At 66.1% G+C, this 88452-nt stretch carries 69 protein-coding genes, 1 tRNA gene and 4 pseudogenes; 34 read left to right on the top strand and 40 right to left on the bottom strand.

Annotation, left to right across the window (positions count from 1 at the left end):
• Positions 1-225: 225 nt before the first annotated feature.
• From F8S13_25345 to F8S13_25375, 7 genes and pseudogenes are all read right to left on the bottom strand, one after another.
• A complete protein-coding gene (locus F8S13_25345; GenBank protein KAB8140013.1) occupies positions 226-885 on the bottom strand; it encodes a hypothetical protein in 660 nt (219 codons plus the stop codon).
• Positions 886-1284: 399 nt separating this feature from the next.
• Positions 1285-1725: a discoidin domain-containing protein gene (locus F8S13_25350; GenBank protein ID KAB8140074.1), complete on the bottom strand. Its 441-nt coding sequence runs from the start codon at positions 1723-1725 to the stop codon at positions 1285-1287.
• Between the two features lie 543 nt (positions 1726-2268).
• Positions 2269-4971 (bottom strand): annotated as a pseudogene (locus tag F8S13_25355) (hypothetical protein).
• A 170-nt stretch (positions 4972-5141) separates the two neighbouring features.
• A pseudogene (locus F8S13_25360) lies at positions 5142-5231 on the bottom strand (LysM domain-containing protein).
• Positions 5232-5256: 25 nt separating this feature from the next.
• Positions 5257-5805: pseudogene (locus F8S13_25365) on the bottom strand (discoidin domain-containing protein).
• A gap of 471 nt (positions 5806-6276) precedes the next feature.
• Positions 6277-8067, bottom strand: a complete 1791-nt coding sequence (locus tag F8S13_25370) for a coagulation factor 5/8 type domain-containing protein (GenBank protein ID KAB8140075.1) — start codon at positions 8065-8067, stop codon at positions 6277-6279.
• 302 nt (positions 8068-8369) lie between these two features.
• Complete coding sequence (locus F8S13_25375; protein ID KAB8140014.1) at positions 8370-10220, bottom strand: family 16 glycosylhydrolase; 1851 nt, start codon at positions 10218-10220, stop codon at positions 8370-8372.
• A gap of 337 nt (positions 10221-10557) precedes the next feature.
• On the opposite strand from F8S13_25375, the gene F8S13_25380 reads away from it, so the two are divergent.
• Positions 10558-13407, top strand: a complete 2850-nt coding sequence (locus tag F8S13_25380) for a tetratricopeptide repeat protein (protein ID KAB8140015.1) — start codon at positions 10558-10560, stop codon at positions 13405-13407.
• Here F8S13_25380 and F8S13_25385 read toward each other — a convergent pair.
• The 12 genes from F8S13_25385 to F8S13_25440 all read right to left on the bottom strand — a co-directional run bounded on the left by F8S13_25385 (position 13404) and on the right by F8S13_25440 (position 24994).
• Positions 13404-13739 carry an NIPSNAP family containing protein gene (locus F8S13_25385; GenBank protein KAB8140076.1) on the bottom strand — a complete coding sequence of 112 codons (336 nt, stop codon included), beginning with the start codon at positions 13737-13739 and terminating at the stop codon, positions 13404-13406. The two genes, F8S13_25380 and F8S13_25385, sit on opposite strands and share 4 nt — an antisense overlap.
• An 823-nt stretch (positions 13740-14562) precedes the next feature.
• On the bottom strand, positions 14563-14961 hold the full coding sequence (locus tag F8S13_25390; protein KAB8140016.1) for a hypothetical protein: 399 nt from the start codon (positions 14959-14961) through the stop codon (positions 14563-14565).
• A 53-nt stretch (positions 14962-15014) separates the two neighbouring features.
• Positions 15015-16082 carry a hypothetical protein gene (locus tag F8S13_25395; protein ID KAB8140017.1) on the bottom strand — a complete coding sequence of 356 codons (1068 nt, stop codon included), beginning with the start codon at positions 16080-16082 and terminating at the stop codon, positions 15015-15017.
• Positions 16079-16792 carry a response regulator transcription factor gene (locus tag F8S13_25400; protein ID KAB8140018.1) on the bottom strand — a complete coding sequence of 238 codons (714 nt, stop codon included), beginning with the start codon at positions 16790-16792 and terminating at the stop codon, positions 16079-16081. The genes F8S13_25395 and F8S13_25400 overlap by 4 nt, the downstream gene beginning before the upstream one ends.
• A gap of 631 nt (positions 16793-17423) precedes the next feature.
• The gene (locus F8S13_25405; GenBank protein KAB8140077.1) at positions 17424-19163 is read right to left on the bottom strand and encodes an ATP-binding cassette domain-containing protein; all 1740 of its coding nucleotides are present in this window, start codon (positions 19161-19163) and stop codon (positions 17424-17426) included.
• A gap of 1010 nt (positions 19164-20173) precedes the next feature.
• Positions 20174-20629, bottom strand: coding sequence for a hypothetical protein (locus F8S13_25410; protein ID KAB8140019.1), 456 nt, complete (start codon positions 20627-20629; stop codon positions 20174-20176).
• A 12-nt stretch (positions 20630-20641) separates the two neighbouring features.
• On the bottom strand, positions 20642-20959 hold the full coding sequence (locus F8S13_25415; GenBank protein ID KAB8140020.1) for a hypothetical protein: 318 nt from the start codon (positions 20957-20959) through the stop codon (positions 20642-20644).
• 209 nt (positions 20960-21168) lie between these two features.
• Entirely contained in the window at positions 21169-21387 is a 219-nt protein-coding gene (locus F8S13_25420; GenBank protein KAB8140021.1) for a hypothetical protein, read from the bottom strand.
• Between the two features lie 48 nt (positions 21388-21435).
• Positions 21436-21714, bottom strand: a complete 279-nt coding sequence (locus tag F8S13_25425; protein ID KAB8140022.1) for a hypothetical protein — start codon at positions 21712-21714, stop codon at positions 21436-21438.
• A gap of 630 nt (positions 21715-22344) precedes the next feature.
• The gene (locus F8S13_25430; GenBank protein ID KAB8140023.1) at positions 22345-22998 is read right to left on the bottom strand and encodes a hypothetical protein; all 654 of its coding nucleotides are present in this window, start codon (positions 22996-22998) and stop codon (positions 22345-22347) included.
• A gap of 1084 nt (positions 22999-24082) precedes the next feature.
• Entirely contained in the window at positions 24083-24550 is a 468-nt protein-coding gene (locus F8S13_25435; GenBank protein KAB8140024.1) for a GNAT family N-acetyltransferase, read from the bottom strand.
• A 117-nt stretch (positions 24551-24667) separates the two neighbouring features.
• A complete protein-coding gene (locus tag F8S13_25440) occupies positions 24668-24994 on the bottom strand; it encodes a general stress protein (GenBank protein KAB8140025.1) in 327 nt (108 codons plus the stop codon).
• A 219-nt stretch (positions 24995-25213) separates the two neighbouring features.
• Between F8S13_25440 and F8S13_25445 the strand changes: the two genes are divergently transcribed.
• Entirely contained in the window at positions 25214-26800 is a 1587-nt protein-coding gene (locus F8S13_25445) for a DUF3459 domain-containing protein (GenBank protein ID KAB8140026.1), read from the top strand.
• Positions 26801-26852: 52 nt separating this feature from the next.
• Here the strand turns inward: F8S13_25445 and F8S13_25450 are convergent, their stop codons facing one another.
• Both F8S13_25450 and F8S13_25455 read right to left on the bottom strand, forming a co-directional pair.
• Positions 26853-27278, bottom strand: coding sequence for a hypothetical protein (locus F8S13_25450; GenBank protein KAB8140027.1), 426 nt, complete (start codon positions 27276-27278; stop codon positions 26853-26855).
• Between the two features lie 138 nt (positions 27279-27416).
• Positions 27417-27692: a stress-induced protein gene (locus tag F8S13_25455; GenBank protein ID KAB8140028.1), complete on the bottom strand. Its 276-nt coding sequence runs from the start codon at positions 27690-27692 to the stop codon at positions 27417-27419.
• Between the two features lie 535 nt (positions 27693-28227).
• On the opposite strand from F8S13_25455, the gene F8S13_25460 reads away from it, so the two are divergent.
• Positions 28228-29187 carry a TIGR03885 family FMN-dependent LLM class oxidoreductase gene (locus F8S13_25460; protein ID KAB8140029.1) on the top strand — a complete coding sequence of 320 codons (960 nt, stop codon included), beginning with the start codon at positions 28228-28230 and terminating at the stop codon, positions 29185-29187.
• Between the two features lie 64 nt (positions 29188-29251).
• Positions 29252-29740, top strand: coding sequence for a DUF2243 domain-containing protein (locus F8S13_25465; GenBank protein ID KAB8140030.1), 489 nt, complete (start codon positions 29252-29254; stop codon positions 29738-29740).
• 4 nt (positions 29741-29744) lie between these two features.
• Here F8S13_25465 and F8S13_25470 read toward each other — a convergent pair whose 3' ends face one another.
• Positions 29745-30320: a G/U mismatch-specific DNA glycosylase gene (locus F8S13_25470; GenBank protein KAB8140031.1), complete on the bottom strand. Its 576-nt coding sequence runs from the start codon at positions 30318-30320 to the stop codon at positions 29745-29747.
• A 4-nt stretch (positions 30321-30324) separates the two neighbouring features.
• Entirely contained in the window at positions 30325-30780 is a 456-nt protein-coding gene (locus F8S13_25475; protein ID KAB8140078.1) for a GNAT family N-acetyltransferase, read from the bottom strand.
• A gap of 357 nt (positions 30781-31137) precedes the next feature.
• Between F8S13_25475 and F8S13_25480 the strand changes: the two genes are divergently transcribed.
• A complete protein-coding gene (locus F8S13_25480) occupies positions 31138-33066 on the top strand; it encodes a PhoX family phosphatase (protein KAB8140032.1) in 1929 nt (642 codons plus the stop codon).
• A gap of 73 nt (positions 33067-33139) precedes the next feature.
• Here F8S13_25480 and F8S13_25485 read toward each other — a convergent pair whose 3' ends face one another.
• On the bottom strand, positions 33140-34159 hold the full coding sequence (locus F8S13_25485) for a LacI family transcriptional regulator (protein ID KAB8140033.1): 1020 nt from the start codon (positions 34157-34159) through the stop codon (positions 33140-33142).
• A 266-nt stretch (positions 34160-34425) separates the two neighbouring features.
• Here F8S13_25485 and F8S13_25490 point away from each other — a divergent pair, with 266 nt between their 5' ends.
• The 8 genes from F8S13_25490 to F8S13_25525 all read left to right on the top strand — a co-directional run bounded on the left by F8S13_25490 (position 34426) and on the right by F8S13_25525 (position 44344).
• Positions 34426-35661 (top strand): glucuronyl hydrolase, encoded by a 1236-nt coding sequence (locus F8S13_25490; protein KAB8140034.1) that lies wholly within the window; start codon positions 34426-34428, stop codon positions 35659-35661.
• A gap of 27 nt (positions 35662-35688) precedes the next feature.
• Positions 35689-36507 carry a 5-deoxy-glucuronate isomerase gene (gene iolB / locus F8S13_25495; protein KAB8140035.1) on the top strand — a complete coding sequence of 273 codons (819 nt, stop codon included), beginning with the start codon at positions 35689-35691 and terminating at the stop codon, positions 36505-36507.
• Between the two features lie 10 nt (positions 36508-36517).
• On the top strand, positions 36518-37282 hold the full coding sequence (kduD, locus tag F8S13_25500) for a 2-dehydro-3-deoxy-D-gluconate 5-dehydrogenase KduD (GenBank protein KAB8140036.1): 765 nt from the start codon (positions 36518-36520) through the stop codon (positions 37280-37282).
• A 159-nt stretch (positions 37283-37441) separates the two neighbouring features.
• Complete coding sequence (locus F8S13_25505; GenBank protein ID KAB8140079.1) at positions 37442-38746, top strand: sugar ABC transporter substrate-binding protein; 1305 nt, start codon at positions 37442-37444, stop codon at positions 38744-38746.
• Between the two features lie 87 nt (positions 38747-38833).
• Complete coding sequence (locus F8S13_25510; protein KAB8140037.1) at positions 38834-39763, top strand: sugar ABC transporter permease; 930 nt, start codon at positions 38834-38836, stop codon at positions 39761-39763.
• 43 nt (positions 39764-39806) lie between these two features.
• The gene (locus tag F8S13_25515) at positions 39807-40670 is read left to right on the top strand and encodes a carbohydrate ABC transporter permease (protein ID KAB8140080.1); all 864 of its coding nucleotides are present in this window, start codon (positions 39807-39809) and stop codon (positions 40668-40670) included.
• 11 nt (positions 40671-40681) lie between these two features.
• On the top strand, positions 40682-42490 hold the full coding sequence (locus F8S13_25520) for a DUF2264 domain-containing protein (protein KAB8140038.1): 1809 nt from the start codon (positions 40682-40684) through the stop codon (positions 42488-42490).
• 12 nt (positions 42491-42502) lie between these two features.
• Entirely contained in the window at positions 42503-44344 is a 1842-nt protein-coding gene (locus F8S13_25525; protein KAB8140039.1) for a hypothetical protein, read from the top strand.
• A gap of 1093 nt (positions 44345-45437) precedes the next feature.
• Here F8S13_25525 and F8S13_25530 read toward each other — a convergent pair.
• The 3 genes and pseudogenes from F8S13_25530 to F8S13_25540 all read right to left on the bottom strand — a co-directional run bounded on the left by F8S13_25530 (position 45438) and on the right by F8S13_25540 (position 47095).
• Positions 45438-46166: a DUF72 domain-containing protein gene (locus F8S13_25530; GenBank protein KAB8140040.1), complete on the bottom strand. Its 729-nt coding sequence runs from the start codon at positions 46164-46166 to the stop codon at positions 45438-45440.
• Between the two features lie 312 nt (positions 46167-46478).
• Positions 46479-47000, bottom strand: a complete 522-nt coding sequence (locus tag F8S13_25535; GenBank protein KAB8140041.1) for a hypothetical protein — start codon at positions 46998-47000, stop codon at positions 46479-46481.
• Between the two features lie 23 nt (positions 47001-47023).
• Positions 47024-47095 (bottom strand): annotated as a pseudogene (locus F8S13_25540) (transferase).
• A 91-nt stretch (positions 47096-47186) separates the two neighbouring features.
• On the opposite strand from F8S13_25540, the gene F8S13_25545 reads away from it, so the two are divergent.
• The gene (locus tag F8S13_25545; protein ID KAB8140042.1) at positions 47187-49334 is read left to right on the top strand and encodes a hypothetical protein; all 2148 of its coding nucleotides are present in this window, start codon (positions 47187-47189) and stop codon (positions 49332-49334) included.
• A 59-nt stretch (positions 49335-49393) separates the two neighbouring features.
• Here the strand turns inward: F8S13_25545 and F8S13_25550 are convergent, their stop codons facing one another.
• A complete protein-coding gene (locus tag F8S13_25550) occupies positions 49394-50044 on the bottom strand; it encodes a hypothetical protein (protein ID KAB8140043.1) in 651 nt (216 codons plus the stop codon).
• Between F8S13_25550 and F8S13_25555 the strand changes: the two genes are divergently transcribed.
• Together F8S13_25555 and F8S13_25560 are read left to right on the top strand one after the other, a co-directional pair.
• Positions 50023-50529: a hypothetical protein gene (locus F8S13_25555; protein KAB8140044.1), complete on the top strand. Its 507-nt coding sequence runs from the start codon at positions 50023-50025 to the stop codon at positions 50527-50529. The genes F8S13_25550 and F8S13_25555 overlap by 22 nt on opposite strands.
• A gap of 680 nt (positions 50530-51209) precedes the next feature.
• Complete coding sequence (locus F8S13_25560) at positions 51210-53147, top strand: hypothetical protein (protein ID KAB8140045.1); 1938 nt, start codon at positions 51210-51212, stop codon at positions 53145-53147.
• Positions 53148-53210: 63 nt separating this feature from the next.
• Here F8S13_25560 and F8S13_25565 read toward each other — a convergent pair whose 3' ends face one another.
• A complete protein-coding gene (locus F8S13_25565; protein KAB8140046.1) occupies positions 53211-53669 on the bottom strand; it encodes a hypothetical protein in 459 nt (152 codons plus the stop codon).
• A 321-nt stretch (positions 53670-53990) separates the two neighbouring features.
• Here F8S13_25565 and F8S13_25570 point away from each other — a divergent pair, with 321 nt between their 5' ends.
• From F8S13_25570 to F8S13_25580, 3 genes are all read left to right on the top strand, one after another.
• Positions 53991-56453, top strand: coding sequence for a hypothetical protein (locus F8S13_25570; GenBank protein KAB8140047.1), 2463 nt, complete (start codon positions 53991-53993; stop codon positions 56451-56453).
• Positions 56454-56597: 144 nt separating this feature from the next.
• A complete protein-coding gene (locus F8S13_25575; protein ID KAB8140048.1) occupies positions 56598-58397 on the top strand; it encodes a hypothetical protein in 1800 nt (599 codons plus the stop codon).
• Between the two features lie 474 nt (positions 58398-58871).
• A complete protein-coding gene (locus F8S13_25580; protein ID KAB8140081.1) occupies positions 58872-59678 on the top strand; it encodes a hypothetical protein in 807 nt (268 codons plus the stop codon).
• 78 nt (positions 59679-59756) lie between these two features.
• On the opposite strand, the gene F8S13_25585 is transcribed toward F8S13_25580, so the two are convergent.
• Positions 59757-60554 carry an HAD family phosphatase gene (locus F8S13_25585; protein ID KAB8140049.1) on the bottom strand — a complete coding sequence of 266 codons (798 nt, stop codon included), beginning with the start codon at positions 60552-60554 and terminating at the stop codon, positions 59757-59759.
• A gap of 595 nt (positions 60555-61149) precedes the next feature.
• Here F8S13_25585 and F8S13_25590 point away from each other — a divergent pair.
• The 10 genes from F8S13_25590 (at position 61150) to F8S13_25635 (ending at position 68331) form a co-directional block, all read left to right on the top strand.
• A complete protein-coding gene (locus F8S13_25590; protein ID KAB8140050.1) occupies positions 61150-62265 on the top strand; it encodes a hypothetical protein in 1116 nt (371 codons plus the stop codon).
• 184 nt (positions 62266-62449) lie between these two features.
• On the top strand, positions 62450-62698 hold the full coding sequence (locus F8S13_25595; GenBank protein ID KAB8140051.1) for a hypothetical protein: 249 nt from the start codon (positions 62450-62452) through the stop codon (positions 62696-62698).
• Positions 62699-62738: 40 nt separating this feature from the next.
• Positions 62739-63230 carry a hypothetical protein gene (locus tag F8S13_25600; protein KAB8140052.1) on the top strand — a complete coding sequence of 164 codons (492 nt, stop codon included), beginning with the start codon at positions 62739-62741 and terminating at the stop codon, positions 63228-63230.
• 158 nt (positions 63231-63388) lie between these two features.
• Positions 63389-63847 (top strand): hypothetical protein, encoded by a 459-nt coding sequence (locus tag F8S13_25605; protein KAB8140053.1) that lies wholly within the window; start codon positions 63389-63391, stop codon positions 63845-63847.
• Positions 63848-64104: 257 nt separating this feature from the next.
• The gene (locus tag F8S13_25610) at positions 64105-64611 is read left to right on the top strand and encodes a hypothetical protein (GenBank protein ID KAB8140054.1); all 507 of its coding nucleotides are present in this window, start codon (positions 64105-64107) and stop codon (positions 64609-64611) included.
• A gap of 1 nt (position 64612) precedes the next feature.
• Positions 64613-65260 (top strand): hypothetical protein, encoded by a 648-nt coding sequence (locus tag F8S13_25615; protein KAB8140055.1) that lies wholly within the window; start codon positions 64613-64615, stop codon positions 65258-65260.
• 9 nt (positions 65261-65269) lie between these two features.
• Complete coding sequence (locus F8S13_25620; GenBank protein KAB8140056.1) at positions 65270-66226, top strand: hypothetical protein; 957 nt, start codon at positions 65270-65272, stop codon at positions 66224-66226.
• A gap of 74 nt (positions 66227-66300) precedes the next feature.
• The gene (locus F8S13_25625) at positions 66301-66915 is read left to right on the top strand and encodes a phage tail protein (protein ID KAB8140057.1); all 615 of its coding nucleotides are present in this window, start codon (positions 66301-66303) and stop codon (positions 66913-66915) included.
• A gap of 39 nt (positions 66916-66954) precedes the next feature.
• Positions 66955-67761, top strand: a complete 807-nt coding sequence (locus F8S13_25630) for a Zn-dependent exopeptidase M28 (GenBank protein ID KAB8140058.1) — start codon at positions 66955-66957, stop codon at positions 67759-67761.
• 96 nt (positions 67762-67857) lie between these two features.
• Positions 67858-68331, top strand: a complete 474-nt coding sequence (locus tag F8S13_25635) for a macro domain-containing protein (GenBank protein KAB8140059.1) — start codon at positions 67858-67860, stop codon at positions 68329-68331.
• A 21-nt stretch (positions 68332-68352) separates the two neighbouring features.
• On the opposite strand, the gene F8S13_25640 is transcribed toward F8S13_25635, so the two are convergent.
• The 8 genes from F8S13_25640 to F8S13_25675 form a co-directional block, all read right to left on the bottom strand.
• Positions 68353-69042 (bottom strand): 2-hydroxy-3-oxopropionate reductase, encoded by a 690-nt coding sequence (locus F8S13_25640; GenBank protein KAB8140060.1) that lies wholly within the window; start codon positions 69040-69042, stop codon positions 68353-68355.
• A 127-nt stretch (positions 69043-69169) separates the two neighbouring features.
• On the bottom strand, positions 69170-70786 hold the full coding sequence (locus tag F8S13_25645; protein KAB8140061.1) for a sodium:proton antiporter: 1617 nt from the start codon (positions 70784-70786) through the stop codon (positions 69170-69172).
• Between the two features lie 308 nt (positions 70787-71094).
• Positions 71095-72075 carry an aldo/keto reductase gene (locus F8S13_25650; GenBank protein ID KAB8140062.1) on the bottom strand — a complete coding sequence of 327 codons (981 nt, stop codon included), beginning with the start codon at positions 72073-72075 and terminating at the stop codon, positions 71095-71097.
• Between the two features lie 60 nt (positions 72076-72135).
• Complete coding sequence (locus F8S13_25655) at positions 72136-73134, bottom strand: aldo/keto reductase (GenBank protein ID KAB8140063.1); 999 nt, start codon at positions 73132-73134, stop codon at positions 72136-72138.
• A gap of 27 nt (positions 73135-73161) precedes the next feature.
• A complete protein-coding gene (locus F8S13_25660) occupies positions 73162-74004 on the bottom strand; it encodes an aldo/keto reductase (GenBank protein KAB8140064.1) in 843 nt (280 codons plus the stop codon).
• 172 nt (positions 74005-74176) lie between these two features.
• Complete coding sequence (locus F8S13_25665) at positions 74177-74497, bottom strand: carboxymuconolactone decarboxylase family protein (GenBank protein KAB8140065.1); 321 nt, start codon at positions 74495-74497, stop codon at positions 74177-74179.
• Between the two features lie 17 nt (positions 74498-74514).
• A complete protein-coding gene (locus F8S13_25670) occupies positions 74515-75549 on the bottom strand; it encodes an alcohol dehydrogenase catalytic domain-containing protein (GenBank protein ID KAB8140066.1) in 1035 nt (344 codons plus the stop codon).
• A 247-nt stretch (positions 75550-75796) separates the two neighbouring features.
• A complete protein-coding gene (locus tag F8S13_25675; protein KAB8140067.1) occupies positions 75797-76180 on the bottom strand; it encodes a DUF2255 family protein in 384 nt (127 codons plus the stop codon).
• A gap of 183 nt (positions 76181-76363) precedes the next feature.
• Here F8S13_25675 and F8S13_25680 point away from each other — a divergent pair, with 183 nt between their 5' ends.
• From F8S13_25680 to F8S13_25690, 3 genes are all read left to right on the top strand, one after another.
• Positions 76364-77323, top strand: a complete 960-nt coding sequence (locus tag F8S13_25680) for an AraC family transcriptional regulator (GenBank protein ID KAB8140068.1) — start codon at positions 76364-76366, stop codon at positions 77321-77323.
• A gap of 76 nt (positions 77324-77399) precedes the next feature.
• Positions 77400-79382 (top strand): amylosucrase, encoded by a 1983-nt coding sequence (locus tag F8S13_25685; GenBank protein KAB8140069.1) that lies wholly within the window; start codon positions 77400-77402, stop codon positions 79380-79382.
• Positions 79383-79706: 324 nt separating this feature from the next.
• Positions 79707-79781 (top strand) — tRNA-Ile (locus F8S13_25690).
• 200 nt (positions 79782-79981) lie between these two features.
• On the opposite strand, the gene F8S13_25695 is transcribed toward F8S13_25690, so the two are convergent.
• The gene (locus F8S13_25695; GenBank protein ID KAB8140070.1) at positions 79982-80890 is read right to left on the bottom strand and encodes a hypothetical protein; all 909 of its coding nucleotides are present in this window, start codon (positions 80888-80890) and stop codon (positions 79982-79984) included.
• An 8-nt stretch (positions 80891-80898) separates the two neighbouring features.
• Positions 80899-82935: a transposase gene (locus tag F8S13_25700; protein ID KAB8140071.1), complete on the bottom strand. Its 2037-nt coding sequence runs from the start codon at positions 82933-82935 to the stop codon at positions 80899-80901.
• A 2551-nt stretch (positions 82936-85486) separates the two neighbouring features.
• Here F8S13_25700 and F8S13_25705 point away from each other — a divergent pair.
• Entirely contained in the window at positions 85487-86446 is a 960-nt protein-coding gene (locus F8S13_25705; protein ID KAB8140072.1) for a tyrosine-type recombinase/integrase, read from the top strand.
• 170 nt (positions 86447-86616) lie between these two features.
• Complete coding sequence (locus F8S13_25710; GenBank protein KAB8140073.1) at positions 86617-88374, top strand: NACHT domain-containing protein; 1758 nt, start codon at positions 86617-86619, stop codon at positions 88372-88374.
• Positions 88375-88452: the final 78 nt, after the last annotated feature.

Raw genomic sequence — 88452 nt, forward strand, 5'->3', positions numbered from 1 at the left:
TATGATAGCGGGGCGAGGGGGGCATAACGACTCCATAGGGTATGGTTTGGGTTGGCACGCAAAGCATACCCGTTTTGCGCGTTCTGTCCACCTCGCCACAAAAGTGACACCTGTTGAGGTGTTGCCGCCCCCGCCTAGGGCGTGGGCCGACTGGAGATCGGCCCACGCTGCCCGCCTGGCCTGCGATGCATGCGCACGAGCGCACGAGCATGTGGCGCGAGGGGGTTAGGAGTGGGCGAGGATGCCGAGCTTTTCGAGCAGCTGCGGCTCGTCTTCGAGGGCGATCTTGGCGATGGCGATGAAATCGCTCATCCACTCGTCCAGCGCATCGAAGGCGGCATCGCGGGCGGCGGTGGCCTGCTGGGCCGCGCTGTGCTCGCGGGCCTGGGCGTTGTAGGCCGCGCGCAGGGCGCTATACTCGGCGCGGGCGGCGGCCAGTTTGTCGGCGGTGATGCCGTAGGCGGTGAGCTTGGCGGTTATTTCGGGGTGGGTGGCCAGGCCGTCGTAGAACTGCTGGGCTTGGGCGAACCAGCCCGAGAGGCTGCGCTTGCGGTCGCCGTGCAGCCCTAGGATGCTGGCTGCCTCGGGCCTGTGCTTGAGCGCCACGCGGGTGAGCTTGACGAGGCGCATATAGCACTCGTCGGCATTGTCCCAGGCGCTGTCGAAGGCGGCGGTGGCGGCCTGCTGCTCGCCAAACTCGCGGCGATGGCGGGCTTGGGCGGTCAGTGCCTGTTCGTGCAGGGCGAGGCCGATGCGTATGCGCGCTAGGTCGTAGCTGTAGGCGCTAAGCAGCTCGGCGATGTCGTTGATGTTGAGGGCGTTGGAGAGGGTGACGTAGTGCTCGGTGAGGCGCTGTTCGATGGATGGCCTCGCTCGTGTTGCCATGGTGTTCTCCTTGTGGGATGTATGGCGTTCGTTGGTGACACACAAGCAGTTGTGCAGCGGTGCAGGCGATCTGTTCAGCGACGCAAGCAGCCTTCGCTGCCTCTGCTTTGATCTCCTCCTTTCTTGATCTGCTATAGTTATGGGAAGGGGATATTTTGCTACGATGATGTTTTTTCTTGCGTACTAAATAGTGTTATCCCCGCTCATCTGAACTATAACACGATTCCTACAGCGATAGTGACCACTTAAGATGAAAAATTGAACATAACGTGTGGTATATATTCTCTGTGGCAAAATATATACGGATAGCATATGAGGAGATCGGGTAAGCTTCTCCGGCTTCTCCAACATAAAGCGCCGCTGCAGGAATATCCCGCAGCGGCGCTTGGCTGGAACGAGCTAGCGAACCGTGAAACTATAGGTGCTGGTCGATTGCCGCCGGTTGCCGAAGGCATCGACCGCCACCACATACCACGAGTGCGCGCCGGTGGCGAGGCCGGTGCGGGTGGTGCTCTCCACTGGCTGGCCGTAGACCTGGAACTCCCAGATCGAGAAGCCGTAGTCGGTGGCGCGGGCAGTGCCGTACATGCGCACGTAGCGCCCGTAGCCCTTTAGGCCCGCCAGGTTGCTGGTGCCGCCAGCGCCAGCTGTGGTGGCGTAGATGTCGCTCCAGGTGCTGCCATCCAGCGAGGTCTGGATCTGGAAGGCCTTGGCGTAGGCGGTCTCCCATGTGATCGCCACGCGGGTGATCTCTTGCGGCTCGCCCAGATCGACCTGGAGCCACTGCGGGTTGCTATACTGGCTCTCCCAGCGGGTCTCGGGGTTGCCGTCGAAGGCCATGCCGGGGCCGCTGGTGCTGACCTGGGTGGAGGATGACGAGGATGGCCGGTTGAGCGCTAGGTTGCTGGCGCTGGCCTGCTTGCCCGCGCTGGGCACGCTGGCCACGTTCGCGCCATCGAGCCACACCTCATAGTGGTCCAGCCCCGCGCCCGCGTCGCTGGCGCTCTCCCACACCAGCTGCTGTGCGCCGCCCGCCAGCGATGCGCCGGTGACGGGGGCGACGAGGTCGAAGGCGCTGGGCGCGGTGCTGTCTTGGAAGCTGAAGCTGAAGCTGAAGCTCGACCTCGTCTCGCCGCCCGCCCAGTTCACGGCCACCACATACCACGTGTGGTTGCCCGCCGCCAGCTTCTGGGTGATGGCGTACTGGGTGCCCTTGACCTCGGCCAGCTTGGCCCCGTCGAGCCAGACCTGGTAGCGCTTGATGCCGGTCTGGGTATCGGCGCTGGCCTGCCAGGTGAGCGTGGGCAGCGCGCCCTGCACCGTGGCGGCGTTGGCGGGCGCGCTGAGCGCGAAGGCGGCGGGCGGGGTGCTGTCGGCCAGGCCGAAGCCCTGGATGCCCGCGCCGAAGGGGTAGAGCGGGTTGCCGTAGGTGGTGGGCACGCTCTGGCCCGCCGCGATCTTGCTGCGGATGTCCTGGCGCTCGGCCTCGGTCGCGCCCAGGTCGTAGGGCAGATCCCAGCGCTCCAGCTGGTTGGTGCTCACATCCGAGCCTACCTGGCTCATGTCGCGGGGCAGCTGGTAGGGCAGCTTGCCGCTCGGCTCGTAGTCGCCGAACAGCAGTTCGGCCAGGGCCTGCCCGCCGCCCTCGCCGGGGCGGTAGGCCACCACGATCGCGTCGGCGTTCTGCGACTCCCAGGCGATCACGTAGGGGCGGGGCATGATGTAGACCACTACCACGGGGATGCCCTGGGCCTTGAGGCTCTGGATGATGCCGAGCTGGTCGGCGGGCAGGTACGGCTCATCCTTGGGCCAGTTGGTGCCGTGGGTGTACGAGGCCTCGCCCACGATGGCGATGGCCGCCTTGGGCGTGGTGGGCGCGCTGTCGAGGTAGACGTTCAGGCCTGCCTGGGCGGCGCGGGCCTGGATGGCCTGGTACATGGTCTTCGAGCCATACTCGGCGTGGAAGTAGCTGGTCCAGATGCAGCAGGCCAGCCCGTCGTTGGCGCGCGGGCCGGTGACGAGCAGGGTGTCGCCCTGGGCGAGGCGCAGCGGCAGGGTGCCGGTGTTCTTCAGCAGGGTCATCACCTCGCGGGCGGCCTGGGTCACCAGCTCCACATTCTGGGCGGTGTGGAAGCCGCCCGGGCCTCTGACCGGGTCGCCGTAGGGGTTCTCGAAGATGCCGAGCTTGAACTTGACGCGCAGGATGCGGCGCACGGCCTCGTCGATGCGGCTCTGGGGCACGCCAGCGATGAAGGCGTCCATGCTGAAGGTGGCGTCGCCCGGGTCCGCGCCGCCCATCACATCCGACCCGGCGTTGGTGGCCTTGATCCAGGTGGAGCTGGGCAGCCAGTCGGTGGTCACTAGGCCATCGTAGCCCATGGTGGTGCGCAGGTAGCTGATGATCGGCTTGCTGTCGCCCGCGCCCGAGCCGCCGGGGTCGAGGTAGGAGCTGCCCGCGTAGCCGGGCATCACGCCGCCCGCGCCCGCCTCGAACGCGCCGCGCCAGGGCCGCATGTGGTAGTTGATCGACACGCCGTCGTAGGTGATGCCGGCCTCGCCGCCCGCGCCCTCGCCCGGCCAGTGCTTGGTGGTGACGAGGATGGAGCTGGGGTTCAGCTCGGGGCCGTTCTGGAAGCCCGCGACCATGGCGCGCATCATGGCCGCGCCCACCTCGGCGTTCTCGCCGTTGCCCTCCTGGAAGCGCGGGTAGAGCACCTTGGTGTCGACCTCGGCCAGCGGGCCGAGCGTGCCGCGGTAGCCCACGGGCAGCTGCTCGCGGCGCTGCATGTCGGCCACCTTGTAGGCCATGCTGTAGTCGCGCGAGGCCGCCAGGGCGCTCTGCACCGGGAAGCTGGTCTGGTAGCCGTGGATGGTGTCGCCGGTGGAGACGAAGGGGATGCCCAGGCGCGTGGCGGCGGTGGTGAGCTGGGCGTCGTAGAGATCCTTGGGCTGGGCCGGGCCGAAGTGCCAGCCGGAGAGCGGGAACTTCTGGGCGTTGTAGAACATCTGGTAGGCCTTCTCCTGCATGGTCATGCGGGAGAGCAGATCTTCCACGCGGGTCTCGACGGGCTGCCGCCAGTCCTCGTAGGGTTGGATGACGCCATCCTTGCTCATGTCGCGCGCGCCAGCGACGATGGCGATGCCGTCGGCCACCGTCTCAAGCGTGGGCAGGTAGACGCTGAAGCTGAGCGTGTTCGAGCGCTTGCTCGCGCCCGCGCTGTCCACGGCCACCACATACCACTTGTAGGTCCAGCGGTCGGGCAGATCGCTGGCCAGGGTGTAGCTGGTGCTGGTGACATCGGCCAGCTTGGTGTAGCGCTCCAGCAGGCTGCCGGGCTGGGTGAAGTCGTAGTCGGCGCGCGAGATGTTCGCCCACACCTCGTAGCGCGCCGCGCCCGCCACGGCGGCCCAGGCCAGCGTGGGGCGGCGGGTGGATGTGACCATGGCCCCATTGGCCGGGGAAGTGAGGCTGAAGTCGGGCTTGGGCGTGGCGGTGGGCGTGCTGGTGGGCACCACCGTCACGGGGCCAGCGGTGGGCGTGGTGGCCGCGCTGCCGCTGTAGACGGCGAACTCCCAGAGCGAGAAGCCGTATTGCGTGCCGCGCGTGGTGCCGTACAGGCGCACGTAGCGCCCGCTGCCGCCCAGGCTGGAGAGCGTGTCGGTGCCGCCGTCGCCGTCGGCCACGCTGGCCAGGGTGGTCCACGTGGCGGCGTCGTTCGAGGCCTGAATCTGGTAACCCTTGCCGTAGGCGGCCTCCCAAGTGAGCACCACACTGCCGATGGTCTGCGTGCTGCCCAGGTCGACCTGCAGCCACTGCGGCTCGCCGGTGTCGCTGGCCCAGCGGGTGCCCAGGTCGCCATCGAAGGCCGCGCCGGTGGCCATGCCCGCCTGGGTGCTGGATGCGGTGGCGGGCCTACCCAGCGCCAGGTTGCTGCCCACGGGCGATGGTGTGGGCGTCTTGCTCACCAGGGTGACATTGACGGCCAGGCCGGGGTAGACCGTGATGGTCAGCGGGCTGCCGGTCTTGGTCGCGCCGGTCTGGTCTACGGCGGAGAACACGGCGGTCTGGCCGGTGCCGGAGACCATGTAGTTCACGTTGAGCGTGAGCGCGGTGCCGCTGGCGTAGGTCACGGTGGCGGTCTTGGATGTGTTCTGGGTCTTGATCAGGCTGGTGCCCGCCTGGTCGGCTGGGCTGACGCCGATCTCAAGGTACTCGACGTAGGGGATGGTGATCGGCACGGCCACGGCGGTGCCGGTGCCGGTGGGCGCGGGCGTGCCGGTGGCGGCTGGTGTGCTGGTGCGGGTGGCCGTGGGCGTGGCGGTGGCGGCGGGGGTGGCCGTGGCGCTGCCCGCCGTGGCGTACACCTCCATCTCCCAGAGCGAGTAGCCGTACTGGGTGGCGCGGGCGGTGGCGTAGATGCGCACATAGCGCCCGCTGCCGCTGACCAGCATGTCATCCAACCCGCCGTCGCCTGCGGTCACGCTCTTGAGCGTGGTCCAGGTCGCGCCGTCGTTCGACGACTGCAGCTGGTAGGCGCTGGCGTAGGCGGCCTCCCAGTTCAGGCGCACGCGGCAGAGCGCGGTGGTGCTGCCCAGGTCGACCTGCAGCCACTGCGGGTCGGCCACCAGGCTCGACCAGCGGGTCGAGCCGCTGCCGTCCACGGCGTTGGCGGGCGGGAACGCGCCGCCTGCCTCGCTGCTGGATGCGGTGGCGGGCCTGCCGCTGGCCACGTTCGCGCCCGCGCAGCCGCTGGATGGCGTGGGCGTGGCCAGGGCGCTGCTGGGGCCGTAGACCTCGAACTCCCAGAGCGAGTAGCCCCACTCGGTGGCGCGGGTGGTGCCGTACAGGCGCACGTAGCGCCCGCTGCCGCTCACCGTCAGGTCATCCAGCCCGCCGTCGCCAGCGGCCACGGTGCTGATGGTGCTCCACGCGGTGCCGTTGGCCGAGGTCTGGATCTGGTAGGCGCTGGCGTAGGCCGCGTCCCAGCGCAGCACCACGCGGTCGATGGCGTAGGTCGCGCCCAGGTCGACCTGCAGCCACTGTGGGTCGCTCCAGTCGCTGCCCCAGCGGGTGGTCTGGTCGCCATCCACGGCGGCGGAGACGTTCAGGCCAAGCTGGGTGGATGATGCGGTGGCGGTCTTGCCGAGCGCGAGGTCGCCTGGTGCCTGGGTCTGCGCGCGGGTGGAGACCGCAGGCAGCGCGAGCAGCATGAGCAGGGCGACGAGCGTGGCGGTGACAACGGTGCGGAACAAGAGCGGGTGGCGCTGCGGGCTTAGCGAATCACGCAAGCTGTGTCGCATAGGGCCTTTCCTTTAGTGTAGCTAGGGGCCAGCGCGGCTGGCCATCCCAGTGGGGCGGGCGGGGGTGTGCGGCCCCCGCCCTGGGCGTGGCTACCAGCCGATGGCCAGCAGCAGGTACTGCGGGTTGTCGTGCGAGATGAACGACGAGTACCCGGCGTAGTCATCGTAGGGGAAGCCGTAGGCCATGGCGTTCAGGCTGTGGTCGTGCCAGAACTTGGCGTAGTAGTTGGCCGGGCCAGCCTTGTAGTACTGGCTGGCGTCGCCCCACTGCGACTGCGGCAGGTGGGCCACGTGGCGGTTCAGCGCCGAGCACATGGCCGCGTTCTCGCGCAGCACGCCCGCGCAGGCGAAGATGTCGAACACCGAGGCCCCGGTGACGCCCACCGAGCTGGCGTAGCTGGTGAAGTAGTTGGCGTACTGGCCGCCGGGCAGGAAGTCGGTCTCGCCCATCTTGCCGGGCGCGGGGATGCGGTAGGGGGCCTGGATCTGGGCCAGGTGCTTGAACTCGGCGGGCACCTCGTCGATGAACTTCTGGAAGGTGACGGCGCGGTCCTCCTGGAAGGTGGCCAGATCCTCGCCCACGGCCACGTCGTAGCCGTCCTTGGCGTGCAGGCGCATCGCCAGCTTCACGCCGAACCAGTCGACGCGGGTGGTGTTGCCGTTGAAGGTGTTGGGGCCGACGGTGAACTCGATAAAGTCGTTGTACTGGCTGTTCGGCGAGCCGAGGTAGACGTACATGCGGCCTGCGGTGTTGGCGGGCATGTCGAAGTAGGGCTGCTCGGCGATCGAGTGGACCTGGCCGTTGTAGCTCCAGTACACATCTTTGTCGGCGTACTTGCCGTTGGTGCGGTTCAGGAACTTGACGGTCAGCACGTTGTTGGCCGCCGGGATGCCCGATGTGTCGCCCCAGAACGCCGTGCCGCCGGTGGGCGTGGGTGTGGGCGCGGGCGGCGTGCCGCTGGGGCTGTACACCTCCAGCTCCCAGAGCGAGTAGCCGTACTCGGTGGCGCGGGCGGTGGCGTAGACACGCACGTAGCGCCCGCTGCCGCTGACGGTTAGGTCATCCACGCCGCCGTCGCCGCCGGTCACATTGGCGATGGTGGTCCAGCTGGCGGCGTCGTTCGAGGTCTGCACCTGGTAGGCCTTGGCGTAGGCGGCCTCCCAGCTCAGGCGCACGCGGCAGATCGGCTGCGCCACGCCCAGGTCGACCTGCAGCCACTGCGGGTCGCTAAACGTGCTGGCCCAGCGCGTGGCGGCGCTGCCATCCACCGCCGCGCTGGCCGTCAGGCTGGCGTTCTCCACCGAGGATGCGCTGGCGGGCCGCCCGGCGGCCATGTTGGCGCTGCCACACGCGCCGGATGTGGGGGCCGGGGTGGGCGTGGCCGCGCTGGTGGGCTGCGGCGTGGGGGTGCTGGCGGGCGGCGTAGGTGTGGCCGTGGGGCTTGCGCTGGTGCCGTACACCTCTAGCTCCCACAGCGACGCGCCGTAGGCCGTGGCGCGGGCGGTGGTGTAGATGCGCACGTAGCGCCCGCTGCCGGTGATCGCTAGGTCGTCCACGCCGCCGTCGCCGCCGCTCACGGTGGCGATGGTGCTCCAGCTGGTGGCGTTGGGCGAGACCTGCACCTGGTAGGCGGTGGCGTAGGCGGCCTCCCAGCTCAGGCGCACGCGGCTGATGCTGGCGGCGCTGCCCAGGTCGACCTGCAGCCACTGCGGGTCGCTAAACGCGCTCGACCAGCGCGTGCCGCTGTTGCCATCCACCGCCGCCGAGGCGGGGAAGGTGGCGTTCTCGCTGCTGGATGCGGTTGCGGGCTTGCCCAGGGCCAGGTTGGTGCCCTGCGCCGCCGCGCTGGGCGCGTGGGCGAGCACCGATCCGGCCAGCATGCTGCCCAGCAGCAGCGCGCGGCCTAATCGTTTGGCGGAAGTAAAGAGCATAAATTTCCTCCATGGTGTGGGGCGAGTTAGGAACGGCGTTCGGGGCCTATTCCAACATATTTTGACTGCCGCTACTAGGGATACTCGGCTACAAAAGCGCCTACAAAAATGTGCAGCCGCTCTCATCTTGCGGGTCGAAAGCGAAATAGCAGATGGGTGAGGTTTGGCGGCGCAGAAAACCCCCGCAAACCAGCCTGCGAGCACACCACAGGAGGGGCGGGGGTCTTCGGTCGCAAGGAGCAGATGCGGCGCTACTTCTTCTGCCAGACCTCCACATAGTCAACCTCGGCCACACCCCTGCCCGCCGTGATCGTGTCCACGCTCGACTGGGGCAGGCCGTAGTAGGGGCTGGTCACGTTGTTGTAGCCGTGCGGGTAGTCGCCGCCCAGGGCCAGATTCAGGATGATAAACTTGGGGTTGTCGTAGACCCACTGGCCCGAGTTGGCGATCACCTCGTCGCGGGTGACGGTGCGCACCACCTGGTCGTCGATCAGCCACTTGATAAAGGTCGGGTCCCACTCGACGGCGTAGGTGTGCCAGTCGGCGATGCTCTGGCCTGCGGGCAGGTCGTGGCGGCCGCCCACCGAGCCAGCGCCCCAGTAGCCGGGGCCGTGCAGCGCGCCCGAGACCCAGTTGCTGTAGCCGATGTTCTCCATGATGTCCAGCTCGCCGTTGCCCGGCCAGCCCACGGCGTCGATGTTCTCGCCCATCATCCAGAAGGCGGGCCAGAAGCCATCGCCCACCGGCAGCTTCATGCGGGCGATCACCTTGCCGTAGGTGAAGGACTTGAGGCCCTTGCTGAAGATGCGGCCCGAGGTGAAGGGGTAGCCGTTCACCGTCTCTTTGCGGGCGGTCAGCTTCAGGGTGCCGCCGCTCACGCTCACGTTGCCCGAGGCGTACTGCTGCTGCTCGCCGTTCACGTGCACGTCGTTATCGTAGGCCCAGTTGGCGGTGTTTAGCGCGGTGGTGTTGTCGAAGGTGTCGCTCCACACCTTGGTGTAGGTGCCGGTGAGCGGCGTGGGCGCGGGCGGGTAGGACGCGGGCGCATCCTTGCAGCCAATAGCCTGGATCTCGTAGAGCGAGTAGCCCCACTCGGTGCCCTTGCGGGTCATGTTCACGCGCATGTAGCGGCCAGTGGCGGCGGGCGCAAGCGCGATGTTGTTAGTGAGCGCGGTGTTGCCGGTCACGCTCTTGGCGGTGCCCCAGCTCTGGCGGTCGTTCGAGAACTGGATCTGGTAGTCGGCGGCCAGCGCAGTCTCCCAGTAGAGGTTGACCTGGGTGACGGTGGCGCTGCTCGACCCAAGGTCGATGTCAACCCATGCGTTGGCCGGGCCGGATGGGTACCACAGGTGGCCCCAGCGCGTGGTCATGTCGCCATCCACCGTCTTGCTCGGCTCCTCGCCCTTGGCCTCGTAGAAGTAGGCGAAGGCGGGCTTGTTTAGCGCGATGTTACTGGTGGTGGTGCAGCTGCCGCCGGGGGCGGGCGTGGCGGTTGGGGCGGGCGTGTTGGTGGGCCTGGGCGTGGCGGTCGCGGCGGTGGTCGGCGCTGGCGTGCTGGTGGGCGCACCGCTGCCGCCGTAGACCTCGAACTCCCACAGCGAGTAGCCGTACTGCGCCGCGCCGATGGTGGTGCGCTGGGTGCCGTACATGCGCACGTAGCGCCCGCTGCCGCTCACCGTCAGGTCATCCACATCGCCATCGCCGTTGGCGACGGTGGCGATGGTGGTCCAGTTGGTGGCGTCGTTCGAGACCTGGATCTGGTAGGTTTTGCCAAACGAGGCCTCCCAGCGCAGCACCACGCGCCCGATGCTCTGGGTGCTGCCCAGGTCGACCTGCACCCACTGCGGGTCGCTAAACGCGCTCGCCCAGCGCGTGCCGGTGTTGCCATCCACCACCGCCGCAGGCGGGAACGCGCCCGCGTTCTCGCTTGAGGAGACGGCGACGGCGTGGTTCAGGGCCAGGTTGGTGGACTGCGCGGCGGCGGGGTGCGCGCCAAACGCCGCAGGGGCCACGATGGCGCTGCACAGCAGCGCCATCGTGGCGGCGCGGCCATGGCGCTGCACAGGGCTATCTTTTCGCAAGGCGTGAGCAAAACGTAACATGCGAGCGTTCTCCCTCGTTATTTCCCCAACGACATTCACAACAGTGTTTCAGGCGAATGGGCAGCCGTATTACACCATACAATCGTCAGGCGGAGAAGGCCGCAGCGGCTACAAGAAGGGCTACAAAAATGCCTACGGTATGGTATCCTTTAACCAGATTTTGATCAGCGCATACGAGCAGCACGGCGGAGACCGGCCCCGCGGCCTGCTCGATAAATCACGTTGTTGTGGCTGGTCGGGCGGGCAGATGCTGAGCTATGGGCCAGATCCGCGCCGCTCTCGTTCTATGCCGAACATATGCGCCCGCAGGGCGTAGGGAGCACATCGCAATGGCGAGATGTGGGGACTCACTGATCGGAAGAGGTTCATAATGGCCACAACGCCGCCTGCAACCAGCCAGCCGCCATTTTTTCTTTGGATGAAGCAGCGCCGCACCGAGCTAGACATAAGCCGCACCGAGCTGGCCGACCAGGTCGGCTGCTCGCTGGCCATGATCCGCCAGCTTGAGCAGGGCCGCCGCCGCCCCTCGCGCCAGCTGGCCGAGCGCCTCGCCCGCTCGCTCCAGGTCACCCCCGACGACTGGCAGCGCTTCCTGCGCGCCGCCCGCGCCCAGATCGCCAGCGCAGGCCCTGACGACGCCGAGCAAGACGACGCCGAGGAGCCGAGGCCGCAGCTGGGCGCGGGCCTGCTCTCGCCCTTCGCCTGCCATGGGCCGCTGGCCCTGCCCGCCGAGCCGCTGCTGGGCCGCGAGCGCGACCTAGAGGCCGCCCTCGACCTCGTCATGTCGCCCGAGGTGCAGATGCTGACCCTGGTGGGGCCGGGCGGCGTGGGCAAGACCCGCCTAGCCATGCAGCTGGCCCACCGCATGCGCGCGGCCTTCGCGGGCCAGGCCTACTTCATCGGCCTCGCCGGGCTGGCCGATGCCCGCCAGATCCCCCACGCCATCGCCCAGGGCATGCAGCTGCTGGGCGTGCTGGCCGCGCCCACCCCCGAGCGCCTGATCGCCGCCCTGAGCGACCGCCAGACCCTGCTGCTGCTCGACAACCTGGAGCACCTGCCCGAGAGCGCGCCGCTGATCGCCGCCCTCATCCAGCGCTGCCCAGGCCTGAAGCTGATCGCCACCAGCCGCTCGGCGCTGCACCTGCAGGCCGAGCGGCTCTACATGGTGCCGCCGCTGTCGCTGCCCGACTCGCAGGGCCAGCCGCTGAGCGCCGCCCTGGCCATCCAGGCCCCCGCCGTGCGGCTGTTCGTCGACCGCGCCCAGCGCGTCCACCCCAGCTTCGCGCTCAGCGACGCCAACGCGGCGGCGGTGGTGGAGATCTGCCGCCGCCTGGATGGCCTGCCCCTAGCGATCGAGCTGGCCGCCGCGCGGGTGCGCGCCCTGCCGCCCCACGCTATGCTGGAGCGGCTGGACAATCGGCTCGACCTGCTGGTCGGCGGCATGCAAGATCTGCCCGCCCGCCAGCAGACCCTGCGCGACCTGCTGGACTGGAGCTACGGCCTGCTGAACCAACACGAGCAGCAGCTGTTCCGCCAGCTGGCCGTGTTCGTGGGCGGATGGACGCTCGCCGCCGTAGAGTCGATCTGCACGCTGGATGGCGAGGACGCGCCGCCCCTGATTGATACGCTGTCGATGCTGCTGGACCACAGCCTGGTGGGCGAGCGCCTGCTGGGCGACGAGGATGGCTTCGAGATGCTGGGGCTGATCCGCGAGTACGCGCTGGAGCAGCTGGAGTCCAGCGGTGATGCCGACACGGTGCGCGGCCAGCACGCCGCCTACTATCTTGCGCTGGTCGAGCAGGCCTCTGGCCAGCTCATCCACGAGCAGCAGCGCGTGTGGCTAGAGCGCCTAGAGTGGGCGCACGACGACGTGCGGGCCGCGCTTAGCTGGCTGATCGAGCGCGGCGATCGCCGCCGCGCCCTGCGCCTGATCGGCGGGGTCTGGCGCTTCTGGCAGTTTCGCAACTACCAGCACGAGGGCCTGCGCTGGGTTGATCGGGTGCTCGATATGCCCCTGGCGGCCCGCGATGATCTGGGCGATGATGTGCGGGCCATGTGCGGCGCTGGCTGGCTGGCCGCCGACTGCGGCCAGCACCAGCGGGCCTCGCAGCTGTTCTCGCTGGCCGCCGCGCGCGCCCGCCGCGCCGAGGAGTGGCACGCGCTGGGCATGGCTCTGCACGGCGTCAGCGCCGAGGCGGTGAGCCAGGGCGATAGCGCCAGCGCCATCGCCAGCGCCGAGGAGAGCCTGGCGATCTTCCGCCGCCTGGGCGATCAGGAGGAGATGGCCTGGTCGCTGCACCACCTGGGCGTGGCGCTGCAGTTTCACGGCAACGACCAGACCGCCATCCGCCTGTACGAGGAGAGCCTGACGCTGCTGCGCTCGCTGGGGCACTACTGGGGCCAGATCCAGATCATGCTGATGCTGGCCCACGTCTGGATCGAGCAGGGCGAGTACGCCCGCGCCACCGCCCTGCTCGACGAGGCGCTGATCCGCTGTCACCAGCAGGGCTACCACCGCCTGACGATCGAGACCACGCGCTTCCTGGCCCGCGCCGCGCTCGACCAGGGCCGCTACGCCCAGGCTGCCGCGCTGTGCAACAGCAGCCTGCGGCTGGCCCGCAGCCTGCAGGAGAGCAACGGCGTGCGCTGGGCTCTAGCCCACCTGGGTCAGATCGAGTTGGGCCAGGGCCTGGCGACGCGCGCGCAGGACATGCTGGCCCAGGCCTTCGCGATGACCGATGTGGCCCAGGAGCCGTGGGCTGCGGCCTGGCTCACCGCGCAGCTGGGCCACGTGGCATGGCACCAGGGCGCGCACGATCTGGCCCGCATGCGCTACGCCGAGAGCCTGCGCTTCTACCAGCAGAACAGCGTGCGCTGGGGCATCCCCGAGTGCCTAGAGGGGCTGGGCACGCTGCTGGCCCTGCACGCCCCCGCCCACGACGACGAGCGCGCCGTGCTGCTGCTGGCCGGGGCCGAGGCGCTGCGTCGCTCGCTGCGCCACGCCCGCCCCATGCCCCTGCGCGAGATCGTCCGGCAGGCGCTGGGCGCGCTGCGCGAGCGGCTGGGGGCCGATCACTTCGAGCTGCTCTGGGCCGAGGGGGTGCAGGCCCCGCTCGATGGCGCGGTGGCCGCCGCGCTGCGCGCCGCCATCGACGAGCAGCCGCGCGTGGCGGCCTGGCAGCCCTAGCGCGGCGGGATGGCCGCCGAGTAGTCGGTGGGCGTCAGCAGCCGATCCTCGATGCCGCCCACCATCACGCCGTGCTCGGCGTTGGTGATGCGCTTGATCTCCTTCCACTCCTCATCGGCCATGAAGGCGGCCCAGGCTGCTTTCATGGCTTCCTCGCTCTCCCAGGCCAGCAGATAGATGAACTCAAGGTGCAGGTCGCCCGTCCCCTCCCACATGGCCACGATCTGGAAGCCATAGCGCCGCATGATCCGCGAGGCGTGGTCGCGGAAGCGGGCGTGGAAGGCGGCCTTGTTGTGCTCGTAGATCTGGTAGGTGCGCAGCTGGTTGATCATCGGATGTCCCTTCTCCATGTGTGTTTGCTCGCGTGTATCTTGGGCGGAACTGCGCCCGCTGTCAAGGCGGCGGAATATCCGCGCCGATCGTCGACGTAGGGGCGGGTCTCGTACCCGCCCGCCATGAACGCGATGCGTGCCGTGCTGCGCCCAGCGCGTGGGGTTTCGATGATGGCGCTGGGGTCTCGATCCGGGCGGGCATACAACCTGCCCCCTACGTCTATGACGGGACTTCGCGATCATCGGGCCAGGGTGATGTCGACAATGGCCACGGTGATCCCTACCCACCCGGCCCATGCGGCGAAGGTGCCGCTCGTGCAAACTGGCCATATGCACGACCACGAGCCGCCTGCGCACCGCACGGGAACGCCGAACATTGGGGGGGCCAAGGGGGCCGCGCCCCCTGGCGGGGTTCACAGGGGCTGGCCCCTGTGCGCCGCCCGCGCAGGGCATCCACCCAGTACCCAACCACCACCGCGATAAACAAAGGCACACCCTGGCCGAATCAACGACAACGCATACGTTTACCAGAAACATCTGGGAAATCTGTAAAAAGTGATACTATATGGAGGGAAATTGTAAATGTAATATATGAATGAAAAATTGGCGCGTGTGGTATAATTTTCTGCTACATAACTCTATAGTGAATAATGAAACGCAATTTTTCATGAGATATACCATGTTATCAGTCTTATATATCATAAAAATAAGTATTTTGGTTGAATGGCATGTAGATTAATAGAATGGCATGTAGATCGACCGAAGGCCAGGGGGAAACGACCGCAGGCCGAGCAGCGCCGCCACCGCAGCTGGCGCGCCAGCGCTACCCCATGTTCATGCGCATCACCATCGCCACCGCCGCCCCGCAGGCCAGCAGCAGGCTGCACCGCCACCAGCCGTGCCACGCCGCGAAGGGCAGGAAGAATGCGCAGGCGAAGCCGATGTACATAATCAGAAGGTCTGGATCTACCCTGCTGCGCACGGTGATCGGCAGCGGCCAGAGCGCCAGCCACAGCGTGGAGTACGTGAACACGCCCAGCGTCATCAGCGCCAGCGTGGGCAGCGTGATCTGAGGATGCGTTGGCGGCGCGGGTGGCTGCGCCAGCTGCTGCGGCGAGAGATGCCGGGTCTTGCCTGTGCTCGCCTGCTTGGTACGGCCCCCGCAGTAGGGGCATGTCTCTAGTTCGCGGCGTATGCGCTGCTGGCATGTGCGGCATCTCATCGGCGTGCTCCAGGAGTAGCGACGTTTCCCCTGTGTTCTACGCGCCAGCAGCGCTAGGGTTGCACCTCGCCCGCCGCAAACCGCAGCGTGAAGGTGGTGCCCTGGCCCCTGCCCGCGCTGGTGGCCTCCACCGCGCCGCCCATCGAGGCCACCAGCGCGTGGACGATCGCCAGGCCCAGGCCGGTGCCGCCGGTGTCGCGGCTGCGCGACTTGTCGGCGCGGTAGAAGCGGTTGAACACCGCGTGCAGCTGCTCCGGCTCCAGCCCGTCGCCGGTGTCGCGCACGCGGATGACCACCTGCCCATCCTCCACCCCGCCGCTCAGCGTGATCGCGCCGTGGGCCGGGGTGTGCTGGATGGCGTTGCTGATGATGTTGTGCAGCACCTGGCGCATGCGCACCGCGTCCACCGGCAGCGGCGGCATGGCCTGCGTCTCGGCGTGCAGCGCGATCCGGCGCTCGTCGGCCATCAGCGCGAAGTCCTGCGCGGCCTCGTGGATAATCTCGGCCATGTCGGTGGGCTGGATGCTGAGCGGCAGGCGCTGGGCCTCGGCCAGGGCCAGCTCGTGCAGGTCGTTCACCAGGCGGATGAGGTGACGCGTCTGGCCGTAGAGGTTGGCGATCTCGGCCTCATCCAGCGGCAGCACGCCATCCAGTACGGCGCGCAGGTTGCCCTCCAGCACCGTCAGCGGGGTGCGCAGCTCGTGCGACACATCGGCCATCATGCTCTGGCGCAGCTCCTCGCTGCGCTGCAGCGCCGAGGCCATGTCGTTGAACGCGGCGTTGAGCGCGGCCATCTCGCGCGGCTCGCGCGCCCGCAGCGAGGTGGCGCGCACGTTGAAGTCGCGCATGGCGATCCGCCGGATATTCTCGGCCAGCTCTAGGAAGGGGTTCTGCGGCTGGTTCTTCGCCTTGTGGCCGATGAAGATGGCGTTCAGCATGATCAGCCCCAGCACCACGGCCAGCCGGGGCACAAATTCCCAGCGCAGGATGTGGCTCACCACCGCGCCGGGGGCCAGCAGATTCTCGGCGAACAGGATATAGTAGACTGGCCCCGCGATCAAGAACAGGATGGTGATCATGGCCACCACGATCCGCCAGGCGACGTTGAGGGTTTCCTTCATCGCTGCTCGCCCCCCACAAAGCGGTAGCCCACGCCGTACACGGTCTGGATATAGGTCGGCTGGTCGGGGTCGGCCTCGATCTTCTTGCGCAGGTTGCGCACGTGGGTGTCCAGGGTGCGGCCCATGCCCTCGTAGGCGTAGCCCAGCACCTTCTCCAGCAGCTCGTCGCGGGCCAGCGTGTGGCCGGGCTGGGCCATCAGCACCTGCAGCAGCTTGAACTCGGTGCGGGTCAGCTCCACCGCCGCGCCGTCTACCGTCAGGGTGTGCTGGGCCAGGTCGAGCCGCAGCCCGCCCGCCGCCAGCGCGCCGGGCAGCGCCGCGCCCTGCCCGAACTGCGAGCGCCGCAGCAGCGCCCGCACCCGCGCCACCACCTCGCGGGCGTTGAACGGCTTGGTGATGTAGTCGTCGGCCCCCAGCTCCAGCCCCACGATCTTGTCGGTGTCCTCTACCCGCGCGGTCAGCATGATGATCGGCGTGGCCGCCAGCGCCGCGTCGGCCCGCACCTGCCGCGTGATCTCCCAGCCGTCGTGGTCGGGCAGCATCAGGTCGAGCACCACCACGTCGGGGCGCTGGGTGCGCAGCAGCCGCAGGGCGTCGCCGCCGGTGTGGGCCACCAGCACATCGTACCCAGCCTGCTCGATGTAGCCCCGCAGCACCTTGGTGATCGAGTGGTCGTCGTCGACGATCAGCACGCTTGCTCGTGTGGACATGGTCTTTCCTATCGGTCTTTGTCTTGCCGCTATGTGGGTATTCTATCCGATTCGCGCATCCTGCACCGGCGGGGTTGCGCGAGAACTATATGGGTTGCTCGTCTTCGAGCCTCTTCGCGTCTCTGCGCTCTACATTTCCCAGCTCCTTGGAGCCTTGGTGGTAAACGGTTCTCGCCTCATATAGTGTCATATTCATGAGCGGGGCTTCTGGATCCGACAAAGCACACAAATGGCGTGCCATGCCATATACAAAGGATTACATCATCCAAGAGCGCTCCCTGCACATCATTTGCGCTAAACTAAGATCGCGGTCTACCTGCCCACCCATCCCATGCGGCGAAGGTGCCATTCATGTTTTGATGGCCATATGCACGAACACCAGGAGCCTGCATTCGGTATAGGAATGCTACAAATTGGGGGATCGAAGGGGGTTACACCCCCTCGCAGGGTTCCTAGGGGCTGGCCCCTAGGCGCTGCCCGCGCAGGGCATCCACCCACCAACCAAGCGGAACCGTCATCATTGAGGCTGCAGCCGGTTACCCCAACCGGGCAACGCTCCAAGCATTGCCTACGGTCGGGACGACCGCGAACCGACGCGGAGACACTCGAACCATGACACCATGTTGTCCTCCTACGCCACCGCCTCGGCGCGGAACTGCAGCGCGTAGAGCGCCGCGTAGCGCCCGCCCAGCGCCATCAGCTCCTCGTGGGTGCCCAGCTCGGCCACGCGGCCCTGCTCCATCACTACGATCCGGTTGGCCGCCCTGATCGTGCTCAGCCGGTGCGCGATCATCACCGTGGTGCGCCCGCGCATCAGTCGGTCGAGCGCCTGCTGCACCAGCTGCTCCGACTGGTTGTCCAGCGCGCTGGTGGCCTCATCCAGCAGCAGGATGCGCGGGTTCTTCAGGATGGCGCGGGCGATCGCCACGCGCTGGCGCTCGCCGCCGCTCAGGCGCGCGCCGCGCTCGCCCACCACCGTGTCGTAGCCCTGCGGCAGCCCCACGATGAACTCGTGGGCGTTGGCCGCCCGCGCCGCCGCCTCGATCTCGGTGTCGCTGGCATCCAGCCGACCGTAGCGGATGTTCTCGCGCACCGTGCCGCCGAACAGCATGGTCTCCTGCGGCACCAGGCCGATCTGGCTGCGCAGGCTCTGCTCGCTCACGTCGCGGATGTCGTAGCCGTCGATCTTCACCTGGCCGGATGTGGGGTCGTAGAAGCGCGGGATCAGGTTCATCAGCGTGCTCTTGCCCGCGCCGCTCGCGCCCACCAGCGCCACGATCTCGCCGGGCGCGATGCTCAGCTCGATCTCGCGCAGCACGGCGGGCGCTTCGCCCTCGGCATCGGCGGCCTGGCCCGCGTAGGCGAACGATACGCCCCGGAAGCTGATGCCGCCACGGATCGCGGGAAGCTCCACCGGGTGCCGGGCCTCCACCACCGTGGGCTGCTCGTCGATCAGCTCGAACACGCGGCCCATCGCGCCGAAGGCCTGCTGGGCCTCGCCGTAGACCTGGGCGATGCCGAAGCAGCTGGTGGCGATCTGGATGCCGTAGATCAGGAAGCTGGTGAGCAGCGGCAGGGTCATGCTGCCGTCGATCACCTGCCTGCCTGCGAACCACAGCACGGCGGCCAGCGAGCCGAAGCCGATCAGCATCATGCCGCTGCCAAAGCCCGCGCGCAGCGCCGTCATCCGCAGGGCCGAGCGCAGGTTGCTGGCCAGGTCGGCGGCGAAGCGCTGGTACTCGTAGCCCTCGCGGGCGAAGCTCTTCACCACGCGGATGCCCGAGATGCCCTCCTCGGCGGTCACGGTGGCGCGGGCCAGCTCATCCTGCACGCCTGCGCTCAGCTTCTCCAGCTGCTTGCCCATCACCAGCGCCAGCCCCACCACCACCGGCAGCATGCCCAGCAGGAACAGCGTCAGCGAGGTGTTCATGGCCAGCACGATCGCCAGCGCGCCCACCAGCCCGATGGTCTGGCCTAGCAGCGTGGTGGCGCTGGTCGTCACCAGCGTGCGCACCAGCGTCACATCGCTGGAGAGCCGCGAGACCAGCTCGCCGGTGCGGTGCCGCCCGAAGAAGTCGAGCGACAGCGTGGTGAGCCGCCCGTAGAGCTGGGTGCGCAGGTCGTAGACCACGCGCTCGCCGATCGAGCCGAGCGCGTAGCTCTGCACGAAGCCGCCCGCCGCCATCACCACGAACAGCCCCACCAGCCCCAGCGCAAAGCTGTTCAGCTGGCCGTAGTCGCCCTGCTCTAGCACCTGCCCGATCTGCTGGCCGATCATCAGCGGGAAGGCCAGCCCCACGCCGCTGGTCAGCAGCAGCCCCAGCAGGGCCAGCGCGATCCGCCAGCGCTGCGGCCCCAGCATGGCCAGCATCCTGCGCCACGGCGGCAGCGCCTTCGCGCCGCTGTTTGCAGGCGCGGCGGTCGGGATACGTATCAGTGTTCGCTCCATCGGTGTCTCGCTTTCGTCTCGGCCATCCGCGCCATCCGCAGGTGGGATGTGCCCAGCATAGCGGCCAATTCTCAAGACCATGTCAAGAAGACCTTGAGCAAAGTTCAAGGTTTGTGAGGGGGGCATTTACCACGAAGACGCGAAGATGCGAAGGGGACAAAGAGGTGAGCGCTACGTACCACGAAGACGTGAAGACGCGAAGGGGACAAAAAGTCATAGAAAGAGCGCTAGGCCCAGCCCTACCCACCCGGCCCATGCGGCGAAGGTGCTATTCGCGCAAACTGGCCATATGCACGAACACCAGCGGCTGGGGGATGGCACGGGAACGCTCAAAATTGCGGCTCTAAGGGGCATCGCCCTCAACAGGTGTCACTTTTTTGTGCGGGGCTTCTCGATGCGGTATATGACGAAAGAACGCGTGCCAAGCTATGCACCGCATGTGAGATTGAGAATCTCATCCACCTGGCCCATGCGGCGAAGGTGCCGCTTGGGTTTTGATGGCCATGTGCACGAACACCAGCGGCTGGGGGATGGCACGGGAACGCTCAAAATTGGGGTTCCAAGGGGCATCGCCCCTGGCGGGGGTTCCGGGGGCTGGCCCCCGGACGCCGCCCGCGCAGGGCATCCACCCACCGAACACGTATCACCGCTATCGCTGATGGGAAACACCTCGAAAAAGTGACACCATGTGAGGGCCACGACCTCTGGCGGGGTTCCTAGGGGCTGGCCCCCGGACGCCGCCCGCGCAGGGCATCCACCCACCGAACACGTATCACCGCTATCGCTGATGGGAAACACCTCGAAAAAGTGACACCATGTGAGGGGCATCGCCCCTGGCGGGATTCCTAGGGGCTGGCCCCTGTGCGCCGCCCGCGCAGGGCATCCAACTAAGCAGCAACGCGCTTGTGGATGGCGCACAAAAAACCAAGGCGCTAGGCTAGCATGCGGCGCAGCAGCCGCTCGTAGGGCTGGGCGTCGAACACCAGCTCGGGCATGTGGGTGAAGGCCACCGGCCCGCCCTCGTAGGGCTGGTAGCTCGACTCGATATCGAACGCGCGCCAGATATAGCGTTCGCCCCGCCGCTCCACAGCGGCGGTGATCGCGCCGCAGCTCAGGTGGGCGCACTCGGGGCATACCAGCAGCGCGCGCCGCCCGCTCTCCAGCTCGGGCGGGCGCTGCAGCAGCAGGTGCGCGGCGGCCTCGGCGGCCAGCCATGCCCAGGCCTCGCCCGGCCAGCCGAAGGGCGCGATGTAGTCCATATGCCCCGGCGGCGGCTGGCCGGGCGGCACCAGCAGCTCGGCCAGCCGCCGCCCGTCGATGGTGATATCGAGATACTGGCGCGCGCCGCGCCGCTGCGGGCCGAGGCCCAGCGTGCTAATGTGCTGCATGGCCCCCCCGCGCTACAGGATGCGGTACTCGTAGTCGCCGTCGTGCCAGCGCATGTAGTTCTCGTGCCACTCGATGCTCTGGCGCAGCTTGTCCACGCTGATCCCCAGCGCCTGCGCCGCCAGCTCGCAGGCCACATCTGCGCCCGCGTCGCCCACGCGGCTGCGGGCCTCCAGAAACACCCCCACCACCAGCCATGTTGATGGCTCGCCCGGCCCATGCCAGTAGTGGCCCCGCCCCTCGATCTCCTGCCCGTCGGCCACGCTGAACGTGTAGACCTGGCCGCCCGCCTCCACCGCTGCATCACGGAAGTAGGTCTGCTGTTCGCTCATTCCATGCTCCTCTGTGTGGCAATATCCCACCTTACACAAAAAAGGCCCCTGTACGGGGGAAGAACGTGCGCATATGGGCAAAATGGTGCGGAGATCGGCGGGGGCGAGAAACTCGGGGAATATTAGGAGGGGGCGAACACTCGGAGGGGATCTGCAGTGCCCATCGACCGCACGCCCTGTGCGCGTGTGGTTGATGGGCAGCGCGGTCGCTAGTCAGCCGTATTTTCTTGCGCCACAATTAGCTTCTGCAGCTCATCGCGCACGGCTAGCGCGGTGCGGCCAGTGGTCTGCGTTATCTCGGGGTGGCCCTCGACGCGGCCACGGAACTGCACGCCCATCTGCCAGATAAACGCGGCGTAGTCAATATCATTGATGCTAAAGCGATAGATCCGGCCTGCGCGGTGGACACTCTTGGTAGATTTAAACATGCTCTCTCCTCAGCACCTGTGAAGGTGGCACTATGCCGTGGCATCAGCCTATGCTGGGTAGATGATGTCTTGCTCGGGGGTGGCAGGCTGATCAGGGTGCCACGAGCGGTAGATCGACCAGGGCCACTCGATCCGCCGGAGGATGCCGTCGCAGTCGGGGTAGGCGCAGATGTGGACGGTGTGCGGCTTGGCGTGGCGCTTGCCCGATGGAGATGCGACGGTTCGCACGCTGCCGGCCAGGTAGGCGCGGTGGCAATGGCTACACCACGACCAGCTTGGGCTAAAGGCTGCGAGAAATGGCTGGGGGATGTCGGAATGCTTGATCATAACGGGTTCTCCGGTGGTCGTGGTGTGGGTGGCGCTTGCCATCAGCGGCAAGCGGTGGGGTAGCCCTGGCGCTACTTTTTGGGCGGGGCGATCTGCTTCGCGGCCTCGATCGCCCGCTTTTTCTCCGCAGCCGCTGCGGCCTCGGTCTGCTTCTGCGCCGATTTCTTGTGCTTATCTTTGGGTGATTTGTCTCCCATGGGGCTACCTCTTTCGCTTTCTGCGCACGGCGTTATAGGTGCGCGAGAAGACATGGATCTGCCCTCGGCAGCGCTGTGCACGGCGGATGGGGAGCAGCATATGATGCTGGTGGGTACGATGGCCTGCGGCGATCATGCGAGGACAAGGCATAGAACCCAGTTCGTCCATAGTTCGCAGACCGCTTGAGGGTGACTCAGGCGCTAGGCGATGATTTGGGGGCACGCAACCCGTGCTAGGTGGGCGGAGAGCAAGTGGTTACGGCTAGTATACCACGTTGCGGGAGATCGTGGTTGGCGGGGCTGCCCTGTGTGGTGCCTTCATGGCATGGGCTGGGGGACCGCTGCGGTGCCATGGCGGTAAGTGCGGCGCGCAGGTGGGCCTCGGCTGGTGGTCCGCCGAGGCCCGCGCTGGTCAGAAACATGCCCCGGCGCGCTAGGCCCGGATGCCCAGCGCCTCCAGCAGCTGGCGGTCGTCGCGCAGCGCCACCTTGGCCACCTGCACAAAATCCTCCACCCAGTCATCCAGCTCGTCGATGGCCGCATCGCGCAGCTCGGTGGCCTTCTGATTGTCGCTTTGCTCTTGGAGATGCGCGTTGTGTGCGGCGGCGAGCGCATTCACATCGGCCAGCGCGGCGGCGATGCGCTCGGGGGTGATGTTTAGCTTCGCTAGTTTTGCCATATCATCGGGCTGCTGTACGACATTCTCATAGAAGCGTTTGGCCTGCTCTATCCAAGCAAGCAGTGCACCTTTGCGCCGCCCATAGAGATCAAGAGATGCAACGGTGTTGCTGTGTTTTAATGCGACGCGGGCGAGTTCGAGGATGGGCATATAGCTCGATTTTGCCTGTTCCCAAGCAGTTTCTATTGCGGTGCTGGCAGATCGTTGTTCGCTTACCTCACGCTGCTGGATGCGCGTTAGCTCATATGCCTTATCGTAGAGTGCCTGACCAATGGACATGGCTGCGGCATCATAGCCGTTCTGGGCCAGCAGCGCAGATATAGTGGGGTTCGCTTGTGAATTGGTGATGAGGATGCGCGCTCGCTCTAGGGAGCCGAGGATGCTATTGCGACTGGGGATTGTTGCCATGCGTTGCTCCTTTTGATCATAGCCAATAGCCGTTTTGGGCCCGCTACCGTGGTCGTCTGGCCCGCTACCGTGGTCGTCTGGCCCGCTACCGTGGTTGTCTGGCCCGCTACCGTGGTTGTCTGGCCCGCTACCGTGGTCGTCTGGCCCGCTACCGTGGTTGTCTGGCCCGCTACCGTGGTCGTCTGGCCCGCTACCGTGGTCGTCTGGCCCGCTACCGTGGTCGTCTGGCCCGCTACCGTGGTCGTCTGGCCCGCTACCGTGGTCGTCTGGCCCGCTACCGTGGTCGTCTGGCCCGCTACCGTGGTCGTCTGGCCCGCTACCGTGGTCGTCTGGCCCGCTACCGTGGTCGTCTGGCCCGCTACCGTGGTCGTCTGGCTCTATTGAGTGGGAGTTGCTCGTGGCCCCGTTGGGGAGGAGGGGCGGCTGTTTCTGACAGGGGAATAGTAGCATGTCGCTAGGCAGATAGCAAGGATTCTTCGCATCCCAAAGGGGATGATCACATGTGCGCAAACATCGAGGGGCATCACCCTCACATGGTGTCACTTTTTCGAGGTGTTTCCCATCAGCGATGGCGGTGGTGGTGGTGGTGTGGGTGGATGCCCTGCGCGGGCGGCGCCTAGGGGCTAGCCCCTAGGAACCCCACCAGGGGGCATCGCCCCCTTGGAACCCCCAATGTTGAGCATTCCCGTGCTGTTACCTAGCGGCTGGTGTTCGTGCATATGGCCATCAAGACGTGAGCGGCACCTTCGCCGCATGGGCCGGGTGGGTAAGGTTGGGTGATACCTCTTTTCAGACTGGTTTGCAAGCGATGATGCGCTGTGCATGATCGGCACGCGGGTTTTCACGATGTGCCACATCCGCCGCATGGGCCGGGTGGGGCGGTGTGGACAACGATCACGCATTGCGGCATCGGGCCTGGGGCGATGTCCGCAATGATGCACAACGGGTGTAGGGGCGGACCTCGTGTCCGCCCACGCCGTAGGCATCGGCATCATCGATCACACCTCCGATGCATGCGATGCTCACGGTGCGGAGCGCATCGCCATAGGCGGGCACGAGGTCTGCATTCCCCATTTCCGATGCCTCATTCCCTCTTTTCGGCATCGGCCCGCTTCTCGTAGTAGTCGTATGTGCCATCGCTGTGGGCGGGCTGGTAGCCCGCGCGCTCGTAGGTGCGCTGGGCCGGGTTGCCGTGGTAGACCCCCAGCGCCAGGTGCGCGAAGCCCTGCGCGGCGGCGTCCTGCTCGAACTGGGCCAGCAGCGCCGCGCCCAGGCCCTGCCGCCGCCACGCGGGCGCGACATACAGCGAGGCCAGCGTGGCCGTGCCGCCCTCGGCCTGCCAGAAGCAGTGGCCCGCCGCCTGCCCCTGGCGCTCGGCGATGAACATACGCGGCAGGTTCTCGGTCCACTGGCGCAGCAGCGCGGCGGTGGCGCTGCGCCAGCGCGGCTCGGCCTGCGGCTCGATCTCCTGGATGTAGGCTAGCTCGAAGCGGTAGACGGCGGGCAGATCGGTGGGGATGGCTCGGCGGATGTGGAAGGGGCTGGTGGGCATGTGGGTTCCTTGGGATGAGCTCGGAATGCAGCGCTATGATACCGCAGCATTGGCCAGCGGCAAAGCGAGGGGCCGGGCACTGCATGTGCCCGGCCCCTCGCTTTGCCCAGAAGGGGCTTAGTCGTCGTTCTTGTGGCTCTGCCGCCCGGCCTGCTGGTGCTGCTCGCGGCTGCCGCCGCGGGTCGAGGAGTTGCCCTGGCCCTCGTCGCTATCCTGCTGGCGGGCCTGGCCGCCCTTGCGCCCGATCTCGGCCATGTGCTCGCGATCCTCGCTCACGGCCTCGCCGCCCTTGCGCCCGGCCTCGCGGGCCTCCTCGCTGGTGAACTCGTGGGCGGTGCCGCGCTCGTGGGCGGCCTGGCCGCCCTTGCTGGCGATCTCGCGCTGCTTCTCCTCGTCCATCGCCGCGAACCCGCGCTCGTTGTTCTGGTTATTCTTCTGCGCCATGGTCTCTCTCCTTTGAATGTGCGTGGCCGACAGCGTCGCCGACCTGCCGCCAAACGGTGCAGCGGGCGTGCCAGGATGTGGCCAGAATCGGGCGCTCGGCGACGAGTTTGCGCGGGCGCTCTGGCAAGGTCGCGCCTGCTTGGCATTAGGGCGGGCTGGAGCGGCATGGAACTTGCAGAGCTTCGCGCGACAAACTCTATGCAGAATAGCGAGGTCTCTATGCACGCGCCGTTATGCTGGTGGCAGCAGGGTGTCTTCTACGAGCTGATCGTCCGCTCGTTCCAGGATAGCGATGGCGATGGGAGCGGCGACCTGCCGGGCTTGATCGCGCGGCTCGACTATCTGCAGTGGCTGGGCGTGGATGTGGTCTGGATCTCGCCGATCTACGCCTCGCCCATGGCCGAGGGCGGCTACGATGTGGCCGACTACACGGCGGTGAACCCGCTCTACGGCAGCCTGGATGACCTAGACCGGCTGATCGCCGAGGCCCACGATCGCGGCATGCGGGTGATCATTGACTTTGTGCCCAACCACACATCCGACCAGCACCCGTGGTTTCAGCAGGCGCGGGCCTCGCGCGATTCGCCCCGCCGCGACTGGTACCTGTGGCAGGATGCCGGGCTGGGCGGCAGGCTGCCGAACAACTGGGTCAGCTCGTTTGGCGGCAGCGCGTGGGCCTGGGACCATGTGGCGCAGCAGTACTACTACCACGCCTTTTTGCCCGAGCAGCCCGATCTGAACTGGCGCAACCCGGCGGTGCAGGCAGCTGTGGCCGACGCGATGCGCTTCTGGCTCGATCGCGGGGTGGATGGCTTTCGCATGGATGCGATCTGGCATATGCTCAAAGATGATAAGCTGCGCGACAACCCGCCCAACCCAGGGTTCGCGCCAGGGCAGCACCCCGATGAGCGCGTGCAGTCGGTGTACACGCGCAACCTGCCCGAGGTGCATGCGGTGATCGCGCAGCTGCGGCGGGTGATGGATGCCTACAGCGATCGGCTGCTGGCGGGCGAGCTGTACCTGCCGCCCGAGGAGATGGCGCGCTACTACGGCGCGCACGCGCCCGAGCTACACCTGCCGCTGAACCTTCAGCTGACCGCGCAGACCGTGTGGACGCCCGAGGCCATCGCTGGCCTGATCGAGGCCTACGAGCGGGCGCTGCCGGTGGGCGGCTGGCCCAACTGGATGCTGAGCACCCACGACAACGCGCGCATCGCCAGCCGGGTGGGCGAGGCCCAGGCCCGCGTGGCCGCCATGCTGCTGCTGACCATGCGCGGCACGGTGGCCATCTACTACGGCGACGAGCTGGGCATGCCCAACACCGACATCCCGCCGGAGCTGGCGCAGGATGTGTTTGAGCGCATGGTGCCCGGCCTAGGCCGCGACCCTGGGCGCACGCCCATGCTGTGGGATGATAGCCCGCATGCCGGGTTCACCACGGGCCGCCCGTGGCTGCCGCTGGGCGACCACGCGGCGCGCAATGTGGCCGCCCAGCGCCGCGACCCAGGCTCGCTGCTGGCGCTCTACCGCAGCCTGATCGCGCTGCGCCGCCAGGAGCCGACGCTGGTGGAGGGCACCTACGCCACGGCCCAGCGCGACGAACAGGTGCTGGCCTACTGGCGCGTGGGCGAGCGTGGCAGGCTGCTGGTGGCGCTGAACATGGGCGGCTTGCCCGCCAGCCTGGCGCTGCCGCGTGGGACCACGGGGCGCATCCTGCTCTCTACCGCGCTCGACCGCGCGGGCGACGCCGTGGCGGAGATTGTGCACCTGCGCGGCGACGAGGGCCTGATCATCAGCTGCGCGTAGGGTGGAAACACCGCTGCGCCGCCTGCCGGGCATGGCGGGCGGCGCAGGTTGTCTAGCGCGTTTGGCCGCTGGCCTGGCTGTCCAGCCAGCGGTGCAGCGGCTCTAGCCCCAGGCCCACGCCGAACCACAGCGGCGCGTAGTCGATGCGGGTGAGCCCGCGCCAGTGCCAGCGGGTCTTGTCGCGGTAGTCCCATGGGATGTGCCCGGTCGCCCGCTGGATGAGCCACCCCGTGATCGTCTCCATGCCCATTATGCCGAGGGCGTAGATCAGGCCGCGCTGCCACCAGCGGTAGTGCTTGGCCAGCAGCCGCAGGTGGAGAGGCTCGTACAGCGGGGCGATCAGCCCGTAGATCGGGAACATCCACCAGGATGTCTGCGCCGGGAGCCGCCAGTCGATCGGGCGCTTGCGGGGGATGCCGGTCCAGATGATCTCCATACACCACCCGAGCAGTCCGTAGATACAGAATCGCAGGTTCAAGGTATCCTCTCTCTCGCCGTTCGGGCTGTTGGCTGCGCATCGGGCTGAAGCGGCGGGTGCTACATAGTGATGCCATCCGGCGCATAGAGCGCCGTTGGCCCCTGCGCGGATGGCATCTGCGGTTATAGGCTGCGGGGTTTACTGGTCGTTCTTGTGGCTCTGCCGCCCGGCCTGCTGGTGCTGCTCGCGGGTGCCGCCGCGAGTCGAGCCGCCCTGCTCCTGATCGTCGTCGCTGTTCTGCTGGCGGGCCTGGCCGCCCTTGCGCCCGGCCTCGCGGGCCTCCTCGCTGGTGAACTCGTGGGCGTTGCCGCTCTCGTGGGCGGCCTGGCCGCCCTTGCTGGCGATCTCGCGCTGCTTCTCCTCGTCCATCGCTGCGAAGCCGCGCTCGTTGTTCTGGTTATTCTTCTGCGCCATGATCCTGCTCCTCTGTGTATCGTGCCGACGGGATTGTCGGCTAATCGCTAGGCAGTTTTGCAGAGGCCGTGCCAGTGCCGGCCCTTTAGCGGCCTTCCGGTAGCGATTTTGCGGCGGGTTGATCTGCCCATGATGAAAATACGTGTGGCAGGGATGTATTTAGCCCATGCTCTGGCATGCTCCTTGCACGGGGATGCGCCCCAGTGGCTCAGCATGGTCGGAGCTACACGCACAGCATCATAAGGAGCATGAAGATGAAACGGACAACCTTCTTTGGCACGATAGCATTGGCCCTGGCGCTTGCGCTGAGCGCGTGCGGCGGTGGCAGCGGTACGAACAACTCCGGCAGCGGCACGGGCGGCGGGGCGAGCAGCACGGCCACCGGCTCGGACATGGGTGGCGGCACCGGTGGCACCACCACGCCCTAAAGCCCCTGCCTGGCGCAGGATGGGCTATCCGTCTCTCCGGTGGTAGGCCGATCTGCCACCGGAGCCGTCTTTTCTGCAGGGCAATACGCTAGAGGAAAGGAGCTGCCGTGGTCGCCTTTGGCTTTCACGCATCGCACGAGCAGTTTGCGCCCAGCCAGCTGCTGCGCTACGTGCAGGAGGCCGAGCAGGCTGGGTTCACCCGCGCGATGTGCTCGGATCACTTCTACCCCTGGAGCGTCGGGCAGGGCCAGTCGGGGTTCGCGTGGTCGTGGCTGGGCGCGGCCCTGCAGGCCACCAGCCTGCCCTTGGGCGTGGTCACCACGCCCGGGTACCGCTATCACCCGGCGGTGCTGGCTCAGGCCGGGGCGACCCTGGCCGAGATGTTCCCTGGCCGCTTTTGGGTGGCGGTGGGCAGCGGCGAGCTTCTGAACGAGCATATCACCGGCGAGGCCTGGCCGCCCAAGCCCGAGCGGAACGCGCGGCTGAAGGAGTGCGCCGAGATCATGGGCGCGCTGTGGGCTGGCGGCCATGTGACCCACCGTGGCCTGGTGACGGTGGTGGACGCCCAGCTCTACACCCGCCCGGCCCAGCCGCCGCCGCTGGTGGGCGCTGCAATCACGCCGGAGACTGCCGCCTGGCTCGGGGGCTGGGCCGACGCGCTGATCACCGTGAGCCAGCCCAGGCAGCGGCTGCGTAAGGTGGTAGATGCCTTCCGCGCCGGGGGCGGCGAGGGCAAGCCCATGTACCTCCAGGCGCATGTCTCCTACGCCAGCACCATGGCCGAGGCCCAGGCGGCGGCCCAGGCGCAGTGGCGTACCAATGTGTTCCCCAGCGCGGTGCTGGCCGAGCTGCCCATGCCCGAGCACTTCGACGCGCTCGCCGCGACGGCCCGGCCAGAGCTGCTGGGGGAGGCCATCCGCATCTCCCCCGACCTGGCCCAGCACTGCGCCTGGCTGGAGGAGGATATCGCGCTGGGGTTTGATGCGATCTACCTGCACAACGTAGGCGTAAACCAGAGCGCGTTCATCGAGGCATTTGGCGGTCGTGTGCTTTCGGAGTTCGACTGACTGGCGGTGAGGTGGCCTATGCAGCCAGCCATAGCGGTGGCCCGCATGGGCTGGAGATAAAGCCATGAGCGATCGCGCGGCCATGCGCCCGGTGCCCTTCCCCACAGCGGCGGGCCTGTTCCTAGGGATGGGCATCGGGGGCTTCTTCGACGGGATTGTGCTGCATCAAATCTTGCAGCTGCACCATCTTCTGAGCAGCGCGGGCTACCCGCCAACCAGCGCGGCGAACCTCAAGTTCAACATGCTATGGGATGGTCTGTTCCATATGCTGACCTACATCTTCGTGATCATCGGCCTGGGGCTGCTATGGCGGGCTGCGCGGCGCGCCCATATCGCATGGTCGGGGAGGCTGTTGGGCGGCACGCTGCTGATGGGCTTTGGTCTCTTCAACCTGGTGGAGGGGGCGGTTGACCACCACATCCTCGGCATCCACCATGTGAATGAGACCGCGCCGCCTGCGCAGTGGCTGTACTGGGATGTGGCGTTCCTGATCTGGGGTGCGCTGATGCTCGGGGGCGGCTGGGCGCTGTGGCGCGGCGTGCCTGCCAGCTGACAGCCTAGGGCTGGTAGGGGCCGATCGCCGCGGTAAGCTCCTGGCGGAACAGGCCGAAGACCTCGGCCAGCGCTGCGGGCGTGTAGTGGGCGTTCAGGCCGCTGGGGTTGGGCAGCACCCACACCAGCGTATCGCCTAGCGGCTGGGGCTGGCGGCCCAGCTGGGCCTTGGGCTGCTGGAAAGCAGTGCGGTAGGCCGTGATGCCCAGCACAGCCAGGGCGCGGGGCTGATACTGCGCCACCTTGGCCCGCAGCGCCTCACCGCCCGCCACGATCTCGGCGGGCGACAGCTCGGCGGCAGTGGCGGTGGTGCGCGCGGCGATGTTGGTGATACCAAGGCCGTAGTCCAGCAGCTCGTGCTCCTCGGATGGGTGCAGCTGGCGTGGGGTGAAGCCCGAGCGGTGCAGCGATGGCCAGAAGCGGTTGCCGGGGCGCGCGAAGTGGTTGCCGGTGATCGCCGAGTACAGGCCGGGGTTGATGCCGCAGAACAGCACCCACAGGTGCGGCTGGATGATGTCGCTGGTGCCCTTGCCAGCTGCGGCCTGCAGCTCGTGGGCGCGGGGCGTGCTTCGTTTTGCCATAGTGTTATGCGAGCGCGATCTGAAACAGCGGCAGCGTGCGGCCTGGGATGCTGGCCGAGGGCCGTGTGCCCACCAGCGCCGCACCCATGCGCTCATAGAAGGGCGCGGCGTGCGGGTCGGCCTGGATGATCATGGTGCGGTAGCCGAGCGCGGCGGCAGCGCTGCGGGCGTGCTCGAACAGCCGCCGCCCCAGCCCCGCGCCGATGTGGCTGGGCGCGAGGAACAGGGCATCGAGCTCCACCTCGCCGCCCTCGGCGGGTGCGAGCGTGGCGAACCCGGCGAGCAGATCGCCATCCCACAGGCAGAAGGTGGGGCGGCTGGCGATCTGCTCGGGGGATATGGCCAGCTCCGCCGCGCAGGCTGCCATGAAGGCCGCGTCGTAGCCCCAGTGCGCCTTCGACGCTAGGGCGATGGCGCTGAGCGTCGTGGCATCCTCGGGGCGAGCGGGGCGGATGCTGATCTGGCTGGCTGGATTTGGCATGGCCGCATTATAGCATGGCCGTCGGGGCCGATTGGGCGGCGCGTGGGCCAAGCGCAAGGCCTATGCGCTCTCGATCCGGCAGTGTTTTTACCACCAAGACTCCAAGACACCAAGGGAGAAAAGGAACGAATACCACGAAGGCGAACGATGAGCTCCCCAGCATACCGTGCTGGGAAGAAGCGTAGACTATGGGCCAATAGAACGCTTAACCTGTTTTTAAATGTTCTATGATAGTGCGATAACATCCCTTCGGTAGGATGTGGGCTGTGATATTTGCAACAGATGTCACAAAGTATTCGATACTCAGGCCCCTACTGCCACAAGGAGATTGCACCGATGGGTGGTCGCGACGAAGTCGACAAGTGGGTGATTCGCTCGAATGACGGCGCTGGCGAGACGTTTCAGCATATTGTAGAGCGGAAGCTCAGCCGACGCTCGTTCCTGAAGGGCGCGGCGCTCTCGTCGGCGGCGCTGATCGCGGGCATAACCGCGCCCGAGCTGGCCGAGATCGAGGCGGCGCAGCGGGGCGGGCTGCAGTTCGCTGCGGTGAAGCCGACCGACCCCAAGCTGGACGAGGTGCGGGTGCCCGAGGGCTACTACGCGCGCACGCTCATCCGCTGGGGCGAGCCGCTGACCGCCGATGCGCCCAACCACGATGTCTACCACCAGACGCCCGCCGCGCAGGCCAAGCAGTTTGGCTACAACTGCGACTTCGTCGGCTTCCTGCCCCTGCCGCTCGGCTCGAAAAGCTCGGATCGTGGCGTGCTGGTGGTCAACCACGAGTACACCAACGAGGAGCTGATGTTCCCGGCTTACGACCCTAAGAAGCCGACCCGCGCCCATGTGGATGTGTGCGTGCAGGCCCACGGCATGTCGGTGGTGGAGATCCAGCGGGCCGCTGACGGCAGCTGGATGCCTAGCCGCAGCTCGTCGTACAACCGCCGCGTGACTGGCGACACCCCGCACCGCGTGAGCGGCCCGGCGGCTGGCCACGCCTGGCTGCGCACCAGCGCCGACCCCGAGGGCACCACGGTGCTTGGCACGCTCAACAACTGCGCGGGCGGCAAGACGCCCTGGGGCACCGTGCTGAGCGGCGAGGAGAACTTCCACCAGTACTTCGGCAACCTGGGCGCGCTGCCCAAGGATGACCCCCGCGCCGCCGCGCATCAGCGCTACGGCCTGCCCACCGGCTCGTCCGAGCGCAGCTGGGAGGCGTTCTACGACCGATTCGACCTTGCCAAAGAGCCGAACGAGGCCTTCCGCTTCGGCTGGGTGGTGGAGATCGACCCCTACGACCCGACCATGACGCCGATCAAGCGCACGGCGCTGGGCCGCTTCCGCCACGAGGGTGCCACGATCGAGATCGCGCCCAGCGGCCAGGTGGTAGCCTACATGGGCGACGACGCGCAGTTCGAGTATGTGTACAAGTTCGTCTCGCGCGGGCGCTACAACCCCAACGACCGCGCGGCCAACATGGGCCTGCTGGATGACGGCACGCTCTACGTGGCCAAGTTCAACGACGACGGCAGCGGCCAGTGGCTGCCGCTGGTCTACGGCCAGGGGCCGCTCACCGAGGCCAACGGCTTTGGCTCGCAGGGCGATGTGCTGGTGAAGACACGGCAGGCCGCCGACGCGCTGGGCGCGACCAAAATGGACCGCCCCGAGGATGTGGAGGGCAACCCGGCCAACCGCAAGATCTACGTGGTGTGCACCAACAACACCGCCCGCGCCACCGAGGGCAAGCCCGGCACCGATACGGCCAACCCGCGCGCCAAGAACGAGACCGGCCACGTGATCGAGATCACCGAGGCCAAGAACGATCACGCCTCGACCTCGTTCAGCTGGGATATCTTCCTGCTGGCGGGTCGGCCCGAGGATCCCTCGACCTACTTCGCCGGGTTCGATAAGAGCAAGGTCAGCCCGATCGGGGCGGTCGACAACATCGCCTTCGATCTGGCGGGCAACGCCTGGATCGCCACCGACGGCGCGCCGCGCGCCATCAAGCTGAACGACGGCCTGTTCGCCGTGCCGGTGCAGGGCGCGGAGCGCGGCCACGTGCAGCAGTTCTTCTCCACCGTCACCGGGTCGGAGGTGTGCGGGCCGGAGTTCAGCCCGGACAACCGCACGCTGTTCCTGGCCATCCAGCATCCCGGCGAGGGCGGCACCTTCGAGAACCCGATTAGCACCTGGCCCGACCGTGTGGGCCTGCCGCGCCCGAGCGTGATCTACATCGGGGCCTGGGATGGCCGTGTGATCGGTCGCTAGGTATCGGCTTCGACAAAGCACCGCAGGGGATTTTGTTCCCCTGCGGTGCTTTTTTGTATCGTGCGCCGCGCGGCTAGATGCGCGCCACCGACTGGCGCTCGATCAGGCGGCAGGCCAGCGACACGCGGATGGAGGTGCGCTCGGGCGCGGCGGCACGCTCGATCAGGCGGCGCACCGCCAGCGCGGCCAGCTCGGCGGCCTCGATGCGCACGGTGGTGAGCGGCGGCGAGAGGTAGGCCGAGGTGGCGATGTCGTCGAACCCCACCACCGACAGATCATGCGGGATGCGCAGCCCAGCCTCCTGCACGGCCCGCATCACGCCCATGGCCGCCAGGTCGTTGGCGCAGAACACGGCGGTGAAATCCAGCTGCTTTTTGGCCAGGCGCTGGCGCATGGCCTCGTAGCTCGACTCGGCGTTGATCGGGATGTCCAGCACCAGCTGGGGGTCGTAGGCGATGCCCGCCTCGGCCAGGGCTACCTGGTAGGCCTCGGCCCGGCGGCGGATGGTGCGGCGCTGCAGCGAGGTGATGTGCAGGATGCGGCGGTGCCCGCAGGCGATCAGGTGGCGCATGGCCAGCAGCGCGCCCAGGCGGTTGTCGGGCAGGAACGCGTCGATCGGCAGCTCGCGGTGGTCCACATTGATCATCACGGTGGGCAGGGCCAGCGCGGTGATCTGGTCGATCAGCTCTGGCTCGTCGATCGAGAGCAGCAGCAGGCCATCCACCGCGTTCTGGCGCAGGCGGTCGAGCGTGCTGTCGGGGCCGCCCACGCTGGCGTAGCTCAGGTGCAGGCCCTCTTGGGCGGCGGCCTGCTCCACCCCGCTCAGCACGGCGGCGTGGAAGGGGTCCAGCCCCGGTGCGAGCTGCAGGCTGGTGAGCAGGGTGATGTTCTGGATGCGGCTGGCGGGGCGGGCCGTGCCGCGCTGGTAGCCCAGCTGCGCGGCGGCGGCCAGCACGCGCTGCTGCACGGCCTCGCTGATGCCGGGGGCGCTGCTGAGCACCCGCGAGACGGTGCTGATCGACACGCCAGCCAGCTCGGCGATCTCGCGCTGCTGGATGCGGCGGCTGGCGTTTTTCTGGTCGTCGGTGGCCATATGCGGTTCCTGTCTCGTTTCCTGGCCCAGGCGCGGGCTGCTGCTGACGGATAGTATAGCAATCTATGCAAATTTTTGCAATAGAGTTTCTGTATGTTTGCAAAAGATCGGGGGTGTGTTCAGGTATCCGCTACGACTTTGAATGCTTGTTTTGGCCTATGATATGCGGCATTGCTAAAAATAGGCGAAAAACTTTTGCCTGCAAAGCTCTTGACACGCTCGTGACTGCGTGCTATATTCTTTGCAAATGCACAGCAATTTTCTCGATGCACTTGCAGCCCCGCCGCCAAGCCCGCATCGACGCAGCAAAGGAGCTGAATGTGCCCCAGCCGACGCCGCCACCAGGGGTTGTCGCCAGCGTATCTACCGACGCCGTGCGCCGCGCCCTCGCCATAATCGACGCCAACCGCATCGACTTTGCCACGCTCTACCCAGATGACACCACGCTGCGCAGCTTCTACCACCCGCGCCAGCGCGGCTGGGCCGCGCCGGGGGCCAACGTGGGCTGGACCACCAGCTTCTGGCCGGGCATCCTCTGGCTGGCCTACGAGCTGACCGGCCAGGCCGCCTACCGCGCCGCCGCCGAGCGCCACATCGCCAGCTTCGCCGAGCGGGTCGAGCAGAAGATCGACCTCGACACCCACGACATCGGCTTTCTCTACACGCTCTCGTGCGTGGCGCCCTGGCGGCTGCTGGGCCACGCCCCGGCGCGGCAGGCCGCGCTGCTGGCCGCCGATGCGCTGATGCTGCGCTTCCTAGAGCCTGCGGGTATCTTTCAGGCCTGGGGCTACCTGGCCAACCCCGAGCAGCGCGGGCGCACGATCATCGACAGCCTGATGAATATGCCGCTGCTCTACTGGGCCAGCGAGCAGACCGGCGACCCGCGCTACGCCGAGGCGGCCCACCGCCACGCCGCCCAGCTGCGCGACCACATCATCCGGCCCGACAGCACCACCTACCACACCTTCTACTGGGATGCCGAGAGCGGCGCGCCGCTGCGCGGGCGCACCGAGCAGGGCTACGCCGACGAGTCGTGCTGGGCGCGCGGGCAGGCCTGGGGCATCTACGGCTTCGCGCTGAACTACCGCTCCACCCAGGATGCCAGCCTGCTGCGCGCCGCCGAGCGCTGCGCCGACTACTTCCTGGCCCACCTGCCCGAGGACAGCGTGCCCTACTGGGACATGGCGCTGGCCGACGGCAGCGGCGAGGAGCGCGACAGCTCGGCGGCGGCCATCGCCGCGTGCGGCCTGGGCGAGCTGGCCCGCTGGCTGCCCGAGGGCGAGCGGCGGCAGCGCTACGCGGATGCCGCCGACGCCATGCTGGCCTCGCTGGCCGAGCGCTACGCCCCGCGCGGCCCCAGCGAGTCGAACGCCCTGCTGCTGCACGCCGTCTACGACAAGCCCAAGTCGGTGGGCGTGGACGAGGGCTGCCTGTGGGGCGACTACTTCTATATGGAAGCCCTGATGCGCGCGGCGAAGCCCGACTGGCAGCTCTACTGGTAGCGCCGTAGCCTGAAAGGAAGACCCACCATGAAATATCACGCGCGGCTCACCGCCGACCCCGGCCTGACCACCCTGCCCTACAACCCCTGCTCGCTGCTCGACTTCGGCGTGCTGCGCCTGGCCCCCGGCCAGCGCCACGCGGGCGAGGCGGGCGACCGCGAGTACCTGGCGGTGATCTTGGGCGGGAAGGCGACCTTTACGGTGAATGGACAGCGCTTCGAGAAGATCGGCGCGCGGCCCAACGTTTTTGCGGGCAAGCCCCACTCGGTCTACATCCCGGCGGGCGCGTCGTACGCCATCGAGGCCGAGGGCGCGGTCGAGATCGCCATGCCCAGCGCGCCCAGCGACCTTGCGACCGATCCATACGTGATCGCGCCCGCCCAGGTGGCCAACGGCGTGTGGGGCGCGGCCAACTTCTCGCGGCCCTACCACCAGATCCTCACGCTGGCCTCGCAGCCCGAGCTGCCCGCTCGCCGCCTGATCGTGGGCGAGACCTTCACGCCCCCCGGCAACTGGAGCACCTTCCCGCCCCACAAGCACCAGGAGGACAACCTGCCGCTGGAGGCCTTCCACGAGGAGATGTACTACTTCAAGGTGAACCCCGCCGACGGCTACGGCATCTGCCACTACTACAACGAGGAGGGCGAGGAGGAGAACTTCACCATCCGCGACAACAGCATCCACATGATGCCGCGCGGCTACCACACCGTGGTGAGCGCCCCCGGCTACACCACCTACTACCTGTGGTTCCTGGCGGGCAACCAGCGCGTGCAGGGCGCGGTGGAGGAGGCCAGCACCAGCTGGGTGAGCCGCACCGTGCCGATGCTCAAGCAGCTGGGCCACTAGGAGGCATGCGATGATCCTCGATTCGTTTCGGCTGGATGGCCGCGTGGCCCTGGTCACCGGCTCCACGCGTGGGCTGGGGCGGGCGCTGGCGCTGGCCCTGGCCGAGGCCGGGGCCGACATCGCCACGCTCGACCGCTCGGATGCGGCGGAGACGCGGGCGCAGATCGAGGCGCTGGGGCGGCGCTGCGCCAGCCTGCGCTGCGATCTGGCCACCGCCAGCGTGGCCGAGCTGGCCGCCGCCGTGGCCCAGGCCGAGGACGCGCTGGGCGGGCTGGACATCCTGGTGAACAACGCCGGGATCATCCGCCGCGCCGACGCGCTCGACTTCACCGAGCAGGACTGGGACGATGTGACGCAGGTGAACCTGAAGGCGCTGTTCTTCCTCTCGCAGGCGGCGGCGCGGGCCATGCTGCGGCGCGGCGGCGGCAAGATCATCCACATCGCCTCCATGCTCTCCTACCAGGGCGGGGTGTGCGTGCCCGCCTACGCCGCCGCCAAGAGCGGCGTGGCCGGCCTGACCCGCGCCCTGGCCAACGAGTGGGCGGCCCACGGCATCAACGTGAACGCTATCGCCCCGGGCTACATGGCCACCGACAACACCGCCGCGCTCCAGGCCGACGCGGCGCGCTCGCGGTCCATCCTGGAGCGCATCCCCGCCGGGCGATGGGGCGAGCCGGATGATCTGCAGGGCGCGGCGGTGTTCCTGGCCTCGGATGCGGCGCGCTACCTGCACGGCGCGATCGTGCCCGTGGATGGGGGGTGGCTAGCCCGCTAGGCCGAACGCAGCAGATGTACCACACGACGCAACGGAGCATCATTCAGCGACGAGACAACCTGTCCTGACCCAAGGACGCCGATAGACAGCTTGGCAGAGACGCCAACACGGAGGTTTGCTGTGAAGAAAATGTTTGCTTTCCCCCTGACGGCCATGCTGATGGCCACCCTGGCGGCCTGCGGCACCACGCCCGCCGCAGGCACCACCGCGGCCCCCGCCGCAGGCGACGCCGCCACCGCCGCGCCCGCAGCCACCACCGCAGGCGAGGCCCCCGCCGCCAGCGGCGAGCAGGTGACCCTGAAGATGACCGCCTGGGACATCGCCACCACGCCCTACTGGAACGCGGTGATCGACGCCTACGAGGCCAAGAACCCCAACGTCAAGATCGAGCTGGTCGAGGTCTCCTCGGCGGAGTACCAGGACAAGGTCAACATCATGCTGTCCGGCGGCGATGACACCGACATCATCACCGTGAAGGACACCCCGGGCTACTCGGCCATGCTCACCCGCAACCAGATCGTGCCGCTGAACAGCTACATCGAGGCCGACAAGCTGGATCTGAAGGCCTACAACGGCGCGACCGACGAGCTGACCTACGAGGGCAAGCTCTACGCCATGCCCTTCCGCAGCGACATCTGGGTGCTGTACTACAACAAGGATCTGTTCGACAAGGCCGGAGTCGCCTACCCCACCAACGACATGACCTGGGCGCAGTACGACGAGCTGGCCCGCAAGATGACCAGTGGCAGCGGCAGCGACAAGGTCTACGGCACCCACTACCACACCTGGCGCTCGACCGTGGAGCTGCCCACCGTGCAGGATGGCAAAAACTCGATCATCACCACCGACTACAGCTTTATGAAGCCGATGTACGATATGGTGGTGAAGATGCAGGATGATGGCATCATCATGGACTTCGGCTCGCTGAAGGCGGGCAACGTGCACTACTCGGGCGTGTTCAAAAACCAGCAGGTGGCCATGCTTCCCATGGGCTCGTGGTTCGTGGGCACCATGATCAAGGCCAAGGCCGCTGGCGAGGCTACGTTCAACTGGGGCGTGGCCAAATACCCCCACCCCGAGGGTGTGGCCGCTGGCACCACCGCTGGCACACTCACCTCGCTGGCGATCAACGCCAGCTCGAAGCACCAGGACGCCGCGTGGGACTTCATCAAGTTCTACAGCGGGGCCGAGGGCGCGAAGGTGCTGGCATCCACCGGCAACCTGCCCGCCCTGCGCACCGACGAGGCCCTGAAGGCCTACGCCGCGCTGGATGGCATGCCCGCTGGCATCGATGAGGCCCTGCAGACCACCACGGTGCGCCTGGAGCTGCCGATGAACCCCAAGGTCAGCGCGGTCGAGCAGATCCTCAACGAGGAGCACGAGCTGATCATGACCGGCTCGGTGCCGGTGGATGAGGGCCTGGCCGAGATGACCCGCCGTGTCTCCGAGGCGCTGGCCAAGTAGCGCCGCCCGCCGCGCCCCCGCCACGCTGCGGGGGTGCGGCCCCACCCGGCCCGGCAGGCCGAAGCCTATCGAAAGGGGCATCTACGTATGAGCAGCACGCAATGGAGCAACCGAGCGCAGTCGCTCAGCAGCAGCGCGCGGCACAGCCGGCTCAAGCGCGAGCTGGTGGCCTACTCCTTCATCTTGCCCAACTTCCTGGGCTTTGCGATCTTCACCCTCATCCCCATGGTCTTCTCGCTGGTGCTGGCGTTTATGCACTGGGATGGCGCGGGCGCGATCACCTGGGCCGGGCTGTCCAACTTCGCCGACATGCTGAAGGATGAGACCTTCCGCATCTCGCTGATCAACACGCTCTACTATGTGGCCTTCACCGTGCCGCTGACCATGGCTGCGGCGCTGGGCCTGGCGCTGCTGCTCAACCAGCCGCTGCGGGGCCGCGACTTCTTCCGCACCACCTTCTTCTTCCCCTACGTGGCCTCGCTGGTGGCGGTGGCGGTGGTCTGGAATATGATCTTTCACCCCGCCATGGGGCCGGTGAACCAGCTGCTGAGCGCGCTGGGCGTGGACAAGCCGCCGCGCTGGACCGCCTCGGTGGACTGGGCCATGCCCACGGTGATCATGGCTAGCGTCTGGAAGGGCATGGGCTACTACATGGTGCTCTACCTGGCCGCGCTCCAGGGCATCCCCTCCTACCTCTACGAGGCCGCCGAGATCGACGGCGCGAACTCGTGGCAGCGCTTTCGCTACATTACCCTGCCCATGCTCACGCCCACCACGTTCTTTGTCAGCATCATGCTCACCATCGCCTCGTTCAAGGTCTTCGACCTGATCCTGGTGATGACGGGCGGCGGCCCGGGCCGCGCCACCAACGTGCTGGTGGTGCACACCTACAACATGGCCTTCAAAGAGTTCCGCTACGGCTACTCAAGCGCGATCGCCATGGTGCTGTTCGTGATCGTGCTGGTCATAACGATCATCCAGTTCCGCATGGAGCGGCGCTGGGTCAACTATATGTAGCGGGCGGTCGCCGCGCAAGGAGAGAGACATGAGCAGCCTACCCATGCACGCCGCCCCGCAGCCCAGGGACCACGCCTCGCAGCGGGCGCGGGCTATAGCGCTGAAGGTGCTGACCTACGCCCTGCTGCTGGCCATGACGGCGGTGATGCTGCTGCCCTTCCTGTGGATGCTGTCGGCCTCGCTGAAGCTCGACAAGGATGTGTTCCGCTTCCCGATCGAGTGGATCCCCGCCGCGCCGCAGTGGGGCAACTACGCCCTGATCTGGACGCGCATCCCGTTCCTGACCTTTTTCGCCAACACCGCCAAGCTCACGGTGATCATCACCTTCCTGCAGCTGGCCACCAGCAGCTTTGCGGCCTACGCCTTCGCCAAGCTCGATTTTCGCGGGCGCGACCTGCTGTTCCTGGGCTATATCGCCAGCATCGCCATCCCCTGGCAGGTCTACATGGTGCCGCAGTTCATCATGATGCGGCGGCTGGACCTGGTGGACACCCACATGGCGCTGATCCTGCTGCAGGCCTTCTCGGCGTTCGGCGTGTTCCTGCTGCGCCAGTTCTTCATCAGCATCCCCAACGACCTGAGCGACGCCGCGCGGATCGACGGCCTGAACGAGTACGGCATCTACTTCCGGATCATGCTGCCGCTCTCGAAGCCCGCGCTGGCCACGCTCACGATCTTCACCTTCGTGGGTGTGTGGAACGACTTCATGGGGCCGCTGATCTACCTGAACACCGAGGCCAAGAAGACCATCCAGCTTGGCCTGCGCCTGTTCATCCAGCAGTACTCGGCGGACTACGCCCTGATCATGGCGGCCTCGCTGGTGTCGCTGGTGCCGGTCGTCATCCTGTTCCTCAGCTTCCAGCGCTTCTTTGTCGAGGGCATCGCCTCGACGGGCATCAAGGGCTAGAAAGTGCACCCATGGAGAACCCACTGATCGCCAACCCGCTGCGCAGCCGCGCCGACCTGCAGGAAGCGGCCCGCGCCCTGTTCGAGCCGCTGGCGCCGCACTTCAGCCCTGGGGGCGCGCGGCTGCGGCTGGGCGCGACCTCCGCCCTATTCGACGACCACGCCGCCCAGCTTGAGGGCTTCGCGCGGCCCCTGTGGGGCCTGGTGCCGCTGGCCGCTGGCGGCGGGGCCTTTGCCCACTGGCCGCTCTACCGGCGCGGCCTGGCCAGCGGCAGCGACCCGCAGCACCCCGAGTTCTGGGGCCAGGCCGAGGGCCGCAACCAGCGGCTGGTGGAGATGGCCGCCATCGGGCTGGCGCTGGCGCTCGCGCCCGAGCACACGTGGGAGCCGCTGGCCCCCGCCGAGCGCAGCAGCCTGGCCACCTGGCTGGGCGCGATCAACCGCGAGGAGGTGGTGGACAGCAACTGGCTGTTCTTCCGCGTGCTGGTGAACATGGGCCTGGCCCGCGTGGGCGAGCCGCACGACGCGGCGGGCCAGCGCGCCGCGCTCGACCGGCTGGAAGCGTTCTACCTGGGCGATGGCTGGTACTCCGACGGCAACAACGAGCAGCGCGACTACTACATCCCCTTCGCCTTCCACTACTACGGCCTGATCTACGCTGCCCTGGAGGGCGAGCGCGACCCCGAGCGGGCGCGGCGCTTCCGCGAGCGGGCCGCGCTGTTCGCCCAGCAGTTCGTGGGCTGGTTCGACGCCGAGGGCGCGGCCCTGCCGTTTGGCCGCAGCCTCACCTACCGCTTCTCGCAGGGGGCGTTCTGGGGCGCGCTGGCCTTCGCTGGCGTGGAGGCGCTGCCCTGGGGCGTGCTGAAGGGGCTATGGCTGCGCCACATGCGCTGGTGGGCTAGGCAGCCGATCTTCCAGCCCGACGGCACGCTCTCGATCGGCTACGCCTACCCCAACCTGAACATGGCCGAGCAGTACAACTCACCCGGCTCGCCCTACTGGGCCATGAAGTTCTTCCTGCCGCTGGCCCTGCCCGAGTCCCACCCGTTCTGGCAGGCCGAGGAGCAGGACATGCCCGCCCTGCCCGCCGTGATGCCCCAGCCCGAGGCCGCCATGCTGCTGTGCCGCGACGCGGATGGCCGCAATGTGGTGGCACTCACCAGCGGCCAGCACGAGCCGTGGATCCGCCACGCGGGCGAGAAGTACAGCAAGTTTGCCTACTCCACCGCCTTTGGCTTCAGCGTGCCGATCGGGCGGCGCGGGCTGAACCAGGCCGCCGCCGACAGCATGCTGGCGCTCAGCGACGACGGCGAGTGCTACCGCGTGCGCGAGCGCACCCTGGAGGCCCGCGCCGAGCGCGGCGCGCTCTACGCCCGCTGGCGGCCTATGCCAGGGGTGGAGGTGGAGACCTGGCTGATCCCGGCGGGGCCGTGGCACATGCGCCTGCACCGCCTGCGCACCGAGCGCCCGCTGTGGAGCGCCGAGGGCGGCTTCGCGCTCGACCGCACCGGCGACGACCCGCTGGCCCGCGCCGCCGACGACCGCGCCGCCCCAGGCATGGCCTGCTCGCGCTACCCGGCGGGTGGCAGCGGCCTGCGCGACCTGCTGGCCCCGCGCGAGGGCCGTGTGCTGCGTGTCGACCCCAACACCAACCTGCTGCGCCCGCGCACCGTGCTGCCCAGCCTGCTGGCCCAGCACGAGCCTGGCGTGCACTGGCTAGCCTGCGCGGTGCTGGCCGACCCCAGCCTGCCCGCCTGGGATGCCGCCTGGGCCAGCCCGCCCGCCCTGCCCGAATGGCTGGCCGATCTGGTGGATGCCTAGAAAGGCGCTGCGATGCCCAACCCGCCCATGCCCAGCTTCCGCGCCATCCGCGCGGCCATCCTGGATGCCCCCCCGCGCCCGCAGGGCTTCCCGCTCGACGCCCTGTGCGATGGGGCGCGGCTGCGTACCATCCGCGCGGCCCCGCACCTGCGCGCGCTGCTGGCCGACATCCGCGCCGAGTCGGCCCGCGCCCAGGCCGAGCCGCCCGAGCCGCTGGGCTTCGAGCTGTTCCGCCGCTTCGGCCAGAGCGGCGACCGCGCCGCCTTCGAGCGGGCCTACTTCGACAGGCGCAGGCGGCTGCTGGGCCTGTCGCTCGCGGCGGCGGTGGATGGCGACGACACGCCCCTGCCCGCCCTGGCCGACCTGCTGTGGGAGATCTGCGGCGAGTACTCGTGGGCGCTGCCCGCCCATCTGCCGCTGGGGCCAGACGAGGCACGGGCCAGCCGCACCCCGCCCGAGCAGGTGGTGGACCTATTCGCCGCGCACACCGCCCACGCCCTGGCCGAGGTGCTGGCCCTGCTGGGCGAGCGGCTCGACCCCTGGCTGCACTACCGCATCCGCGCCGAGGTCGAGCAGCGCGTGTTCCAGCCGCTGTTCCACGACCCCCACCACTTCAAGTGGGAGTGGGAGCCGATCAACTGGGCGGCGGTGTGCGGCGGCTGCGCGGGCATGGCCGCCCTAGTGCTGGAGGACGACCGCGAGCGGCTGGCGGGCATGGTCGACCGCGTGGTTCGCGCCCTGGAGTGCTTCCTAGAGGGCTTTGGGGATGATGGCGGCTGCGCCGAGGGCATCGGCTACTGGGCCTATGGGTTTGGCTTCTACACCTACTTCGCCGACGCGCTGCGCCAGTTCACCGGCGGCGCGCTCGATCTGATGCAGGGCCAGAAACTGCGCCAGATCGCGGCTTTCCCCGGCGCGGTCAGCCTGGGCGGCGACGCGGCGGTCAACTACTCCGACGCCGACCCGCGCGTGGCCATCCACCCCGGCCTCGGCTCCTACCTGGCCGCCCGCTTCGCCACGCCCATGCCCGCCCTAGCCGAGCCGACCCTGGCCCACGACCATATCTTCCGCTGGGGCAACACCACCCGCGACCTGCTGTGGACCGACCCCGCCGCGCTGCACGCGCCGGTGGGCAGCGGCACGTTCTTCCTGCCCGATCTGGCCTGGGTGGTGGATCGGCGCGTGGTCGGCGGGGAGGTGCTGGCCTTCTCGGCCAAGGGCGGGCACAACGACGAGCCGCACAACCATAACGACCTGGGACACTTCCTCATCCACGTGGGCGGCGAGAGCCTGCTGGCCGACCTGGGCGCGGGCGTCTACACCCGCCAGTACTTCCGCGAGCAGCGCTACGAGCACCTGCACACCGGCTCGCACGGCCACTCGCTGCCGCTGCTGAACGGCCAGCCCCAGCGGGCGGGCCGCGCCCACGCCGCCCACGTGCTGGCCTGCGAGCCGCACCCCGACGGCCTGCGGCTCGCGCTCGACCTGACCAGCGCCTACGACGACCCGACGCTGCGCGCCTTCACCCGCAGCTTTGGGTGGACGGCCAGCGGCGGCGCGGCCACGCTCGATCTGGCCGACTGCTTCGACTTCGCCCAGCCGCCCGCCGCGCTAGAGGAGCGCTTCGTGAGCCTGCGCCGCCCCGCGCTGAGCGAGGGCTGCGCCACCTGGTCGGGCGAGCGCGGCGATGTGACTATGCATTTTGATGCGGGCCTGTTCGCGCCCAGCGTGGAGGAGCTGGCCACCCACACCCACCAGGGCCAGCCGATCACGGTCTTCATCTTGCGGCTGCTGGCCCAGGGCGCGGGCGCGGCGGTGGATGCGCGCTTCCAGTTTGCCTGCCGACTCGCCTGATCTTGTTTGATGATCGCGGCGATGCGCCTCACGCCGCGTTGCCTCGCCTTCGACCCGATGAACACAATGGGTGTAGGGGCGGGTTTTATCCCCGCCCCATTGCGATGCGTCGCCCGCATCGCACCCATCGCCGAGGTATTCGATGTTGTCGATGAAACGCGGTGCGGGCGGGCACCAGACCCGCCCCTACATCAATGATTTCGTCGCTGGTGCGGCACGCGCTTGGATGCGGCACATGAAGCAAAATCGCGCTCCAACCCATGCGCGGGAACCGCGCAGGGCAAACCGTACCCACCCGGCCCATGCGGCGAAGGTGCCGATAGTGTTTTGATGGCCATATGCACGAACACCAGCTGCTTGATTTCGGCATAGGAATGCTACAAATTGGGGTTCCAAGGGACAACGCCCTCACCTGGTGTCACTTTTGCGGGCGGTGCATTGGGATGCGGCAGATGGGGCGATCCGGGGTGCCAAGCCATGCACGGTACGTAAGATCAAAAATCTCATTCACCCGGCCCATGCGGCGAAGGTGCCGATAGTGTTTTGCTGGCCATATGCACGAACATCAGCCGCCAGGAAAACAGCATCGGAACGCCTCAAATTGGGGTTCCAAGGGGCGATGCCCTTAACAGGTGTCACGTTTTTGTGCGGGGCTTCTCGATGCGGCAAATGACGAAAGAACGCGTGCCAAGCTATGCACCGCATGAGAGATTGAGAATCTCATCCACCCGGCCCATGCGGCGAAGGTGCTGCTAACGTCTTAATGGCCATATGCACGAACACCAGCTGCTTGATTTCGGCATAGGAATGCTACAAATTGGGGTTCCAAGGGGCAACGCCCCTGGCGGGGTTCCAAGGGCGCGGAGCCCTTGGTGCCGCCCGCACAGGGCATGCACCCACCGAATACGTACCACCGTTATCGCTGATGGGAAACACCTCGAAAAAGTGACACCATGTGAGGGGCATCCACCCAGCAACCACGAGAAACCACCATCAACGAAAGCCTACCCAATCCGCCCCGACGGCACCGCGCATTTTTACCAAAAACGCCTTATAAAGCCGCAAAAGCGACACCAGCCGGCCCTGCGTAGCCCTAGCGCCCCACAATCGCCCGCAGCGTCAGCGCGTTGCGCACCGCGTTGCCATCGCCATCGTTGTTGAAGTAGACGAACACCTCGCGACCCTGCGCCTCCCACTCGCGCAGCCGCTCGGCCCACCAGTGTAGGTCGGCGTCGCTGTACGACCCCGCGTACATATGCTGCGTATCCGGCCCGTGCAGCCGCGCGTAGACGAAGGCCGCCGTCGCCCGCAGGACGCAGGGCAGCTGCGCGCCGCTCATCACGCAGTAGGCCGCGCCGTGCCGCTCTAGCAGATCGAACACCGCCTGGGTGTGCCAGCTGGCGTGGCGCAGCTCCATCGCCACCCGCAGGCCGGGCGGCAGGCGCTGGAGAAAGTAGCGGAGCCGCGCGTGGTCGCAGGCCATGTCCGGCGGCAGCTGCACCAGCAGCACGCCGAGCGTGTCGCCCAGCAGCCCCAGGCTCCGCTCGATGCGGGCGATCCAGGCCTCGGGCGCGTACAGCCGCGCCCCGTGGCTCAGCCCGCGCGGGGCCTTGACCGTCAGGCGGAAGGGTGGGGCCAGCCGCCGCCGCCAGTGCGCGAAGGTCGCGTCGGCGGGCCAGCGGTAGTAGGTGCTGTTCACCTCGACGGTCTGGAAGCGCTGGGTATAGTAGCCCAGCCGCTCGCGCGGCGCGCTGCCGTGCGGGTAGAGCACCCCATCCCAGTGCGCGTAGCTCCACCCCGATGTGCCGATATGGATCGTCATGCGCTGCTCGCTTTCCATGCTCGCCTGGCCCTGCGTGCCTAGCATGCAAGGTTTTTGCCAGAGCACCTCTCTCCCCTCGGCGTTTTTCGGCGCGCTGCCTCTGGGCCAGAAGGTTGATCTGCGCGTCGATCTTCTGACCGAGTGGTTTTCCATTGAAAGAATGAGCAGGGCGAGATTTATTCAACCTTAGGTCGTATTTCTTGCGATATTGCAATAGTTCTTGTATAGAAATAAAACGAAACCAGATCGTCCAGCCGTTGACTTGTGTGCATACGCAATCGAGAGAGAAGTAATTGCGTATATCTGTAATCTCTATGGAGGAAAAGCGAGATGGCCTACGATCGAACGTATTTCCGCGACAGTATTGTTGTCGATGCCGAGTTTGTGAACCGACTGCGGCTCGGGAGTGTCAACAAGGGCGGAACGGTATTTATTGCTGGTCGGAATATACGAATCACCCATAACATCACGATCGATGATCTGAACATCATCATCTTGGCCGATAAGATCGAGGGCGTCGGCGGAAGCATCAAGGCCCGCACCATGCGCGGGGTGGACCAGAGCGCGGTGGGCCTGACCGGCCCCAGCATCACAGTGCTCTGCCGCCAGCTGGTGGGCGCGCTCGCGCTCACCTCGCAGGGCGGCGTGGGTGGTGTGGGCGCTCGTGGGGCCGTGGGCGAGCCTGGCGCGCCGGGCAAGCCGGGCTACCAGGGCCGCAAGCCCGGTGGCAAAGGCGGCAAGGGTGGCACCGGCGGCGTGGGCGGCACCGGCGGCAGGGGCGGCGCTGGCGGCACGATCGGGGTGAGCTACATCACGCACGTGGCGGATGATCATTTCGCCAAGTCGATCGCGCTGGCCTCGGTGGGCGGCGCTGGCGGCGCTGGCGGCCCCGGCGGCGCCGGTGGCCCCGGCGGCGAGGGCGGCGACGGCGAGCCGCAGGGCGCACCTGGCGCGCAGGGCGCGACTGGCCCGCAGGGGGCGGCGGGCCCGCAGGGCGCGGCGGGAACGACCGCCACCCAGGTGCTCTCTGAGCTGGGCTACTGGGGCGCGGCGCGCGCCAAGGATACCGATGGGGCATGGGCAGGCTACCGCCTGCGCGTGGCCGAGTACTTCTTCCGCACCCAGGACAGCCTGGCCCTCCAAGAGCTGAACGCGGTCATCCAGCTGAGCGCCAAGTACCCGCAGGCCTCGGTCTACCGCAGCCGCCTGCTGGCCAACCAGAACATCTACGGCCTGGCCCGCGACCTCGACATCGTGCCCGATTTCCCCGGCTACGAGACTGCGGTCAACGCCTACCTGCCGCCTATATCGCAGATCTTCGCGACGGCGAACAACATGCTGCTCAGCAACATCTCGCTGGATCAGGTGCGCCAGAACCTCCAGCGCGAGATCGAGACGGTCAAGGCCCAGATTATCGTGCTGGAGACCGAGCGGCAGGCCGTGATCAAGCAGAAAACGGCCTCATCCGCCGAGCTTTCGGTGGCCAAGCAGCGCGTGAGCAAGATGGAGGCGCTGGTGCGCAGCCGCCAGCAGGAGCTGGAGAACCAGCGGGTCGACTGGGGCGGCCTAGTGTCGCTGGGCGTGTTCGCGGTGGCCATGGGCGTGATCGCCTTTACCGGCGGGGCGGGCGCGGCGCTGCTGCCCATGGCCCCCACCCTGCTGAGCATGGCCGGGCTGTCGTTCATCGATCCGGCGATGGCCAGCCAGGAGCAGGGCGCGCTGGCCCAGGTGCCCGATGTGGGCAAGAAGATCAAAGAGGCCACCGACGGCTCGAAGGGCCTGCTGGACTTCGACACCTGGCAGCAGGTGGGCACCGCGCTAAAGCCGCTGGTGATCAGCTTCTCCAAGATCATCGGCGACCTGAACAAGGCCAACGGCGACCCCGAGCTGATCAAGCTGCTGACCGAGCTGACCAACCTGGTCCACGCCCAGTTTATGGCCCAGATGCAGGATGAGCAGACGACGCTGCTGGTGCAGGCCGCCGAGCAGCGGCTGGCCCAGGCCCAGGCCGATCTTGTGCTGGTCAACAAGCAGGCCGAGGCCCTGACGGCAGACCAGTCGGTGCTCGACACGGCGGCCCGGACCCTGATCCGGCTTGGGCGGGGCTTTGTGGACAATCTTGGCCGCTATATGTTCTTTGCCGCGCGGTCGCTGGAGATCTACACCCTGGCTGATCTGTCGGGCGAGATCCGCTACGACTACGGCTTTATCCAGCCGGATCTGGAGCAGGACTACCTGGATGGCTTTCGCTCGCGCGCCGACTATCTCTCGCGGATCAACGCCTCGATCTCGGCCATGATCATCCTGAACTACCGGCTGCGCTACGATAGCTACTTCCTCGGCCATTCGTGGACGCACGACACCCTGTTCCGCTCGTTCAGCTCGCCCGCGCTGCTGGAGCAGTTCCGCCAGACCCGCACGCTGTCGTTTGCGCTGGGCCTGGCCGATCTGCCCAGCAGCCGCTACGAGGCCAAGGTCACGGGGGTGCGGCTGTCGCTGGTGGGCGCGACGGCGAACGCGCCATCGATCAGCTGCGTGGTGCGCCACTCGGGCAGCTTCGCCGAGAAGCGCCTGTCCGATGGGGCGGCGGTGAACATGCTGCTGCGCCCGCGTGTTGCGGTGGTGCCAGCCTCGCAGGGCGCGCTGGCCTACACCGGCAGCGTCACAGGTCTCTCGCCCAAGGAGCTGGATTTCTGGGGGCGCGGCGTGGCTGCCGGGTGGATGCTGCTGGTGGAGGCCGAGGAGATCGCGAGCAAGCAGATCGACCTCTCGGCCCTGACCAAGATCGAGGTGGAGCTGTCCTACGACGCCTTCTGGAAGAGCAGCGAGCTGTCGCTGGTGAGCGCCGACCTGGCCTTTGGCGATGGCTTTGTGGCCGGGGCGAAGGTGCCGCAGGAGGAGCTGGTGCGCCACGGCGCGCCCTCGCTACTGCGGCTGGGCCTGAGCCAGCCCGCGCCGAAGGGCGGCACGCAGGCCCAGATCGAGCACATCAGCGGCCCGGTCAGTGTCCCATCCAGCGTGGTGATCCCGGCGGGGGCGCGCAGCGCCACAGTGCCGCTCACCTCCACCGGTGCGGGCGAGGCCGTCATCCGCGTCAGCTGCGGCGGCGTGGTGAAGCTGCTGCGCTTTGCGGCGGTGGCCGCCGAGGGCGAGCTGGCGGTGGCGTAGTGCCTATACGCTGTGGCCGGGGGAGCAGTGGTGCTCCCCCGGCCTTTTTGTGTGGGCCGCTAGCGCACGGTGACACCCAGCAGCTCCATGAGCTGCGGATCTTCGGCGAACGCCACGCTGGCCACCGCCAGCAGCTGGCTCATCCATAGATCCAGCGCACCTAGCGCGGCGTTGCGCTGCGCGGTGGCCAGCTGGGCCTGGATGGCGGCCTGGTGCTGGGCGGCGCTGGCTGCGCGCAGCGCATCGAGGTCGGCGCGGGCGGCGGCGATGCGCTGCGCGGTGATGCCGAACTCGGCCAGCCGCGCCATGTGCTCGGGGTGCTGCTCTAGGCCGGTGTGCAGCTGCTGGGCCTGGGTGATCCACGCGCTCAGCGCCCGGCTGCGCGCGACCTGCAGCCCCAGGGCGCTGCTGGCCTGCCCGCGCAGGGCCACGCGGGCGATGGTGATGATCTGGCTGTGCGAGCGCTTGGCGGTGCTCCAGGCGATGTCGCGCACGGCGGTCGCGCCCTCGCTCTCGCCCCGGAGGATGCGCTGGCTGGTGTGGGCGCGGATGGCTTCGTCGCAGAGCCTGCGGCCAACCGCTAGCTTCTCGCTGTCGATGTTGTAGGCGTGAAGGTAGCGCATGGCCTGCTCATGGGCCTTCAGGTTGTTGATGCTGATGCTGATACGTTGTAGCCGAGCATCGATGGATGTTTTCGGGCGTGTTGGCACCATCCTCCTCCTCTTTTGTGTGGCTGCTTCTGGTTGCAGGGTGGCTGCTTCTGGCTGCAGGGTGGCTGCTTCTGGCTGCAGGGTGGCTGCTTCTGGCTGCAGGGTGGCTGCTTCTGGCTGCAGGGTGGCTGCTTCCGACTGCAGTGCAGCTGCTTCTGGCTGCAGTGCGGCTGCTTCTGGCTGCAGTGCGGCTGCTTCTGGCTGCAGTGCGGCTGCTTCTGGCTGCAGTGCGGCTGCTTCCGGCTGCAGTGCGGCTGCTTCCGGCTGCAGTGCGGCTGCTTCCGGCTGCAGGGTGGCTGCTTCTGGCTGCAGGGTGGCTGCTTCTGGCTGCAGTGCGGCTGCTTCCGGCTGCAGGGTGCTGCTTTTCTCGTTTGATGGTTGCTTGGGAGGTTTTTTGGCCTTTTCCCCCTGTGCTTGAGCATCATGCCATCGTTTTTTTTGAGATCGACGAGCACTTTTGCTGCGGGTATAGCCTGCTTTGGTAGGAGAATAGTCTTTTGTGCGAAGTAAGCGCGGTGCTGATGCGGAAATATCGAGCATCATTGCAAAATACACTATACCACAGCTTTTTTTGGACTCCTTCGGTGTTGTTGAAGTTCTAGTTGGTTATGTACTCATATGGTGTTTTTTATCTTGTTCTTATTCGGGATGTGGTATCTGGTAGGTGGATGCCCTGCGCGGGCGGGCAAGCTGGGTGCGCTTTTGTCAATAGTGGTTTCTCGTGGTGAGTGGGTGGATGCCCTGCGCGGGCGGCGCCGAGGGGCCAGCCCCTCGGAACCCCGCAAGGGGGCGATGCCCCCTTTGAACCCCCTATTTGGAGCGTTCCGATGCTGTTTTCCTAGCGGCTAGTGTTGGTGCATATGGCCAGCTGGCATGCGCGGCACCTTCGCCGCATGGGCCGGGTGGGGAGGTATCGGCGATGATGCCGCATTGCGGGCATCGCCCCCGGCCCGATGCGCGCAATGTCTCGCCCCTACGTCACGGATCGCATCGCGCCTATGCCCCGGCATACTCGATTCGTTGGGCTATTGATTGTTTTTTAATGATCTAGTATGTTTTGTTGGGAGAATGTGTATATTTCCTTAAATGCGGTCTTCTCTGTTATAATCAGATACTACCAAGAAGATCGACATAAAAGATAAAACATCCAAAGGAGCTATGATCTATGTTTCACTGGTCAACCATGGGCCGTGGGCTGGCGCTCTGCGCGCTGGCGGGGGCCTTGAGCTGGGTTGGGGCGGCGGTGCCCGCGTATGCGGATGCCCCGACGCCGCCTGTGCTCGGCGGGTCGCTTTCGGCCTTTGCTGTCGATATGGGCTGGGCCTATGTTGGGCAGGGCAGCTCGCTGGTGGTGCTGGACGGGCAGAGCTTCCCCATGCAGCAGGCCGCCGCGCTGCCGCTGGTGGGGCCTGCCAGCCAGCTGGTGCACGATGGCGCGCGGCTGTATGTGGCCGAGCAGGTGAGCGGCGGCGCGAGCCTGGAAGGCAGGCTGGAGATCTTCGACATCCAGTCGCCGCAGTCGCCCGCGCTGCTCGGCTCGCTCGCGCTGCCCGCCCCGATCTCGCGTCTGGCGGTGGTCGGCACATCGGCCTACGTGCTCACGGGTGGTGAATGGTCGAGCGAGATCCGCGTGGTGGATGTGGCTAACCCCGCCGCTCCCGCCGATCAGGGCGCACTAGATACGGGGTCGCAGCAGATCCTTGACCTCGCGACGGATGGCCAGATTCTGTATGGGTTTGGCGCAGATCAGCTGCTGGCCTGGGATGTGCAGCACCCCTATGCGTTTGGCAGTGTGCTCGATCTGCCCTGGGCAGATGCGCGGCAGGCCGCGCTGAGCGGCGGGCGGGCCTACCTGCTCAGCGGCCAGGGCTCGGCGGCGACCCTTGCCGCTATCGATCTGCAGAACCCGCAGCAGCCCGCGCTAGTGGCCAGCGCGGCTGTGCCAGGTGCTGCCGCGCTCGCGGTCGAGGGCACGCTGGCGTATGTCGGCAGCACCGACGGCAGCGTCGATGTTCTGGATGTGGGCGATCTGGCCAGCGCGCCGTTCCAGCTGGCTGGGCACATAGATGTTGGGCTGCGCTCGGCGGGCCAGATCGCGGTTGTCAATGGGCAGATCGTGGTGCTCGACCCCGTGCGCTCAACCCTTTCGGTGCTGAGCTTCGCGCAGGGCCAGGCGAGCGTGCAGGACACCTACGACACCTATGGCGCGATCTCGACGCTGGCGGTGAGCGGCGATCTGGCCTATCTGGGCACCACCGAGGGGCTGCGCGTGGTGTCGCTGGCCCCAGCCAGCTATGGGCGCACGCTCGGCAGCTGGGAGGGCGCGCCGGGCACAGCGCTCACCATCCGCCAGCTGGTAGCCACTGGCCACCAGCTGGTGGCGCTGGTGTCGAATGCGAGCGGGCAGGCGGGCCTGCTGCTGTTCGATGTGCAGAACCCGGCTATCCCGCAGCCGCTAGGCAGCATCGTGCTGCCGGGCGACCTGAGCACGCTGGATGTGAGCGGGTCGCTGGCGCTGGTGGGGGTGAGCGGGTCGCCGCAGTCGCAAGTGAGCGGGCTGTATGTGGTGGACATCGCGCAGCCGTCTGCGCCGAGCATCCTAGGCACGGTGGCGTGGGCCAGCAGCGCGCCGCTGAGCGATGTGGCGGTGGATGGGGCGTATGCCTACGCGCTGGGCGCGCATGTGCTGAGCGTGGTGGATCTGAGCAGCCCGGCCCAGCCGAGCCTGGTTGGGCAAGCCCAGCTTGGTAACGGCTACGGCGAGGCCAAGCGTCTGACGATCCAGCAGGGGCTGGCGGCGGTGGCGCTTGCGGGCGGCTACCAGTTCTACGACCTGAGCAGCCCGGCCCAGCCGACACTGGTCACCACGCAGAGCGCCGACCAGCTGGTGGATGTGGCGTTTGGCGATGGCACGGCGGTGGCGCTTTCCAACGCGTATGGCGCGCCCATGCTGACTATCGCTGATCTCAGCCTGCCGTCGGGTGCGCTCAGCCCGCGCCACGAGCAGCCGCTGCCCTTCGCGGGCGTCTCGGTGGCGCTGGCGGGCCAGCAGGCCTATGTGCTGCTGGCCGATGGCAGCGTCCGTGTGTTCTCGCTGAGCTAGGCTCTGCTAAAGGCGAGGGGTGCATGTTTGCCCCTCGCCTTTGGCATGCAGGCAAATGTCGTCTCAGCTCTGGGCCTGGTAGTCGGCCAGCGTGATCAGGGTGATGCTCTCGCCGGGGCTGAGGCAGGGCACTTGGGCCATGTCGTGGTGGTGCTGCACCACCAGCTGGGCCTCGCCCAGCGCCAGCGCGTTGATGCAGTGCGAGACGCCCTGGGCGTCGGGCGTGCAGTTCTCGTCGGTGCGCACCACGGCGGCTGCGCCCGACTTCGGGGCTGCCCCGCTGATCAGGCTGGCGAACAGCACGCCGCCCTCGCCGCTGATCGCGGGGGACTGCTGGCCGCGCGGCACGATCACCAGCGTGCGGCCCTGGCTGCTGGCCTGGGCGGCGGGGTGGCCTGGGTCGGCTGCGGCGGGCTGCGGCGCGCGCATGCGCCCGATCAGAAAGGCGAGCGCCAGCACCAGCACGCCGCCGCCGATGATGATCAGCAGCCGCCTGCCGCGCTGCGAGAGGATTAGGTCCATGGTCATTCCTTGCTATTGTGGTGCGCGATCGGCGGAAAGCGAGGCCGAGGGCGCTTGGCGATCATCTGGGCGCATGGTACCGCCGCAAGCTGAGGCCTCGTTGAGCCTTTCCTGATGCCCCGCTGAGGATTATGGTCTGCCGCGCCCCAGAGCCTATGTGTTAAAGCGCAGCGCATAAGGGGCGAATACACCACACTGGAAGCAGCGGCTTCGTGGGCCCTGGGAGCGTTTTGTTGCTTGGTGAATTGGGGGCTTGGTGGGGAAAACATGCTGGTGAATGAGAACGCAGCGACCCTCTGCCACACCCTGCTGTGACGCCACATGTCGTACCTCGCTGCTAGGATGTGGCTAGCCGGATCAAGCCAAGGAGCATATATGCCACCACTCAGCAGCGAACAATTCATCACGCGTATGAAGCTGCGCGAGCTACAGGCCCAGCGCGACCAGCTGCAGCGCGCCTACGACGAGATCGCGCAGCGCGCTGCCGCCGCCCCCGACGATGCGGCGCGCATCCGCACGCTCTACGCTGGGCTACAGGCGCTGATGTTCGCGGGCGAGCCGTTCCACCCCGATGTGAAGAACCTGGGCATGCTCCTGCACGATATCGAAGCTGGCCGCGCCTCGGACGAGGCGGTGGCGTTCTGGCGCGGTCGGCTCGATCAGGAGCTGGCGCGCGGTCGCCTGCGGGCCGATGTGGTCTACCTGTTTGGCGCGCTGCTGGATGAGTGGGCCGAGCGCCGCGACATGCTGCCCGATCTGCCCGAGCGCCGCGACATCTTGGCCGGTATGCTCGAGCGCGCCCAGCAGCCGTCGTTTGCGGCCATCGACCACGCGCTGCTCGACGACATCTTTGGCTTCTTGGTGGCCGATCGGCCCGCCATGGCCAAGGCCGTGGCCGAGGCCATCGGTGAACACCTCAATACCCGCGTCGAGCCAGACGAGGCTCGCGATGTGCTCTGGCAGATCCGCCACGACCCGAGCCGCCACGCCGCGCTGCGCGAGGAGGCCCAGCGCGTGGTCGAGAGCGACCTGCTGCTGAAGGAGTTCGCCGACGCGCTGACCATCCTGATCGGCCAGCGCCACACCTGGGAATGGAGCGCCGAGGGTACCCCGGCGCAGGCCCGCTGGCTGCGCACCAAGTGGCGGCTGTTTTTGGATGACGATCTGCCAAACGCATGCCTGCTGGAGGTGCTTGGCGCACGCTGGCACCTCGTGCTCTCCATCGTGTTTGGCGATACCCTTAAGCTGCGCCAGGCGCGGCTCCAGCGCCTTGAGGAGCTGGATGCGCCGCAGGTGATCATCGATAACGAGCGGCGGCTGCTTGGTGCGGATCCGGGCGTGCGAGCTGTGCTCACGCACGACATCTGGGATGAGGCGGATGGCGATGAGGATGCTCGCTCCTCCTCGATTGTGCAGCAGCGCATCCAGGCGTTCGGGCGAGTGCGCAGCGCGTGGCGGGAGCAGGGCTACAACGGGTCGGGCTATACGAGCGCCATGCCGATGGCGCTCGCCCTGATCAACGCCGAGCTGCAGCTGGGCCGCGCCGCCTTCCCCGATAGCCCGGTGTATGTGGTGAAGCTCGACCTGAAGGACTACTACCCCAGCCTCTCGCACGATCTCGTGCTTTCTATCCTGCGGCGGCTTGGCCTGCCCGATCGCGAGCTTGCCTTCTTCCAGCGCTACACCCAGGCACGCGTGCAGTCGGGCGGGGCTGCGCTGGTAGCCCAGCGCGGCCTGCCAAACACCCGCCAACTCTCGGATGTGCTAGGTGACCTGGTGCTGCGGCTGCTGGATGTGCACATCCAGCGCTCAGCGCGGGTGATGCTGGTGCGCACGATGGACGATATCTGCCTGATCGCGGCAGCGCCCGATGAGGCATTGCGGGCGTGGCATGCCGCCCAGGGCTTCTGCGCGGCATGCGGGCTGGAGCTGAACATGGCCAAGTGCGGGGCGGTGGCGCTGGGCGGCGATCTGCCGCCTGGCCTGCCTGCGGGCGACGTGACATGGCAGATGCTGGCGCTGGGCCAGGATGGCGAGTGGCGCGTGAACCAGCCCGCCCTCGACAGCTTCCTGCGCCAGTCGGCGTGGCGGGTGGGGCAGGCCACGGCGCTGCTCTCGAAGATCGAGCTGTACAACCAGCAGCTCGGCCTGCTGGGCCAGCTGGTGGCGCTGGCCGCCCCGCTGGGCCAGCAGCACCGCCGCAGCGTGGATGCGGCGCTCGCGCGCTACCGCGCCGAGGTGCTGGGCGGCGATGCTGCTCAGGCGCTGGCCGCTGAGCTGCCCAGGCGCTTCCTGGGCGGGCAGCAGGGCGCGGCGGTGAGCGAGGCCTGGCTGCACTGGCCGATAACGGCGGGCGGTCTGGGGCTGCTGCACCCCACGCTGCTGGCCCAGCCCTACGCCCAGGCCTATGCCGAGCACGCCCCAGCGGCACCGACGGCCCCACGCCAGCGCGATTGGGCGCGCGCAAATAACCTGTGGTCGCGCTTCTACTTCAAGCTGCTGGATGCGGTCGATCAGACCATCCCAGAGCAGCAAACGGTGATGGAGTCGCTGGTAGAGGATTTCATTGCCAGGGGCAAGGAGCTGAGCGATGGCCAGCAGGATGGCCTCTCGGCCTACTGGCGCTGGGTGCTCTACACCTATGGCCCGCAGATCCTCGATAGCTTCGGCACCTTCCGCTTCCTGGAGACGGCGCTGGTGCCCCAGCACCTCATCCTCCAGCGCAGCCTGGCCGACACCGAGTCCAGCGTGCTGCTGGCCCTGGCCCCGCCCGCCCAGGTCTAGGGGCGCGGCGGCAGACACTGCTACCATCTAGCGACGAACTAGCTTCCATGTTGATCACTTGGTGTGGGTTGGTGCAGGCTACAGTAGGCAGTGACACCCGACCACCGCTTCACCTCTGCCGCATTCAAGCCAAGGAGTCACTTCATGCTCACTCGTTGGAACTGCTACCGCATGGCTGCAACACTGCTGCTGCTGGTGCCGCTTGCCGCCTGCGGCGAAGCGCCCGCACCGGCGGCGCAGGCCCCATCCCCCGCCGCCCCCGCCGCCACCGAGGCCCCCGCCGAGCCTGCCGAGGCACCCACAGCCGAGCCAGAGGCCGCTGAGCAGGCCGCCACGCCGCCGCTCAAGAGCGAGGGCCAGCCGGTCGGCGGGGTGAATAGCGAGGTCGGCACCAGCGGCGTCTATGCCTCCGACCTCGGGTTCCGCGCTGACGCCAATGGGTTTGGCTTCCCGAACTATGGCGGCGAGGGCGAGACCAACATGACGCCCAATGATGTCCGGCGCATGTTTGGCGACAGCGCCTGCGAGTCGATAGAAGGCGATGAGTGCACGCTGACGCCGCCGGGCGCCCAGTGGCTGGAGTCGATGAACAGCGCCACCAGCGGCGGGCACTGCGAGGGCATGGCCGTGCTGAGCAACCTGTTCTACACCGGCAAGGTCAACCCAGCCGACTTTGGCGCGGAAACAGTGCCTGCGCTCCAGATCGCTGGCAACGAGCCGCTCCAGCGCGAGATCGCCTACTGGTTCGCCACGCAGGCCACCCAGCCCGCGCGTTCGGGCATTGTCCCGCAGACGCCTAGCGGCGTGGTCAATACCCTGCTGACATCCTTCGCGGCTGGCCCGTCGGGCGGCGAGCAGTACGCCGTGGGCATCTACAAGCGCGACCGCAGCGGCGGACACGCGGTCACGCCCTACGCCGTCGAAGATCGGGGCGAGGGCGTCTACTGGATCATGATCTACGACAACAACTACCCCGGCGAGCCGCGCGCGATCGAGGTGAACACCAGCGCCGACACCTGGAGCTACTCCGGCTCCACCAACCCAGCCGAGCAGGAGGGCCAGTATGAGGGCGACGCCGAGACGATGACCCTGGAACTTGCGCCGATCGCGCCGCGCCTGGGGGTGCAGGATTGCCCGTTCTGCGCACCAGACGAGGCGGCCTCTAGCGACGGCCAGCTCAAGGCGCTTATGGCCCCCGCACCAGACTACAACCAGGTCTGGCTTGAGGGGCCTGCCGACCTGCTGATCTCCGACGCGCAGGGGCACTCGATCGGCTTCAAGCAGGGCGTCTTTGTCAACGACATGCCCGGGGCGCAGTCAAACGCCAACAAGTTTGGCGTCAGTGTCTGGGAGACCAACGCCGAGCCGATCTACTACATCCCGGTGGATATCGACTTCACGATCAGCATCGATGGCAGCCGCCTGACCGAGCCGACGACCTCGACCGTGACGATGATCGGCCCTGGCTACGCGCTCGATGTCAGCGAGATCGTCCTCGCGCCGGGGGATGTGGACACGCTCGATGTGTCGCCCGACGGCAGCCTGATCTCGTACCGCACCCAGAACACCGTGACCCCCTACATCCAGGTGGCGGTCGAGACCGATGCCGCCGACTATCTCTTTGGGATCTATGGCGAGGAGATGGCGCCAGGCGAGGCGCTGAATCTGGCGCTGGATACCAAGCAGGGCTGGCTGAGCCTTGACTCGATCGATAACGCCGAGCCGGGCAGCTACAGCATCGAGGTGGCAAAGTACGACGATGCCAGCGAGCAGATCTTCGGTGCCGGGGGAGTGGTGCTAGAACCCGACGATGTGGTGTATATCGACTATCTCAAATGGCCCGGCAATAACCAGCCCATGGCGCTGGATGTAGACTATGGCGGCGATGGCTCGGTGGATGAGACGCTTGAGGTCGCCGACATCACCGACTCGCTCCAAGAATAGCCGAGATGCACGCGGGCGGCCTGCTGGCTGCCCCCTCTGTTGAAATGAAGAAGCGCGGGTGCGGTAGAAGCACGCAGAAACGCCACGTTCTGCGTGCTTCTGTTGTGCTGCCCGACCAATGGGCCAAAAGCCGCGGGCAAAATACGCCCAGCGATGGACGGGATTGGCCCGACGGCGATGCTATACTCTGCCCTGTCCGCACACATCCGCATCTATGCCAAGAAGGAGGGAGCAAGCCATGACCACACAACATCTCCAGCACGTCACCTTGCGCCCGAGCCGCGCCGACCGCGCCGCCGTGCTTGGCGAGATCCTCGCCTAGCGCCCGCCCCTCGGTTCTCCGCACCTGCTCGGACGCCTGCACACCGCGCCCTGGCCCCGCCGTGCCCTGTGGCACCGCCGCGCCGCCGCGCGCATGTTCGACACATGCTGTGCTATCAATCCTGTAGCTGGAGAACACTAATCCATATGGATATCGACATTTTGGCCCTGCGCAAGCAGTTCGACCGCATCGGCGCGCGCGTTGCTGTCTCGCCTGTCGTGGTGGAGCGCTGGCAGCGCACCCGTGGCCCCGGCATTGACATCGGCAGCGACCGCACCGGGGAGTTCTTTGACATCCGCGTGCGCCCGACCGAGGCGGTGTCCTACGACGTGGTGGATGTGCAGCCGCGCATGCGCCACCTGCTGCTGCTGGCCCGCCGCGACGGCGGCGTGAAGGAGAAGTACCTGTGCGGCCACGACGAGCGTCACTGGTTCGTGTGCGCCGTGCCCGAGCGCCACGGCATCTCGGGTGTGGTCACGGCCATGCAGGCGCTTCAGCCCACCGAGGTGCGCATCGTGGCCGAGCAGTCGCTGCGGCCCAAGCTGCGGCTGCGCCGCCACAACGCGGCCTTCATCCGCCAGGGCGAGTGGTTCTTTGTGCCCGCGCCCGATCTGGTGGTCGACGAGCGGCGCATCCATCGCAACGAGCCGATCAGCCGCGGCGGCGGCGGCAAGCCGCACTGGTGCGAGTTCCTGCACCGCCGCGATGGCGAGGCGGTGATGGTGTGTCGGCAGCACCCCGGCGGCCTGACAATGGATGAGTACGAGCGGCTGATCCAGGCTCAGCCTAGCGCGCGCATGTGGCGCTGGCAGGCCAGGCGCCGCAACGCCACCGTGTATGTCCGTGGCCGCGTATCGCACCCCGACCACCGCACGGTGGTGCTGCCCAGCTGGCACCGTGTGCTGATGAACACCGAGAGCGAGGCCGCCGCCAGCCGTAACGTCGTCTTCCTCGACTAGCGGCTGCGCCGGATGCTGGCGAGGCGCGGGGTTTAAGCCCCACGCCTCTTTTTTGCACCCGCACGCCCTCGGCGCGGGCTAGACCGCTACGCCCAGCGCGAAGCGGCGCAGTGCGAGGGCCACGCCATCCTCGGCGTTGGACGCGGTGCGGTAGCGGGCGTGCGCGGCCACGTCGGGCGCGGCGCTGGCCATGGCCACGCTCACCCCGCTCACCGCGAACATGCTGATGTCGTTCTGGCTGTCGCCCACGCTCATCACCTCTTCCTTGCTCAGCCCCAGCCGCGCGGCCACCTCGGCCAGCGCCGCGCCCTTGCCCACGCCAGGCGGCATCCACTCCAGAAAGGAGCGGTGGGTGCGCAGCTGGTCGAGCGCGGGCGCGGTGAGGGCGCGCAGCTCGTCGTCGCACGGGCTGGCCTCGCAGAAGGCCAGCAGCTTGACCGGGTCGGGGATGTGCTGGGGCGTGAGCGCGGGCACCTCGCGGAACATCGGCTCGCCGTAGGAGAGCAGCACATCGGGCTGGGCCTTGCCGGGCAGGTAGACGATCTCGCGCAGCCCAAACAGGCAGAACGGGATGCCCCGCGCGAGCAGCAGCCCGCTCACCAGCGCCACCTGGTCGGGCTGCAGCAGCTGGCGGGCGCGCACGCTGTCGCTGGCCACGTCGCCCACCGCCGCGCCGTTCTGGCAGATCAGCTCGGGCAGGCCCAGGGCCTGGCCGTAGGGGCGCATGGAGTCGAAGGATCGACCGCTGGCCAGCACGACGTGGATGCCTGCGTCGAGGCAGTCGCGGATGGCGGACGCATTGGCCGCGCTGATCTGGTGGTCGGGCCCAAGCAGCGTGCCGTCGAGGTCGAGGGCGATGCATCGGATCTGGGTCATGTGTTGTGTGCGCGGGTCTCTGCGGCGTGTGCTGCGGAGAAAGCGCGCCCTCCTTGCTGTGATGTGTTGCTGCGGGGCCACTTCGCCGCCGTGGTGGGGCTGCTCGCCGCCGAGCGCCCACGCTGATTATACCCGCAGCGTGGCCCGCCGCCTGTGGGGCGCAGGGCGGAGATGGCGGGGCCTGTGCGCTCTGGGTAGACACCGATGCTTGACCACCAAGATACCAAGGGACAAAGGGGGACACATACCACGAAGGCTCGAAGACACGCGTGGGATTTTTGGCATTGTGATGCTTAGGATGGCGCTTCGATCTATCGCCCCACAGATCAGCACTGTGACTTGCCATCCCGCACCGATCGCACTACAATAGCCGCACATCTGTTCGCTGCAACAGGAGTGTGCGATGACCTCGCCCACCTCTTTCACCCAGCCGTTTCTCGTGCTGCTTGCCGATACCTGCGGCGTGAGCGAGCGACCACGCCGCGCTCGTGGAGCGCCTGCGTGCCCGCAGCGACTGGCTGGCCGTTGCCGCCAGCATGATGCTCCTTGCCCCCTGCGCGTATCACGTCGGTCTGGTATCTGAAGGGAAGTGGTTATGTCCGAGCGTTATAGCCTTTGTGAAGGTATTTTTCAGCATCTTGGGCTTGAAGGCACAAGCTATGAGATTGGCCGCCAGCAGGCCGAAGTCCTACAGGCGACGAACCAAGGCTTTCTGAGCTTCCTCACATCGGGGGAGATGCACCCTGAGAGGTACGGGTTCGCCAGCTTCAGGCAGCTTCAGGAGGTGTACGAGGTGGCCTGCCCAGGCATCAACGACGAGATCCAGGGCTTTGCTGATAGGCTGGGGCTGCCGGTCGAGAAGATCATATTTTATGATATGGCCCATGTGGTGCAGACAAACTGCTCGCATGTGGCCGTATTGCCGCCGCTTACCCAGGATGCCCACCTGCTGGTGGCCCGCAGCTATGAGTGGAAGCCCGAGGAAGAAGACCTGCGGCTCTGCACAACCGGCGTGAGCGGGAAGGCGCGCCACATCGGCTTCTCGTGCCTGCTCTTTGGGCGTATGGAGGGCATGAACGAGCACGGCCTGAGCCTGACTATGTCGGGCGGAAATGCCGCAGGGCTTCCGCACGAGTGGAACAAAAAGACCGGCCTGCAGTGCTGGGTTGTGCAGCGCGGCATTCTTGAAAGCTGTCGGGATGTGCAGGATGCTCTGGAAAAGCTAGCTGCATGTCCTCCCACCAGCAACACCAATATGCTGCTGGCCGAGCCGAGCGGGAAGGCTGCTCTGGCGGAGATCTACGCGGGGGAGCTGCAGGTGAAGCAGGTTGACAGCGCCTGTGATATGCCCTATATCGTTTCTACCAATCACTATGTTTTGCCTGGCATGCGCGAACGCAATTACCACCAGTTTATTCTTGATCACTCTCTGCCACGGGCCGAGGCGCTGCGAGCGTGTATTGAAAGCAGCCGCCCCCGCGTCACGCGCGAGACCTTACGCGAGGTCCTAACGAAGGAGATACCTTATGGCTGCTTTGGCCCCTACTACTCCGGCGGGTTTGGCACGCTGTGGTCGATGATCTTTGACCTGACGGTTGGCGAGGTCGAGATCTGCTTTGGTGCGCCGGGGTATAATGCCTGGCGCACTTTTACGCTTGAGCACCCTGGCGAGCCACACGAATATACCGCAGTATTCCCCGACAAACGATAGCGCAACGCTAGCTGCCTTCGTTGGGTGCATGTTTTCTGGCTTTCCCCAATGGGGGAAGACCAGCTCGTTGGGTTGCCCATGGGTCAATCCAACAGCGCTATCGGTGCTATAATCGACATTTGCGAGAGATCACGTGGCCTGCCGATGGAGAGAACTAGCAGGCGCTGAGTGTGGGAGCGTGCCGATGGACGATACCGAGAGCCAGGCCGAGCTTCGGCAGCGGATTGCCGCGCTGGAGGCCGAGCTTGCCCAGCTGCGGGCGATCGAGGCCGCCGCCCGCGAGGCGCACGCCTTCTTCGCCGGGCGGCGGCCAGGCTTCGCCATGACCTACCCCCGCGACATCCTCGGCGCGGCGCTTGAGCCGGATAAGCCCAGGAGGGGCACGAAGGCAGGCGCGGCACCTAGGGCGCGGGCAAGACGCCGCAAGCCGTAGCGACACGATCAGCCGCCCTAGGTTTTGCACGAGGTATCGTATGAACCGCGCCGTTCTTATCGCTGTGCAGCTCCGGCTTGCCGACGGGGTACAGCTCCACTATCTTGATCCGCTGGAGATAGCGCTCGACTGCCACCAGTGTCGGCGCACGCGCCGGACGGTCATTATCCAGCAGGCTGATGGCTCGGCGATCTGCACGCCAGCGCGGCACCACTTTCCGGCGCAGCTTGCCGCGCGGCACATCGGCGATGCCCCAGGGCAGATCCGCCTGCTGGTGCACTATGACTACCAGCCATTTGCCGACGCCAAGTACCCGATCGAGTCAACCGGCGTGCCATCCTGGGGGCGCGTCAGCTTCACATGCGCGTGCCCGCGCTGCGGGGCGCTGAGCGCCGCGAGCACGCAGACCAATATGGTGCGCCCATGGACCCAGCGCTGCGCCTGCGGCCTCGCGCTGTACACCGATGCGGCGGTGATGCCGCGCTTCGAGCCGGTGCCGCTCACCTTCAGCCTGCCCGCTGATAGGCCCTGAGCGCGGCTGCAGGGCACCTGGGCGACGGCCCCGATCGGTACTGCGGTTATTATGCAGGCCGTTGGGTGTCGCATCAGTGGGCTGAAAATAGAAAAATAGCGAGTGTGGTATACTTTACGCCGCTATACGTGCACAATCTTGTTTGGGAGCAGCGATCTATGAAGCTTGCCGAGGCGCTTATCCTTCGCGCCGACTACCAGAAGCGAGTGGAGCAGCTCAAGCAGCGCCTGCAGCAGAACGCCAAGGTGCAAGAGGGCGACGCCCCCGCTGAAAACCCCGCCGAGCTGCTCGCTGAGCTTGAGCGGATAGCTGGTGACCTGACTCTTTTGATCCAGCGCATCAATCGTACCAATGCGTCGACGGCTTTCCCGAAGGGGCCGACGCTGGCCGACGCCCTGGCGCTGCGCGATGTGACCAAGATAAAGCTGGCCGTGTATCGCGACCTTGCCCAGGCCGCGTCGATCTCGCACACGCGCATGACCCGCTCCGAGGTGCGCTTTCAGAGCACGGTGAATGTGGCGGAGATGCAGCGGCAGGCCGATCAGCTTGCGAAGGCATACCGCGAGCTTGATGCGCAGATCCAGGCGGCGAACTGGCTGACGGATATACTGGAGTAGGTGCGATGGTAGCCGAGGTTCGCTAGGCGAGCACAGCCCGCCAACTGGGGAAGTTGGAATGGTGGCGTGGGGGCCACGCCAGCGGGTTCGATTCCCGCACAGCTTACACCGTATGCCCAGGAATGTCACAAGCGTACGGCGTACTGTGATTGTTACACCCATGTGCTGATGGCGGATCACGGCGAGGGCGGGAGCGGGGTTGCACCTATCTTCATACAAACCTAAGGATGAACAAGCGCGTTATACGGACGTAGCCCATGTCCAAAGTCTACCCCTACATCGGCCCGCACGATCTGCTGCGCCTGCTGGCCCAGCCGAGCGACCGTATGCGCGTACTGGGCCTGGATGATCTCGCGCGCTGGCTCGGCATCGGCCAGCGGTGGGCGCGGCCCCGCGCTGTGACCTCCACCTACATCGTGGATACGGCGGGTCACCTGTGGCTCGCCGACCGCCACTCCGAGCACGTGGCCTGCGCGGGCGGGCGGGATGTGCTGGCGGCAGGCGAGGTCACGTTCGCCATCGAGGGCCAGCAGATCGGCGTGGCGGAGATCACCAACCAGTCGACCGGCTACTGCCCCGCGCTGGAGTGCTGGCCAGTGGTCGCGGCGGCGCTCGATGGCATCGGCGTCGCGCGCCCGCCGGGGTTCACGGCCAGCTTCATCTTCCGGCGCTGCGGCGCATGCGGCGCGGTCAACATCGTCAAAGATGGCATCTTCGAGTGCGCGGTATGCGAGGCAGCGCTGCGCCGCGATGGGGAGGAGTAAATTGAACCGCGCGGTTCTCATCTCTGTGCAGCTTCAGCTCGGCCTCGGAGTACAGCTCCACTATCTCGATCCGCTGGAGATAGCGCTCGACTGCTACCAGTGCCGCCGCACGCGTCGGACCGTCGTCCTTCGGCAGGCGGATGGTGCGGCGATCTGCACGCCGAAGCGTCACGCCTTCCCAGCGCAGCTTGCCGCGTGGCACATCGGCGAACCCGCCTCGCCTGAGATCCGCCTGCTGGTGCACTATGACTACCAGCCATTTGCCGACGCCAAGTACCCGGTCGACTCTACGGGCGCGCCATCGTGGGCGCGGGTCAACCTCACGTGCGTGTGCCCGTGCTGTGGGGAGGTGAGCGCCGCGAGTACGCAGACCAACATCGCTCGCCCGTGGACCCAGCGCTGCCCCTGCGGCTACGCACTGTACACCGATGCGGCGGTGATGCCGCGTTTCACCGCTGTGTCGCTTGTTCCGCCTGCCCGATGGTGCTTCCTAAGCGCGGCCTTTCCTATGTTCTTTGCTCCTTCGAGGTGTTCGCCCTTTTTATTCCTTGCGGCCTTGGTAGTTAGGTGTGACCAGCACGTCGTGGTGATCGGCTGGCAGATCAAGATCGATGCTGTCTCGCGCCGCGCGCAGATCGCGCACTCATAGGGGGACTCTATGCAGCAGATCCCTGCCTTTCCCTGGCCCACGCTCACCGAGCAGGATTCCCAGCGCTTTGCACGCCCGCCGCAGATCCGCCTGACGCTTCGCCACCACTGCAGCCCGATATCAGCGCTTGCGATAGATCGCAGCGAGACCTACTTGGCCAGCGCCGACCGTGAGGGCGCTGTGTGTCTGTGGGAGTTAGGCTCGGGCCGCTTGGTCTCTTCCTACCGCCACGATGGGGGCGTGTTCGCGCTTGCTTTTGGCGATCAGTCGCGCGTGGTGAGCGGCGGCGCTGATGCGGCGGTGCGGGTGTGGGACTACGCAGCGCACGCGCTGGTCTGCGCCCTGCCGACGCCCCCGCACGTTGGCGTCGTGGCGATTGACCCTACGTATCGCTACCTTGCGGCGGGTATCCACTACGCCAATACCATTGAGCTATGGGATTGGCCGTCGCTCCAGCCGATCCAGACGATAAAGGGCGACTATTATACGTTTTCGCTGCTTGGGTTTGATGCGACCGGTACAGCGCTCCATGTGCGCCTAGAGCATGGCGAGAATCAGATTGTGAGCATCCCCGATGGCGCGCTGCGTCAGTCCTTCAAAGATGAGCATCTTGGCGAGTGGAGCTACTCGGCGCTCTCGCACGATGCCAGAATGCTGGCGACCGCGTGCGAATGCGACGATCATGTGTGTATCTGGGACACACAGACAGGCGAGATGATTCAGTCTATCCATGTCATGTTTAAGGGCGGCCCGTATGATCCAAATATCGCGCTGCGCCCAGATGGTACGATTCTTGTGTCCGCGGCGCTAGATGAGCAGATACGCGTCTGGCAGCCCAATACCGGCGCGCTGCTCTCATCCTGCCCGAATCAGCACGACGATGAGGTGTGCGCGATGACTATGAGCAGCTCACATCTGATAACGGGCGATCATGATGGAATAATACAGCTCTGGCACTTTCAATGAATTTGTGATTGCTTCTTATCCCTGGCCTCTCATCCGTTGAGTGATGCTTTCTCTTCTGCCCTCTGGAGCGAATCATGGACGATCTCCATCTCATCCTGGTCGACCCCAAGCCAGCGCTCTGCCGGGCCTTGCGGAAGGCCTTTGATGGTCTGCCCAACGTCGAGGTGGTGCAGGGCTACTTCGAGCGCCTGCCCGCCTTTGACTGCATGGTCAGTGCCGCCAACTCGTTTGGGCTGATGGATGGCGGTGTGGATGCCGCGATCATCAACTTCTTTGGCGACCAGCTGATGGCCCGTGTCCAGCGGCGCATCCTGGATGTGTACCTGGGCGAGCAGCCGGTGGGCACCGCGCTGATTGTGGAGACGCAGCATCCCAAGCACCCCTTCATCGCCCACGCCCCAACCATGCGCGTGCCCAGCTCGGTGGCGGAGAGCGAGAACGCCTACCTGGCCATGTGGGCCACGCTGCTGGCGGTGCGCCAGCACAACCAGACCGCCGCGCCGCCTATCCGCACGCTCGCATGCCCAGGGCTGGCCACCGCAACAGGCGGCATGCTGCTCGACGAGGCCGCGCGGCAGATGGCGCTGGCCTACACCAATTTTCTCAGCCCGCCGTTCAAGATCACCTGGGCGTTTGCCGATCGCCGCCACGCGCAGATTCGGCGGCGGGCTAAGGTCGATGAGGACTAGGCGATAGAACCTTCTCAGGAGACAGAAGGTTTGCTTCTGATGGCCGATGCTGCGCCCATCCTCCCCTTTGTCCAGCGGCTCGCCGTGCCCGACCCGGCGACGCGCCGGGGTGCTCTGCTGGCGATCCTTCGCGAGCTGGGCGTCCCTGTTCTGCGCTATTGTGACGAGATCGCGGGGCGCACTCCCGAGAATATCGTCGTTCGCCTCGGCCAGGGCGCGCCCCGCCTGGTGCTGGCCGCCCACTACGACAGCGCGCCTGGCAGTAGCGGGGCCAACGACAACGCCGCTGGCGTGGCCATCTTGCTCAGCCTGCTGCGCGAGTATCGGCAGCACCCGCCCGCGCTGCCCTGCGATATCGTGTTCTTTGATCTAGAGGAGGCGGGCGGCTGGGGAAGCCGCGCCTACGTCGAGCGTTTCGCCACAGAGCACATTCTGGCGATGCTGAACCTCGATGTCTGCGGGTTTGGCGACACGATACTGCTCGGCCCGCGCCACAGCTGCGAGGAGTGGCCGCTGCAGGCGGCTGTCGATACGGCTGTGCAGCGGGGCGCGGGCCGTGTTCGCGTGGTGCGCCATCTGCCGCTGGGCGACGATGCCAGCTTTGCGGCGGTCGGCATCCCCAGCCTGTCGGTGACAATCGCGCCCGAGGCGGATGTGGAGCCGCTGCTTGAGGCGGTGCCGCTGATGCGCCAGCTGCGGCCAGCCGCGCGGATGCCAGCTGTAGCCGAGACGATCCACAACGGGCCACGCGACAGCGTCGATGTGGTCGAGGAGGCGGCGATGCAGGCGGTGCGTGCCTGCGTGCGAGGGATGGTAGCGGTGCTATCGCAGGCATACAGCGGATGAGCTGCAAGGCCGATCACCCGCCCGACCATAGGGGCTGCTGCGGGGCGTGGTATGCGCCCAGAGCGCCCAGAACCATATCTTTTGGAGTCCAGATCTATGAGCATACAGTATCTTCAGGGCGACGCCACCTCGCCACAGGCAAAGGGCAACAAGATCATCGCGCATATCTGCAATGATATCGGCGGCTGGGGTCGTGGCTTTGTGCTCGCCATCTCGCGCCGCTGGGGCGCGCCGGAGACGGCGTATCGAGCGTGGTATCAGGGGCGAGCCTCAAATGACTTTGGCCTGGGCGCGGTGCAGCTTGTGGCGGTTGAGCGCTACATCTGGGTGGCAAACATGGTGGGCCAGCGGGGCACCAAGACCGGCAGCAAGGGGCCACCCGTGCGCTACGATGCCGTCGCCGCATGCCTCATGAAGCTGGCCGACCTGGCGCAGCTTCATGAGGCGTCTGTCCATATGCCCAGGATCGGCTGCGGCCTCGCTGGCGGCAGCTGGGATCGGATTGAGCCGCTGGTGCGCAGCGCGCTGCTTGATCAGGGTATCGATGTCACGGTCTATGATTTTGACTGATGCGCCATTGCTCTATCCCGTCTACGCGCCCCAGGTTAGGCGGTAGCGCAGCCACACGTGGCCGCCTTCCAGCGCCTCGCAGTGCGCCAGCGCCATCTGTGCGCCAGGCAGCGCGCCCGGCCCGCCCGCCATGTCGAACACGGCGGCGCTGCCCGGCGTGCCATCCACGCTCGGCGCGATCACCAGGCTTAGCTCGTCCACCAGCCCAGCGGCCAGCATCGCCCCATTGATCGCCCCACCGCCCTCCAGCAGCATGCGCCGTAGGCCCAGCTGGTCGCCCAGCGCAGCCAGCGCGGCGGCCAGGTCGATCTTGCGCTCGCCCGCGAACATGTACGAGACACCATCGGCGCGCAGCCCGGCCAGGTGGCTGTCGGGCACAGCCTGGGCCAGCACCACCAGCAGCGGGTCGCCGCCGATCTCGCCGCGCCCCCAGGCGATCTTGCCTTGGGCGTCAAGCACAACCGCCCATGCCTCGGCCTGCTCCTGCGCCAGCCATGGCTGGCGCGGGTAGCTGGCCTGGCTCGGCGGGTAGGGCGTATCGCGCTGGGCGAACTCCTGCCCGGTGACGCGGCCCACCAGCCAGGCGTCGCTGCCGATCTCGTCGTGCAGGCGGTCGTAGGTGCCGTCATCCTGAAACGGCGGGTGCCAGCGGTCGGGCAGGATGCGGCCATCCACGCTCGACACTATGTGGCAGATCACATATGGTCTCATGCGATGTTCCTTCGTCTTTGTCCTGCGCCCGGCCTCGTGAGCCGAGCGCATGCTCTCTTTCCTCCCCTTGGCTTCTGGGAGCCTTGGTGGTAAAAATCTTCGCGCCTTCGTGGGAGAATCCGCAGCGCTAGGCCTCCTCGCGTAGGTTCACGCGCAGCAGCTGCGCCCAGTCAAGCTCGGCCCAGTCTAGCTCCTCCTCGATCCGCTGGAACGCGGTATCGCCGATCGTGCCCGACGAGCGCAGCGACATCAGGTGCTGGCGCTGGGCCTGGGTGGCGGTGCGCACTACATAGGCGTCGACGCTATGGGTGCTGCCGTCCGGGGCAGGCGTGGTCTCGACCATCGGCACGCTGCCGTCGACGGCGTACTCGCGCTCGGCGTGGCGCAGCTGGATCTCGTAGCGGTAGCGCGCCAGCTTCGCCGTCTCGGCCCCCGGGCAGCCCGCCGCCGCCGTCACCGCCGCCCGCAGCACCGCGACACGCGCCGAGCGCACCTCGCGCTCGACCTCGCCGTCGTCCTCAAGGTGCAGGCGCAGCATCAGCGGGCGCAGCGTCATACCCTGGATGACCAGCGTGCCCAGCACCACGCCGAACGCGGCCACGATGATCAGGTCGCGGTAGGGGAACGCGCCCTCGCTGCCGGTGGGCAGCGCCAGCGCGGTGGCCAGCGTCACGGTGCCGCGCATGCCGCACCAGCCCACCACCGCCGCGCTGCGGGCGCTCAGCGCCACGGGGTCGCGCCTGCCCGTCAGCTTGACCAGCGAGCGGCTCAGCGCCGCCGCGCCCGTCACCCAGAGGATGCGCGCCACGATCACCGCCGCGCACACCGCCACCGCCACGAGCGTGTACTGCACGCCCAGCTCGGTGGTGGCCCGCGCGGCGATCGACTTGAGCTGGAAGCCGACCAGGATGAAGGCCAGCACGTTCAGCACGAACACCGCCACCTCCCACACCGCCCACGAGGGGATGCGGATGTGCGCGGGCATGATCTCGGGCGAGCGGCGCGACGCCAGCATGGCGAAGACCACCAGGGCGATGATGCCCGAGAGGTGCAGCCGCTCGGCGATCACCCAGACCAGGAAGGTGCCGCCGAACTGGAAGATCACCGAGGTCGCCACATCGCGGATGCGGCTGTGGATGGCCAGCGACAGCGGCGCGAGCACCATGGCCAGCACCACGCTGCCCACCGTCACCACCAGCATGGTCGGCACCACGCTCCACCCCGAGATGAAACCGGTGATCGTGGCGCTGACCGCCAGGCGGTAGATCAGCAGCGCGCTGGCGTCGTTGAACAGGCTCTCGCCCTCCAGGATGACCAGCAGGCGGTGCGGCGGGCGCAGCTGCTTGAGCACCGTGGTGGCCGCCGCCGCGTCGGGCGGGGCCACGATCGCGCCCAGCGCGATCGCCGCGCCCCAGGGCATGTCGGGCACCAGCAGCTTGGTCACCCACGCGGTGAGCCCGATGGTCAGGATGACCGCGCCGAGCGCCAGGCTGGCCACCGGCCGCCAGTTCGCGCGCAGGTCGCGCGGCGAGGCGTCGAAGGCCGCGTCGCTGAGCACGGGCGCGACAAACAGCGCCAGCGCTAGCTCGGGGTCTAGCTCTAGCGTGGGTACGCCGGGGATGAGCGCGAGCACCGCGCCAGCCAGCGCCACCAGCGCGGGGTAGGGCGCGCCCATCCGACGGGCCACCGCCGCCAGCACAGCCCCGCCCAGCAGCAGCGCGATAATTACCTCAAATACTTCCATGGTTGCTCCTGTTCTGTGCTGTTGTCGGCGTCTTGCGCTCTTCGCGATTCTACCCGATGTAGCAAGGTATCTTTTTCCACGCGCCGTTTGTCTCGCGCGCCTCCCACGTTCGCCTCTCGTGTCTTCGCGCCTTCGTGGTATTCGTTTTTTTGTTCCTTGGAGTCTTGGCGTCTTGGTGGTAAAAACGCCCTGCCGAACCAGAACGCATAGACCCGAGAGACAACCCGATAGCCCTATGCAACATTGTTGCATAGGGCTATTATCACATCGGCGGGTGATTCTGCTGAAAGGTACGCTAGTCCATCATATCACTGGTGTCCAACGATCCTGTGCGGCACGTACGGCTCTTCGAGGTAGGCCACCTGCTCGGCGCTCAGCGCCACATCCAGCGCGCCCACGGCGGCATCCAGATGCTCGATCTTGGTGGCCCCGATGATCGGCGCGGCCACCGGCTGCTTCTGCAGCAGCCAGGCCAGGGCCACGTGCACGCGGGCCACGCCCAGCTGCTCGGCCACCTCGGCCACACGCTGCACGATCTGGCGGTCGGTGTCGGCGGTGGTGTCGTACTTGGCCTTGGCGGTCTGGTCGGTGGCGGCGCGCAGGGTCTGGCCATCCCAGTCGCGGGTCAGCCGCCCCGCCGCCAGCGGGCTGTAGGGGATCGCGCCGATCTTCTCCTCGCGGCAGAGCGGCAGCATCTCGCGCTCCTCCTCGCGGTAGATCAGGTTCAGGTGGTTCTGCATCGAGACAAAGCGCGCCCAGCTGTGCTGCTCGGCCACATGCAGCGCCTTCTGGAACTGCCAGGCCCACATGGCCGACGCGCCGATGTAGCGGGCCTTACCGGCGCGCACCACATCGTTCAGCGCCTCCATGGTCTCCTCGATTGGCGTCTGGTAGTCCCAGCGGTGGATCTGGTAGAGGTCGACGTAGTCGGTGCCCAGCCGCCGCAGGCTGTTGTCGATCTCGGCCAGGATGGCGCGGCGCGAGAGCCCGCCGCCGTTTGGCCCCTCGCGCATTCTGCCGTGCACCTTGGTGGCCAGCACCACATCCTCGCGCCGCGCGAAGTCCTTGAGTGCCTTCCCCACGATCTCCTCGCTCCTGCCGATCGAGTAGACATTGGCGGTGTCGAAGAAGTTGATGCCGATCTCAAGCGCGTGCTTGATCACGGGGCGGCTCTGCTCCTCGTCGAGCACCCATTTGTGCACCCAGCGCTCGGCGTCGCCAAAGCCCATGCAGCCCAGGCAGATGCGCGAGACTTCCATGCCGGTGTTGCCAAGCCGTGTGTACTGCATACCCATCCTCGTGTGCTGAAGTGGGGCGGGCGAGGCCACGGTGGCCCGCCCGCCGTGTGTCTAGCGGTCGATCATGGCGTTCATGGCCGCGCCGTAGCGCGGGCCGGAGACTTTGCCGGGGGCGAGCGCCGCATCCAGCGTGGCCAGCTGGTCGGCGTCCAGCGCGATCTGGGCGGCGGCCACGTTCTCCTCCAGGTACTTCACGCGCTTGGTGCCGGGGATGGGCGCGATATCGTCGCCCTTGTGCAGCAGCCAGGCCAGCGCCACCTGCCCGGGCTTCGCGCCGATGGCGGCGGCCAGCTCGCGCACCGTCTCCGCCGCGCGCATGTTGGCGTCGAAGTTCGCGCCCTGGTAGCGCGGGTCGTTGCGCCGGAAGTCGCCCTCGGGGTAGTCCTCGGCCCGCTGCACCGCGCCGGTCAGGAAGCCGCGCCCCAGCGGCGAGAACGGCACCAGGCCGATGCCCAGCTCGCGCAGCGTGGGGATGATCTCCTCCTCTAGGTTGCGCTCCCACAGCGAGTACTCGCTCTGCAGCGCCGAGACCGGGAAGGTGGCGTGGGCGCGGCGGATGTTGGCCACGCCCGCCTCGGAGAGGCCAAAGAACCGCACCTTGCCCTCCTGCACCAGCTGGCCCACGGTGCCTGCCACCTCCTCGATCGGCACGGCGGGGTCGACACGGTGCTGGTAGAGCAGGTCGATGTGGTCGGTCTGCAGCCGCCGCAGCGAGGCCTCCACCACCTCGCGGATGTGCTCGGGGCGGCTATCCACCCCCGATATCCCGCCCTGGCCCAGCCGGAAGCCGAACTTGGTGGCTAGCGTCACCTGCTCGCGCCTGCCCTTCAGGGCGCGGCCCAGCAGCTCCTCGTTGGCGAACGGCCCGTAGGCCTCGGCGGTGTCCAGGAAGGTGCAGCCCAGCTCGATGGCGCGGTACAGCGTCGCGATCGACTCGCGCTCGTCGCGATCCTCGGCGGTGCCGTACGACTGGCTCATGCCCATGCAGCCCAGGCCAAGCGCCGAGACCTCAAGGCCCTGCGTGCCGAGCTTGCGTTTCTGAAGGCTCATTGGTGTCCTCCGTTGTTCTTTCTGCTGCTACTCGAAGCTGGCGGTGTCGGGGTTGGGGCCGAGCCGCACGCCCGTATCCAGCGCCGAGATTGCGGCCACCTCGTCGGGGGCCAGCGTGAAGTCGAAGATCTCGCTATTCTCTTTGATCCGGCCTGGGTTGGAGGATTTGGGGATGACCACCAGCCCAAGCTGGGTGTGCCAGCGCAGCACGATCTGCGCGGGCGACTTGCCGTACTTCTTGCCCAGGTCGGCCAGCAGCGGCAGCGCCAGCAGGCTGTCTTTGTTGCGCTGCCCGCCCAGCGGGTACCACGACTCGATCGTGATGCCGTGCTGGCTGGCGTATTTTCGCACATCCGGCTGGTTGAAGGTCGGGTGCAGCTCGATCTGCAGCGCGGCGGGCGTGATCTCGGCCTGGGCCAGCAGCTGGTCGATCTGCGCGGGGGTGAAGTTGCTCAGGCCGATAGCCCTGGCGCGGCCCTCTTTGGCGATCCGCTCCAGCGCCCGCCAGGTCTCGCCCGCCAGCCCCTTCATCGGCAGCGGCCAGTGGATGAGGTAGAGGTCGACATAGTCGAGGCCCAGCTTGCGCAGGCTTTCGTCGAAGGCCCGCAGGGTCTTGTCGTAGCCGTGGTGGGCGTTCCAGAGCTTGGTAGTGACGAAGATCTCGTCGCGCGGGATGCCGCTGGCACGTACCGCCTGGCCCACGCCCTCTTCATTTTGGTAGGCCGCCGCTGTGTCGATCAGGCGGTAGCCCAGCTCAAGCGCGGCGGCGACGGTGGCGGCGGTCTCGTTGTCGGGCACAAGGTAGACACCCAGGCCAAGCTGCGGCATGGTTACGCCGTTGTTCAGCTGTACCGATGGGATATTGGCCATTCTACTTGCTCCTTCTGGCTGCGGCGTGTGCCGCAGCTGCTCTACGCGGTGCGCGCCGCTGGCATCGCTAGGTATCCGATAGGCGGCGGACGGCTTCTATTATAGAAGCGATGCCGCCGCCGCGCTATGCGGATAGTCTAGGCTTCTTGCACGATCTTCCAGCGGCGCTGCGCTAGGGCTGGAAGAGCTGCTTGGCCACCATGATGGCCGACATCGCCCTGGGCCACCCGGCGTAGAAGGCCAGGTGGGTGATCGCCTCCACCAGCTCATCCTCGGCGAGGCCGTTCTCGCGGGCCTTGGCCAGGTGGAAGGGCAGCTGCTCGGCGTTGCCGCCCGCCACCAGCGCGGCCACGGTGATCAGGCTGCGGTCGCGCGGCGAGAGCTGCTGGCGCTCCCACACATCGTCGAACAGCACCTTGTCGCTTAGCTCCGCCAGCTTGGGCGCGAAGTCACCCAGCATCTTCTGTGCCGATGATGATTTTTTGGTTGACATATGCCCCCCTTGATGTTCTAGAACGCGATCATGACCTTGATCGCCTCGCGGTCGTTCATGGCGCGGTAGCCGTCGGGCACGCCGTCTAGGTTGGTCACGCGGTCGAACACGCGGCCCGGCTGGATCCTGCCCTCCAGCACGTCGGGCAGCAGCTCCTCCATGTAGGCGCGCACCGGCGCGGGGCCGCCAGCGATGGTCACGTTCTTGAAGAAGGCGGGCTGCGATGCGGGGATCTCCTGCTCCTGGGGCACGCCCACGCGGCCCACCGCCCCGCCGGGGCGGGCGATCTGCAGCGCGGTCTCCATCGATGCGCCGTGGCCCACGCACTCAAGCACGGCGTGCGCGCCCAGCCCTCCGGTCAGCTTCAGCACCTGCTCCACCGCCGCCGCGCCGCGCTCGCTCACCACATCGGTCGCGCCGAACTCGCGGGCCAGCGCGATGCGGTCGGCGTGCCGCCCCAGCAGGATGATCTGCTCGGCACCCAGGCGCTTGGCCGCGATCACGCCGCACAGGCCTACCGCGCCGTCGCCCACCACCGCTGCAATTTTGCCGGGGGCCACCTTTGCGGCCACGGCGGCGTGATGCCCGGTGCCCATCACATCCGAAAGGGTGAGCAGCGAAGGCATCAGGGCGTCGTCGGGGCCGACCGGCAGCGCCACCAGCGTGCCATCGGCCTGGGGCACCCGCACGGCCTCGCCCTGCCCGCCGCCGATGTCGGCACCGCCCCACCATCCGCCGTGCAGGCACGAGGTGTGCAGCCCGCTCTGGCAGAAGATGCAAGTGCCATCCGACCACGCGAAGGGCGCGACCACTAGCTGGCCCGGCTTTACGGTGCGCACGTCGCGGCCCACCGCCTCGACAACGCCGATAAACTCGTGGCCCATCTGGGCACCCTGCTCGCTGCGCTCCATGTTCTTGTAGGGCCACAGGTCGCTGCCGCAGATGCAGGCGCGGGTGATCCGCACCAGCGCGTCGGTCGGCGCAGTGATAGACACATCGGCTACATGGGCGATGCGCACGTCGCCAGCGCCATACATAACGGTTGCTCGCATGAGAATGGTTCCTTTTTGATAGAAGTGTTGCTTGATTGGTATCGGGCGCTCTAGCGCCGCTGCGGCCCTGTCTTGATGATGGTGGGGGCGCAGCGGTCGAAGATTTGGCTCGTCTTGAGGCTGACTGCGCCGCTCGACCTCTAGAATCTTTCCCTCGACCTCTAGAACCTTCCCCTCGACCTCTAGAATCTGCGCGACTATTGCGCGGATGGCTGGGGAAGAAGAACAGCGCCACGCTCCAGCGCGATCACGAGCGCGGCATGATCTGCAGCGTGGTGGCGCGCACGGCGGGTGTCGTCATCGCATCGATGTATTGCGGGCCATAGCGGCGATACTTGCCGCGGTAGGCCTCATCGACCAGATCGTTGATCTGCGGGTCGGACACTTCCACAAAGGTCGCCGCATGCTGCTGGCCGCCCGCCCAGATCTTGCCCTGGTGGCGCACTTTCGCGCCGCGAAACCACGCCGCGCCCTCGCCCTTGTACGAGCGCACATACAGCCCATCCTTGGCGCGCACCACCCAGATAATCACCGGCTTGCGCAGCGTGCCATCGCCGCGCTCCCCGGCGATCTCGATCTCCACCGCCGCGCCGATCTGCTGCAGATCATCGAGTGTCCACTGGCTGCCCATGGTCTATCCTCCCCGCGCAGCTGCGCGCCGCGCTTATCTATTCCTCTAGGGCTGGGCTGGCTGTCTACAGGCAGCTCCTCGCTCCAATGCCTAGTATAGAGCTATGGCAAAAGCAGCGGTATAATAAAAGTCTAGGGTTGTTGTATATTTCTGTAGAGTTGGGCAGGAGCGATGGCAAGCACGATGGAAGCGATGGCATGGAAGAGGAGCGAGTACGAGGCGCAGCGGGCCGAGGCCACCCGCCAGGAGCTGGCCGAGCGGATCGCCTGGGCCGTGCGCGAGGATGGCGTGGCCGAGCCGCTGCCCTGGCTGCGCCTGCGCCGCGCCGACGCCCCCACCGAGCTGGGGCACGGCGTCTCCGCCCCCTCGTTCTGCGTGATCGCGCAGGGCAGCAAGGAGATCCTGCTGGGCGAGAAGCGCTACCGCTACGACCCGGCCCACTACCTGATTACCACCGCCTCGCTGCCGATCGCCAGCCGCATCTCCGAGGCCAGCCGCGAGCAGCCCTTCCTCAACATGGTCTTCCACCTGGATGTGCCCCAGATCAGCGCCGTGATGGCCGAGGCGGGCCACATGCTGGAGCGCGGCTGCCCGGCGGTGACGGCCATCGACGTGAGCGCGCTGGATATGGGCCTGCTGGATGCGGCGGCGCGCCTGATGCGCCTGCTGGAGAACCCCACCGAGTCGCGGCTGCTGGCCCCGCTGGTGCTGCGCGAGATCCTCTACCGCCTGCTGATGGGCGAGCAGCGCGAGCGGCTGGGCCAGATCGTGGCGCAGGGCGGCGCGGGCCAGCGCATCGCCGCCGTGGTCGACCGGCTGCGGCGTGAGTTCGACCAGCCCCTGCGCATCGACGAGCTGGCCCGCGACCACGGCATGAGTGTCTCGGGCTTCCACCACCACTTCCGCGCCTTCACCGCCATGAGCCCGCTGCAGTTCCAGAAGCAGCTGCGCCTGCAGGAGGCCCGCCGCCTGATGCTGAGCGAGGGCCTGGATGCCGCCAGCGCCGGGTTCCGCGTGGGCTACAGCAACGCCTCGCACTTCACGCGCGAGTACAAGCGGCTGTTCGGCGCGCCGCCGCTGCGCGATGTTGAGCACCTGCGCGACGCCAGCGGCCAGCGCGCGGTGGCCCAGGGCGCGGTGTAGCGGTATACTACCCCCGTGGGGCGCTGCGGCCCCCAGCCACAATGGTATCTTCCGCACTGTTGCGCGAGAGGAAATGATGTCTGACCAATCAACCACCCACCAGCAGGCCGCGCTCTCGCTGCGGCGGCTGTGGCCGCGCCTGGATGCCCGCTGGCGCGACCAGACCACCCCCGAGGACTGGGCCGCCTTCGAGGCGCGGCTGCGGCGCGAGTGGGATGGCCTGTTCAGCCTGCTGCTGCCGATCTACGGCGGCCACTACGACTTCTTCTACCACCTAGAGGAGCTGATCTCCGCCGCCGCCGCCAGCTGGCTGGCCCGCCCCGAGTGGCTGAAGCAGCTGGACGCGCGGCGCGAGGCCGAGCCGGTCTGGTTTCAGTCGCAGCAGATGCTGGGCGGCGTGTGCTACGTCGACCTGTTCGCGGGCGACCTGTCGCGGCTGCGCCAGCACCTGCCCTACTTTCAGTCGCTGGGCCTCACCTACCTGCACCTGATGCCGCTGTTCGAGGCCCCCGATGGCAACAGCGACGGCGGCTACGCCGTGAGCAGCTACCGCCACGTCAACCCCGCGCTGGGCAGCATGGCCGAGCTGGCCGAGCTGGCCCGGGCCTTCCACGCCCACGGCATCAGCCTGGTGCTCGACTTCGTGTTCAACCATACCTCCGACGAGCACGAGTGGGCTAGGCGCGCCCAGGCTGGCGACCCCGAGTATGCCCAGTTCTACTGGGTGTTTGCCGACCGCGCCACGCCCGATGCCTACGAGCGCACCCTGCGCGAGATCTTCCCCAGCGTGCGGCGCGGCAGCTTCACCTGGCGGGCCGACATGCAGGCCTGGGTCTGGACCACCTTCAATAGCTTCCAGTGGGATCTGAACTACGCCAACCCCGCTGTGTTCCGCGCCATGGCGGGCGAGATGCTGGCCATCGCCAACGTGGGCGTCGAGTTCCTGCGGCTGGATGCGGTGGCCTTTATCTGGAAGCGCATGGGCACCAGCTGCGAGAACCAGCCCGAGGCCCACGCGCTCATCCGGGCCTTCAACGCGCTGGCCCGCATCGCCGCGCCCGCCATGCAGTTCAAATCCGAGGCCATCGTCCACCCCGACGATGTGCTGAGCTACATCAGCCCGAGAGAGTGCCAGATCTCGTACAACCCGCTGCTGATGGCGCTGCTGTGGGAGGCGCTGGCCACCCGCGAGGTGAAGCTGCTCGACCACTCGATGCGCACGCGCTTCGCCCTGCCGGATGGCTGTGCCTGGGTCAACTACCTGCGCTCCCACGACGACATCGGCTGGACGTTTGACGACGGCGATGCCCGCTGGGAGTGGATCGACCCCGACGGCCACCGCCGCTTCCTCAACCAGTTCTACATCGGGCGCTTCCCCGGCAGCTTTGCGCGCGGCGTGCCGTTTCAGGAAAACCCCGACACCGGCGACGCCCGCGTCTCGGGCACGCTGGCCTCGCTGGCCGGGCTGGAGCAGGCCGTGCGCGGCGGCGACGCCCGCCAGATCGATCTGGCTGTGGGGCGTATCCTGATGCTGCACAGCATTATCCTCAGCATCGGCGGCATCCCGCTGATCTACCTGGGCGACGAGCTGGGCCAGCTGAATGACTACCGCTACGCCGATGAACCGGCCAAGGCCGATGACAGCCGCTGGGTGCACCGCCCGCCCATGGACTGGGCTTGGAGCGCCGATGTACGCGCCCACCCCGAGACGCCCCACGGGCGGATCTACGCCGGGCTGGTGCGGCTCATCCAGCTGCGCAAGTCGCTGCCTGCGCTGGCGGGCAGCGCGGTGGAGATCGTGGAGACCGGCAACCCGCACGTGTTCGGCTATGTGCGCGCGGGCGCGGGGCAGCGCGTGCTGGTGCTGGCCAGCTTCAGCGAGCTGCCGCAGGCCGTGGGTGCCGACCTGGTGCGCATGTACAGCCTGGCCGCGCACCTGACCGACCTGGTGGGCGGCGGCGAGCATACCACCGCCGCGCCGCTGCAGCTTGCGCCCTACCAGAGCGTGTGGCTGGTGGTGGGGAAGGAGGGACCGTTGTCGTTGGGTGACATAAAATAGCCTTTCTGTAGAAGCTATTGCTGCCGCAGCGATGACCGTCGCTTCCATCCGGTCGAATAGCGCCTACCAACCAGCAACACGGCGCGCTTCCTAGGAAGCGCGCCGATATCTCTTTTTATATACGGGTTTACCCAGCGTCCAAAGATACCTGTTTACTCCTTGCTAGAGGCTAGCGATGCAACATATAGTGGTGTGCTAGCAATCAATACAGCATATGTGCGCTGGTAGCGGTAAGGCCACCTGTATGCGGCCCCCATGCGTCAGGGATGGCAGCACAATCACTTGCGCGAAGTGCACACCCTATGGTATGATGGCGCACCGCAGGGGCCGCTAGCTCAATGGCAGAGCACGTCGCTCATAACGATAGGGTTGCAGGTTCGAATCCTGCGCGGCCCACCACCTCTGATCTTCCCCTGGGTTTGTTGTGTTGTGTTCCATAATTTCTGAGAGACTGTATCATAGTTTCTGAGAGACTCTGTATCATAATTTCTGAGAGACTTTTTGAAACAAAGGGTTTTCCGTAGGCTTTCTTAGATTGCGTCTCGGTGCGGTAAGGAGGCTATTGTGTGGGTTTCTCTATAGGTCTAAACCTAACAATTTCACCGTTTCCATAGGGACTGTACTTTGTCGACTACCTCGTGTGTGATGATTCTCTTCTGCTCTCCGCGTATTGGCCCCAGCACATAGTCGAGCTTCTGAACCAGCTGCTCAACAAGCCACCAATTGAGATCGGTCCAGCGGCCAAAGGTAATCAGTGTTTGGCGTGGGTCGACATCTGGGGCGAATGTGGCCTGTAGATGCTCCTGGATGATTTTCATGAGCACTAGGCCGCATTCTCTCACAGACATCAGATCAATCGTCAGATGATCAGGCCACGCGGTTCGTGTCTCTGGAGAGCGATTGAGCAGCGCGCTGAAGCGACTGTCTTCGATTTTCTCTGGCTCGACACGGGCGCATAGGACGAGTCCACAGGTTGGCTTGTAGGTATAGCCGCGCCGAACAACACGGCGCAGGTGAAGCAGCGCGGTCAGGGTTTCATCATCCAGCACTTCGGCGCTCGTGATGACAATCGCCTGGGGCTGGACCTCAGCAAATAGCGGGGCGATTTCTTCATGGAGCAGCGAGGCGATCTGCCGTTTGCTGTAGAGCGAGCGCGGCTTGCCTGAGCGATGCGGGATGCGCTGCTCGGTCAAAAGGCAGTTCAGCTCTTGGAGGGCAACAAAAAGCTGGGTGAGCACGACGCTCAGGATCGGGATGCCACTCGTGCCCAACGACTGCGCACGGATAAAGATTATCTCTTCAGGCTGCACGGTGGTGGGGCCAACCATGCGCTGATCAGCGCACGCTGCTTGCCACCACCAGTGGAGGAAACGGGTTTTCCCCGAGCCTGATGCGCCGACGATGGGCACGATAGCACACTCAAGGACCGCAGTGTTGAGTAGCCGCGCACGCTCCTGGTGGTGCGGCAAGACAACAAACGCATCGCGTAGCGGGCTGTGCACCGACATACCTGCTCCTATGAGCCTGCCTCTCTCAAAAGATCGTCGAAGGTCGGCATGCTCTCCCAGTCTACTCCCGTATCTTTTGGTGGAGTCGATTTTGCTGATGGTCGTGCCCCCGCTGTTTTACGGCGCGGCTTCCGCTTCCCTGCAACCTCTTCACTCGATGGGGGGATGACGGGCTTGACCAAAGGTTCCTCCGGTGTGGCGACTTCTTCGGGGAGCAACGGCTCCTTGGTATGCACATCCTTCATCAGTTCGCTTGGATCGAAGCTCTTGATAAATGGGAGAAGCTGTTCAGGTCTACTATCACCCTCCTCTTCCGCACGATTCTGCACCCACTGAAGCATCTGGTTATAGGTGGCCTCGTCAAATCTTTGGCTTCCGGAGGGAACCAACTCACACCAGTAGGGGTTATCTGGATCAAGGCATATCTGTGCCTTCCACCCTTTATCTTCTGGTGTGCGGTACAAGGGTTCATCCAGCTTGATTGCTCGCATTGGGATGTGTTCGCGGCGTGTCAGTGCGAGCATCCATTGGAACATATCTTCGTTGGAGTCAATACGTGGCTCATACAGATCATTATCGATTCGGCATCCTGTCTTTGAGATAGCTACATCTTTATTCATTGACTCCGGAACCAGATGGAGCATGCGGCGAACGGGTGGGGCCGGCATTGCCTCGGTTTCCGTCCATAGCTCTGCACGGGTCTTTGTGCCGTTCTTTCGTGGTGGCTGCTGATTGAAGCGCTCAACCTCGGTTTGAATGTAGGCGCATAAGCGTTCAAACGTATACATCTCCGGATCTCGCTTTGCTGCCTGGATGGCATTAAACCCACCCTTCTCATCAACAAAGCTGGGAAGATCTTTGAGCAGTGCATCAAAGAGGGCAAGAAGGCGCTCGATTTTTCCTCGCCCCTGTGGTCGGCCAGGAATACTATTGGTGAGGGTCGTCATCCTCTCGAACTCTTCTGACAGATCCTCAAGCAGCTCTCTGAGCGTCATGAATTGTGAGCCATGGTCGGTGTAGACATACTCGGGTCGCACCTGTGCATAATACATAGCACTCGCAAGCAAGACGCCTACATCCTTTTTGGTGAAATCAGCCCGTTTCGGAAAACCTTCCTCATCGCGAATTATCCGGGGATAAATACCAGCCCGAACAATGTATTGAGAGTAATCATCCATAATCAATAGCAAAGTAACGGTGCATACCAATCCTTTATAGCGAACATAGATCGGCAGTGGGCGACCATCTATTTGCCATCGGATATTGGGCCGTCTAACATTATTGGGCAAGGTTGGCATCAGATGTTCTTCGAGATATTTCTTCCCAAATCGCGCACGGGCGACGACAATAGGATCTGCTATATTCAGCCGATGAAGATAGCGGCGAGTTGATTGGAGTGATTTGGTGAACCCTGTAAACTTTGTCAAAATGTGATGGATAAAAGAAACGGTTGATTTTTTATTTAGGGTTACTACATGGCCATCGTGACCACGCGAATGCTGCTTTCGATTGAGATAGAAGTAGCATATTATAGCTTCTTGCTCTAGGGACATGCGTGAGCCAGGGATCGGGCCACGTTTTGACTCTATAAATACGGTTATGTTCTGCTCACGCTCATACTTCTTTCTCCAACGATCTATGGTAGAAACGGAAACTCCGAGCGTATTTGCCGCCTCTTGTCTCAATCCAGAGCCATATAAGCTTCCATGTTCTGCCATCTCTGTAATGAGTTGCTTTATGACGGCTTCACGACGACGAAGCTCTTTCTCTGTCAGCCCTTGTGCTTTTAACCGGTTCTTCTGTTCTTTCGTCAGGGCATCAAGATCTTTGACCTTTCGACCTCGCTCCATCCTTGTGAGAACAGGCGGTGTTGTTCCATAGTTCTGCGTTGTCTCAATTACATCACTCATACCCATGCTCCTTGTGACGAATGAGCGGCAGATAGCGCACCGCATCAGCACGCTCGATGAAGAGGCCTCTCGCCCGGCCCCATAGGGCTGGCTGCATTCGTATGGATACCGGCTCCCCTGGCTCGATGGCCGCATCGCTGGCCCCGTAGGTGCGCCGCTCCCACGCGACCCCGTTGCGGATGGTGGTTGTCTGGCCAACGGCGGGGAGCAGCCACCCAGCGGCGGCAGTGGTATGCCCAGGCAGATCCACCCCGTGCGTGCGGAATCGCGGCGGGGCCTGCTTGACCTGGTGGGCGTCGAAGCAGGTGGTCGCGACCCACGTGCGGATATCCTGGGTCGCCTGGAGGATGGTGGCGTGTGGCGGCGGGGCGCGGTAGCGCCCGGCAACCAGTGGCGGCTGGTAGTGCCGCTGGAGCGCGTGGATAATCTGCCTGATTGCCGGAAAATCGCGTAGGTGCGTCTCTAGCGCGGTGAGCGGATGGAGGCCCGCAAGCAGCAGGTGTGTGGCCCGTTGAAGCACAGGGGCCTCATGGAAGGGCGGCGGGACATGGATGTGCTCGGGGATGCCACGCAGCGGCCAGTGCCGCGTGGCGGGGTGGAAGATGGCCGCATACAGCGCGAGACCAATGTCCAATGCCGTCACCGCCTGGTCGGTCACCCAGAGGTCGACCGGGGTTGCGCCGCCCTGGTCGATGACTATGAGGGCGGTGCAGGTGGCACCCAGCGGGCGCTGGCTGGGGTCGACCAGCTGGATGGGCAAGTCCAGCGGGATGACGAGCCAGTGCTCGTGGAGGCGGTCCACGCCCATCAGCTTGAGCGCGCGGCGCTGCGGGACACCGACGAGCCGTGGGATATTGCCGCTGTTGTAGTAGTGATCTTTGGGGAAGTGCTGGAACAGTATAGTGATGATGTGCTTGGGCAGTCGGGGGAGGTTGTGTGCCTGCGTGTCATGGTTGACCTGGGCGGTGAGCGCCGCCATTGAGACGGTATCTTCGACACGCCCGATCTTCAGCATCCAGAGGTAGTTCCAGATCTCCTGATGGACGAGGTTCGCCCACTGCTGTTTGGGGATGAGACCAATCAGCCCGGAGATGACGAGGTTCCGAAACAGCCCATAGGCGGTGCGGGTCGGCATTCCCCAGCGCTGGGCGATCTCCTGAAAGAAGGCATCGGGCGGCTTGCGGTGCTGCAGCCGTCGACGATAGCGGCTGGATGGTCCATCTTCTATCAGGCGGCGGAATGAGATGCCAGCCTGGCACTGGCGATTGGCCTCGACACATGCCCGCAGCCGCTCGATCACGACGGCCTGCGCTGTCTCGGGCATCCAGTCGATCACGGCGCGCGCCCGCTTGTGGAGATGACTCCACGAATAGTCGGCGTCCGGCAGATCCTGCTCCTGTCGACGCCAGCCGATCAGCCCCGGTAGCCCGTGCTGGAGCAGGATATCAAGGAGGATCGATGCCTGATCCTCGGTGCAGGGACGGTTCTGCGCCAGCGCGGCAACATACGCCGCACGTATGGGTGTAATCTGCTCCTGAAACCGACGGCGGGCGGGTGAACCGGGTGGCTGATGTATGATGCTCTCGTCGGCCAGGATGCTGTGTCCCTCCTGCCGGATTGCTCCGGTCTCGGTGAGCTGATAGCCGTCCAGCGTGCGAAGCAGGGCGACGACATCAACGCGCACACGAGCGGCCAGATCCCGTGGGTCATCAGCATCTTGAGAAAGCGTCTGGCACTCGCGCGCAACGCGCAGCAGCGCGCTGGCGTAGGGGTAGGACGATGCGGTCAGCAGGCCCACATCGCCCCAGGCACACCAGGCGCATGCAAGATCGCATGCCTGGCTTGCCGCGACGATGGCTGTGGTACTCAAAACATGGGCGATGTGTGGAGCACCCGCCGGGTCGCGCAGCAGGTGGCGCTGGACAAAGCCTTCGGCCCATTTGGTCTTGTAAGGTGTGCTAGTCAGCACGGCGGCAAATTGGGCCTTCACCCGCGCCATGGCGGCAGCGTTGCGGCCACGATCCCCCGTCGGCTTACCGAAGGAGGGGTGAAAGGTCCCCACCTTCCAGAAACGGTAGAGCTGCTGCTCCTGCACCATGGTCACGAAACCAAGGTCGTGGGCGAGGGTCTGGAAGTCTTTCTCAGGCGCTTCTTTCGGTGCGGTGGTCGCCGTATAGCGCTGTTCCTGAACGGCGCTGACCTGCTCGTAGAGCGCCGCACGCAGAACATCGTCGGCAGTCGCCTCGGTGTAGGGCAGTCCCTGCGCACGCAGCCGCTGGATGGCGTATGCCCGCAGCGTCGCGCGGCGCGGCATGATGATCTCCAGCGCCTCGCGATCAAAGCCGTCTGCTGAGAAGAAGGGACCTTCCATCATCGCAGCCTGACCTACTATCGTTCCCAGGGACACAGAATGATCGAGAGTCTAGCATAGCACTTGGCATGTTTCAAGGGGTAATATGCCCGTCTCTCAGGTTACAGCGTCGGGCGGGGATGTGGTGATGTGAGCATATTCCCTCGATGTTATGCGCACGCTACTAAACCGCAGAGAACTGTTATTCTCTGCGGTTTATGCTATACTCATCCTATGACATGTGGAACGAAGTGATGATCCGAACGGGAGATCGGCCTGCCGCCCTCATTTCATATCTGCCCAGAATAACCGCTGAGAATATGGGACACCACCACAATGGCTGAATCAACCGACGAGTTCCTGGCCGCCTGGCGATACGCGCTGGCGGATGCCGACCAGGCGGCGCTGACCTGCCGCCGCTATCTGGCGGCGGTTCGCGCCTTTATCAGCTGGTTCGAGCGGGAGAACCACGAGCCATTCACGCTCCAGCGGCTGACCCCGATTGACCTGACCGGCTACCGCACCTGGCTCCAGCAGCGTCACGCGGTCAGCACGGTGAATGTCCATATCGGCGCGCTCCGCTCGTTGTGCACCTGGCTGCACGAGACTGGACGCGTGCCGCAGAACCCCGCGCAGCGCCTCAAGAGTGTGGCCAGCGCCGCGCCGCTCGCCCCCAAGGCCCTGACGGCTCTACAGGTCAATGCGCTGCTCCGCGAGGCCCAGCAGACTCGCCATGGCCTCCGCGACTATGCCATTGTGCAGGTGCTGGTGCAGACCGGGCTTCGCATCAGCGAGTGCGCCGCCCTGCGCGTGGGCGATGTCAAGATGAGCGAGCGCCACGGCACGCTCACCATCCGTATGGGCAAAGGCAACAAGGTTCGCACGGTGCCGCTCAATGCCTCCGCGCGGCGGGCGCTCCTCGACTACGTGGCCGAGCGGTGGGGCTGGGAGGCGGACTGGACGCAGCTTCCAAGCACGTGGGCAGCGCTGGACCCCACCAGAGCGCTGTGGCACAGCCAGAAGCACCCCACACTGAGCGTCCGCGCCATGAGCGAGCTGGTCGAGCATGTGGTGGCGCGCTGCACCCAGCGCGAGCTGGTGCCGCCAGAGACCAGCGCCCATACCCTGCGGCACACCTTCGCCACCGCCTACCTCCGCGACCATCCTGGCGACCTAGTCGGGCTTGCCGCGCTGCTCGGGCACAGCAGCCTGGAGACCACGCGCATCTACGTCCAGCCCACCGCCGCCGATCTGGCGCAGCGGGTGGAGGATCTGCGGCTTAATGCCTATGTGTGATGGGATAAGTTTTTGAGAAAGTGGTAGTGGTATTGAAGTATCCCACCATGCTATACTCGCCCCAACACAACGCCCACTCTCGTTTGGATAGTTGAGGAGCGGGCAGTGCGGTATTATTCTGTCGTGAACAGCTTTGTACGCGGGGTATCCCCTGCGGCGAGTGAACGCGTATGGCGAAGACCTCCTCAACCCCTTCTAATCACCAAATCCGCATGATCATTGGGATTATTGTCGCAAATGCTCTTTTATGGCTAGGGGCAGTTTCCACCAACATTGCCACTAGCTTACTGCATGATGCCTGGAAGCCATATCTGTGGCTGGCATGGCCTGTATCGATCCTAGTAACCATAGTAACAATTATCATCGCTGTGCGGAGCAACGTGGTAGGGAACAATGAACATGTCGATCCTGCAACCTTGAATCGCTCTGCGTTGCTGGGGCGAGTGCGGCAGCAATGGGTCGATGGTATGCTCAAGAAATCATTGTGGAACGAGGCCAAGATAGCGCTTCGCTTTGCACAGGGCACCGCACGACCCTACAACGTGGAACTGCAAGAGCCAGAGCATCCTCCCAAGCTTCTGCCTCAGGGAAAGCAGATCATCGAAGTGTATGATCAGTACCAAGACTTGCTTCTGATCCTAGGCGAACCGGGAGGAGGCAAGACTACGCTGCTGCTGGAGCTAACCGAACAACTGCTTGACCGCGCCGATGCGGATGCCACTCATCCGATACCGGTTGTTTTCAATCTCTCGACTTGGGGCAAGGATAAACAGGCACTAGATGTCTGGATGGTCACCCAACTGCACCACATCTACTACGTGCCACCAAAAATAGGTAAGATCTGGGTGACATCGGGCCAGATCCTGCCGCTGCTGGATGGCCTGGATGAGGTCGATGGTGAGCGGCGGGCCACATGTACCGAGGCCATCAACGCCTATCGAGGAACCCACCCAGGCGCGTGGGCTACGCCGATGGTGGTGTGCTGTCGCAGTGAGGAGTACCGCACGCTTCCTGAGCTTGGGCTTGCGACCGCCATTACAGTGCAGGTGCTGACCCATGGCGAGATCGACGCCTTTCTCAAGGCTAGTGGGCGACCGCTGGCTGGGGTACGGGCTGTGCTGAAAGATGATCCTACTCTCTATGGCATACTCAAAACGCCGCTCCTTCTGAGTATGGTTTCGTTAGCCTTTGCGGATACCTCTGCGAAAGAACTACGGATGGCCACTACACCGGATATGCGCCGCGCCGAGATCTTTGCGGCCTTCATGCGCAGAATGTTCGCACCCCCTCCGCCAGGGAAGGGTGAGGATGCCCGCTACCCACGGCGGCGTATCTTACGTGGGTTACGATGGCTGGCGCAACGGATGAATACAAATAATCAGGCGCTCTACCTGATGGAGTTCATGCAACCGGATTGGGTCGGAAGAGGTTGGAATCAGTGGTTAGTACAGTGGAGTGCAGGCCTGATCTTTGGTCTGATCTTTGGCTTAATCTTCGGCTTAATCTTTGGCCTGGTCTTTGGCCTGGTCTTTGGGTCAAGTGTTGGAGTGATTGGTGGATTAAATGCTAGCACAATAAAACCAATAAATCGATTAAATTGGTCGTGGAAAGCCATTTATGCATCTTGGAAGACAATTTTGCTTTCTGGATTGATGATTATATTAGCTTCTGGATGGATTGGAGGATTAAATATCGGGCTGATTGCAGGAATAATATCTATATTAGGTCTTGGATTACTTAGAGGCTTTGGTGTTGTAACATTAGATACGCATATTATCCCCAATCAAGGCATTCGCTTATCTTTCTGGAATATGCTTATAGGTGGATTAAGCACAGCAGTAATTGCGGGTCTATTATTAGGATTACTTATGAGTTTACTTGTAGGATTTGACTACCGTACAGAAACTATGTGCGGGTTTCGAGGCTGAAAAAGGTACGCGCCCGATCTGGTAAGATTCTTGCGGGAACCGTCTGCCAACGCCCCGAAAGGATCACCCCATGACGGA

The sequence above is a fragment of the Chloroflexia bacterium SDU3-3 genome (assembly GCA_009268125.1).
Classification (GTDB): domain Bacteria; phylum Chloroflexota; class Chloroflexia; order Chloroflexales; family Roseiflexaceae; genus SDU3-3.

Coding starts and splice junctions, on each gene's coding strand:
- F8S13_25345 (KAB8140013.1), bottom strand. CDS start 885: ATGGCAACACGAGCGAGGCCATCCATCGAACAGCGCCTCACCGAGCAC.
- F8S13_25350 (KAB8140074.1), bottom strand. CDS start 1,725: ATGGCCTTCGACGGCAACCCCGAGACCCGCTGGGAGAGCCAGTATAGC.
- F8S13_25370 (KAB8140075.1), bottom strand. CDS start 8,067: ATGCTGGCCGGATCGGTGCTCGCCCACGCGCCCAGCGCGGCGGCGCAG.
- F8S13_25375 (KAB8140014.1), bottom strand. CDS start 10,220: ATGTTACGTTTTGCTCACGCCTTGCGAAAAGATAGCCCTGTGCAGCGC.
- F8S13_25380 (KAB8140015.1), top strand. CDS start 10,558: ATGTGGGGACTCACTGATCGGAAGAGGTTCATAATGGCCACAACGCCG.
- F8S13_25385 (KAB8140076.1), bottom strand. CDS start 13,739: ATGATCAACCAGCTGCGCACCTACCAGATCTACGAGCACAACAAGGCC.
- F8S13_25390 (KAB8140016.1), bottom strand. CDS start 14,961: ATGAGATGCCGCACATGCCAGCAGCGCATACGCCGCGAACTAGAGACA.
- F8S13_25395 (KAB8140017.1), bottom strand. CDS start 16,082: ATGAAGGAAACCCTCAACGTCGCCTGGCGGATCGTGGTGGCCATGATC.
- F8S13_25400 (KAB8140018.1), bottom strand. CDS start 16,792: ATGTCCACACGAGCAAGCGTGCTGATCGTCGACGACGACCACTCGATC.
- F8S13_25405 (KAB8140077.1), bottom strand. CDS start 19,163: ATGCTGGCCATGCTGGGGCCGCAGCGCTGGCGGATCGCGCTGGCCCTG.
- F8S13_25410 (KAB8140019.1), bottom strand. CDS start 20,629: ATGCAGCACATTAGCACGCTGGGCCTCGGCCCGCAGCGGCGCGGCGCG.
- F8S13_25415 (KAB8140020.1), bottom strand. CDS start 20,959: ATGAGCGAACAGCAGACCTACTTCCGTGATGCAGCGGTGGAGGCGGGC.
- F8S13_25420 (KAB8140021.1), bottom strand. CDS start 21,387: ATGTTTAAATCTACCAAGAGTGTCCACCGCGCAGGCCGGATCTATCGC.
- F8S13_25425 (KAB8140022.1), bottom strand. CDS start 21,714: ATGATCAAGCATTCCGACATCCCCCAGCCATTTCTCGCAGCCTTTAGC.
- F8S13_25430 (KAB8140023.1), bottom strand. CDS start 22,998: ATGGCAACAATCCCCAGTCGCAATAGCATCCTCGGCTCCCTAGAGCGA.
- F8S13_25435 (KAB8140024.1), bottom strand. CDS start 24,550: ATGCCCACCAGCCCCTTCCACATCCGCCGAGCCATCCCCACCGATCTG.
- F8S13_25440 (KAB8140025.1), bottom strand. CDS start 24,994: ATGGCGCAGAAGAATAACCAGAACAACGAGCGCGGGTTCGCGGCGATG.
- F8S13_25445 (KAB8140026.1), top strand. CDS start 25,214: ATGCACGCGCCGTTATGCTGGTGGCAGCAGGGTGTCTTCTACGAGCTG.
- F8S13_25455 (KAB8140028.1), bottom strand. CDS start 27,692: ATGGCGCAGAAGAATAACCAGAACAACGAGCGCGGCTTCGCAGCGATG.
- F8S13_25465 (KAB8140030.1), top strand. CDS start 29,252: ATGAGCGATCGCGCGGCCATGCGCCCGGTGCCCTTCCCCACAGCGGCG.
- F8S13_25470 (KAB8140031.1), bottom strand. CDS start 30,320: ATGGCAAAACGAAGCACGCCCCGCGCCCACGAGCTGCAGGCCGCAGCT.
- F8S13_25480 (KAB8140032.1), top strand. CDS start 31,138: ATGGGTGGTCGCGACGAAGTCGACAAGTGGGTGATTCGCTCGAATGAC.
- F8S13_25485 (KAB8140033.1), bottom strand. CDS start 34,159: ATGGCCACCGACGACCAGAAAAACGCCAGCCGCCGCATCCAGCAGCGC.
- F8S13_25490 (KAB8140034.1), top strand. CDS start 34,426: ATGCACTTGCAGCCCCGCCGCCAAGCCCGCATCGACGCAGCAAAGGAG.
- iolB (KAB8140035.1), top strand. CDS start 35,689: ATGAAATATCACGCGCGGCTCACCGCCGACCCCGGCCTGACCACCCTG.
- kduD (KAB8140036.1), top strand. CDS start 36,518: ATGATCCTCGATTCGTTTCGGCTGGATGGCCGCGTGGCCCTGGTCACC.
- F8S13_25505 (KAB8140079.1), top strand. CDS start 37,442: ATGGCCACCCTGGCGGCCTGCGGCACCACGCCCGCCGCAGGCACCACC.
- F8S13_25510 (KAB8140037.1), top strand. CDS start 38,834: ATGAGCAGCACGCAATGGAGCAACCGAGCGCAGTCGCTCAGCAGCAGC.
- F8S13_25515 (KAB8140080.1), top strand. CDS start 39,807: ATGCACGCCGCCCCGCAGCCCAGGGACCACGCCTCGCAGCGGGCGCGG.
- F8S13_25520 (KAB8140038.1), top strand. CDS start 40,682: ATGGAGAACCCACTGATCGCCAACCCGCTGCGCAGCCGCGCCGACCTG.
- F8S13_25525 (KAB8140039.1), top strand. CDS start 42,503: ATGCCCAACCCGCCCATGCCCAGCTTCCGCGCCATCCGCGCGGCCATC.
- F8S13_25530 (KAB8140040.1), bottom strand. CDS start 46,166: ATGACGATCCATATCGGCACATCGGGGTGGAGCTACGCGCACTGGGAT.
- F8S13_25535 (KAB8140041.1), bottom strand. CDS start 47,000: ATGATCATCCGCCACGTGCGTGATGTAGCTCACCCCGATCGTGCCGCC.
- F8S13_25555 (KAB8140044.1), top strand. CDS start 50,023: ATGTTTTCGGGCGTGTTGGCACCATCCTCCTCCTCTTTTGTGTGGCTG.
- F8S13_25560 (KAB8140045.1), top strand. CDS start 51,210: ATGTTTCACTGGTCAACCATGGGCCGTGGGCTGGCGCTCTGCGCGCTG.
- F8S13_25565 (KAB8140046.1), bottom strand. CDS start 53,669: ATGGACCTAATCCTCTCGCAGCGCGGCAGGCGGCTGCTGATCATCATC.
- F8S13_25570 (KAB8140047.1), top strand. CDS start 53,991: ATGTCGTACCTCGCTGCTAGGATGTGGCTAGCCGGATCAAGCCAAGGA.
- F8S13_25575 (KAB8140048.1), top strand. CDS start 56,598: ATGCTCACTCGTTGGAACTGCTACCGCATGGCTGCAACACTGCTGCTG.
- F8S13_25585 (KAB8140049.1), bottom strand. CDS start 60,554: ATGACCCAGATCCGATGCATCGCCCTCGACCTCGACGGCACGCTGCTT.
- F8S13_25590 (KAB8140050.1), top strand. CDS start 61,150: ATGTCCGAGCGTTATAGCCTTTGTGAAGGTATTTTTCAGCATCTTGGG.
- F8S13_25595 (KAB8140051.1), top strand. CDS start 62,450: ATGGACGATACCGAGAGCCAGGCCGAGCTTCGGCAGCGGATTGCCGCG.
- F8S13_25600 (KAB8140052.1), top strand. CDS start 62,739: ATGAACCGCGCCGTTCTTATCGCTGTGCAGCTCCGGCTTGCCGACGGG.
- F8S13_25605 (KAB8140053.1), top strand. CDS start 63,389: ATGAAGCTTGCCGAGGCGCTTATCCTTCGCGCCGACTACCAGAAGCGA.
- F8S13_25610 (KAB8140054.1), top strand. CDS start 64,105: ATGTCCAAAGTCTACCCCTACATCGGCCCGCACGATCTGCTGCGCCTG.
- F8S13_25620 (KAB8140056.1), top strand. CDS start 65,270: ATGCAGCAGATCCCTGCCTTTCCCTGGCCCACGCTCACCGAGCAGGAT.
- F8S13_25625 (KAB8140057.1), top strand. CDS start 66,301: ATGGACGATCTCCATCTCATCCTGGTCGACCCCAAGCCAGCGCTCTGC.
- F8S13_25630 (KAB8140058.1), top strand. CDS start 66,955: ATGGCCGATGCTGCGCCCATCCTCCCCTTTGTCCAGCGGCTCGCCGTG.
- F8S13_25635 (KAB8140059.1), top strand. CDS start 67,858: ATGAGCATACAGTATCTTCAGGGCGACGCCACCTCGCCACAGGCAAAG.
- F8S13_25640 (KAB8140060.1), bottom strand. CDS start 69,042: ATGAGACCATATGTGATCTGCCACATAGTGTCGAGCGTGGATGGCCGC.
- F8S13_25645 (KAB8140061.1), bottom strand. CDS start 70,786: ATGGAAGTATTTGAGGTAATTATCGCGCTGCTGCTGGGCGGGGCTGTG.
- F8S13_25650 (KAB8140062.1), bottom strand. CDS start 72,075: ATGCAGTACACACGGCTTGGCAACACCGGCATGGAAGTCTCGCGCATC.
- F8S13_25655 (KAB8140063.1), bottom strand. CDS start 73,134: ATGAGCCTTCAGAAACGCAAGCTCGGCACGCAGGGCCTTGAGGTCTCG.
- F8S13_25660 (KAB8140064.1), bottom strand. CDS start 74,004: ATGGCCAATATCCCATCGGTACAGCTGAACAACGGCGTAACCATGCCG.
- F8S13_25665 (KAB8140065.1), bottom strand. CDS start 74,497: ATGTCAACCAAAAAATCATCATCGGCACAGAAGATGCTGGGTGACTTC.
- F8S13_25670 (KAB8140066.1), bottom strand. CDS start 75,549: ATGCGAGCAACCGTTATGTATGGCGCTGGCGACGTGCGCATCGCCCAT.
- F8S13_25675 (KAB8140067.1), bottom strand. CDS start 76,180: ATGGGCAGCCAGTGGACACTCGATGATCTGCAGCAGATCGGCGCGGCG.
- F8S13_25680 (KAB8140068.1), top strand. CDS start 76,364: ATGGAAGCGATGGCATGGAAGAGGAGCGAGTACGAGGCGCAGCGGGCC.
- F8S13_25685 (KAB8140069.1), top strand. CDS start 77,400: ATGTCTGACCAATCAACCACCCACCAGCAGGCCGCGCTCTCGCTGCGG.
- F8S13_25695 (KAB8140070.1), bottom strand. CDS start 80,890: ATGTCGGTGCACAGCCCGCTACGCGATGCGTTTGTTGTCTTGCCGCAC.
- F8S13_25700 (KAB8140071.1), bottom strand. CDS start 82,935: ATGCGGCCATCGAGCCAGGGGAGCCGGTATCCATACGAATGCAGCCAG.
- F8S13_25705 (KAB8140072.1), top strand. CDS start 85,487: ATGGCTGAATCAACCGACGAGTTCCTGGCCGCCTGGCGATACGCGCTG.
- F8S13_25710 (KAB8140073.1), top strand. CDS start 86,617: ATGGCGAAGACCTCCTCAACCCCTTCTAATCACCAAATCCGCATGATC.